General features: G+C 30.1%; 105 protein-coding genes, 4 tRNA genes and 2 pseudogenes (2 of these 111 running past the window's edge). 65 read left to right on the forward strand and 46 right to left on the reverse strand.

Going from position 1 to position 115,343, the window contains the following annotated elements; genetic code table 11:
- The 6 genes from tssO to NAB20_RS05045 form a co-directional block, all read right to left on the reverse strand.
- Positions 1 to 425 carry the 5' portion of a type VI secretion system TssO gene (gene tssO / locus NAB20_RS05020; RefSeq protein ID WP_088391477.1) on the reverse strand. The gene continues 91 nt to the left of window position 1, outside the view, so the window shows 425 of its 516 coding nt (coding positions 1–425); its start codon is at positions 423 to 425; the stop codon falls past the left edge of the window.
- A gap of 3 nt (positions 426 to 428) precedes the next feature.
- Positions 429 to 1,586: a hypothetical protein gene (locus NAB20_RS05025; protein ID WP_088391499.1), complete on the reverse strand. Its 1,158-nt coding sequence runs from the start codon at positions 1,584 to 1,586 to the stop codon at positions 429 to 431.
- A 332-nt stretch (positions 1,587 to 1,918) separates the two neighbouring features.
- The gene (locus NAB20_RS05030; protein WP_127823487.1) at positions 1,919 to 3,283 is read right to left on the reverse strand and encodes a DUF5458 family protein; all 1,365 of its coding nucleotides are present in this window, start codon (positions 3,281 to 3,283) and stop codon (positions 1,919 to 1,921) included.
- Positions 3,284 to 3,294: 11 nt separating this feature from the next.
- Complete coding sequence (locus tag NAB20_RS05035; RefSeq protein WP_088391473.1) at positions 3,295 to 3,744, reverse strand: hypothetical protein; 450 nt, start codon at positions 3,742 to 3,744, stop codon at positions 3,295 to 3,297.
- A gap of 13 nt (positions 3,745 to 3,757) precedes the next feature.
- On the reverse strand, positions 3,758 to 6,226 hold the full coding sequence (locus NAB20_RS05040) for an AAA family ATPase (RefSeq protein ID WP_105196008.1): 2,469 nt from the start codon (positions 6,224 to 6,226) through the stop codon (positions 3,758 to 3,760).
- 32 nt (positions 6,227 to 6,258) lie between these two features.
- Entirely contained in the window at positions 6,259 to 7,329 is a 1,071-nt protein-coding gene (locus NAB20_RS05045; RefSeq protein ID WP_105196009.1) for a PKD domain-containing protein, read from the reverse strand.
- A gap of 88 nt (positions 7,330 to 7,417) precedes the next feature.
- Here NAB20_RS05045 and NAB20_RS05050 point away from each other — a divergent pair, with 88 nt between their 5' ends.
- The 9 genes from NAB20_RS05050 (at position 7,418) to NAB20_RS05090 (ending at position 17,208) form a co-directional block, all read left to right on the forward strand.
- The gene (locus NAB20_RS05050) at positions 7,418 to 8,056 is read left to right on the forward strand and encodes a C40 family peptidase (protein WP_375605626.1); all 639 of its coding nucleotides are present in this window, start codon (positions 7,418 to 7,420) and stop codon (positions 8,054 to 8,056) included.
- Between the two features lie 5 nt (positions 8,057 to 8,061).
- Positions 8,062 to 8,994, forward strand: a complete 933-nt coding sequence (locus NAB20_RS05055; protein ID WP_105196010.1) for a hypothetical protein — start codon at positions 8,062 to 8,064, stop codon at positions 8,992 to 8,994.
- Between the two features lie 3 nt (positions 8,995 to 8,997).
- Complete coding sequence (locus NAB20_RS05060; RefSeq protein WP_164849116.1) at positions 8,998 to 10,002, forward strand: TssN family type VI secretion system protein; 1,005 nt, start codon at positions 8,998 to 9,000, stop codon at positions 10,000 to 10,002.
- A 4-nt stretch (positions 10,003 to 10,006) separates the two neighbouring features.
- Entirely contained in the window at positions 10,007 to 11,035 is a 1,029-nt protein-coding gene (locus NAB20_RS05065; RefSeq protein WP_375605627.1) for a hypothetical protein, read from the forward strand.
- Between the two features lie 10 nt (positions 11,036 to 11,045).
- Positions 11,046 to 11,528, forward strand: a complete 483-nt coding sequence (locus tag NAB20_RS05070; protein ID WP_088391459.1) for a DUF4280 domain-containing protein — start codon at positions 11,046 to 11,048, stop codon at positions 11,526 to 11,528.
- Between the two features lie 11 nt (positions 11,529 to 11,539).
- Positions 11,540 to 13,879 carry a T6SS phospholipase effector Tle1-like catalytic domain-containing protein gene (locus NAB20_RS05075; protein WP_375605628.1) on the forward strand — a complete coding sequence of 780 codons (2,340 nt, stop codon included), beginning with the start codon at positions 11,540 to 11,542 and terminating at the stop codon, positions 13,877 to 13,879.
- Positions 13,869 to 14,945: a DUF2931 family protein gene (locus NAB20_RS05080; RefSeq protein WP_375605629.1), complete on the forward strand. Its 1,077-nt coding sequence runs from the start codon at positions 13,869 to 13,871 to the stop codon at positions 14,943 to 14,945. Before NAB20_RS05075 ends, NAB20_RS05080 begins: the two co-directional genes overlap by 11 nt.
- A gap of 68 nt (positions 14,946 to 15,013) precedes the next feature.
- Complete coding sequence (locus NAB20_RS05085; protein WP_375605630.1) at positions 15,014 to 16,063, forward strand: DUF2931 family protein; 1,050 nt, start codon at positions 15,014 to 15,016, stop codon at positions 16,061 to 16,063.
- 68 nt (positions 16,064 to 16,131) lie between these two features.
- Positions 16,132 to 17,208, forward strand: coding sequence for a DUF2931 family protein (locus NAB20_RS05090; protein WP_375605631.1), 1,077 nt, complete (start codon positions 16,132 to 16,134; stop codon positions 17,206 to 17,208).
- A gap of 1,207 nt (positions 17,209 to 18,415) precedes the next feature.
- On the opposite strand, the gene NAB20_RS05095 is transcribed toward NAB20_RS05090, so the two are convergent.
- From NAB20_RS05095 to NAB20_RS05110, 4 genes and pseudogenes are all read right to left on the reverse strand, one after another.
- The gene (locus NAB20_RS05095) at positions 18,416 to 19,045 is read right to left on the reverse strand and encodes a 4'-phosphopantetheinyl transferase superfamily protein (protein ID WP_235878641.1); all 630 of its coding nucleotides are present in this window, start codon (positions 19,043 to 19,045) and stop codon (positions 18,416 to 18,418) included.
- Between the two features lie 17 nt (positions 19,046 to 19,062).
- A pseudogene (locus NAB20_RS05100) lies at positions 19,063 to 19,856 on the reverse strand (thioesterase II family protein).
- 30 nt (positions 19,857 to 19,886) lie between these two features.
- Positions 19,887 to 20,738: a GNAT family N-acetyltransferase gene (locus NAB20_RS05105; protein WP_375605632.1), complete on the reverse strand. Its 852-nt coding sequence runs from the start codon at positions 20,736 to 20,738 to the stop codon at positions 19,887 to 19,889.
- Between the two features lie 20 nt (positions 20,739 to 20,758).
- The gene (locus NAB20_RS05110) at positions 20,759 to 21,007 is read right to left on the reverse strand and encodes an outer membrane beta-barrel protein (RefSeq protein ID WP_127823501.1); all 249 of its coding nucleotides are present in this window, start codon (positions 21,005 to 21,007) and stop codon (positions 20,759 to 20,761) included.
- Positions 21,008 to 21,219: 212 nt separating this feature from the next.
- Between NAB20_RS05110 and NAB20_RS05115 the strand changes: the two are divergent.
- Together NAB20_RS05115 and NAB20_RS05120 are read left to right on the forward strand one after the other, a co-directional pair.
- Positions 21,220 to 22,003: pseudogene (locus tag NAB20_RS05115) on the forward strand (IS982 family transposase).
- A 93-nt stretch (positions 22,004 to 22,096) separates the two neighbouring features.
- On the forward strand, positions 22,097 to 22,288 hold the full coding sequence (locus NAB20_RS05120) for a transposase (RefSeq protein ID WP_375605775.1): 192 nt from the start codon (positions 22,097 to 22,099) through the stop codon (positions 22,286 to 22,288).
- Between the two features lie 54 nt (positions 22,289 to 22,342).
- On the opposite strand, the gene NAB20_RS05125 is transcribed toward NAB20_RS05120, so the two are convergent.
- Positions 22,343 to 22,422: transfer RNA gene (locus NAB20_RS05125), tRNA-Leu, on the reverse strand.
- A 192-nt stretch (positions 22,423 to 22,614) separates the two neighbouring features.
- Here NAB20_RS05125 and NAB20_RS05130 point away from each other — a divergent pair.
- From NAB20_RS05130 to NAB20_RS05145, 4 genes are all read left to right on the forward strand, one after another.
- The gene (locus NAB20_RS05130; RefSeq protein WP_105195548.1) at positions 22,615 to 23,556 is read left to right on the forward strand and encodes a ribose-phosphate pyrophosphokinase; all 942 of its coding nucleotides are present in this window, start codon (positions 22,615 to 22,617) and stop codon (positions 23,554 to 23,556) included.
- Positions 23,557 to 23,586: 30 nt separating this feature from the next.
- On the forward strand, positions 23,587 to 24,195 hold the full coding sequence (locus tag NAB20_RS05135) for a 50S ribosomal protein L25/general stress protein Ctc (protein ID WP_088390075.1): 609 nt from the start codon (positions 23,587 to 23,589) through the stop codon (positions 24,193 to 24,195).
- A 94-nt stretch (positions 24,196 to 24,289) separates the two neighbouring features.
- Positions 24,290 to 24,856, forward strand: coding sequence for an aminoacyl-tRNA hydrolase (gene pth / locus NAB20_RS05140; RefSeq protein ID WP_088390077.1), 567 nt, complete (start codon positions 24,290 to 24,292; stop codon positions 24,854 to 24,856).
- 798 nt (positions 24,857 to 25,654) lie between these two features.
- The gene (locus NAB20_RS05145; protein WP_375605633.1) at positions 25,655 to 26,995 is read left to right on the forward strand and encodes a hypothetical protein; all 1,341 of its coding nucleotides are present in this window, start codon (positions 25,655 to 25,657) and stop codon (positions 26,993 to 26,995) included.
- Positions 26,996 to 27,484: 489 nt separating this feature from the next.
- Here the strand turns inward: NAB20_RS05145 and NAB20_RS05150 are convergent, their stop codons facing one another.
- Complete coding sequence (locus tag NAB20_RS05150) at positions 27,485 to 29,107, reverse strand: hypothetical protein (RefSeq protein ID WP_375605634.1); 1,623 nt, start codon at positions 29,105 to 29,107, stop codon at positions 27,485 to 27,487.
- Positions 29,108 to 29,305: 198 nt separating this feature from the next.
- Here NAB20_RS05150 and NAB20_RS05155 point away from each other — a divergent pair, with 198 nt between their 5' ends.
- The 7 genes from NAB20_RS05155 to NAB20_RS05185 all read left to right on the forward strand — a co-directional run bounded on the left by NAB20_RS05155 (position 29,306) and on the right by NAB20_RS05185 (position 36,709).
- Positions 29,306 to 29,731: a type IV pilin protein gene (locus NAB20_RS05155; protein WP_164849118.1), complete on the forward strand. Its 426-nt coding sequence runs from the start codon at positions 29,306 to 29,308 to the stop codon at positions 29,729 to 29,731.
- A 490-nt stretch (positions 29,732 to 30,221) separates the two neighbouring features.
- A complete protein-coding gene (locus tag NAB20_RS05160) occupies positions 30,222 to 31,628 on the forward strand; it encodes a GspE/PulE family protein (protein WP_088390157.1) in 1,407 nt (468 codons plus the stop codon).
- A 2-nt stretch (positions 31,629 to 31,630) separates the two neighbouring features.
- Positions 31,631 to 33,553: a type II secretion system protein GspD gene (locus NAB20_RS05165; RefSeq protein WP_105195545.1), complete on the forward strand. Its 1,923-nt coding sequence runs from the start codon at positions 31,631 to 31,633 to the stop codon at positions 33,551 to 33,553.
- A complete protein-coding gene (locus tag NAB20_RS05170) occupies positions 33,553 to 34,728 on the forward strand; it encodes a hypothetical protein (protein WP_375605635.1) in 1,176 nt (391 codons plus the stop codon). Before NAB20_RS05165 ends, NAB20_RS05170 begins: the two co-directional genes overlap by 1 nt.
- Entirely contained in the window at positions 34,721 to 35,242 is a 522-nt protein-coding gene (locus tag NAB20_RS05175; RefSeq protein ID WP_088390089.1) for a hypothetical protein, read from the forward strand. Before NAB20_RS05170 ends, NAB20_RS05175 begins: the two co-directional genes overlap by 8 nt.
- On the forward strand, positions 35,229 to 36,191 hold the full coding sequence (locus NAB20_RS05180; protein WP_375605636.1) for a hypothetical protein: 963 nt from the start codon (positions 35,229 to 35,231) through the stop codon (positions 36,189 to 36,191). The genes NAB20_RS05175 and NAB20_RS05180 overlap by 14 nt, the downstream gene beginning before the upstream one ends.
- Complete coding sequence (locus tag NAB20_RS05185; RefSeq protein WP_375605637.1) at positions 36,191 to 36,709, forward strand: hypothetical protein; 519 nt, start codon at positions 36,191 to 36,193, stop codon at positions 36,707 to 36,709. The genes NAB20_RS05180 and NAB20_RS05185 overlap by 1 nt, the downstream gene beginning before the upstream one ends.
- 244 nt (positions 36,710 to 36,953) lie before the next feature.
- Here NAB20_RS05185 and NAB20_RS05190 read toward each other — a convergent pair whose 3' ends face one another.
- Both NAB20_RS05190 and NAB20_RS05195 read right to left on the reverse strand, forming a co-directional pair.
- On the reverse strand, positions 36,954 to 37,859 hold the full coding sequence (locus NAB20_RS05190) for a DUF3078 domain-containing protein (protein WP_088390095.1): 906 nt from the start codon (positions 37,857 to 37,859) through the stop codon (positions 36,954 to 36,956).
- Between the two features lie 66 nt (positions 37,860 to 37,925).
- Positions 37,926 to 37,999, reverse strand: a tRNA-Ala gene (locus tag NAB20_RS05195).
- A gap of 59 nt (positions 38,000 to 38,058) precedes the next feature.
- Here NAB20_RS05195 and NAB20_RS05200 point away from each other — a divergent pair.
- Positions 38,059 to 38,394, forward strand: coding sequence for a 2Fe-2S iron-sulfur cluster-binding protein (locus NAB20_RS05200; protein ID WP_088390097.1), 336 nt, complete (start codon positions 38,059 to 38,061; stop codon positions 38,392 to 38,394).
- Between the two features lie 80 nt (positions 38,395 to 38,474).
- Here the strand turns inward: NAB20_RS05200 and NAB20_RS05205 are convergent, their stop codons facing one another.
- The 4 genes from NAB20_RS05205 to rbfA form a co-directional block, all read right to left on the reverse strand.
- Positions 38,475 to 39,245: a DUF3050 domain-containing protein gene (locus tag NAB20_RS05205; protein ID WP_088390099.1), complete on the reverse strand. Its 771-nt coding sequence runs from the start codon at positions 39,243 to 39,245 to the stop codon at positions 38,475 to 38,477.
- 80 nt (positions 39,246 to 39,325) lie between these two features.
- Positions 39,326 to 40,504, reverse strand: a complete 1,179-nt coding sequence (locus NAB20_RS05210) for an acyl-CoA dehydrogenase family protein (RefSeq protein WP_105195542.1) — start codon at positions 40,502 to 40,504, stop codon at positions 39,326 to 39,328.
- 533 nt (positions 40,505 to 41,037) lie between these two features.
- Entirely contained in the window at positions 41,038 to 42,246 is a 1,209-nt protein-coding gene (locus tag NAB20_RS05215) for an ABC transporter permease (RefSeq protein ID WP_105195541.1), read from the reverse strand.
- A 4-nt stretch (positions 42,247 to 42,250) separates the two neighbouring features.
- Complete coding sequence (rbfA, locus tag NAB20_RS05220) at positions 42,251 to 42,643, reverse strand: 30S ribosome-binding factor RbfA (RefSeq protein WP_088390105.1); 393 nt, start codon at positions 42,641 to 42,643, stop codon at positions 42,251 to 42,253.
- A gap of 84 nt (positions 42,644 to 42,727) precedes the next feature.
- Here rbfA and mce point away from each other — a divergent pair, with 84 nt between their 5' ends.
- The 8 genes from mce (at position 42,728) to NAB20_RS05260 (ending at position 48,857) form a co-directional block, all read left to right on the forward strand.
- Positions 42,728 to 43,132, forward strand: coding sequence for a methylmalonyl-CoA epimerase (gene mce, locus NAB20_RS05225; RefSeq protein WP_088390107.1), 405 nt, complete (start codon positions 42,728 to 42,730; stop codon positions 43,130 to 43,132).
- 85 nt (positions 43,133 to 43,217) lie between these two features.
- A tRNA-Ile gene (locus tag NAB20_RS05230) sits at positions 43,218 to 43,291 on the forward strand.
- 86 nt (positions 43,292 to 43,377) lie between these two features.
- Entirely contained in the window at positions 43,378 to 44,292 is a 915-nt protein-coding gene (locus NAB20_RS05235) for a hypothetical protein (RefSeq protein ID WP_375605638.1), read from the forward strand.
- A 138-nt stretch (positions 44,293 to 44,430) separates the two neighbouring features.
- Positions 44,431 to 44,727 carry a helix-turn-helix transcriptional regulator gene (locus tag NAB20_RS05240; protein WP_375605639.1) on the forward strand — a complete coding sequence of 99 codons (297 nt, stop codon included), beginning with the start codon at positions 44,431 to 44,433 and terminating at the stop codon, positions 44,725 to 44,727.
- Positions 44,724 to 45,617, forward strand: a complete 894-nt coding sequence (locus tag NAB20_RS05245) for a hypothetical protein (protein ID WP_375605640.1) — start codon at positions 44,724 to 44,726, stop codon at positions 45,615 to 45,617. Before NAB20_RS05240 ends, NAB20_RS05245 begins: the two co-directional genes overlap by 4 nt.
- 59 nt (positions 45,618 to 45,676) lie before the next feature.
- On the forward strand, positions 45,677 to 46,924 hold the full coding sequence (locus tag NAB20_RS05250; protein WP_375605641.1) for a phage integrase SAM-like domain-containing protein: 1,248 nt from the start codon (positions 45,677 to 45,679) through the stop codon (positions 46,922 to 46,924).
- A gap of 33 nt (positions 46,925 to 46,957) precedes the next feature.
- A complete protein-coding gene (locus NAB20_RS05255) occupies positions 46,958 to 47,824 on the forward strand; it encodes an AAA family ATPase (RefSeq protein ID WP_375605642.1) in 867 nt (288 codons plus the stop codon).
- Positions 47,802 to 48,857, forward strand: a complete 1,056-nt coding sequence (locus NAB20_RS05260; RefSeq protein WP_375605643.1) for a DUF3871 family protein — start codon at positions 47,802 to 47,804, stop codon at positions 48,855 to 48,857. Before NAB20_RS05255 ends, NAB20_RS05260 begins: the two co-directional genes overlap by 23 nt.
- A 28-nt stretch (positions 48,858 to 48,885) precedes the next feature.
- Here NAB20_RS05260 and NAB20_RS05265 read toward each other — a convergent pair whose 3' ends face one another.
- From NAB20_RS05265 to NAB20_RS05315, 11 genes are all read right to left on the reverse strand, one after another.
- Positions 48,886 to 50,370, reverse strand: coding sequence for a hypothetical protein (locus tag NAB20_RS05265; protein ID WP_375605644.1), 1,485 nt, complete (start codon positions 50,368 to 50,370; stop codon positions 48,886 to 48,888).
- On the reverse strand, positions 50,367 to 51,380 hold the full coding sequence (locus NAB20_RS05270; RefSeq protein WP_375605645.1) for a hypothetical protein: 1,014 nt from the start codon (positions 51,378 to 51,380) through the stop codon (positions 50,367 to 50,369). The genes NAB20_RS05265 and NAB20_RS05270 overlap by 4 nt, the downstream gene beginning before the upstream one ends.
- 10 nt (positions 51,381 to 51,390) lie before the next feature.
- Entirely contained in the window at positions 51,391 to 52,647 is a 1,257-nt protein-coding gene (locus NAB20_RS05275) for an McrC family protein (RefSeq protein WP_375605646.1), read from the reverse strand.
- Positions 52,640 to 55,366, reverse strand: a complete 2,727-nt coding sequence (locus NAB20_RS05280; RefSeq protein WP_375605647.1) for an McrB family protein — start codon at positions 55,364 to 55,366, stop codon at positions 52,640 to 52,642. The genes NAB20_RS05275 and NAB20_RS05280 overlap by 8 nt, the downstream gene beginning before the upstream one ends.
- Positions 55,367 to 55,370: 4 nt before the next feature.
- On the reverse strand, positions 55,371 to 55,505 hold the full coding sequence (locus tag NAB20_RS05285; protein WP_375605648.1) for a hypothetical protein: 135 nt from the start codon (positions 55,503 to 55,505) through the stop codon (positions 55,371 to 55,373).
- Positions 55,506 to 55,517: 12 nt separating this feature from the next.
- Positions 55,518 to 56,381: a hypothetical protein gene (locus NAB20_RS05290; protein WP_375605649.1), complete on the reverse strand. Its 864-nt coding sequence runs from the start codon at positions 56,379 to 56,381 to the stop codon at positions 55,518 to 55,520.
- Between the two features lie 4 nt (positions 56,382 to 56,385).
- The gene (locus NAB20_RS05295) at positions 56,386 to 56,532 is read right to left on the reverse strand and encodes a hypothetical protein (RefSeq protein WP_375605650.1); all 147 of its coding nucleotides are present in this window, start codon (positions 56,530 to 56,532) and stop codon (positions 56,386 to 56,388) included.
- Between the two features lie 63 nt (positions 56,533 to 56,595).
- A complete protein-coding gene (locus NAB20_RS05300; protein WP_375605651.1) occupies positions 56,596 to 57,582 on the reverse strand; it encodes an AbiH family protein in 987 nt (328 codons plus the stop codon).
- Between the two features lie 9 nt (positions 57,583 to 57,591).
- A complete protein-coding gene (locus NAB20_RS05305) occupies positions 57,592 to 60,594 on the reverse strand; it encodes an Eco57I restriction-modification methylase domain-containing protein (RefSeq protein WP_375605652.1) in 3,003 nt (1,000 codons plus the stop codon).
- A 106-nt stretch (positions 60,595 to 60,700) separates the two neighbouring features.
- Positions 60,701 to 61,417 (reverse strand): GNAT family N-acetyltransferase, encoded by a 717-nt coding sequence (locus NAB20_RS05310; RefSeq protein WP_375605653.1) that lies wholly within the window; start codon positions 61,415 to 61,417, stop codon positions 60,701 to 60,703.
- A complete protein-coding gene (locus tag NAB20_RS05315; RefSeq protein WP_375605654.1) occupies positions 61,414 to 62,403 on the reverse strand; it encodes a hypothetical protein in 990 nt (329 codons plus the stop codon). Before NAB20_RS05315 ends, NAB20_RS05310 begins: the two co-directional genes overlap by 4 nt.
- 496 nt (positions 62,404 to 62,899) lie before the next feature.
- Here NAB20_RS05315 and NAB20_RS05320 point away from each other — a divergent pair, with 496 nt between their 5' ends.
- Positions 62,900 to 63,295, forward strand: a complete 396-nt coding sequence (locus NAB20_RS05320; RefSeq protein ID WP_375605655.1) for a hypothetical protein — start codon at positions 62,900 to 62,902, stop codon at positions 63,293 to 63,295.
- 51 nt (positions 63,296 to 63,346) lie between these two features.
- Positions 63,347 to 63,799 (forward strand): JAB domain-containing protein, encoded by a 453-nt coding sequence (locus NAB20_RS05325; RefSeq protein WP_375605656.1) that lies wholly within the window; start codon positions 63,347 to 63,349, stop codon positions 63,797 to 63,799.
- A 117-nt stretch (positions 63,800 to 63,916) separates the two neighbouring features.
- Here NAB20_RS05325 and NAB20_RS05330 read toward each other — a convergent pair whose 3' ends face one another.
- On the reverse strand, positions 63,917 to 64,153 hold the full coding sequence (locus NAB20_RS05330) for a helix-turn-helix domain-containing protein (RefSeq protein WP_375605657.1): 237 nt from the start codon (positions 64,151 to 64,153) through the stop codon (positions 63,917 to 63,919).
- Positions 64,154 to 64,252: 99 nt separating this feature from the next.
- Between NAB20_RS05330 and NAB20_RS05335 the strand changes: the two genes are divergently transcribed.
- The 10 genes from NAB20_RS05335 (at position 64,253) to bioB (ending at position 78,182) form a co-directional block, all read left to right on the forward strand.
- Positions 64,253 to 64,699 (forward strand): hypothetical protein, encoded by a 447-nt coding sequence (locus tag NAB20_RS05335; RefSeq protein ID WP_375605658.1) that lies wholly within the window; start codon positions 64,253 to 64,255, stop codon positions 64,697 to 64,699.
- A gap of 19 nt (positions 64,700 to 64,718) precedes the next feature.
- Positions 64,719 to 65,624 (forward strand): hypothetical protein, encoded by a 906-nt coding sequence (locus NAB20_RS05340; protein ID WP_375605659.1) that lies wholly within the window; start codon positions 64,719 to 64,721, stop codon positions 65,622 to 65,624.
- 17 nt (positions 65,625 to 65,641) lie between these two features.
- A complete protein-coding gene (locus NAB20_RS05345; protein ID WP_375605660.1) occupies positions 65,642 to 66,172 on the forward strand; it encodes a hypothetical protein in 531 nt (176 codons plus the stop codon).
- Positions 66,173 to 66,241: 69 nt separating this feature from the next.
- Entirely contained in the window at positions 66,242 to 66,652 is a 411-nt protein-coding gene (locus NAB20_RS05350; RefSeq protein ID WP_375605661.1) for a hypothetical protein, read from the forward strand.
- Between the two features lie 608 nt (positions 66,653 to 67,260).
- Complete coding sequence (gene dnaE / locus NAB20_RS05355) at positions 67,261 to 71,796, forward strand: DNA polymerase III subunit alpha (protein WP_088390145.1); 4,536 nt, start codon at positions 67,261 to 67,263, stop codon at positions 71,794 to 71,796.
- Positions 71,797 to 71,843: 47 nt separating this feature from the next.
- The gene (locus tag NAB20_RS05360) at positions 71,844 to 73,796 is read left to right on the forward strand and encodes a M43 family zinc metalloprotease (protein WP_375605662.1); all 1,953 of its coding nucleotides are present in this window, start codon (positions 71,844 to 71,846) and stop codon (positions 73,794 to 73,796) included.
- Between the two features lie 59 nt (positions 73,797 to 73,855).
- On the forward strand, positions 73,856 to 74,776 hold the full coding sequence (locus NAB20_RS05365) for a bifunctional riboflavin kinase/FAD synthetase (protein ID WP_105195538.1): 921 nt from the start codon (positions 73,856 to 73,858) through the stop codon (positions 74,774 to 74,776).
- A 235-nt stretch (positions 74,777 to 75,011) separates the two neighbouring features.
- Positions 75,012 to 75,689, forward strand: coding sequence for an aquaporin Z (gene aqpZ, locus NAB20_RS05370; RefSeq protein ID WP_088390151.1), 678 nt, complete (start codon positions 75,012 to 75,014; stop codon positions 75,687 to 75,689).
- 324 nt (positions 75,690 to 76,013) lie between these two features.
- Positions 76,014 to 76,994 (forward strand): porin, encoded by a 981-nt coding sequence (locus NAB20_RS05375; protein WP_258129803.1) that lies wholly within the window; start codon positions 76,014 to 76,016, stop codon positions 76,992 to 76,994.
- A 105-nt stretch (positions 76,995 to 77,099) separates the two neighbouring features.
- Positions 77,100 to 78,182 carry a biotin synthase BioB gene (gene bioB / locus NAB20_RS05380; RefSeq protein ID WP_088390155.1) on the forward strand — a complete coding sequence of 361 codons (1,083 nt, stop codon included), beginning with the start codon at positions 77,100 to 77,102 and terminating at the stop codon, positions 78,180 to 78,182.
- 288 nt (positions 78,183 to 78,470) lie between these two features.
- Here the strand turns inward: bioB and recA are convergent, their stop codons facing one another.
- Genes recA through greA form a run of 3 tightly spaced genes read right to left on the reverse strand, consistent with a single transcriptional unit; the run spans position 78,471 to position 80,378 of the window.
- The gene (gene recA, locus NAB20_RS05385) at positions 78,471 to 79,475 is read right to left on the reverse strand and encodes a recombinase RecA (protein ID WP_014166107.1); all 1,005 of its coding nucleotides are present in this window, start codon (positions 79,473 to 79,475) and stop codon (positions 78,471 to 78,473) included.
- A gap of 25 nt (positions 79,476 to 79,500) precedes the next feature.
- Positions 79,501 to 79,890 carry an HIT family protein gene (locus NAB20_RS05390; RefSeq protein ID WP_127823508.1) on the reverse strand — a complete coding sequence of 130 codons (390 nt, stop codon included), beginning with the start codon at positions 79,888 to 79,890 and terminating at the stop codon, positions 79,501 to 79,503.
- A gap of 11 nt (positions 79,891 to 79,901) precedes the next feature.
- Complete coding sequence (greA, locus tag NAB20_RS05395; protein ID WP_088391296.1) at positions 79,902 to 80,378, reverse strand: transcription elongation factor GreA; 477 nt, start codon at positions 80,376 to 80,378, stop codon at positions 79,902 to 79,904.
- A 156-nt stretch (positions 80,379 to 80,534) separates the two neighbouring features.
- Between greA and NAB20_RS05400 the strand changes: the two genes are divergently transcribed.
- The 3 genes from NAB20_RS05400 to hppD all read left to right on the forward strand — a co-directional run bounded on the left by NAB20_RS05400 (position 80,535) and on the right by hppD (position 83,579).
- A complete protein-coding gene (locus NAB20_RS05400; RefSeq protein ID WP_105195534.1) occupies positions 80,535 to 80,960 on the forward strand; it encodes a hypothetical protein in 426 nt (141 codons plus the stop codon).
- A 192-nt stretch (positions 80,961 to 81,152) separates the two neighbouring features.
- Positions 81,153 to 82,310 (forward strand): homogentisate 1,2-dioxygenase, encoded by a 1,158-nt coding sequence (locus tag NAB20_RS05405; protein WP_105195533.1) that lies wholly within the window; start codon positions 81,153 to 81,155, stop codon positions 82,308 to 82,310.
- 105 nt (positions 82,311 to 82,415) lie between these two features.
- On the forward strand, positions 82,416 to 83,579 hold the full coding sequence (gene hppD / locus NAB20_RS05410) for a 4-hydroxyphenylpyruvate dioxygenase (RefSeq protein ID WP_105195532.1): 1,164 nt from the start codon (positions 82,416 to 82,418) through the stop codon (positions 83,577 to 83,579).
- A gap of 66 nt (positions 83,580 to 83,645) precedes the next feature.
- Here hppD and NAB20_RS05415 read toward each other — a convergent pair whose 3' ends face one another.
- The 3 genes from NAB20_RS05415 to NAB20_RS05425 form a co-directional block, all read right to left on the reverse strand.
- The gene (locus NAB20_RS05415; protein WP_105195531.1) at positions 83,646 to 84,350 is read right to left on the reverse strand and encodes a tRNA1(Val) (adenine(37)-N6)-methyltransferase; all 705 of its coding nucleotides are present in this window, start codon (positions 84,348 to 84,350) and stop codon (positions 83,646 to 83,648) included.
- A 70-nt stretch (positions 84,351 to 84,420) separates the two neighbouring features.
- Entirely contained in the window at positions 84,421 to 84,954 is a 534-nt protein-coding gene (gene rimM, locus NAB20_RS05420) for a ribosome maturation factor RimM (RefSeq protein WP_088391256.1), read from the reverse strand.
- Between the two features lie 17 nt (positions 84,955 to 84,971).
- The gene (locus tag NAB20_RS05425; RefSeq protein WP_105195530.1) at positions 84,972 to 85,490 is read right to left on the reverse strand and encodes a 30S ribosomal protein S16; all 519 of its coding nucleotides are present in this window, start codon (positions 85,488 to 85,490) and stop codon (positions 84,972 to 84,974) included.
- A gap of 166 nt (positions 85,491 to 85,656) precedes the next feature.
- On the opposite strand from NAB20_RS05425, the gene NAB20_RS05430 reads away from it, so the two are divergent.
- The 12 genes from NAB20_RS05430 to NAB20_RS05485 all read left to right on the forward strand — a co-directional run bounded on the left by NAB20_RS05430 (position 85,657) and on the right by NAB20_RS05485 (position 94,524).
- Positions 85,657 to 86,343: a DUF6252 family protein gene (locus NAB20_RS05430; protein ID WP_375605663.1), complete on the forward strand. Its 687-nt coding sequence runs from the start codon at positions 85,657 to 85,659 to the stop codon at positions 86,341 to 86,343.
- Between the two features lie 242 nt (positions 86,344 to 86,585).
- Entirely contained in the window at positions 86,586 to 87,536 is a 951-nt protein-coding gene (locus NAB20_RS05435) for an outer membrane beta-barrel protein (RefSeq protein ID WP_127823510.1), read from the forward strand.
- 157 nt (positions 87,537 to 87,693) lie between these two features.
- Complete coding sequence (gene trxA, locus NAB20_RS05440) at positions 87,694 to 88,011, forward strand: thioredoxin (RefSeq protein ID WP_014166118.1); 318 nt, start codon at positions 87,694 to 87,696, stop codon at positions 88,009 to 88,011.
- Between the two features lie 75 nt (positions 88,012 to 88,086).
- Complete coding sequence (locus NAB20_RS05445) at positions 88,087 to 89,013, forward strand: DUF58 domain-containing protein (RefSeq protein ID WP_088391264.1); 927 nt, start codon at positions 88,087 to 88,089, stop codon at positions 89,011 to 89,013.
- An 86-nt stretch (positions 89,014 to 89,099) separates the two neighbouring features.
- Positions 89,100 to 89,173, forward strand: a tRNA-Asp gene (locus NAB20_RS05450).
- 334 nt (positions 89,174 to 89,507) lie between these two features.
- Positions 89,508 to 90,032: a transposase gene (locus tag NAB20_RS05455; protein ID WP_375605126.1), complete on the forward strand. Its 525-nt coding sequence runs from the start codon at positions 89,508 to 89,510 to the stop codon at positions 90,030 to 90,032.
- Positions 89,998 to 90,609, forward strand: a complete 612-nt coding sequence (locus tag NAB20_RS05460; RefSeq protein WP_105196716.1) for an IS630 family transposase — start codon at positions 89,998 to 90,000, stop codon at positions 90,607 to 90,609. Before NAB20_RS05455 ends, NAB20_RS05460 begins: the two co-directional genes overlap by 35 nt.
- Positions 90,610 to 90,746: 137 nt before the next feature.
- Positions 90,747 to 92,501, forward strand: a complete 1,755-nt coding sequence (aspS, locus tag NAB20_RS05465; protein ID WP_375605664.1) for an aspartate--tRNA ligase — start codon at positions 90,747 to 90,749, stop codon at positions 92,499 to 92,501.
- A gap of 74 nt (positions 92,502 to 92,575) precedes the next feature.
- The gene (locus tag NAB20_RS05470) at positions 92,576 to 93,118 is read left to right on the forward strand and encodes a hypothetical protein (RefSeq protein ID WP_375605665.1); all 543 of its coding nucleotides are present in this window, start codon (positions 92,576 to 92,578) and stop codon (positions 93,116 to 93,118) included.
- 3 nt (positions 93,119 to 93,121) lie between these two features.
- Positions 93,122 to 93,673, forward strand: coding sequence for a Crp/Fnr family transcriptional regulator (locus NAB20_RS05475; protein WP_105195526.1), 552 nt, complete (start codon positions 93,122 to 93,124; stop codon positions 93,671 to 93,673).
- A gap of 34 nt (positions 93,674 to 93,707) precedes the next feature.
- Complete coding sequence (locus NAB20_RS05480; RefSeq protein ID WP_105195525.1) at positions 93,708 to 94,250, forward strand: DinB family protein; 543 nt, start codon at positions 93,708 to 93,710, stop codon at positions 94,248 to 94,250.
- A gap of 76 nt (positions 94,251 to 94,326) precedes the next feature.
- Positions 94,327 to 94,524, forward strand: coding sequence for a cold-shock protein (locus NAB20_RS05485; RefSeq protein WP_014166123.1), 198 nt, complete (start codon positions 94,327 to 94,329; stop codon positions 94,522 to 94,524).
- A gap of 479 nt (positions 94,525 to 95,003) precedes the next feature.
- Here NAB20_RS05485 and NAB20_RS05490 read toward each other — a convergent pair whose 3' ends face one another.
- Complete coding sequence (locus tag NAB20_RS05490; protein WP_088390546.1) at positions 95,004 to 95,462, reverse strand: nucleoside deaminase; 459 nt, start codon at positions 95,460 to 95,462, stop codon at positions 95,004 to 95,006.
- 455 nt (positions 95,463 to 95,917) lie between these two features.
- Between NAB20_RS05490 and NAB20_RS05495 the strand changes: the two genes are divergently transcribed.
- On the forward strand, positions 95,918 to 97,702 hold the full coding sequence (locus NAB20_RS05495) for a 1-deoxy-D-xylulose-5-phosphate synthase (protein ID WP_127823513.1): 1,785 nt from the start codon (positions 95,918 to 95,920) through the stop codon (positions 97,700 to 97,702).
- Between the two features lie 105 nt (positions 97,703 to 97,807).
- Here NAB20_RS05495 and NAB20_RS05500 read toward each other — a convergent pair whose 3' ends face one another.
- The 6 genes from NAB20_RS05500 to NAB20_RS05525 form a co-directional block, all read right to left on the reverse strand.
- Positions 97,808 to 100,528, reverse strand: a complete 2,721-nt coding sequence (locus NAB20_RS05500; protein ID WP_375605666.1) for a M36 family metallopeptidase — start codon at positions 100,526 to 100,528, stop codon at positions 97,808 to 97,810.
- Positions 100,529 to 100,587: 59 nt separating this feature from the next.
- On the reverse strand, positions 100,588 to 101,928 hold the full coding sequence (locus NAB20_RS05505; protein WP_088390534.1) for a deoxyguanosinetriphosphate triphosphohydrolase: 1,341 nt from the start codon (positions 101,926 to 101,928) through the stop codon (positions 100,588 to 100,590).
- A gap of 434 nt (positions 101,929 to 102,362) precedes the next feature.
- Positions 102,363 to 102,806: a GNAT family N-acetyltransferase gene (locus NAB20_RS05510; RefSeq protein WP_105195522.1), complete on the reverse strand. Its 444-nt coding sequence runs from the start codon at positions 102,804 to 102,806 to the stop codon at positions 102,363 to 102,365.
- A 152-nt stretch (positions 102,807 to 102,958) separates the two neighbouring features.
- Positions 102,959 to 105,370: a ribonucleoside-diphosphate reductase subunit alpha gene (locus tag NAB20_RS05515; RefSeq protein ID WP_105195521.1), complete on the reverse strand. Its 2,412-nt coding sequence runs from the start codon at positions 105,368 to 105,370 to the stop codon at positions 102,959 to 102,961.
- Between the two features lie 136 nt (positions 105,371 to 105,506).
- Positions 105,507 to 106,484 (reverse strand): ribonucleotide-diphosphate reductase subunit beta, encoded by a 978-nt coding sequence (locus NAB20_RS05520; protein WP_088390528.1) that lies wholly within the window; start codon positions 106,482 to 106,484, stop codon positions 105,507 to 105,509.
- A 418-nt stretch (positions 106,485 to 106,902) separates the two neighbouring features.
- A complete protein-coding gene (locus NAB20_RS05525) occupies positions 106,903 to 107,469 on the reverse strand; it encodes a DUF3109 family protein (RefSeq protein WP_105195520.1) in 567 nt (188 codons plus the stop codon).
- A 115-nt stretch (positions 107,470 to 107,584) separates the two neighbouring features.
- On the opposite strand from NAB20_RS05525, the gene NAB20_RS05530 reads away from it, so the two are divergent.
- The 3 genes from NAB20_RS05530 to NAB20_RS05540 are packed head-to-tail and all read left to right on the forward strand — an operon-like array spanning position 107,585 to position 109,013.
- The gene (locus tag NAB20_RS05530; RefSeq protein ID WP_105195519.1) at positions 107,585 to 108,160 is read left to right on the forward strand and encodes a MarC family protein; all 576 of its coding nucleotides are present in this window, start codon (positions 107,585 to 107,587) and stop codon (positions 108,158 to 108,160) included.
- A 38-nt stretch (positions 108,161 to 108,198) separates the two neighbouring features.
- Positions 108,199 to 108,402, forward strand: coding sequence for a hypothetical protein (locus NAB20_RS05535; protein WP_105195518.1), 204 nt, complete (start codon positions 108,199 to 108,201; stop codon positions 108,400 to 108,402).
- Positions 108,402 to 109,013 (forward strand): FAD-dependent oxidoreductase, encoded by a 612-nt coding sequence (locus tag NAB20_RS05540; RefSeq protein ID WP_105195517.1) that lies wholly within the window; start codon positions 108,402 to 108,404, stop codon positions 109,011 to 109,013. Before NAB20_RS05535 ends, NAB20_RS05540 begins: the two co-directional genes overlap by 1 nt.
- A 39-nt stretch (positions 109,014 to 109,052) precedes the next feature.
- Here the strand turns inward: NAB20_RS05540 and NAB20_RS05545 are convergent, their stop codons facing one another.
- The 3 genes from NAB20_RS05545 to NAB20_RS05555 form a co-directional block, all read right to left on the reverse strand.
- Positions 109,053 to 109,490, reverse strand: a complete 438-nt coding sequence (locus tag NAB20_RS05545) for a dCMP deaminase family protein (RefSeq protein WP_088390518.1) — start codon at positions 109,488 to 109,490, stop codon at positions 109,053 to 109,055.
- A gap of 1 nt (position 109,491) precedes the next feature.
- Positions 109,492 to 110,085: a HupE/UreJ family protein gene (locus NAB20_RS05550; RefSeq protein ID WP_127823515.1), complete on the reverse strand. Its 594-nt coding sequence runs from the start codon at positions 110,083 to 110,085 to the stop codon at positions 109,492 to 109,494.
- A gap of 553 nt (positions 110,086 to 110,638) precedes the next feature.
- A complete protein-coding gene (locus NAB20_RS05555; RefSeq protein WP_375605667.1) occupies positions 110,639 to 111,463 on the reverse strand; it encodes a universal stress protein in 825 nt (274 codons plus the stop codon).
- Positions 111,464 to 111,637: 174 nt separating this feature from the next.
- Between NAB20_RS05555 and rimP the strand changes: the two genes are divergently transcribed.
- The 3 genes in view from rimP to infB are tightly spaced (at most 47 nt apart) and all read left to right on the forward strand, a layout consistent with a single transcriptional unit that may run on beyond the window.
- Positions 111,638 to 112,102, forward strand: coding sequence for a ribosome assembly cofactor RimP (gene rimP, locus NAB20_RS05560; protein WP_088390512.1), 465 nt, complete (start codon positions 111,638 to 111,640; stop codon positions 112,100 to 112,102).
- Between the two features lie 19 nt (positions 112,103 to 112,121).
- The gene (gene nusA / locus NAB20_RS05565; RefSeq protein ID WP_088390510.1) at positions 112,122 to 113,366 is read left to right on the forward strand and encodes a transcription termination factor NusA; all 1,245 of its coding nucleotides are present in this window, start codon (positions 112,122 to 112,124) and stop codon (positions 113,364 to 113,366) included.
- A 47-nt stretch (positions 113,367 to 113,413) separates the two neighbouring features.
- Positions 113,414 to 115,343, forward strand: partial view of a translation initiation factor IF-2 gene (gene infB / locus NAB20_RS05570; protein ID WP_375605668.1) — the 5' portion only. The gene runs 980 nt beyond the window's last position; 1,930 of the gene's 2,910 nt are visible here — the first part of the coding sequence; its start codon is at positions 113,414 to 113,416; its stop codon lies beyond the right edge, outside the window.

The raw sequence follows: 115,343 nt of genomic DNA on the forward strand, positions 1-115,343 counted from the left end.
AAACTATCCATTAATTTATGGTTAGTTGCTAATTGTTTGACTTGCTTTTTTGCGTCAATCAGATCTTTAAATGCCATAATTGTGTTATTATACATTATTTTATTTTTTAATGTATCTTTAGGTAGTTGATTATACATTTCTGCTAATAACGAAAGGGCGAGCTTTTCATTAAAGAAATCATTTTGACCTGGTGCATTTATAGAGTCTACTGTTGTTTTAACTTTTTCTAATTGAAAAGAAAATTTGTTTTGAATTTCGATTTCCTTTTTTAGTTTGAAATTTTCTGTTTTTAATAACTCATTTTCTCTGAACGGGAAATAAGTGTTAAACAGTAGTGCTGACATAAAAACAGTTACGCTTATTACAAAAAATAGTACAAAAGATACGAACGCTTTAGAACGTTCTTTTTTATTAAGTATTTCCATGGGTTAATCTGCTAAAAAACTTTTACTTCTTTTTCCATACAATAGACTGTCTCTTTCTTCTGTAACTTCCGATACGAAGATATTACCATCTCGTTTCTTGCCTATATAATCTAATCGGCTTAGAGAAGATAATAGATTTTCAAATACATCTATAAATTTGTAGACTTTGGATACACTAACGTCTATTTGATTATGATTATAATTGTTATTTATTAGTTCTAAGAAAATATTTTCGAAAGATCCTTGATTAATATTACACCAATCTGCAAAATAGTTTAATAATTCTTCTTTTCCAGCTCCAGACTTTGAGTCAAAGAGGTTTTTAAGTATTCTAGCTAAACCAATAACTGATAACAACATTTCAGATGGTGATTTATGTTTTCCTAGCCATCTTGTTTTATTAATTTCTACACCTAAATAGTCTAATATTTTATCTGTTACTAATAACATCATCAGCGCTAATTCATTGGCTTGTTTTTTTGAATTAATTTTTTGAGCAATTTGTATAGAAAAAGCTTCTATCTGTCCGTAAAAACGGCTGATTTCGTTATATAATTCTTCTAATAGTTTATGACTTCCTACATATACAGATGGAGGGATATAAGTGTTGTCTATTTTTGATTCGTATGAATTTATTAAAACTTTTCCTATTATTAAAAAGTTTCCTCCTAAGCCTGTTTCATTCATTAATCCATTTTCAGGAATAAGGCTTAATAAGTATTCGGGTTTTGTAAAAGGATATCTAGGAGGGTTTTCTTCTGGGTCAGAATCTCCAAAAGGTACTCTCTTAAAGTAATTAACGGAAATGCAAACCCATAATTTTAATGTTTCATCTCCTTTAATTTCGTAAGAAGCTTCTAAATAGGCAGCGTTTGTATTTACTGTTTCGCTTCTGTCGTCTATTTCAATTCTAGATCCATTAGGTGTTATGGCATGACATTCTTGAACTTGTACTCTTAATGATTTATGACTATCTACCATCAAATTTAATTTGATTGGATTATCAGAAGGTAATAAGCCATAAGATATTAACGATGTGTGCAACCCCACTGCATCCTTTATCGAATCATTAATAAAGTTTTGAACAGAATTAAAGTGATTTTTATTTATTTTCATTCCGTCAATCCAATTGACAGGGAAATAATTTAGTTTTTCTATCATTCTTTTAGTTTTTTTGATTTTTTTAAATGAAAAACTTTTTTGTGTTAATTCAAAAAATGCCAATCAATGCTAATAAAAATACCGCTTAAATTTTAGTTTATTATACCCAAACTATATTAAAATTTAGGCTGTATTTTATTAACTTATAATAAGCTGTCTCAAAAGTCGATAGCTTGTCATTTTAACTTTTTCTGATTTCATCCTAGTCGACGAAATGAAGACTTAAGAGTGTTAACAGATAAGGTCAATCGCACGGTGTTATAATGAGATTCCTTTGGGTTAGGAAGACAAACTAAATGGTTTTTTGACTTTTGAGACAGGCTTATTAATTCTTATTTTTGTTCATATTCAGTATCCCATTCGTTTCCATCATCTCCTTTATGTCCATCCATTTTTATAAGGAAGTTTTTTGCAGGGAAATAAGGCTTCATGTGAATGTCTAAATGAATTCTATCTTTTTGTATAGGATCTTGTTCAAATCTTTTTACTTCAAAGTTTTCAATTAGTTTTCCTGGACCACTGATTGAATCTAAGAAACGAACAATTTGTCCCATAATTTCTTTGCGAGTTACGGCTGTAAAGTTTTCAAAGGCTCTTCTATTTAAGAAATCCATTAATACTTTTGTTACGTAATCAAAAACTCTAACAACAGAATAGGTTTGTAAACCTAAATTATCGCCATTAAAAAGTGTTTTGGCAGAAAATGCCATTACTTTTCCGTACTCATTTACCATAGGAATTAATCCAAGGCTTTCTAGATTTGCAATTTCACTTTTTTTCAAGTCAAATTTTACGCCATCTACTTCATTAATTCCCCCGTATTTTTTACCTGCTGTTACTTGTGACATTAATGTTTTGTACACTTTTCCTGCTAGGGCTGCTGAAGGGGCAACGTATAAATCTTCTGTTTCTTGAATTTCTTCAAATCGACCTCTACCAACAAGCCAATTACAAGTCATTAAAACATTTGAACGGTAAACTTCTCCTCCTGTTAAATAGGCCTGATCAAACATTTCCATAACATCATCTGGTTCGTCTAAGTGTTCAAAATCTGTAACCAGCATAACTTTATTTTCATGTGCAATTTTAGCCCATTTTTCTACTACTTTATTAGAACCTAAATAACCTGGAATTACTAAGATACCGTAATTGTTTTTTAAATCTAGGCGATCATAGTTATTTACTAATTCTGCATGAATTGTATCAATGAATCGAGTATTATCTAAATCTTTTAATTGTTCTAAATCAGAATTAATAACGGTAACATTTTTTACCTTATCCGTTTCTGTGTTTTTATAAAACAGAGCTATTGTACGGTAGTTGGTTTCTAATTCTTTGGTAACTTCTACTGCTCTTGATAAATTTTTCTTTAACAAATTTTCAGCTTCTTTTCTTTTGTCTTCGCAATTAGAAACGATATCCGTTATACTGGTTGCTTCTGAAAGGACATCAGACCAAAGTTTTAGTGTTTTCTTTAAAGATTCTCTTTCTTTTTCTTTATCCTTTTCAGTAAGAAAAATCTTTCTTCTTGCTTTTCTGTCAGGATTTAAATTTTGTGCTCCTTCAATGGTTGTTTCTAATAGATCAAAACCACCAAATTTTGCTAACTTTTCTAAGCTACTTTCTAAATTAGCTTGTCCCTTCTTTTGTTCTAAAACTGTACTGTCAACGTGTTGACTTTCTTTATTTTGTGCCATTAGTAGTTTGTTTATTTGTTTTCTTCTAGTTCTTTAATCAGTGATTGTAATGAATCTAATAATGATTTTTTTGCCTCAGGGTCTTCTAATGCTCCTTTTAAAATTTTGTTGCTCTTGAGTTGTTTGATAATTTTTTGATACTGGTCTTTTTCTGTTTCTAAACCAGTTAAGAAATTACTTTGTTGTGTAATTCCTTTTACTCCAAAATCGCCAAGATTTTTAAAATTTAAATTTTCCATTTTGGTAGAGCCATCTAAGTTTTCAAAATCAACTTTTATTTCAGGTTTAAAATGATCAAAAACCTTTTCAATAGTTGTTAATCCTTCTACTAGTTCTGGCTTTACAGGACTTTCTGCTGTTAATTTTTGTGCAATAATCGTTCTGTTTTGAGGGATTTCGCTTATTGCTTCGTTTGCGTCTAATGGTACTTCATTACCACCAATTCCATGATTTGATAACATAACACTTAATTTATTAGTTTAACTCTATATTTAATTTGATTTTTTCCCACAACAATGCTCCATTTTTTAAAGAAATTTTTACGGTGTCGCCTTCATTATATTCCATTGCAACTATTTTTTTAGCTAAAGGTCTTCTTAGTTTGCCTCTTATAATTCCTTTTAATGGACGAGCTCCGTATTTTGCATCATATCCTTGTTCTGCCAAAAATTCTTTCACTTCTTGACTTACGATTAAATTAATATGGATATTTTTTGCTAAATCTATTAGTTCCTTTTTTAAATGAATTTCAAATATTTTTAATGCGTTTTCTTTACTAATAGGTCTAAAAGGAATAGATTCTGTTAATCGACCTAAAAATTCGGGTCTAAAGTACCTGCTCATGATTTCAAGTAATTTTGCATGAGTAGGTATTTCATCTTTTTGAAAAGATTCAATAATAAAATCGGATCCAATATTGGACGTAAATAATATAATAGCATTAGAAAAATCGCCTTCTTTCCCTAATCTATCATGTAGTTTTCCTTCGTCCATTAATTGAAGGAAGACATCAAAGACAGAACTATGGGCTTTTTCTATTTCATCAAACAAGACAATAGAATATGGCTTTTGCCTAATTTTGTTGACTAACAATCCGCCTTCTTCATATCCTACATAACCTGGAGGGGCACCATACAATAAAGCAGCAGAATGTTCTTCTTTAAATTCGGACATATCAAACCGAATAATAGCATTTTCGTCTTGAAAAAGGAATTCTGCTAATGATTTAGCTAATTCTGTTTTTCCTGTTCCTGTTGGACCTAAGAAAAAGAACGAACCAATGGGTTGTCCTGCTTTACTTAGTCCTGAACGAGATTCTAATATGGCTTCTGAAACAATACTAATGGCATGATCTTGTCCAACTACTCTTTTGGCAAGAATTTTTTCCATGTCATTTAGTTTTTGTTTTTCTTCATCTTTTAATTTTCCTATTGGAATATTTGTTTTTTGTGAAATAATTAAAGCGAGATCAAGTTCTGTAATATGTGTTCTTTTTTCAGTCGCTATTTTTTCTAGTGTTTCGATATATTTTCGACAAAAATTTAGGATTTCAGAAATTCCTTCGAAGTGTAAATCCTGAATCGAAATGTCATGACTTGAGGTGGTGTAAAGAAAGCTTGTTTTGCTTAATAGATCGTTTAAAAACCATTCTGATTTTAACATTAATTCAGCTTCATCTATTTCACCAATATTATTCTCAATATTTTCAATTTGGTTAAGTAAATGCTCTCTTTCATTTATAAAAGTATCCCCTGTAGTTTTAATTACGGACATGGTATGATCTATCAAGTCAATTGCGGAAGCAGGCAGACTTTTTTCTTTCATATATCGTTTTGAAAAACGAATGGCTTCTTTTATAGTAGCATCATCTATTGTAATTCCGTGGTGTTTTTGATAATCTTGTAATGTTTGTTTTAACATTCTAAAGTGTGTTTCATCCTCTTTTTCCTCTAATTTGATGAGTTCAAACATACCTGATAGGGCTTGTTCTTTTTCAATTTTTTTAGTGTATTCTTCTATTGTTGAGGTTGCTAGGATCGTGAGTCCTTTTGATAATTCACTTTTTAACAAGTTTACTATGTTTGCATCAGAACCATTTCCTCCAAAAAGAGAGTGAAACTCTTCTATTATCAAAATAGATTTTGGAATGTATTTAAGCTCTTGTGCAATATTTTTTATTCTGTCTTCTATTTCACCTTTATATGATGCACCTGCAACTAAGGCTCCCATATCGAGTTCAAAAATTTCTATTTTAGATAGTAAATCAGGCACTTGATTTAATAATACTTTTTGTACAAAACCTTCTATTAAGGTGGTTTTCCCGATACCAGAATCGCCTAGTAGAATTACATTTTGTTTGCTGTATCTACAAAGTATTTCGGTAATATTATTAATTTCTAAATCTCTACCTATTAATAATTCTTTTTTGTTTTTTAATCGAACTTCTTGATTTTTGTCAATACAATATTTTTGCAAAAAGCCATTTTTATTGAAAGTAGAAGGGGCTTTTGACGTGTTTTTAACATCATCTTTAAGTAAATCATTTCTTGTTATAGGAAATGATTTCATTTTTTCAAAACTAAATGCAACACCAGGCGTAGAAATAGCAGCCATTACATGTAGTAATGTTATTTCTTCTTCTTGTAATTCTTCTCGTATAGAGTCTGCTTCTGCAAAAATTTCATCTATAATTTCGTCTGGTTCGCAATAATATTGATGGGTGGATTTTGGAGATTCTTCAATTTTAACTTCGGCCCATTCTTCAATATAATAGACATCCATTCCTAATGATTCTAATTTTTTTAGTAATGATAAATCTCTATTCAGAATAGCTTTTAGTAGATGCGCTCCATTGAAGTAAGAATTTAAATTGTCTCGCCCTATTTTTTGTGCAATATCTATTGCTTTATTGACTTCTGTATTATATGTAATTTCTTGATTCATTCTTAGTTTGTCTATTTAAAAAATAAATTATTTTACTCTTTTACCCAAATCATCCATTTTTTGGTTTTATATTTAATATTGATATTTTGAATACAGTTATTGCTTTCATTTCTGTTTAGTTGTAGGAATGTTATTTTAATTTGTTTCCCTGAAATAGATTTACACAATTCTGAAAAAGACATTACATTATCATCATTTACAACAACTGGAATTTCAAAATTTCCACACAAATACTCTTTAAAATCATCTTTTGTTTTTACTTGTGCAGCTACTTGTTTTAGTAATAGTTGAAATTGTTCATTTGAAATTTCGGTTGTCTTTACTTTTTCTGCTAATTCTTTATGACTATCATGCTTTGGAGAAACAGGAATATAGCCTAACATATCTTCTAGAGGATCTTTTTTAGCCAGCCCTCTCGGAAGAGAAAAAGTAGAATGGGGCTTTTCGTATTCATACGTTTCCATATCTATTTTTTGTTTGGCAACAATAACTTTAGGTGCAACATAAATTATTTTAGTGGCAATATGTTCTAAGTCTCCATTAACGATTAAGGTTATTTTCTTTTCTCCTGTTGTTTTAAATTTGTAGGATACATTTTGTCCCACAGCATCTAAAGATGTAGTTTCCCCAAAACTCCATTCCCAAGATTCTCCCCCGTTTTTTTGGGCACTAAAACGAACAACTTCCCCTAAGAAAGCTACGTTTGGAGCTTTTATTAAGGGTAAATAGCCTGTTTGTTGTCCAACGTTTGTTATTCTGACTAGTCTTTCGTAATAACAACTACCATTTACGATTAGTTTAACGACATAATCACCTTCTTTTTTGTATTTGTGAAATGTTCTTTGTCGGTTATCAACCGCTGTACTATCTCCAAAATTCCATTCCCAGCTTGAAGCTCCTTTCGTATTGTCAAAAAACTCTACTACCTCATCAGGTTTAAACTCATCAGCTGTAATTAAAAAATTACCATTATTACAATCTATATGTCGAGAATATTTAAATAAAAATATTCCAAAACCTAAAAGAATTAAAAATGCAAAACCTAAAAAGATTCTTATATCTATTTTGGTTAAATAATTAAATTTGTTAAAAAATCGTTTCACTCTAATTGGGAATAAATATTTGTTTGAACAACCTGTTACAAATATAGTTTTTTTATTTAAAAATTTTTATTTTTGTGAAAAAGATCTGATGAAAATAATTACAAATATCAAAAAGATACTGATTGCCTGCCTTTTGTGCTCCTGCTCGTCAAAGCAGTATTTAAAATACATCCCTTATCAATATTCATTTCAAGAAGTTATAAAACAAAAAAAAAGTGAATTAAGTAAGCTAACAAATGAAGTAATTGTAGATGATAATGAAGATCATCTAAAAGATGAAGATTTAAAACTAAAAGAAAAATATTCTATAATTTTAGGCGTAATGCCTAAAGAAATAAAAAATTATGAATTGTATTCGCATGTAGATAAATGGGTGGGGACTCCCTACCAAAAAGGAGTTTTAGATTTTAAAAAAGGGGCTGATTGTTCTTTTTTTGCACAAACTCTTTATAGCGAGGTTTATGATGAAGTACTGCCTAAAGATCCGGCAGGTATGTTTAGGTCTAAACTCATACAGCTTTTTACAGGGAGAACCTATTTACAAGAAGGAGATTTAATATTTTTTAGATATGATAAAGATCACCCTATTTCAGATGTAGGTATTTATCTAAAAAATGATAGAATCATAGCTTGTACAGCTGATGGACTTGATATTTATAATTTTAACGATAAATATTTTCAGTTACGATTCGTTTCTGCAGGAAGATTAATTAAATCAAAAAAATAAGCGGTATGAATCATTTAAGTGAAATCTTGGATTTAGTTAAAAGCATTAAATCAGATATACGAGCCGAAGTAATAGTAAATGATCTATTAAATAATAACATCATTTCAGATAATCAATTCATCGTTCAAAAAGAAAGTCAGTTTTCTAGAACTTATAGACGTGATATATTAGAAGTTGATATTAAAGATTTTAATTTAGATAAAACAGAGTATTTAAATTTTACCCTATCACGCGATGGTCTTTATGACTTACTTCCAGAAGGTATATTTCATCAGTCTAAAAACGAATACCCTGATAAAGGGGTTAGTAAAATGATTAGTGAATATCAAACGCAAAAAAAAGAACAAAAAAGGGCTCGAACTTTTTTTCAACCATTTGAAAATGAGTTTTTTGCACACGGTGTTTCACTTGAAAATTTTGAATCACTCTTTCTTTCCGAGTTAAATAATCCTTCCGTTTCCGACTTATTTTATGAATTTTGGGGTATTGATAAAGAAATACCAGAGCATCTAGCTTCTAAGTTAATACATTTTTTACCCTATACTTATCAAATAGTTGGTAATATAAATTTAGCTACCAAATTATTATCTTTCTTCCTTGATGAAAAAGTTTCTATAATTAATAAAGGATCCCAGCAATATTCAGATAAAAAATTAGCTATATCATTGGGAGAGGCGCAATTAGGTATAGATTTTATATCAGGGATAGAATACGATGATTATTCTCTACACCTAGAAGTACAAATAGGCCCTCTTAAAAATTCTTCTTTCCTAGACTACATATTAGAAGGTAAAATAAAGAAATTTTTAGACCTCTATTATGAATATTTCTTTCCTATGGAAACAGATCTTCAAACAAATATATTAATCCCTAAGGACCAACAAAATTTTGAATTTACAAACCAAAACACAATTCTTGGATACAACACAATTATTTAACAAATGAGAAAATATTTTATCAATCTTATCGAACTAAAATTATTGTCAGCAATTATTATTGCAATAGCTGTTTGTACAATACTAACCATGATTTTTATTCAAAAGACACCTGGTTTTAAAGAAAAATATAAAACCAAATTTATAATTTATGAGTTATCGGTTGCTCTAATTTATGTTATCATTCCCTTTTTAGGATTTAACAACCTATTGAGTAATAATGCTATGAATTGCTTTATTTTTTATCAAGTATCTTCATTATTTCTAGGCATACTACAAGTATATTTATATAAAAATTATTTTAATAGATTTGAAAAAAGTGAAGTTTGGTTTGTGTATTTCTTTACCCTTATAACCGTTACATATTCATTTTTTAGCTTTGCTATAACCCATACATTCTTAAATGGTCCTGATTTATTATATCTAATGGCTACCCATTTTATTTTATTTTTTATTCCCCAACTAATTTATGATACTTTTAATCTTGGTATGATTATACCTGCCAAAGTTTATAGAACTTGGCAATTTCCTGTTAACTATATAGAAATAGCAGGGGTAAGTGATTCTGAAATGAAAGACTTAGTTGTTATTACCTTTTTGATTAAAAGAGATAACGGTGATGAAAAATATAAACAATACAGAGCTAAAGGACCTACTAGACTTGATTTTGGTCGTTTGTTTTACAACTTTGTTCTAGATTATAATACAAAACATGAACAAGAACCTATTGCTATTCAAGACAAAAAAGGATTATACAGCTGGGTCTTCTTTTTTCAAACGAAATGGTATGAATCCGCTAGATATATAGATCCTACGCGAACTCTTTATATGAATGCCATTACAGAAAACGCCGTTATAGTATGTATGAGAACAGATGAAATTATACTAGATGCCGATGAAAAAAAGGACGAAACCCATGATGTGGCCTATCAGTACGATAGAGATCAAGATGATAAAAGAATTGGTGGAAAAGACAAAAAAGAAGCCGATCAATTGGAAACTATAAGCTAATAAAATGAATCAAAAATTTCAGATTTATAAGATAAAACCTAACAGTATACAACTAACACAATTAGCTAATAAGCTTAATTTAGTACCTGAAGCACTTAGATGGTTTCACAATCTATATTGTCCATTAGAAGATCTAATAGAATCCGAAATACAACCCCATGTAGTCAATATTTATATCCCTATTTCAGGAGTTCCTATTGATTTTTATGCTCAAAAACAAAAGAGCAAACCTTTTTATAACAAAATCAACACGCTGTATGTACCCCCGATGTTTAACAAAAAATATGGAATCATACAGCGTATCACAACAAATGATGAAGAAATAAGTACAATTCATTATCAAATAAAGCTTCAGAAAACAGCACTCGATACTATCATTATTGACAGACATCCTGTTTATATTAATTACCGAAGACCAGAACTGATGTTAGAACAAATAGTAGATGAAATAGGTCGTATTTTTTACCCTTTAGAACTCGAACTGTATGATAATGCTAAACTTAAAGTAATAGCTAATTTTTCGGATATACAAAAAAGATGGAAAGCTAAAAAAATACTATTAGAAAATTATTACAAAGGAAAAGTGATCGAAAATTTATTTAAAAAAATAAACGATCGATTACAATATCGAGGACAAACACAGCGCGGTATTCTTGATAGTTGGTTTTTTGTTCTGTATTTTTTTTCACTATACGAAACCTTTAATGATCAAAAAACATACACCTTTAATCTATCTCTCCCCATTTGGCCCAAAAAACCAAAAGTTTTGTATGAAATAACACTTCAAATAGAAGAAACCATTTCCGAAACCAATAAATTTAGAATTTATGCAAAAGGACACAGTATAGCTACTGAAATGCAAAAAGATAATACCATTCATAGTACAGAATTTACAGAAGAAAAAGGAAATCTAGAATTTGTTTATACACTAAATGCTCAAGATAATAGCATTTTTTCTATTTGCGGAAAAGTTGATTTAAAACACCATAATACCATCCGTCAAATTAATTTTGAATGTTACGAACAATATTAAACCCATTTTTATGAGCGAAAAACATCTTGTTTGCCAAGGAGCTACATGCCAATGTAATTTTGGAACAGCACCCGATAAATTAAAAGTATTGACCCAAAATAAACATTATATTAACGATCATAAAGGGACTCAAAAACTTATGGCAACCCATAAAGACATTGGTAAAACTTTTGAAAAAAACACCTTTGGCTCTTGCTCAAAGATGAATAATAATCCTTGTCAAGCTGTAGTAACAGAATGGAGTGGTTATTACAAAAAAATAACATTAGATATTAATAAAGGACATGCTTTGTTAGAAGACAATAAAGCGACTTGCCCTATAGGAGGAAAAGACTGTATAACCATTACAAACCACGGACAAACTGCTGAAGTATCTCAACAAAATATAAAAAATGTAAAACCCGAAGTAATAGTAGAACTATGTCCTTTTGTCGATTTTTTAGATGAAGATACTGATCCTGAACAAGAGGACGATACCTATGTAACACTATAGAAAATAAACAAATGAAAATAATAGGCGATATACGACCATATACTAACAAAAACTACACCTATACAGTACTTGATAACGATGGAGGACTAATGTTTGTAATTCTTTGGCAAGTATACCATCAAACTAAATTGATTACCGAAAATGGGACAGGGATTCTTAAATTCGGAATTAATACAGCAGGAAATACCTTTAAGCTAATTGCCAAAGTAAGAAATCCTGAAACCCATAAAATAGAGGATGTAACCACCGAAATACACCCCTTAGCAGGAATGCCTAAAATAGTCGATTTTTATTGGAGAGATGTAAATGGTGAAAAAATAGTAGAACGAGAAATAGCTTACTTAGATAAAGTTTCTTTAGTCATAAAAACTGAAAATATTCCAGAAGGAGACCTTCTGGAAGTAACAATTTTTGAAGATGAATACCTAGACGGTCATGGTGATAGCTCTCGGAATATGGGAAAATACTATACGAAAGGCGTTACAAAGAACGGTTACGCTTACTTAGAGCTTGTCAATATGAGCCTCTATCAAAAAAAACTCAATAATAGTGACTATATAAATGATAAGGTACATTTGTTTTATGCACAAATACGCTATTATAACAAGTTAAACCAAATAAAGGATAAAATACAACTAAAGGTTAAAAATGAACTAAGACAAATGGTACAACCCTATATGGGGAATAATCCAGCCAAAGTAGGACAAGTTGAAAGCAAAGAGAAGCAAAGGAAAAAAGCAGTTCATTTTACTTTTGGTGTTTTTTTAGATGGTACTCTAAACAATATGTATGATACAGAACTAAGACAGTATGCAGAAGGAAAAAAAGTAGTCAATACCAGTGGTTTAGGAGTAAGCCAATCTCAAGCTGTAGATATTTATCAAGACCACGGCGATCCTAATGGAATGCAAAGTAGCTACGAAAACGACCTCTCCAATCCCGCTATATTGTATAAGAATTATATTTCTAAATTAGAAGAAAAAAGATTTAGAGTTTATATAGGCGGTATAGGTACCAATACAGCACCTAAAAACCAAGGGCAAACCTTGCTGCCAGAGGATTATAAAGACAACGACTTTATAGAAGGCCCTGCTTTTGGTATGGGCAGTTCAGGTATTATGGATAATGTAAAAAAAGCCATTCTAGACGTTGTAAAAGAATTAAAAGTAAATATATCCAAAGAAAGGGAATATATTGGTACAATAACCTTTGATGTATTTGGTTTTAGCCGTGGTGCTGCTGCCGCACGGCATTTTGTACATGTAGTAACGCACCCTCCCTACAATCCGACTGTTTACCATAGAAAAAAGCGAGATACATTGGTATTAGACCTACAAAACAATAAATTACCTCTTTCTTATGAATATAAAACCATGCCCCATTTTGGGCTCCTAGGTCAGTTACTTCAAGAAAACGGGATTTTAGATGCACAAACACAAGTTAAGGTTCGTTTTGTAGGAATTTATGACACTGTTCCACATCATGGGCTATTTCAGGATAATGATATAAAAGATTTAGGATTGGACAATGTAAACAAAGCCAATTATGTTGTACACATGGTAGCAGCAGATGAGCATCGTGCCAACTTTAGTTTGACAGATATTTCATCCGTTACTAAAACCCATCCTGAAAGTGGTAAAAAAGGAGGAATAGAGCTCATCTACCCAGGAGTACATTGCGATGTGGGGGGGGCTTATGAAGAAGGTAGACCCGATAATCCTAAAAGAATTGCGGTAGAAAGGGATCTTCCTTCTTTGGAAAAAGTAAGAGAGGAACTCATCAGACAAGGTTGGTTTAAAGAAGATCAACTGTTTGTGAAATTTCAAAATGGAGGGGACTCAAATATGAATGGAGATAGATGCTATTTAGAGGGCAACAGAAAGTGGCTTAGCAATCAGTACAGCTATATCCCTCTGCATATTATGGCAAAAATTTGTGGTATAAAAAAGGTTCCGATTCAACTAGACAAGTTATTAATTTTTAAAAGATTTTATGAAAACACCTATAATAATCCGAAAGAACATACTTTAGGAAATCATATAGTTGGAAATATAGCTTTTTTAGAACGGATCAAAAAAAAGCTAGAAGACTATACGTTTAATGGCGGGATGCCTTTTGGCTTTATAGAATACAAAGAATCCGCTACAATATATGAAACAGATGCTCCTAAGGCAAGTGCGAATAAAGAGCGCGAAAAACAAAAGGAAGAAGAAATAAACAAAGATATTAAATTCCTACGCAACCACTATTTGCACTGGAACGCTACTTATGGTAGTGCAGGCATAGATCTTTTGGTAGAAAAAGATTACCCAAATATAGTAAATGGTAAAAGAAAAAGAAATGTATACTAAACTAAAAAAACTCTTTATCCTTTTGTTTGTCCTAGTATTAGCAGGATGCAAACACACAAATGAAAAACATGATAAAATGACACAAGAGAATTTTTCTTACGCAGTAACAGTATGTTCGCCTGAAGAATATCCTACGGAAGTACACATAGGTTGTCTGTTAGATCAAAACAAAAAACTTATTTGCGGAATGCCTCGATCTGGTATGGAACAAGGAGGATGGCATGGAGATGGATCAAAAGGCGGTATGGGGGGAAACGCTATCCCGTATTATTTAAACCTTACCTATGTGGCTTATGCCGAAAAAAAGTTTTATACGGTAGAAGCAGCCCTACCTGCTGATAAAATTTTGGCAGAATTTAAAAAAGGTTTTTTAATAGAAAGCAATCAAAAAGAAATTATAGATGGTCAAGAACATTATAAAATGGAACCTAGTACGTATGATGTCCTAACGGTAGGAGCAGCTCCAGGCGGTTGTATCGTGGTTTGGTTATCAGGTAATCATCATCGTACTGAAATTTGTCGTTTGCAAGCAAAAGAAACCGTTGTAGATAAAAATGATTTTTTAGGTTTTGTAGATAAAACAGAAAGTCAACAAGAATTTTTTGATACTTTGTATAAAGTAACCGTTCCCGATAGTATCAAAACGGAAATAAAACAAAAAGGCATCCCGTATGGTTTGTGGGATCAGTACAGAGAAAAATACAAGTACCGTTTTGTACTTAAATCTTATGATGAAAAAGATTATCTTACAGGTTATTATATAATTAATTATAATGGAGAGTCTAATTTTATTGCTTATAATCCCCAAGAAGTAGCACAATATGAAAAATCTTCTATTCCATATAATGCAAATCTTTATTTTAAAAAATATTTTACGGAAATCATTTTTAATGATCGAGAGATGTTGCAAGTGTTTGGGAAATTAAAGGCAAAATATCCCGAAAAGCCCCTAGAGGTCGTAATAAAGCCAACCTTTATGTACGACGATATGAAAATTCTGGTAAAATGTGCAACAGAAGAAATACCCCTTACAAAATACAAAGTAGTAGGTGTTTGGGGCGGATAAGAAATAACCAAATGTTGGGAGTTTTGTGATGTAAAAAAGATATGATAACAAGTTAAACGGTAAAAGAAATGTATACTAAACTAAAAAAACTCTTTATCCTTTTGTTTGTCCTAGTATTAGCAGGATGCAAACACACAAATAAGAACCACGATAAAATGACACAAGAGAATTTTTCTTACGGAGTAGGGGTTACTTCACCTACAGAATATCCTACGGAAGTGCACATAGGTTGTCTGTTAGATCAAAACAAAAAACTCATTTGCGGAATGCCTCGATCAGGAACCAATGAAGGAGGTTGGGAAGGAGAAGGAAAACAAGGCGGTATGGGGGGAAGTTCTATCCCGTATTATTTAAACCTTACCTATGTGGCTTATGCCGAAAAAAAGTTTTATACGGTAGAAGCAGCCCTACCTGCTGATAAAATTTTGGCAGAATTTAAAAAAGGCTATGATCGTATGACGCATAAGGGAGCTATTGTTCATCAAACGTATGATGTTCTAACGGTAGGAGCGGCTCCAGGCGGTTGTATCGTGGTTTGGTTATCAGGAAGTAATAATCGTGTCGAAATTTGTCGTTTGCAAGCAAAAGAAGTCTTTGTAGATAAAAATGATTTTTTAGGTTTTGTAGATAAAACAGAAAGTCAACAAGAATTTTTTGATACTTTGTATAAAGTAACCGTTCCCGATAGTATCAAAACGGAAATAAAACAAAAAGGCATCCCGTATGGTTTGTGGGATCAGTACAGAGAAAAATACAAGTACCGTTTTGTACTTAAATCTTATGATGAAAAAGATAAATTTACCCATAATTATTATTTGTATTACAATGCAGAAGCAGATGAGGTATTACAAAAAATATTAGATAAACAAGAGTATATGATAAAAGGGATTCCTTATACATGCAATTTTATATTTACCAAATACAGCACCGAAATCGTTTTTAATGATCGAGAGATGTTGCAAGTGTTTGGGAAATTAAAGGCAAAATATCCCGAAAAGCCCCTAGAGGTCGTAATAAAACCAACCTTTATGTACGACGATATGAAAATTCTGGTAAAATGTGCAACAGAAGAAATACCCCTTACAAAATACAAAGTAGTAGGTGTTTGGGGCGGATAAGAAATAACCAAATGTTTGGAGTTTTGTGATGTAAAAAAGATATGATAACAAGTTAAACGGTAAAAGAAATGTATACTAAACTAAAAAAACTCTTTATCCTTTTGTTTGTCCTAGTATTAGCAGGATGCAAACACACAAATGAAAAACACGATAAAATGACACAAGAGAATTTTTCTTACGGAGTAGGGGTTACTTCACCTACAGAATATCCTACGGAAGTGCATATAGGGTATTTGTTAGACCAAAACAAAAAACTCATTTGCGGAATACCCCGATCAGGAACCAATGGAGGTGGTTGGACTTATAAAGGAAAACAAGGCGGTATGGGGGGAAACGCTATCCCGTATTATTTAAACCTTACCTATGTGGCTTATGCCGAAAAAAAGTTTTATACGGTAGAAGCAGCCCTACCTGCTGATAAAATTTTGGCAGAATTTAAAAAAGGTTTTTTAATAGAAAGCAATCAAAAAGAAATTATAGATGGTCAAGAACATTATAAAATGGAACCTAGTACGTATGATGTTCTAACGGTAGGAGCAGCTCCAGGCGGTTGTATCGTGGTTTGGTTATCAGGTAATCATCATCGTACTGAAATTTGTCGTTTGCAAGCAAAAGAAGTCTTTGTAGATAAAAATGATTTTTTAGGTTTTGTAGATAAAACAGAAAGTCAACAAGAATTTTTTGATACTTTGTATAAAGTAACCGTTCCCGATAGTATCAAAACGGAAATAAAACAAAAAGGCATACCGTATGGTTTGTGGGATCAGTACAGAGAAAAATACAAGTACCGTTTTGTACTTAAATCTTATGATGAAAAAGATTATCTTACAGGTTATTATATAATTAATTATAATGGAGAGTCTAATTTTATTGCTTATAATCCCCAAGAAGCAGCACAATATGAAAAATCTTCTATTCCATATAATGCAAATCTTTATTTTAAAAAATATTTTACGGAAATCGTTTTTAATGATCGAGAGATGTTGCAAGTGTTTGGAAAATTAAAGGCAAAATATCCCGAAAAGCCCCTAGAGGTCGTAATAAAGCCAACCTTTATGTACGACGATATGAAAATTCTGGTAAAATGTGCAACAGAAGAAATACCCCTTACAAAATACAAAGTAGTAGGTGTTTGGGGCGGATAAGAAATAACCAAATGTTGGGAGTTTTGTGATGTAAAAAAGATAGGATAACAAGTTAAACCCCAATTCAATAAAAAAGTACGCTTTTTAGGGGTATTAATGGTGTTTCATGTGCAATGATTTTTGCAATCCTTTTGTTGTGCGATTTTTCATTTTGGTATACGAAAAAGCTTAATAAGTTTATTTTAACGCGTAATGGTAAATTTCTTTCGCTTATCGCATTATTGCCCATTGTACACAACTACTACCTAATAAAAGCACAACTTCTTCTGGAGTTAGCCCTCCTAATGATTTTATATTATTTTTTGGTTCGATTTTTAATTATGGAGCAAAAAAAATAATACCATTTTAGTTTTAAAATTACCTAAACCAAAACTCACTACAGAATATACGAATCAAGAGATATTACACGATATTATTACAGTAAATTTGAACCTTAAATGATATTACTTCGTCTATTCGCTACGCTCGGGTCTAATGCGTAATCTGGGTTTAAAAATAGTACCTCTACAAAAACAACAAAAATGAGTGTTCGTTCTCGATGCGCTTCGCACTCAATGTCATTAAGTTAAGCCTCTCGTTTCATCCCGACGGAAGGAGGGATCACATAAAGTAAACAACACAGCACGCTCAAAAAATGAATTAGATTAAGCGACTCCTCCTTGCGTCGGAGTGACAAACAGAAGGGTGATTTATTCAAGAAAATTTTTATAATCTTGTCATTTCGACATAAGGAGAAATCACATAAAGTAAACAACACAGCAGGCTCAAAAATTGAATTAGATTAAGCGACTCCTCCTTGCGTCGGAGTGACAAACAGAAGGGTGATTTATTCAAGAAAATTTTCATAATCTTGTCATTTCGACATAAGGAGAAATCACATAATCTTTTTAAAATCATCAATATAACAAAGTGATTTTTGAATTAAATTTCCTTAACTTAATGACATTGGCTTCGCGCTCAAACTAATGATCATTTCAATTATAGACTCAACCGTCTGTTCGAGTTCTTTTTAAAATAAAAAAAAACGTATCGAGAACTTCCTTTTTTAATCCAGTATATTTTAAGTCTAAATGGTATAATTTCTTCTTGTTCTGGAAAAAAAGTTGTAGTTTTTTCCAGTTTTACCGCACTATTTTGTGAAAACAGAGGTATAATAAATAGATTTAATAGTAAAAAAAGTTTAATTATTTTTTTCATTTTATATTGTTTACTTTTTAATAATTGAAGTGTTGCTAAACTGTTTTGTAGAAATAAAGCACTTGTATTCCTCGTCTATTTTCAGCTCTTTTAAGTGATATATTTCCTCATTTATTATTGTTTTATTATCTAAAATCTCAAAGGATTGTAAAGGAATCGTTAAACCATAACCGTGTGCTTTTATAACTGCTTCTTTTTGTGCCCAAAATTCAAAAAAAGTTTCTTCTCGTGCATTAGAATTTATAATCTTCGCCCATTCATTTGTAGTAAATTGTTTTTCAAAATCTACTATTTCGATATTGGATATCTTTTCAATATCAATACCTACTTCATTCTCTTTAGCGATAGCACAAATCACTATATCACCTGAATGTGAAATATTGAAGTGAATGGAATCGTTAAGAAAATAAGGCTTATTGAATTTTGTATAACAAACCTCTTTATCTGAATAATCCAAATTATAAACCTCTTGAATCCCTTGAAGCAATAATACTCTACCAGAAAGTGATAATTGAGCATCTTGCCATTTTCTGTATTCCTTAATTTTTTCTTGAAAAACTGTTGGGAATTTTACCAACTCATTTTTTAAGAAATTTTCATGATATTCTTCAGATATGTAAGCATAATAAATATGAGTCAAAACATATTTTTTAAAAATTAAAATCTAATGATGCACTCATTTCCTCTTCTTACTCCATTTAATTCTAAATCCAAAGATGCATGATATGCTTTTTCTATAAAGTCTGTCAATTTTTCTGAATGCTGATTAATAAAAAAATGATTCCCGCAGAATTGCTGATGCTCAAAATTGGAATGGGTATAGTTTTTCCAATTAGAGATATTAGATGCATTTTTTTCTTCTGATCCCATTACACAAAAAATAGGGCAATTAATTTTTCCTTCTGAAATGCTTTCGTATTCCTGTTCAACTATCTCAAAATCTGCCCTCAAAATTGGCTCAAAGAAGTCAAACAATTCTTCCGACTCATAAACTTCGTCAGGAATTCCTCCCAATTCTTTCAGAGCCATAATAAATTTATCTTTGGGCAAATTATAGCGAAATTCTCCTTCAAAAATCCCAGGACCAGTACAACCCGTAACAATCAAACAAGAAACCTCACTATTTTGTTTCTCAATTTTTTTACTAATTCAAATCCCAAAAGAGCACCCATACTATGCCCATAAATTGCAACTGGGGTATTTAGTCTTCGGAATTTATTAAATTGCCTCAATTGGTCCTCTACAGCTTCATCTCGGTTTTTAATTAATTCTTCTTCCATTCTGTCGCCTCTTCCAGGTAATTCAAGACTAATTATGTCAAAAAAATATTCCAATTTTTTCTTTAGAAAATTTAAAAAATAGGAGCTTCCTCCTGCATAGTGCATTAAAAATAATTGTGGCAGTTGTTCCTTATTCATGTTCAATCTTTTTTCGGTAATAAATGAATTCATTATTCGTTTGGTGATATTTTATCATCCCTATCATCCTATACATTTTTTTTCATAATAATTTACGACTCTAGTTTCTTTAAAACCTACTTTTTTGTATAAGTTATATGCCTTCTCATTCAAGCTATCCACTTCTAATTCCAATTCATAATTCTTATTCTTCAGCAGATTAAAAACTGAATTGATAAGATCATGCCCATGCCCTTTCCCCTGATAAACTTCACTGATACCCAATCCATATATAATCACCTTATTATCGGAATAAAACAATGTACAAATCCCGATAATTGTATTATCAATCTCTGCCATATACTGTTTTCTCTCATTTGATTGCAAGCAAGACATTATCATTTTTTCTGATTCTTCATGAGTTTCATGAAAAAGTTCTGAATTGATCCTTATAAAATCATCTACATCATTGAAATTAGCATCACGAAACTGAATTGATGAGTTGTATTTTTCTTTAAATTGTTCATATTTCATCAGGTACTCAATATGATCGCATTTTAAATTCAACTTTTCAGCAATTCCCATACCCGCTTTTGAATCATTATCAACAACAAACAAAACCGATTTTATATTATAGACGCTCAATTCATTATAGGAGGAAACAATTAATTCATTGAATTTCCCTTTATTCCTTTTATTAGGTTTAACACAACCTGATATTTCGGCAATTTCTGATAGCGGATTGAATATAGATATCATACCTATCAGTTCTTCTTCCTCAAAGTAGAGGAACCAGGAATTCATTTCTGAAAAATAGTTCAAACTATGATCAAATTGAACAGGAATAACTGAATTGTCATACTCTTCACACTCCTTTATTAAGCTTTTTACACTACTTTCTTGTTCGCTATCTAAGTTTATATATCTCTTTATCATAATTCGTCTTTTTTACTTTATTACTTGTTGAGTCGTTTTTTTTCTTCTTCGTTGCCAGTTGTTTTTCTTTCAGTAACTTTAATTTTTCCAAAGTTATAGTTAATACTTACAACTAAACGGCGGGTATCATCCTTAGCATTATAGTTCCAATTTTGATTTTCAAAATCAACTTTTGTCCTGCGTCGATTTGAATAAAATAAGTCGTTTACACCGGCACTGCAATCTAACTTTCCGTCAAAAAATGCTTTTTTAACAGCGGAAGAAAGCATTCAGCAAGATTTTATTTGTAGAAAACCATCATTCTTTGGGCTATTGTAAAATGCTATAACTTCTACTTTAACCCGTAGTGCATTATAAAAATAAGTTGCTCAAAATACTAAAAAATATTAAATTGTAATGATTACCAGTCGATTACAATCATGAGTAACTTACAGGCAACTTACGAAAATTAAAGAAAACTGAGAATTTCTATTTCAAACCCATAAAACCAAAATTATCTGATATTGAGGTGATTATTTTAATAGTTTTGGCTGAATTTAAATCTATAGATTCTGAACATCAGCTTTTTAGAGAAATTCAAGGGCTTGAGATTGGTTTAAAAATCGAGCGAAGTCTATACAATAGAAGAAAACGACAGTTGTTTCCTTATATCGAAAAAATCAGAATAAAAATGGTTGAAAAGTTTAATGAATTTGAAAATTATTTTGTGGTTGATAGTATGCCCTTGGAAGTTTGTAAAATAGCCCGTTCTTCAAGAAGTAAAATATGCAAAGAAGAAGATTATGCACGACCAAATAAAGGGTTTTGTGCTTCTCAAAAATTACATTATTACGGCTACAAATTACATGCAGTTTGTTCTATTGAAGGTGTTTTTTAGAGTTTCGATTTAACACCTGCTTCTGTTCATGATATTCATTATCTAAAAGATATAAAATCTCAACTATTAGACTGTGTATTACTTGGCGAAGAGGCTATCTCTCTCAAACCATTCAGCTTGATTTGTTTAACGAGGTTAATATACAATTAGATACACCAAAAAGAATAAACCTCAGTTTTATCAGTTCAAAAAATTCAGAAAACGAATAGAAACTTTATTCTCTCAATTATGCGACCAATTCATGATAAAAAGAAATTACGCTAAGTCTTTCCAAGGATTTAAAACAAGAATTCTTTCGAAAATAACAACACTAACAACTATACAATATTTAAACAGATTCGTATTCAATAGAAATATCAATAATTTAAAAATTAATCTAATTCAATAATGCACTACGGGGTATAATAATATCGTGTAATATCTCTTGATTCGCGTATTTTCTAGTGAGTTTTGGTTTAGGTAATTTCAAAACTAAAATGGTATAAACTATTTTGATAATAGAAGTACTAATGCAACTGCTGAATCTTTTAATGCAAAAATAAAAGCCTTTAGAAGTCAGTCTAGAGGGGTAAGAAATATCGATTTTTCTTATTCAGATTGTCCAATCTTTTTGCTTAATCCCCAACTTTATTTTCTTGATCCTGTTTTACAATACAAAAATCGTACAAGTTAAGAAACAAAAAATCCTTAACTCTCTAAATTTAAGATTGTTAAGGATTTTAATTCGTACCCGGAGTGGGAATCGAACCCACACACCTAAGTACACGAGTTTGAGTCGTGCGCGTCTACCAATTCCGCCATCCGGGCATCTGATGATTGTGAGTGCAAATGTAAACAAAAAAATGAATAATCATAAAAAAAATATCGAAAATTATGTTTTCAAGTTGATTTTAATTTCTAAATTTGCAACGCATTAAAAGCAACACAACACATAACTAACTACAATTAACTAAATTAATTTTAAAAAATTAGTTTAGCTAATATAAAAAAAGTAACCTAATGCCACATTTAGAACCAGAAGCAAAAATTTTTGCTTGTTCACAAAGTGTATACCTAGCTGAAAAAATTGCCGAAAAATACGGCGTAAAACTAGGGAAAGTAACATTTTCCCATTATAGTGATGGTGAATTTCAGCCTTCTTTTGAGGAATCAATAAGAGGATTAAGAGTCTTTATTGTGTGTTCAACATTTCCAAGTTCTGATAATTTAATGGAACTTTTGCTAATGATTGACGCTGCTAAAAGAGCTTCAGCAAGACACATAACGGCAGTAATACCTTATTTTGGTTGGGCTCGACAAGATAGAAAAGACAAACCAAGAGTTCCTATAGGAGCAAAGTTGGTCGCTAAGTTACTCGAAAGTGCAGGAGCTACTCGAATCATGACCATGGATTTGCATGCAGATCAGATTCAGGGCTTTTTTGAGAAACCAGTTGATCACTTGTTTGCTTCAACGATCTTCTTGCCTTATGTTCAATCATTAGGTTTGGAAAATTTAACAATTGCTTCTCCTGATATGGGAGGATCAAAGAGAGCCTATGCTTATTCTAAGTTTCTAAGCTCAGATGTGGTAATTTGTTATAAACAAAGAAAAGCAGCTAATATTATTGAATCAATGGAGTTAATTGGTGAAGTAAAAGGGCGAAATGTTATCCTTGTTGATGACATGATAGATACAGGAGGTACATTAGCTAAAGCAGCTGATTTAATGTTAGAAAAAGGGGCGTTGAGTGTACGTGCTATTTGCACTCATGCTATTTTATCTGGTAATGCAATAGAAAGAATAGAAAATTCTAGTCTAACAGAATTAATCGTAACGGATTCAATACCATTAAAGAAAGAATCAGCAAAAATAAAAGTGGTAAGTTGTACTGAATTATTTGCAGATGTAATGCGAATGGTACACTCCAATAATTCAATAAGTAGCAAATTTATTATGTAAATTATATTATTAATTTTTATATTTTTTTAAATGAAATCAATTACAATTAAAGGATCAGAAAGAGAAAGCGTGGGTAAAGTATCTACTAAAGCCTTACGTAATGCTGGAATGATTCCTTGCGTGTTATACGGAGGAGATCAACCAGTACACTTCGCTGCTGAAGAAAAAGCGTTTAAAAACTTGGTTTACACTCCTAATGCACACACTGTTGTGGTTGAATTAGAAAACGGTAAAACTTTCAATGCTGTATTACAAGACATTCAGTTTCACCCAGTGTCAGATAAAATCTTACATATTGACTTCTATCAGTTGTTTGAAAACAAAGAGGTTACAATGGAAATTCCAGTGAAAGTTGTAGGTAATTCTAAAGGAGTTATGGCAGGTGGTGTATTACGTCTTAACCAACGTAAATTGAAAGTGAAAGCTTTACCAGCTAACTTACCAGATTTTATCGAAACAGATATTTCTGAATTAGAAATGGGTAATAAATTATATATTACTAAATTACACACAGATGCGTACAAGTTTTTACACCCAGATAATACGGTAGTATGTCAAGTAAGAATTTCACGTGCTGCTATGAAAGCTGCTCAAGAAGCTGCAAAAGCAGAAAAAGGGGCAAAAGGAAAGAAAAAATAATTTCTTTAAAATATTTTGCAAAAGTGCTCACAATTGTGAGCACTTTTTTATTCGTTATACTCTCTTTATAGATAAATATTTTGATGTCATTTAGATGAAAAAATTTTTAATAGTAGGTTTAGGAAATATTGGTGCCGAGTATGTTAATACACGTCATAACATAGGTTTTAAAGTGCTTGATTTTTTAGCCAAAAAGCATAAGGTAGAATTTAATACCGTAAAACTGGGTACAATGGCTGAAATAAAACTAAAAGGGAAAACCTTATTTTTATTAAAACCTAATACCTATATGAATTTAAGCGGAAAAGCAGTTCAATACTGGATGGATAAAGAAAATATTGATAAAGAAAATATTCTTATCATTACGGATGATTTAAACCTATCTTTTGGTACTTTACGTATAAAGCCAAAAGGAAGCGATGGAGGACATAACGGATTAAAAAATATACAATTATTACTTAACTCAACTGATTACCCACGATTCCGTTTTGGGATAAGTGATGATTTCAAAAAGGGAAAACAAGTCGATTATGTATTAGGTGAATGGGATGAACAGGAAAAAGAAAAATTAGCTGAGCGTTTAGAACAGTCTGCCGCAGCAGTTGAATCCTTTGCGTTAGCAGGTATCGGAAACACGATGACCGTATTTAATGGCAAATAAAGAATTTCTTTTTGTTCCTCGTATAGAGTACTATTTTTTATATTAGATTGCTGTTTTCTCTGTAATGAGGATGTAAAGTGCTAGGGTTAATTGATTCGCTTAGCTCTTTTGGTGATTCTAATAATTTAACAGATGATGTCATCATTTTTTTTGAATGGAGTAGTTTTTATTTAACAAACCTATTCATTTCCTTCAAACTTTTTTAGTATCATTTCCAACATATCTAAATAAATAATATCTTATAAATAGCACTTTTGTAAATAATGTTATGTTTAAGTCTTTGTAATTTTTTTGATTCTCCCTAGTTCTCCTTTACAGTATTATTATAAACCCCGATTCTGTGTTGGGAATTTATTAGAAATAAAAAGGAAGTTTAAACGGTATTATTAAAAATATTAACTGAATTTCGAAATGAACAGAAATTATTCTGGTCAAAGAGATAAATGATAGGCTATATGTTACGTTTTTTGTTTTTAAGGTTTAATATTTGGAAAAAGTTTTATTTACTTTTTTATATCTGTCATAAAACCTATCGCGTAATCTGGGTTTAAAAAATAAAACAGGCGTATCTTGATGAACCAATAGATTTCGTCATAAAACCAAACTTATATGTACAGTTATTTAAAATTCGTGACAGAAGAAATATTTTTACTTAATACAAAGTGGTTGGAATTATTGGGAGTTTAAAATGAAATTCCTTGCTTTTGTATTCTATAGTTAATGCAATGTGATTATAATTTAAATTCTGTGGTCAATAAATTATTTATAGTATTTTTGCAAAAAATAAAAAATTAAAGAATGAAAAACAAAAAACATGTATGTATACTTATAGCCATAATGTCTTTTTTTTATACACAAGCACAGGTTTATAATAACAACAATAAAACTTTACAAACAAAATCAAATGCCTCAAAAATGGTATCAAAAAATGATGGGGGTAATACTGAAGTTTTTGTTCAAAAACCTTTATCTGAAGTAAAAGATGTCCCAACTTTAGGGATAACGAGTCCAAAAGCAAAATTAGAAGTAGATAGTGAAATAGATGGGGTTTCAGGGCTTAAGTTTACACAGTTAAAAAGTACAAGTTCAATGGAACAACCCAATGGTAAAGCTTTAACAGTAGACAGTCAAGGAAATGTAATATTAACTCCAATAGCTGGTTCAGGAGCTACCTATTCGGATATTTATGGTAGTGATGGTAAAATTCAAGGGGATAGAACAGTAAATATGGATGGTAAAAAACTAAACTTTATAAGTTCTTCAAATGGTTCTTCTATGCTAAATATTGATGCAAAATCTGGAAATATCGGAATAGGAACAGATATTTCATATTCAAAACTAGAGGTTGCAGGAAGTTTTCCAGATGGTCAAACGTTTACTGATATAAATGATAGAAATAATAAATGTAGAATTATAAATGCGGGCTACCCAGTAAGTACTTCAGGAGCTGATAGGACACTTCAATTATTTGATTTTCCTAAATCTAATATAAATCCAAATGAATCTTCCTTTTGGTTTAGTTTAACTGATAGAGCTGATGCTAGTCGTTTCATTGTTGAAGCATGGCAAGGAGGATATGGGTATTTTAAATTTACTGATGCAAAACAAAAAGATTGTTTTGCGGTTTCTAATAATGGTGCTGATTTTGTATTTCTGGAAATGCCTAAAAAAGATACTCACGTAATATTAGGAGGGACACAAGCTTGGCCTATTGCACATACTTTTTGGGTTAAAACAGGTTCTTCTAAATTTGATAGTGATGTTTTTGTGGATACACATATTGGTATAGGAACAGATAAATTTGTAGATCCTGTTGATGGCAATAAAGAATATAAACTTTCCGTTAAAGGACGTATAAGAGCAGAAGAAGTTAAAGTATACAATACTTGGGCTGATTATGTTTTTACTAAAGATTATAAATTACGTAGTTTGAATGAAGTAGAGACGTTTATAAATAAAAATAAACATTTACCTAACGTACCGTCTGCTCAAGAAATTACAGAAAAAGGTTTAGAATTAGGTGAAATAACTAAAATACAACAAGAAAAAATAGAAGAACTTACGTTGTATTTAATTCAACAAAATAAAGAAATTCAAGAACTAAAAAAACAATTGCAAACAATATTAAATAAAAAATAAAAATCTCTATTTTAAAGTTTTTGCTCTAAAATGGGGGGTGAATTCAGAAGTAAAGGGTTTTGAATCTTAAATTTATTTCCGAATCAGTCATACAGATGATATAAATCAGTTAATTTCTTATGCAAAAATACATTCAGAAGTAAAACCACATCAGCTTAAAAATGGATAAAAAAGACCGAAATTGATTTTCAATTTCGGTCTTTTTATTTTTTACGTCTATTTGGTTCGGAAATAGGGTTGAAAGCATCATGGTAAGGCACGTTTTCCTTGTAAAAACTATCGAAATCATCAAGAAGTGGTATTTCGTGTTGAAAGTTGTTTAAACGTGTTGTTTTATATGAGTTTTTAAATGAAAAACCCCAGTTTTGAATGTGCCTACAAAAGTTTAGGTTTAAAAATCCAAGCTTCCATTTTTAACTTGTAAACTTATTAGTGGAATTAGAGTCTGACTTCTCATCTTACACGTTTCATAATAAATAGTATATTATGTTAATTGCTTTTTAACCGAGTTTCGAGTTCTTTTATTTTCTTATTTTGTTCAATCACATAAAGTGTTAGCTCTTCTATTTTTTGCAATAATTTAATTTGAAATTCTCCCACATTAACCCCTTCTTTTTCCATTTCTTTTGCGGAGGCAATTTCAGGTAAATGTTTTTTTTCTTTTAGGTGTTTTTCAACCTCTTCTAGTTTTGGTAAATTATAATTCTCAGCAAATACAAAGTCTGCTGTTGGTGTTGTAGTTATTTTTAATTCTTTAGCTTCTAATTTCCCTTGAAGAGAAGCGTTTCCACTTGATTTTAAAGTAAAAACTTCTCGTCCAGGATTTCCGTTATAACCAACAAAAAAACGATGTTGTCCTTGTGAAAAGTAATCAAAACTAGCATTACTAACCCCTAATCCAAAATAGTTATTAGAGCCTCCATTCCATAAACAAATTTTATTAGGATAAGTCGAAGGTTCAGAATAATTTGTGCCAAGATCTAATTTAGATTTTGGAGTACTTGTGCCAAAACCAATATTGCCGCTTTCTGTTAACTGCATAATGTCGATATACTTATTTGGAACCAAATCATTATGTACCCTAAAGAAATAACCTCCTCCATAGTGTTTCTGAACAGAGTTGTCTGAAATGATATTGTCATTGGCTTTGTGGCCAATTCGAATATGAGTATGGTTTGATGATTGAGAGTCAAAAGTAATATGACCGTTCACATCAAGTGTGGTTATAGGAGTAGTAGTTCCAATACCGATATTACCATTTTCAAGAATTTTCATTTTAGTGGATCCTACAGTGTTAAAATTTATATTTCCATTTCCTCCACTACCATAAGTTGAACCAATGTTTGCTCCATTTTCATCTGCAAATAATTCAATGCGGTTATTTCTCGTACTATTGTTATCAAATAAAGTTATTTTCCCTCCAGATCCTAAGGATGTAGTTATGTTTCCGTTAACTTCTAATTTTGATAATGGATTATCAGTACCTATACCCACATTCCCGTTTTCTGATACAGCTAATTTTGCGTTTTGATAATCTCCTTTAGAAACAATCCATTTATCAGCATGTAAGTTTCCAAAAAACCAATTGGAAATTCCGTTTTTTAACTGTGTTTGAATTCCTTGTATGTATCCTCCTTGATCAGTAGATCTTTTTAATTTTAATAAAGGAGAATAATCGGTTATGGTATGTTCTTTAGAGAATGATTCTCCAATACCACTACTGAATGCCGGTAGTGTACTACATGCAATCCACCATTCTGAGCCTGTATTTTTATATAAATCAAATTCTTCTTGACTTGTAACTACAGAGCTGTAGTTTGTAAAATTACTTCCATCAAATACTTGGTCAAAAAAATTTCCTTTAATGGCACATTGAGCATGCCATGATGAATTAATTTGAATATTGGCATTTTCTTCTAAAGTTTTTTGCTTATCCCAAGGGATTACGAGTACAGAAAAACGGACATTTGGATTTTTTGAAGCTATAATAGCATAACCTGTAGCTCTTGCATTTTGCTTTTGAATTTCACGAAAATCCTGCGAAAAAATATTCAAAGTAAATAAAAAAAAGAATGCTGCTAATATTTCTTTAAGAAAGGAATTGATTGTCATTGAAGATCTTTTTAAAATGAAAATTTAACTGATTTAGTATTGATTAAGCGTGCAAAAGTAGCTAAATTTTATATTTTTTTCTAAGTAGTATACACCTTCTAAATATTTTTATAGAATATTACAATCACTTTAAATAGAAAAAACACTGTTTTCTCAAATACAATTCCTATTTTTGCGCCCGAAATTTCTCTTAAACCTATGAAAAATAAGTTTTTAGATTTCAATAAATACTTGATGGTCAAGGCGTACTCTTTAACAGAAATACTCATTGTACTTTGTATTATTGGAATCTTACTGCTGATGGTATTACCCAATCAGACTTCCGTTATCAGTCAAGCCAAATCTATTGAAGCACAAGCTATGTTAAATCAGATATATGGTTTAGAAAAAAGTTATTTTTATAGATATTCTAAATTTTCAAGCAGTCTGGAGGAATTAGGTTTTGAACAAGAAAAAACGGTGGATGAAGGAGGTCAAGCTATTTACCGTGTTGAAATTGTGGAATCATCAAATGAGAGTTTCCTGGCTAGAGCCACCGCGGTATCGGATATGGATGGTGATGGTGCTTTTAATACTTGGGAAATTAACAATACTAAAGTGCTAACTGAAGTTACGAAAGAATAAAAGTGGATTTGTTTTTACAGGTTGTACTCTTAAGTATACTCGGTTTTATTTTTTATCAAGATTTGAAATATAGAGCCCTACATATTTTGTTACCTATTTTAATTCTTATAGTAGGTAGCTTACTTTTGCATTTCCCGTTGAACTTAATTTTAAAAAACGCACTAGTTAACATTTGCTTTTTCCTTTTTATTTTTGGTGCCATGGTTCTTTATATGAGAATAAGACATAAAAATTTTGCAAATCCACTACAAGCGTATTTTGGCTTAGGAGATGTGTTATTTTTTGTATCCATTACGCCATTGTTTGAATTGAAAAAATATTTAGTATTCCTTATTACTAGTATGTTATTTGCTATAATACTTTATTTTTTATTCTTAAAGAAAAAAGAGATTAAGTCTATTCCATTAGCTGGTTTTTCGTCCATATTATTAGGATTTATATTGATTGTTAAAAATTTTCTAGAACCCTTTTTCCTATTATTATGTTAGGTATGGAAGATACTTTACTGGTAGATACCGAAAGTCTTTTAGCTATTTCAGGCGAATTGGCTAATCATTATCGTGTTATTCCAAAACAAACCAATGAGGATCTATTAGAATTATATATAGATACTAAAAATAACAATTTAAATACCCAAGAAGAGTTAGAACTTTTAACAGGTAAAAATGTCAAGCTTTTTGATTCCACAACTAATGCTATTAGCAAGGCATTGTCTATTTATTATAGAAAAGAACGTATAGATACTAAAAAGAGGAATTTTGATGTAGAAAAAAATGATTTTTTAGAATCTTTATTAGAAGAAGCAAAGGCACTAAAAAGTAGTGATATTCATTTTGAAGTATACGAAGATAACGCACGAATTCGTTTGCGAATTGACGGACAACTTATAGAAAGATACAAGATAGAAAAAGAAAACTATTTAGAACTTGTTAATAAAGTAAAAATAAAAGCAAAGCTTAATATTACAGAAAAGCGATTGCCACAAGATGGGCGTATTACAAATCAAACTTTTGATATTAGAGTGTCTATTTTACCCACCCTTTTTGGTGAAAAAATAGTAATGCGTTTATTGGGACAGGATGCTTCAAATATCGACCTATATGCGTTAGGCTTTAAAGATGATGAACTAGAAAAATATCTTCAAGCGGTAAAAAAGCCTAATGGTATAATTTTAATTAGTGGCCCTACAGGTTCTGGAAAAACGACCACTTTATACGCTACTTTAAAATTATTAAACGATACTAAACGCAATATTGTTACCGTTGAAGATCCAATAGAGTATACACTTAAAGGAATCAATCAAGTACAACTCAAAGAAGATATAGGGCTTACCTTTGCCTCAGCATTAAAGTCCTTTTTGCGCCAAGACCCAGATGTAATCATGCTGGGCGAAATTCGAGATTCTGAAACAGCCCTTATGGCTATTAGAGCTTCACTTACAGGGCATTTGGTTTTATCTACCATACATACTAATTCTGCTTTAGGTACCATGTCACGTTTGTTAGATATGGGAGTACCCGCTTATCTAATTTCGGAGACTTTAAACCTATCTGTTGCGCAACGATTAGTGCGAAAACTTTGCGAAAACTGCAAATCAGAAATTGTCGTTAACTTAGATGATTTTCCACTAAGTTTTCAATTCCCATATCCTATTGAAAAACATTATAAAACTACAGGTTGTAACCAATGTTTTCATACAGGTTATAAAGGTAGAACTGCTATTTATGAAGTAGTAAATGTTGATAATAAATTGGCCACGGCTATAAAACATAATCAAATGGCTGAAATGTTTGATAATAATAACAAATATCAAACTTTAGCGCATAAAGCTTTTGATCTACTAGCCAAAGGTGAAACCTCTTTAGATGAAATTTATCCAATTTTAATTGCACAATAAAAATGTTTAAAAAAATTATTTACTCCCTTTTAGGTTTTGTTTTATCTCTTTCAACTTTTGCTCAACAGGATATTAATCAGTTAAGTTATAAGTTTGATGAACTAGCAAAACAAAAAAAAGGAATAAATGAAGCCTTGAAAATTAATGTTTCTGGTCTTTCTTTGCATGATTTTATAGCTTCGATTGCTGAAGAACATCAACTTAATATTGATGTAGATACTGACTTAAATCAAACGGTAGTAAATAACTTTTATGATGTAACCGTTAAAGATGTATTCTTGCATTTAGTACAAAAGTATGATTTAGAAGTTGGTTTTTTAAACAATATTGTCGTTTTTAAAAAGAGAAAAGAGATTAAAGTAGTTGAAAAAAAGCAACCTAAACTTATTGATGTAAGTTATAACAAGGAAAATGATTTTCTTTCATTGCGATTAGAAAATGACTCCTTACCTGCTGTAGCAAAAACCATTATTGATAAATCAGGTAAAAATGTAGTTTTGGCTCCCGATATTAAGAATTTAAAAGTATCTTCTTATATACTCAATAGACCTTTTGAACAAGTAATACAGATGATGTCTAAATCAAATGATTTAGTTGTTTCAAAAGATGAAAATGGTTTCTTCTTCTTAGAAAAAAACAAAGAACCTAATAATCTAAATTCTTATTCTACTAATAGTTCTAATAAAAATAGACAAGCTAAAGCCAATCGAGGGAATCCTGGATATTATGATATAACATTGGATAAATCGGGTTTTTTAAATGTAAATGCAGATGTTGCCGATGTAAATGATATTTTAACGGAAGCAGCTGAAAAATTACATATTAATTATTTTTTATATAATAAACCTGAAAATGAGAAAGCAAGTTTATCAGCCGAACATATTAGTTTTGATGACTTATTAGAACATGTTTTTAAAGGAAAAAAATATACCTTTAAAAAACAGGATAATTTATATTTAATAGGTGAACACGCTACAGAAGGTCTTAGAGCTACAGAAATTATTCAGTTAGAAAACCGGTCTATCGAAAGCGTACAACAGTCTTTGCCCAGAGTTTTTGCAGAAAAACTAGAAATTAAAGAATTTGTAGAATTAAACAGTTTAATTCTTTCAGGTTCTAAAAAAGCTATTGATGAACTACGTCTTTATTTAAAGCAAATAGATAAAGTGGTACCGATGGTACAAATAGAAGTAATTATAGCACAATATAATAAAGGATATGATATTCAAACTGGTTTTAAAGCAGGGCTTTTAGGAAAAGGACAAACTCCTATTGGTACTTCGGGTACTTTATATCCTACTGCGGACATGTCTTTAAATAGCTCTTCAATAAATAGTTTAATTAATGCTTTTAATGGTTTTGGTTTATTCAAAATAGGAAAGGTAACAGAGAGTTTTTATGCTAATTTAAAATTGTTAGAAAACAACTCTATACTAAAAGTAGAATCAACCCCTAAAATAGCTACTATTAGTGGACATGAAGCTAAGTTAGCCATTGGCGAAACTAGCTATTATTTTGAGCAAAACAATCAAATTTTGAGTAATAATAACATAGGAAACAATATTTTGCAATCAGGCACTTGGAAACCAACGGATGCTAATTTGAGCGTATCTATTAAGCCTTTTGTTTCAACAGATGAAAACGTGACGCTAAATATTGCAGTTGAAAAAAGTTCATTCTTGGGTAGGGCGGGTGAAAATGCTCCTCCAGGTAAAGCAACCCAAAAATTTGAATCTTTAGTACGAGTTAAAAATGGAGAGATGATTTTATTAGGAGGACTTGATGAATTGAAAAAAGAAAATTCAGGTACAGGAGTTCCATTAATTTCTAGAATCCCCATTCTAAAATGGTTCACTAGTAGCCGAAAAAAATCGAAAAGCGATGCTAAGCTTCATATATTCATTAAACCAACTGTTGTATACTAATGTTACAATATTTAAGTAAAATAATTAAATTCAATAAAATAAATGTCGTCGGTCTTGTCAAAAAAGAACAGGCGGACATATTTTATGTATTGACAGTTCTTAAAAAAGGGAATAAACTCAATATAGTAGCTGCTAGAACGTTTGATAGTTTTGAAAAATTTTTAAAAGCAATTGATACCAAAACACCCATTGTATTGTCCATAGATGGTAAAGGAATATTAAACAAAAAAATAGATAATCAGAATGAAGCAGATGTTAATTGGTTAAAAACGGTCGATTTTAATAGTATATATCATACGACCTTTCAAAATGAAGCAGTAGGATTTATAAGTTTTTGCAGAAATGCTTTAGTTGAAGAAACTATTCATTTTTTTCATGCCAATCAATTTCAAATATTAGATGTGTATATCGGAGCTTTTCCAGTTGCTTTTTTGAAAAATCATATCAAAAATACCACGATTAAAGCAGGTGAATTAGAATTAATTTTTGAAGAAAATGAACTAGAAAGTTTTGTCAAAAATGATACAACAACTTCCATTCAAGTGGGAGAAGATAATCTGTTAAGCTCACATTTACCCCTTTATGCAAGTGCTATACACTTTTTCTTGCAACCAGAGGTGATTACTAAAACTGAAAATAAAATTAAACTAGAAGAAATAATTTATGAAAAAGCGTTTAATAAGCTAGGTCTAACTATGCTAGTATCATTTTTTATACTACTTTCCATAAGTTATACGGCTATTCAGTATTTTAACGGAAAGATTGCAGATCTTAATATGGAAGTCATTTACTCAAATCAATCATACAAACAAATTAAAAAATTAGAAAAACGAAGAGAACAACAGTTTATGATTTTAAATGAATCAGGACTAATATCCAATAAATTTATATCACATTATACTTTTGATATACTACAAACAATACCCCATGATATAAAACTCAATGAGTTAAATTATGCTCCAATAGATAAGGAAATTAGGATTGATAAAAAAATACTGATGACTCCTAATACAATTGTTATTAAGGGACAAACTTATAAAGAAGGTGTTTTTAATAACTGGTTAACCGATCTAAAAAAACTCAACTGGATGCGGAAATTTGAAATAGTTAATCTTAAAAAAGATAAAAAAAACAAGTCACAATTTGAGATTAAAATAATATTGAATCATGTTTAATCAGTATACTTTTAAGCAAAAATTTAAAGCACTACTAGTAGTGTTTTGCTTACTAGCTATTACAGCTTATAAGCGTTCATTTAGTCAACTTATAGCTTCTTATGCAGAATACAAGTCGCTAAATGAAAAATCATTAGAAATTGACTCTAAAACTTCAGGTTTAAGCAAGTTGAATGAAGAAGTTACCAAATTGGATCTCCTAATAGGTAAAAGTCAAAAAGAAAAAGAAATAGTACAACAAGAAATTATTGATTTCGTAGCAAAGAATCATCCAGAAGTAGCTATAGATGGGATAAAACCTATACATTATTTTAAAGATGAACATTTTTCAGCTATTACCAATAGCATCATATTATCAGGTAATACCAATCAGCTATTAAAAACAGTGTATGACTTTGAGAATCTATTTGAAAGTTCAAAGCTTGTTAGTCTGCATTTTTTCACTGAAAAGAAAAATGAAAAAGAAGAAAAATTACATTTAAAACTTATATTTCAAAATTATGAAGGTATTTAACAGCATATTGTTTTTATTTTTAGCAATTAGCATGATAGCATGTGAGGATATCTTAGAAAAAGATATTACGACCGATACGCTAAATGTTTTATCACCTAAAGAAGGAACATTTATAGAAAGCAATATTGTGGTTTTTCAATGGGAAGCCCTAAAAGGAGCCAATAAATACCATTTGCAAATTGAGGATAAAAAAGCGTTGATCATAAAAGATACCTTAACATCCAAAACGGCTTTAAAACTCTCACTACAACCAGGAAATTATAAGTTTAAAATTAGAGGCGAAAACGCAGGCTATCAGTCTAACTATACCGTTCCTATTTCTTTTGATGTAAAATTACCGACCAGCTTAGAAAACCAACTCGTAATTTTAAAGAGCCCTTCAAATGGATTCTTTACAAATAGAAATAATTTAACTCTAATTTGGGATCCCATTAAAATTGCCACAAGTTATACTTTAGAATTATACGACATGACAAATGGAAATTTGTTATTACTTTCTAAAGAAGGCATTACATCATCAACTTATGCTTTAGATGCCAGTATTCTTAAATCAGATGCTCTTTATGAATGGAGGATTAAAGCGATAAATACAACTTCAGCTACTGAATTTAGTAAAGCTGCATTTTCATTGGATACGACACCTCCCAATGCACCACAAAACTTATTACCCAATAATTCTGATTCACGTAAAGTAAATACAACCATAGATTTTAGTTGGAAATTAGATTCGGATGCAGGTGTTATTAAATCTCCAATTGATTCCTATATAATAGAGTTTGCAACGGATATTGATTTTACTAAAAATTTTGAAAGTCAAATTACCACTATAACAAGTTATCAAAAAAAAATGACCAGTACAGGAACTTATTTTTGGAGAGTAAAAAGTAAAGATAAAGCAGGAAATGTTGGATTAGGATATAGTAAAGCCAATAGTTTATTGATAAATTAATGATGAAAAAAAAAATAAATATTATCTTATTAATAGGAGTTCTAGGTCTATGGGGTACCGTAATATATAAATACATAAGTCATTTTTTTCAAGCTAAACAAACGGAAATTAACTATCAAAATAATATCTTAACAAAGTTGCCCGCCAAAATTGAAAAGGATACATTTTTGTTAAGTAGCCTTTCTATAGATCCTTTTTTAAAATCAAGAAACGAACCTAAAATAGAAAATACGAAACCATTCGTAAACAATAGTTTACCTAAACCTAAAAAAGAAATACCAAAACCTGTTAAACCTGTTAAAATAATTGAAGAAACGCCTTTTCCAGATGTAAAATTTTATGGCTATATAAAAACACAAGGAAATGAAGAAGAACTCATTTTGGTAAGAATAAATAATCACTTGTTTAAAACCCGACTAAATGCAGATTGTAATGGGGTTTTAATTAAAAAAATATACCGAGATTCATTGGAAGTGAAATTTGAAAAAAGAAAATTAATCGTTATAAGACAACGATAGTTTTGTAATAATTTACAAGAAAAGAATTTGAAAATAAAGAAAATGGTAAAAAATAAGGTACTTTATCTTTTACTACAAGTGTAGTTTTACTATACTATGAGCAAAAATGAGTACCTATTTCAATTTAAAGTTAATAAAAAGGTATAATCTCTTCACCTCTTGCATTATAAAGAATTTGTTATTGTAAGTTGATATGATCTAAGTTTTATTACCCCCATTTACTTAATTCTTGTAAAGATCTTTTCTAAAAAGAATAATTTAATCCAATACCAATTATTTGCTTGAATTGTATTTTGGCTCCAGAAGTAATTAATTGTCCATTTATTTCATTTTTAGTTTTTACATCGTCATCATATAATAAGTTAGCATTAATATTAGCAGAAACATATTTGTTTATAATAAAATCGAATTGTAATTGCCAGTTTATATCTATATTGCCAAAATTATTTAAGTAGTCCGTGTAAAGATTTATTTTGTTCTCTAGGTAAATGTTTTGGTATATTTCATCTCTATGAAAAGCTGTTATAAGTGCTCCAATTTCATTTCGATATTTTTTTCCTTTTTCAACACCAAAAGCGCCTTCATTTGCTAAATCAGTATTAAATACAAAAGTAGATTTTTCAGTTAAAGGTGATAAGTATATTTTAAAATTTTGTTCTTTATTGATATATTCCGTACCAAAACCTATAAATAAATAAGCAGGAGCAAAAAGACTGGAAATTGGTTTGTCAAAATTAGGATGCTTGTATCCATTTGTGAATTGAGTGTTGAAATTTAATTTAGCGGAATAATGCCAGTTGGAAATACTATCTTTTTTAAAACCTAAAGTTGAGTTAATAAGAAAAACATCCTCTGTTTTTCTTATTTCATGACCATCTTGCTTGTTTATACCATAACGGAATGAGAGCTCATTATGCCATTTTATATTTTTATGTTGAAAAATTCTTTTAAAATCACCTTTAAGTAAACCCGCTATAGAATTGTTACCACCAGCATTCCAGTTAATAAAGCTTATTTGATTGACTTCTAAAGCAATTTTGTTTTGTTTTTTCCAATGTGTTATAGTGTCAGGAAGAGTTGTGATAATTTCTTGAGAGTAAGTCTTTAAAAAACAAAATAAAAGTAAAATAAGTAGTTGACTTTTTTTCATTCTATTGTGAGATAAAAAAAACGCCTCTAACGAGACGTCCTTGGTTTTTGGTCTTGGTTAATTTAGTGGAGAATACCGGATTCGAACCGGTCGCCTCTACGCTGCCAGCGTAGCGCTCTAGCCAAATGAGCTAATCCCCCAAAGTTTTGCCAAATTTAATGTTTTTCTGTAAATATCGCTATTTTTGTAATAAAAAAATATGTCTTTAGATATTGTAATAAAAATAAAGGATAGAGAAGGGGTAATTCATGAGGTACAAGCGCCAACGGATATGAATATGAATATTATGGAGTTAGTTCGTGCTTATGAATTAGCACCAGAAGGAACTATAGGGATTTGTGGTGGAATGGCCATGTGTGCTTCCTGTCAGTGTTATATCTTAAATGAGGTAGAAGAATTACCTGAAAAAAATCCAGATGAAGAGGCAATGCTATGGGAAGCCTTAAATGTAAAAGAAAATAGTCGTTTAGGATGTCAGATTTTAATAACTCCTGAAATTAATGGATTAGAAATTGAATTGGCACCAGCTGAATAATGATTATTCTGCCCGAAAAAAATAGCGTTTAATTATTTTTTACCTATATAAGATTTTTTCGGGCAGTTTTATTTCTTTTATTATATAGAGTCAATTGCTTTTTCAATTGCATCCCATAAAGCGATTCGTTTTTCTAGAGCCTCAATTGCAATTTTCTCCATTTCATTCCATTTTTCTTGATTATCATTTGCCAAATACTCGATCATCTTCATTGCCATAGGGCCATGCTCATCTGCATCAAGTTCGATATGACGTTCGAAATAATAAATTAATTTAGAGAAATCTTTTTCAGGAAATGATTCTTTAAAATTTTTTAAAATAGCAGTAAACATGCTAGGAATTAAGTCTTCTCTTCCAAAGGTAAATGCACTTGCTATTTCATGAGCTTGTCCTTTTTCAATAACTTTAAAGGTAAAGGTTAAAAAATCTTTTACGGCCTTTCCTAGTTCACTTTGATTAATACTTATAAAGATATTTTGAGTTTCATCTGTGTTTTTTAAGAAACTTTTGATTTCATTAATAGAAGCGCCGCAGTCTTGCATAGCTTCTAAATACATTTCGTAGTGACTTAAACGTTTGCCATCCAAAGCCAAGTCAGATTCTTCTGCTAAAACAATTTCATTTATTAAATAACGAGTTTCAGGATTAGGAGAAGCCTTCCAAGGAGTCTTAGTACAGGTTAATTGATTTTGTAAAGCTTTTAATAAAGACATGAAATCCCACACAGCATAAATATGGTGTTCAAGGAAAATATTAAGGGATTCTAATGTTTTAATTTTGGGATATAAAGGATGATTTAGTAGTATATCCTTTTGCGATTGGATGTTTTTATGAATAGATGTTATACTCATTGTTTTAATAAATTTTAGCAAAAATAATAAATGCCTCTCTAAAAGGAGAGGCATTTATATCATTTTTATTTATTGGCATATTATTTAAAAGCAGGAAATCCTGTTACATCCATACCTGTAATTAACAAATGGATATCATGAGTTCCTTCGTATGTTACTACCGATTCTAAATTCATCATGTGTCGCATAATCGAATATTCCCCTGTAATACCCATTCCGCCTAACATTTGGCGCGCGTCACGAGCTATAGTTAGTGCCATATCTACATTATTTCTTTTTGCCATAGAAATTTGGGCTGATGTAGCTTTGCCTTCATTGCGTAAAACCCCCAGTCTCCAAGTAAGAAGTTGAGCTTTTGTGATTTCGGTAATCATTTCCGCTAATTTCTTTTGTTGTAATTGTGTTGCGCCTATTGGTTTGTCAAACTGAATGCGTTCTTTAGAATAGCGTAAAGCGGTATCATAACAATCCATAGCGGCACCAATTGCACCCCATGCAATTCCATAACGAGCAGAATCAAGGCAACCAAGAGGAGCTCCTAAACCAGATTTTCCAGGTAATAAGTTTTCTTTAGGAACTTTTACATTGTCAAATATAAGTTCTCCTGTTGAAGAGGCTCGTAATGACCATTTATTGTGTGTTTCTGGCGTGCTAAAACCTTCCATTCCACGTTCAACAATTAATCCATGAATGCGCCCTTCTTCATTTTTTGCCCAAACTACTGCAATTTGAGCAAAAGGAGCATTAGAAATCCACATTTTGGCACCATTTAAAAGATAATGATCTCCCATATCTTTAAAATGAGTAACCATACCTCCTGGATTTGATCCGTGATCAGGTTCTGTTAAACCAAAGCATCCCATCCATTCACCTGTAGCTAATTTTGGTAAATATTTTTGTCGTTGTTCTTCGGATCCGTATTTCCAAATAGGATACATTACTAAAGAAGACTGTACGGATGAAGTAGAACGTACACCCGAATCTCCTCTCTCAATTTCCTGCATTATCAAACCGTATGAAATTTGATCTAATCCTGCACCGCCATATTCAACTGGTATATAAGGGCCAAATCCACCTATTTCACCCAATCCTTTAATGATTTGATTAGGAAACTCCGCACGCTGTGCATATTCTTCAATTATAGGTGATATTTCCTTTTTTACCCATGTACGGGCTGCATCGCGTACTAATTTATGCTCCTCTGTTAGTAGATCGTCTAATTGATAATAATCAGGTGATTGAAATAAATCTGGTTTCATATCGTTTGTTTTTATTGTGAAAAATAAAGATGATAAAAATTTTATTAAAATCGTGTTTTTTAAAAACGAGATTCAACAAAAATATATAAAGATTTTTATCTAGCAACTGATAAATGTTATGAATAGGATAAATATTTTCTTAAATAAATTCAAACCCTGATTACGTGATAGGCTTGGTAATGAAGATGAAAGGATAGAGAATGTAAAAATATACGATTTTTTTGCCGTAGACCTTGTTTTATTAGATCGAGGATAAAAATAGTCTGCTTTCTCAGGATTTAAAGGCGTTTTTGTTTCTAATGTAGAGTTTGAGTTTAAATTCTAATTAGAGTTAAATCTAAAAGAATCTTATTTGTCATGTTTTTATTTTTAAAATTATTGGATTTTAATATTTTTTAAAGAATGATGATTATAAGTTTTAATGAGGTTTTTTTAAAAAGAAAATAAGAATAAGCTTAAAAACGTATTCGGACTATTTTGAAAACGTTTATAAAATAATTCTTGAACGATTTGAAAATGTGAAAAAGATAGTATTAAAGATTGTTGTTCAATAATTTTTTAGTTACTCTACTGCCTGCTATAAGAGATGCCATAAAGCCTAAAATGGTGATTGTGCCAAAAACAATTAGTATATTCTCGCTTTCTATTTTAACAGGATAAGGAAGTGATTCGGTTATCTTTATTAAACTGAATCGATCTTGAATGAAAACTAAAATAAATCCCGTAGTAATGCCTATTATTCCTCCTAAAAAGGTTATTAGAGTTCCTTGTAATAAAAATATTAATTGAATATTTTGGATAGTAGTTCCTAGGTTTAAAAGTGTTTTTAAATTACTCTTTTTCTCAAGAATCATCATGATAATAGCTCCAGCTAGAGTAAAAAGGGTCATAATGATTACCAAGGTAAAGATTAGATAAATAGCTGTATTTTCAGTATTTAACATTTTGTGTAGACTGTCATTGAGTTGCGTTCTGTTTTTTATGACGATTTGATGGTTGAATATTTTAGATAATTTACTAGTAAGAACGCCTTCATTAGCTAAGGTATCCATCTTTATTTCTATAGCAGATACTTGATTTTTTTTATATTCTAGCAGGTCTTGAGTTAATTGAAGATCTGTAAAGACGTACTTCGTGTCTAAATCATCGTTAATAGAATAAATGCCTATGGGGATGAGATTGGATTTGTTAAAAGCGGTTTCAGGATTTGTAATAGATCCTTTGCCTGGTCTAGGGGCGTATATTTGGAGCGTATTGTTTAGGTCAAAGAGACCTAATGATAATTTACTAGCAATGCCATTTCCTATAACAACTTGAGGTGTTTCAGGTATTAGCCATTGTCCTTGATAGATGGCTTTCTGGATTTTATTAACTTGATTAAACTGATTGTCTACGCCTTTAATTTCAGCCACTTGCTCTTTTCCTTTGTACACAAAAAGAACTTTTTCTTCAATTACATTACTATAGAATTTAATTTCGTTTAATTTTTTTAATTCATCGAGTTGTAAAGAACTAATTGTGATCGTCTTTCCTTTTTTTGGAAAGATCTTTAAATCAGGATCAAAATTGTTGCTGAAAGATAAACTAAATTCTTTTAATCCACTAAAAACAGACAATACGACAAATAATGACATAGAGCCAATTACGATTCCTACTGAAGCTATACGGCTAATAATGTTTATTGCATTGTTTTTGCTAGCAGTGCGTAAATATCGTTGTGCTATGTAAAAAGGGAAGTACAAATGCTTAAGATTTCTTTCTTTTATATAATAAATTAGGGTTTTCTATTGGATTGTCTTTTCCTGATAATGCGTCATCTATTTTTTCAATATAATCTAAACTATCATCTATGTAAAAGAGCAGGTTAGGGACACGGCGCAACTGTAGTTTTACACGTTGTGCTAAATCATGTTTGATAAGTGGGGTGTTTGATCTTACAGCATCTAGTATTTCTTTTGCTTTTTCTTGTGGGAAGATACTAAGAAAAACTTTAGCAATTGATAAGTCCGTTGTTACGCTTACTTTTGAAACAGATATAACAAGATTTGAAATACCGTTTTTACGAACCTCCCCCTGTAAAATATCCACCAAATCTTTTTGTAAAACGTTTCCTATTTTTTTTTGTCTATTAGTCTCCATGATGCAAACATACAATTTTTTGTAAATAGTGTTGCTATTTTCAGTTTGTCAAATGATATATTTGTCTAAATAAAAACAATAATAATGAGAAAAATAGAACACATAGGGATAGCGGTAAAGAATTTAGAAGAGTCAAATAAAGTTTTTGAATTGCTTTTTGGAAAGCCTGCTTATAAGGAAGAATTTGTAGAAAGTGAAGGTGTTAAAACGTCTTTCTTTATGAACGGACCTAATAAAATAGAACTTTTAGAAGCTACTAATTCAGAAAGTCCTATTGCTAAATTCATTGAAAAGAAGGGTGAAGGTATTCATCATATAGCTTTTGATGTGGAAAATATAGTGGAAGAAATAGAAAGATTAAAAAAAAATGGATTTATTGTTTTAAATGAAAATCCTAAGAAAGGAGCTGATAATAAGTTAGTTGCTTTCTTGCATCCTAAGAGTACCAATGGTGTTTTGATAGAATTGTGTCAAGAAATTTCAAAATAATTTTGTAGAATTAAAAAAATGTCTTAATATTGCAACCGCAAACAGAGAGCAACTCTGAGCTGCTAAAAGATTTACTAAGTAAATTGGTCCTATAGCTCAGTTGGTTAGAGCACCTGACTCATAATCAGGTGGTCCCTGGTTCGAGCCCAGGTGGGACCACAAGTAAAATCAAAGCCTCACAGATTAGTGAGGTTTTTTTATTTTAACAGGTCAAACATAGGTCAAACATTCTTTACATTTGACAAATGAATACAAAAAGAGTTTCTTCAAAAGTTAATCCTTTAGCTTTTTTTCAATATCTTTTTTCAAATGAAAATTTACTTGAATTTGAAAATGAGTTTTATGAAATTTGTGAAAAAATTTCAAATATTGAATGTAATAGAAAAGAAGGGTACAGAATAATACAACATTATTCAAGTGAGTCTGTTAATGATGAAATTATTATCAAAGATTTTTTTGAAGAAAAACAATATTATAGTGAATATTTAAAAGACATCACAGAAAGAGAATCCAGAAAATCTTATAATTTAATAGTTGAAAGAATAAATGAACTTGTTCATTCTAATTCTGAATATGATAAATATGTCAATTTTCATATTAATGAATTAACAGATTTACAAACCAAGATTAATAAATTAACTTCAAATAAAATTTTCTTTACTTCAACAATAAATGCTTTAGAAATAAAAATAAAAAAGGATATAAGAGATAAGGCACATGTACAAGAAGTGAAATCTGTTACAGCTTTTAGTCTAAAAAAATCTTATTTTGGAGCTGATAATTTAAAGAAAAGTCAAATTAGAGAATTATATCAAATTTCAATAAAGTATGATATTATTGATGAAATTGATTTTGCCGAAGATGATTTTATAAACTTCTTTTCATCTGAAAATCCGTATTTGGATAAACTTACATTTATATTTAATTGCAATAATATTTTTGCTATTAACTATTTAGATAAATTAAAACTATTATTTAAGAACTTCTCTTACTCTACCATTTCAAAAAGCGAATCATTTTTTAGTCAAAATGGTAAAACTTTATTAAAACAAACTAATCTTGATAATATGCCTAAAATTTCTAAAAGGCAATCTGATATTGATAGATTGGAAAAATTAAAATCTGAATTAGATAATTTAATAAAACAAGCTAATAAATAGTTGAATTTTTCAACCTAATACTTTACCTAACACTTTACCTAATAGCACACTCACACTTCCAAATTCCTTGGTTAATAATGCAATTTCTTTGCTTCATTATTAACAAGGAAATGCGCATTTCCATAATTTTTTTAAGTTATGGATTTTTCCAAAAGATTTGATGAAATTGAAGCATTATTAAGAAAACAATATGCTTTAAGCAAAGAGATATTAACTCTTGAAGAGGCAGCAGATTTTTTAAGTTTATCAAAATCTGCTATTTATAAACTAACCAGTAAAAAAGAAATTCCTTTTTATAATCCTGGTGGTAAAAAGATATTTTTCAAGAGAACTGAACTTGAAAATTGGGTATTATCAAGTAAATCATACTCTGTTGAAGAATTTGATGATGAAGTAACCTCATATTTAAGTCGAACTCAAAAATCAAGGTTATGATTGATTTTGTTAGAGTTCACTATAGAGATAAAAGCAGATTAGAAACTTTTATCATGAAACCTGAAAATTTCAAAAAAATGTATTCGGTTTTAGAATATCATTCAGGAGAGGTATTATATCCATTTAGAGTAAATCTTCAAAATATGGAATTGGTTGTAAATGAGAAATGTGGATATGTTAAAAATTCAATTCATAAGTTAAATAATGTTTTGTTACAAGGAGACGAACATAATTATAATGACTTTTCATATTCACAACTTTGTTCAACTATTGACTATTTATACAGCAAAGTAATTGACATAGCTTCAACAAGATTATCACAACTTGAGTTTGGTATGAACATTAAAATCCCTATTCCAGCAGAACAATTAATTTCCAATAGTGTTTTGATGCACAGATTTGAAAGACATTCTGGAATACACGAATATAGTAGTAAAGGTTATTTAATGACTTTTGAACATTCAAATTACATCATAAAAATATATGATAAAGCAAAACAATATAATTTGAAAGACCAAAATATTTTGAGATTTGAAATTAAGTTTTTAAAAGCTAAAGAGTTTAATTCACTTGGAGTTTACAATTTAAGAGACTTAAAGAATAAAGAAGTCTTGAATAATTTATTTCAATATTTATTAATGCGATTTGATGAACTTCTAATAGTTGATAATTATTCAGAGGAGTTAATTCCTAAAGAAGATTTTCAAAAACTAAATATGTATTCAAGTTTTATCTTTTGGGATAAGCTAACAAAAGCTAATAGAAGACAAACAAAGTTAAATCATAAACTAAAATATTTTTCTCTGTTAAACAAATACAATCTTTTAAATACAAGAGATTTTTTAAAAAACCAATTAACAGAAAAATTTCATCAATTAATAAACATATAAAAAATTGACAAATTCCCTACTTCCTATTAGTGGAATTTGTCAATACAAAATAGCAAATTATGGCAAGTATTAAAATTATTTTAAGAGACAAAGCTACAAAAGAAGGTGTATTTCCAGTAGTAATGAGAATTATTAAGAATAGAAAATCAAAATTAATTTCACTTGGTTTAGAATGTCTAAAAAAAGATTGGGATGAAGAAAATAATCAGTTTAAAAAATCACATCCAAACCAACTTCAAAGAAACAGACTGTTACTAAAACACAAAGACAGAGCCTTAAAAATTATAGATGATTTTAATTTAGATGAAATAGATTTTACTCTTGACCAATTTGAAGAAAAATTTAGAGGAGTAGAGCCAAACAAAATGACAGTTTTAGAATTTTGGGAAGATGTTATTTCAGACCAAATAAAATCAAGTAAAGCTGGAAATGCTAAAGCATTAAATGAAACAAAAAAGTCTGTATTTAGTTTTCACAAAAAAAACAATTTAATGTTTAAAGAAATTACACCAACTTTTTTAGAGAAGTATGAAGTGTATTTAAGAGAAAACAATAATGCTGATGGTGGTGTAGCATTTAAAATGAGAGAACTTCGCTCACTTTATAATAAAGCGATTAAGAAAAATATAATTGATGAAAAATATTATCCATTTAAAACCTATAAAGTATCAAAATTAAAAGTTGGCAATATTAAAAAAGCATTAACCAGAGAGGAAGTAAGACTAATTGAAAACTTTGATGATACTAAATATCAAAATCTTGCAGAAGCAAAAAGAATATTTCTATTCTCATACTATTGCAGAGGGATTAACTTTTTTGATATAATGATGTTGAAATGGTCAAATATATCTGGAGATAGAATTACTTACATTAGGTCAAAAACAAAAGGAAAATTTAGTATAAGTATTTTAAATCCTGTAAAAGAAATTTTAGAATATTATAAAAACTCTTTTACTACTACTGATTATGTTTTTCCAATTTTATTAAGTGAAAATTTAACTGCTTCTCAAATTCAAAATAGAAAACATAAGAAACTTAAAAAATTCAATAGTGATTTAAAGAAAATAGCAGAAATAGTTGGAATAGACAAACCTTTAAGTAGTTATGTAGCAAGACATAGTTATGCTACAAATTTAAAACAATTAGGAGTTTCAACAGATATAGTTTCTCAATCCATGGGACATAAAAATGTAGCAATTACAACAGCTTATTTAAAAGATTTTGAAGATGATGTTATTGACACTGAAAATGAAAAATTATTACAAGAAAGTTTCATCAATTATAATGTATTCAAACCTGCTTCATAGCAGGTTTTTTTATTAACTATTAAATTATAAATTATGCAATTAAGACAATCAGAAAGAAGAAAAGCCAAGATAAAAATGGCTTTACAAGGTTCAGCAGGTTCAGGTAAAACATATTCAAGTTTACTACTTGCTCAAGGAATAACAAATGGAGATTTAAGCAAAGTAGCCATTATTGATTCTGAAAATGGTAGTGCTGACTTATATGCACATTTAGGAAATTATAATGTGCTTACCTTAACTCCACCATTTACAACTGATAATTATATTAAAGCTATTGATGTTTGTGAAAAAGCAGGTATTGAAGTAATAATTATTGACAGCATAAGTCATTGTTGGGATTATCTATTAGACTATCATAGTTCATTGGCTGGAAATTCATTTACCAATTGGGCAAAAATTAAACCTTTGGAAAAAGCATTCATGGATAAAATTCTGCAATGTGATGCCCATGTAATTGCTACAATGAGAACAAAACAGGATTATGTATTAAATCAGAAAGATGGCAAATTTATACCTGAAAAAGTTGGATTGAAAGCTGTTCAAAGAGATGGTATTGATTTCGAATTTACTTTGGTATTTGATGTGGATATAAAGCATTTTGCTGTTAGTTCAAAAGACAGAACAGGTTTATTTATGGGTAAACCAGAATTTATGATTAATTCTTCTACAGGTAGAAAAATATTAGAATGGTGTAATAGTGGCACAAATCTACAAGATGCCAGAGAAAAGATTAAAAACACTAAAAATCTTGAGGAATTAAAAGCATTATACAACCAATATAGTAATTGGAGGGAATTATTAGAATATGATTTTAAAATTCAAAAAGACACTATTAATGCTAAAGAATTATTGTTAAACCCTAAAACATTCAGTACAAATGGAAGCACTTCTCACCATTGAATCAAAAATTAATCAAGATTCATACAGGTTAATTCCTGTAAAAGAAATTAATAATAGTATGAATCCTGGTACTTTGCAAACAAGTAATGTTATAACTCCTGGTATTTCAAAGTTTCCAGACAAACCTTTTATTGAAGCCAACACACAAGAAATTAATTTATACAACTTAAAAAATGATTGTGTAATTCCAGTATTCAGTAAGGATAATGAAAGGACAATTTCACACCAGGAATTTATAGAAATTGCACAAGATGCAGTTTTAAAAGTATTTCCACATCACACTTTAGAGAAACCTGAAATTAGAGTATCTCATCAAATTAAAGGTAGAACTCCAGAAGCAATTCATAAAAGTGTAAAAGATTTATTAGACCATGAAAGGACTCAATATTTTGAAAGAATGGCTTTTATTATTAGGGTTCCAAGTATTGTAGATACTATAAATGGCAATGAAGTTGCTCTTACAATTGGTGGAGTTAGAAGCTACAATTTGGAAAATCTGTATAACAAAAAGACATTTGAAAAATTCAAGTTTTTTATTGGATTTCAAAATAAAGTTTGTTGTAATTTATGTGTTTGGAGTGATGGTTTTATTGATGATATGAAAGTAAGTACTTACCAAGAATTACAGAGTAAAATAGTAGAAATAATTCAAAATTATAATGCTGAAAAGCATTTATTAGGAATGAAAGAATTTACAAAACATTCATTAACAGAAACACAATTTGCTCAATTAATTGGAAGAACAAGATTATATCAACATCTGCCAAAAAAGGAAAAAGCATTGATTCCAAATTTAAACTTTACAGATGGTCATATTAATACCATTGTAAAAGATTATTTTGAAGATGACAGCTTTTGTAGAAATGAGCAAGGAGATATAAATCTTTGGTCAGTTTATAACCTATTTACACAAGCCAATAAATCTTCTTATATAGACTCATTTCTTAATAGAAATGTGAATGCCTTTGATTTTACAAATGGTATTCAGAAAGCACTGATTGGTAATGGAGATTACAATTGGTTTTTGAGTTGAAAGTTTCCAGCCCCCAAGGGGGCTGGATTTACTTTTTGCAACATTTATTAATATCTTTTATTTTTTCTGTCTTTTCAATTGGATTATTATTATTTAAGTACTTAAAATTTATATAATCAGATGTTGTAAATAGAACAATTAAAAACACAATTAATGTTGAAATCCATAATTTGATATATAAATTTCTCCTTTTGTCTAAAAACTTGATTTCATCATTATATTCATTATCATCTTTAAGAATAATATCAATATCTTCTTTTAAAAGTAAATCTAAACTTCTATTCTTTATGTTGTTATATTTTTGATTAATTCTACCTTTTTCAAGTGATAATATCCAAACTGAAAACAATAAAAAAAGAAATGATAATATTAATAGCCCTAAAGCCATAATTGTTGCCTCTTTGTTAATCAAAGAAGTTACATCATTTTTAGCATAAACTTTTAAAACAAAAATTGTAAGATAAAATGATATGAATACAAAAATTGATTTTTGAAAATTACTATAAAATGTTTCTAATGAAGAATTAACTTTACTTGAAACTTGCTCAACTTGTTCATGTATTTTATTTCTGGCTTCAATATATTTTGAAATATTACCTTTTATATATGTGTTGTTTGCAGATAATATTGAATTAAAAGTACTTTCGTTTATTACAACATCATCATCTTTTAGATAAATTGAAAGAATATTTCTTGCAATTCCAATCTTATCTTCTATCTTGTTTTTTTCAGAATAAATCCAATTAAAAATCTTTTCATAAATAGGTAATGAATCTGTTTTTAATTTATCAAACTCTAAATTATATTCACTTGTTTTAAATCCACTTATCTTTAGATTTATATTGTTTTTTTTAAACTCCGATTTATCAAAAATATGTACATATATATAAGACAGAAAGATTTTATTGACAAGATTCAAAATGAAATTATTATTATTAATTTCATTCAAATAAAAATCATTAGGAGTAAATTTTAATTCAGAAAAATTATTGAAATGACATTGATTACTAATTTTAAATTCATTTTCAAAAGTTTGTTTTTCTTTTAAAACTAAATTATATCCTATATATGAAGAAGAAAATTGAGTTTTATCTTCAGAATTATAAAATATTATTCCATCTTGAAATTTATTTCCAAATAGCTTAAGTAAATCTTCTAAATTTATAGTTTTGATGTTTTTTATAAATTCATTTTCATCATAAATAACAACATTAATGCCTTTTTTAAAAATTTGTAAGTTTATATTTAGCTCTGTTATTTCTTCTAAATCAACTGTTTCTATTTTTACAAAGTTTGATTGACTAATTGAATAATTAATTTCTTCAATTTCAAAACTCCACTCATAATCATATTTTATAAGTTCTGAATTGAATTTATTATATAATTCTACATTAAACTTATCAATTGAGTTAACATCAACTTTTCCAATATATTTCAATTCATAAATATTCAGATTATCTGCAATACTTGAAATGCTTATAGTTGGAAAAAAATCTGTAATTAACCTTATCATTTTAGCATATCCTTTAAAAAATCATAACCATCAGAAGATAATATTTTAACATATTTTGAACCATTTTCTTCTACTGGTTCTATTAAATTTTTAAGATTTTCAACATAATCATCAATATTAAGATATAAATTATGTGCTAATCTAATTTTGTGTTGTGCACGTTTATTTATTTTCTTTTTTGTAATTACAAACTGTGTATCAAACCCTTTCTTTTCAGGTAATTCTTTAAGTTTCTTTATTATATTGTCTTTTGGAAATTCATTATTTATTGGAGTGTAATCTCTAAAGACTTCATCTAATAACTCTGTGTAATTGAATTTTTCTTTATTTCTATAATGCCCAATCATTGAATTTCTTAAAATTAAATAATCTGCATAATATTTTTTTCTGCTTGGTGTTAATATTTTATCAATTTCATTTAATGAAAGTTCTGTATTCTTGTCATCTGTGTTTTTTTGGATTAGTTCAAGAAAATCATCCCACCAATATTTACTTGAATTTTTATCAAACACATAATTAAAAGTAATGTTTTTATCATCATCAAAAAAGACTAAAATAGCTTTAAAAACTTTCTTCTTGGTGTTTAATCCTTTAATTATATCAAAATTTGTTTCGCTTAAAACCTCATCATGTTCAACCTTACATATTATTATTTGGTTAGTTTTATCTTCAACAAAATGCAAGTGTAATAAACTACCTTTCTGAATCTCAATATCTAACCTACTCATTCTTTCTTGAGATTTTTTTTCTTTCTCAAGTAATCTATTAGCATTGTTTAGAATTAAGTTATCAAGATTTTCAATGTTTTCTAATATTGAAGAAAGTGAATTTTTAATTTCAGTATTACCATCCTTAAAATTATACTCTCTCTTGTTTGGTTGCTCTAAAATTTCTTTAACTAATGAATCAATATATGTGTTTAAGTTGATTGATGACCCATCAAGAGCAATATTACTTACTAAATTATTTTTGACATCTATATGATGCAAAAAAATATTTTTTATTTCCATTATGTCGTGTTTAATAGTTATTAATTTTTAATATTATTTCATCACTCAAGATTTTACTGTTCTTAATATTAATTTTATCCAAAACACTCACAAAACCTAACTTACATTGGTTATTTAATATTTTAGATTCCTGGTTTATTTCAACTTTAGATTTGTAATAAAAATTTCCAAAGTCTGTTTTTTCAGATTGACCTACACTTGGATAAAGCAATAAACTTTTTTCTGCTTTCCAATGCAAATTATATGTAAACATTTGCTTTAAATCATCATCAGATGGGTTGTTTGCATCTACAATTTTCCATTTTGTGTCAATAATAAAAGTTTCAGTTTTATTTGTAATTACAATATCTGGTCTAATGGTTTTGTGTTCCCAAAACTTATTTGAATTTTGAAATGAAACTTGATAGCCTTCTGGTTTATGCTTTTGCAATATTCTATAAATGTATTCTTCCCATAATTTATTCATATCAAACAATAAAGTCAGCATATTATCATTACCAGAATTTAAGTTTGGAGAATAATTTAAAATCAACATTTTTGCTATATCTATTGCTCTTAAATAGGGTGTTGTTTTTCTATCATTAATCAATTTATCAAAGTGGGATTTGTTGATATTTATTTGCTGGTAATCTTGAAATTCAAATAACAATCTATTTAGTTTGTCTTTTAAATGGTTATTTAGTAAATCCTTTAAAATCAATAATCCTCTAAATATTATTTGATGTAGTAAATGGTCTTTGTCATATACTTGATGTTCACAATAAAATCTTTCTTTATGAACTACATTTTTTTGAATGTTTTGAGAAAACACCAATTTACCTTTTAAAGCATTTTGATTACTCTGAACTCTCCTGTACTTTTTGATTAATCCTTTTTTCACAAGGCTTTCTACTTCATTTAAGTACATTTCAAAATATACTTCTAAAATAGAATTGTATTTTTTATTTAAGTTGGTTTCTGAAACATTATCCACTTGAATATGTTTACAAACCTTTAGCATATTTAATAGAACATTTTGCCAAGTACCCTTATCAGGATTATCACTTTTATCAGCTTTTGGAAGTATTTCAATAGTTAATCCACCTATTTGTATCACTCCAACATAACTATTGAATAAAACTCCTTTATGAACTATTGTAAAGTATTTGTTTTGGTTCTTTTCATTGAATAGAACCATAGCATCAAAATGATGTTTTTTGAAATCTGAATTTTCATCATATTTCAATTTTTGATATTCAAATACTTGTATTAAGTTCTTTTTACTCATAGATAGAAATGAAATCTGCTGTTTCTAATTCATCACAATTTTTAATTTGATATACTTTCTTTTCAGTTAAAAAATCAGTGTCATCATAAGCTGAAAATTTTGCTAATACACCTTTGTTATCATTTTTTACACTAATAAAATTTTCTCCTAATACTAATCCAATTTTACCAAAATCTCCAAAAAAGTATTCTTCTAAAAGTGGTAAAATTTTATTTTTGAACACAAATTTCAACTCTTCAAAATTGGTAAGATTAATAAAAAAGGAATGTCCAATTTGATGGTCTTTATCAATTAATAATTCTATTCTTTTATTGATTACTTCAAGCATTTGTGCCATATCAATTTCTGAATCATCTAATTTTTTGTTTTCCAATAATTTAGGATTTGATGGCATTTCCACAAAAGAGAATCTTCTTCTTAAAGCTGTGTCTAAAGATTCTACACTTCTGTCTGCTGTGTTCATTGTACCAATTATGTATAAGTTGTTTGGTACTGAAAATTTATCTTGAGAATAAGGTAAAACTACCTCAATTTCTTCTTTGCTTCCTTTTCTTTTATCTTCTTCCAATAATGTAATTAACTCCCCAAAAATAGTAGACACATTACCTCTGTTTATTTCATCAATGATTAAGACATAATTCTTTTCAGAAGTTGTATCACTAATTTTTAAATTATGGTTTTCTTTTAAATACTGAATTACACTTGTAACATAGCCTTCCCAACCATTAAATTCTTGGAAACCGTTTACTTGTTTAAATAATTTTTCTTTTGTTAATGTACCTTGTTTATTAATATTTTCAGAAGTATATAAATTTAGGTTGTTGTTTGAATTTACATTTACTCTAAAAGTTTTGTTTTTAGGTGTATTTAAAACTAAATAATCATTACCTTTTTCTAAAATTTCTTTAATTAAGTTGTTGTAGGCTTCTTCAAAATTAGATTCACTTTTTGAATTTGCAAAGTCAGCAATTTGTTTAAAAATTCCATCTTTAACTTCATAAGTTACTTTATTATCTATAGTTTCAGGTTTTATTCCTTCAATAAAATCTTCATAACTCATACTTTGATGAAAAGTAGTAAACTGAATTTGATTAGTTTTTACCAACTCATCATATTTGTCAAGTATTGCATCTCTATCAGTATATTCTTTGCCTTCAATAATTTCAACAGCTAACTTTTTAGTGTTATAGGTTTTTCCAGTACCAGGAGCACCATATAATATTTGGTTTAGAGAGTGTTTTTTATTTGGTGTTGACATTTCTTTTGATTGATTTGTAGATGAATTATTTTTTAGTTCTTTTAGGATTCTATCAATTGTTTCTTTTTTTGTTAATTGATAAAAAGTAGTTTGAACACCATCTGTTAAGTTGAAATTTTTAATGTCTTTTTTTAGCCATTCCACTTCTCTATAATGTGAAAATGGCTTAGTATCATCATAATTATAATCTGTAATTATTTTACCAATTGCTAAAACAGAATTTCCATCCATTAATACAACAATGTCATCCATTGAAGCATTTGAGTAAAAATCATAAATTTCCCCAGCTTTTCTTGACAAAACATTAGTAGTTTTAAATTCAAAACCTTCATCAACAAGCAATTCTTGAACACCTTTTCTGTCTATAATTTCTTGTTCTTCTAAATCACCAATTTCATTCCAGCCTACACCAATAAAATTTTGATTTATCATTTCATTAAAATAAGATTTTTCACCATTATAACTACCAATTTTCCAATATCTAACTCCATTATTAAAATGATTTGCAATGGTGTAAATGAAATCTTGTGTTAATAAATGAAGACTTTCATCTTTGAAATTATCAGGTTCTGAAGTAAATTCTTTATATGAATTTATAAAGTCAGAATCTTTTTTTATAAACTCTAAAACATTATTTGATAAATCTATAAAATTTAGAAGATTGTTATTATCTCCTCCTTTAATACTGGGTAATTCAAGTTTTAAACTAAAGTTTTTAAACATTGTAAACTTGAACAAGAAATACTTTTCAGGATATTGTAATGTTAAATAAAGTGCTATTGCTCTTAAATCATTATGACTATGATAATTTATTTTCTTATCTGGAGCAATTTTTTGCAATTCAGGAAGTTTTAAATTATAAAAATTTATAAAACTTTTAATTCTTTCTTTTAGTTCAATTTGTTCATTAAATAAATTGTTGAACTCATTAATGGTTTCATTTTTAAAATGTTGAAACATCCATAAAGTATGCTTAATAGGATAAAAGTTTCCACTCTCCCAAAGGTTTTTTTTTCCTTCAACTAAAAAGGCATTGTTGAACATTTCAGCTACATCTTCTGAACTCCAATTCCATTTATCATACACTTGTTTAAGTACGCCCCATTTGTATTTTTCTTGGTGTTCAGATTTTGGAAGTTCAAAGTATTTCTTATAATCTTCCCAATATTTTTGAAGTTTAGTTATGTTCATTAGTTTTTTTCTTTTTATTTCAAATCCTAAACTTTCAAAAAATTGAAAAGTTTCCTCTCCAACTTTTGGAGTTTTAAAATTTACATCTAAATTTTCTGTATCAATTTGGTTATTAATACTAATTAAAATTAGTTTTGCTGGGTATGGCTTCCCATTATAAACTAAATCTCCAGTTCTACTATTGTTTACAGCATCCCATGGGTTTTTATCAAAATATTCAATTGCTTTAATGGTGCAATTTTTAATTATTTCTATTTCTTTTTGAGTCATTATGTTATGCTATTTTATAAACAACAAATACCAAAACAAGTAGTAATAACACATCATAAATTGAAAATTCTAATTCAAATGTGTAGTCTATTTCTTTGTTGTAATAGTTTTTAAACCAGTTAATTATTGCTTTTATCATAATCTATAATTTTTACCAAAAGGTGTTTTTCTTTTGAATTTTTAAAATTTTATGAATATCACTTTTTAGAATACAATCAATTAACTCTATAAAATCTTGCTCTAAATTTTCAAAATCAATTTTATCTATTGGAATAAATTCTATATAATAAAATGATTTGTGAGAGATTAATAATTCTACTTTAAAATCATGCTTAAATTCAAAACCAATAGTTTGTAGTTTGGTTAATATTTGCTCACAATCTGTTCTTTGTTTGTTAATTTTAATAATGAATCTGGTATCTACCATTACATCAGCAAATGGTAAAACATCATCACAAAAAACATAAGATGATGCTTTTTTAAAAAATGAGTTCGGAGAATAATTAATAAGTGTTTGCCAAAGCTTGTCTAATTGAAATTCTTTTAACTGTACTTTGGTATCATAATTTTGACTTTTAATTTTCTCAAATAATATAGTTTTCTTAGTAGATTCTATATTGATGACATACTTACTTATAAAATCAACAAGTTCCTTTTTTTCAGAATTACTTTCAGTTTGGTGTGCAATATCAATGGAATTTATATCTGAATAATAAACAAGGTTTTGTGAGGTAACTATACCATAAGTTTCATTCAAATATAGTTTAGCATGTAAGTCATTAATCAATATTAAATTAATTCCTAAATGCTCTAAAAAACTCAAATCCTGCTTTGCATTTTTTCTGGCAATAAATGTTATTTTTACTTTTCTATTTACAGCTCTTTCAAGGCATTTTTTCATTTTATCCCATTTTGATATTTCTACATAGGGAGATACTAAAATGAGTTCTTGATTTGCTTCTTCAATCAAAGTCATTATTTTAGAAGAAATTTCTAATGGAGGTATAAACTTCATAAATTTATTCTTTTAAAATCATAGCTTGATAAAAATCAATACTTTTTACTGCAACACCACCAAGAGGCATATAACCCTCTTTTATTTTTTGATTAACAAGTTCAATAAAAACATGTTCTTGATGATGTTTAACTAAAATATACTTTTCCATATTTAATTTTTTCTACTATTTCTGTTTACTAACTCTTTAATTTTTGTAAAAAACCATTTGCATTTAATTCAAAATGTTGAAAAAATTTGAATTTACATTTACATAAATATTTTGCCTAATAATTTCTTTTTCTTCATTAGTTAAATTGGATTTGTTAGACAAAAACTTTTCTTTTAAAATTCTTATTTCTTTTGTAATAAGATTGTCAAATAAAGCCCCTTCAACATTAAAACTTTTATGATATATTATTAATTTACAGTTTTGTTTCAATAATTTATTACAAATTAACTCCCACCAAAACATATCAGTTAATCCTAATGAACTTCCAAACACACAAATTATATTAGCATTATTTATTAAATCAACACATTCATCATCAACTAAATGACCAGAAGCCTTGTTGTATTCCGTTTTGATAAATGCTTCATTAAAATCTATTTCCTTTGTAAAATTTTCATTTGAAACTTGAGAATTATCATTTACACCAATAATTAATCTTTCATCTAACAATCCATGAATATGTTTAACAGGTTTAATTGTAGAATTTGAACTTATAGCCTTTGCAAAACTCATTGTCTTGTCAACAAAGTTTTGAATCAAATTGTCTAATATTGAAGTATAATTAAATGAAATAATATTTATACTTGACATTTCATGTTTTAAAGAAATCAATAATTCTTCAAAAATAGCTTTGTCACCATTTCTTAATTCAATATGTGGTGAACTTAGAAAAATGGAAAGTTCATGGGTATTTACATTTGACAAATCAAATGAAGATTCAATTGATTTTAAATAATTAGATAGATTTAAAATGATATCTTGTCTAATAATTTCAAACTCCTCAACGGTTGTTATTTCACTTGTAAATTTCCCTAATGCAAGTTCTAAATCTGACCAATTTTCTGTATTAGTATCAATTTCTTTTTTTAATAATTTTATATTGTCATTTTTACTTTCTTGCTTTTTATAATACTCATAAAAATGCTTATAACTTGTTTTTAAACCTAAATTTAAATCAAATCCATTTCCAATTATGTGAACAATATTCATTTTTATTATCTAACTATTCTCAACTATACTAATTTCTTCACTTGTAAGCTCATACAACTCATACACCATTTTATCTATTTCTTGGTCTGTGGTGGTTATTTGTTGTTTTAATGCTACTGCTTTTTGTTGTTCTTGTAAAAAGTAATCTTCCCATTCTGCTTCATCAGATAAGGACAATTTTATTTTCTTTTTGCCTAATTCTTTTACAAATTCTGAAAAAGATAACTCATACCAGGATTCTAACTTTTTATTAATTTCTAATCCTTCAAATTTTCTTTGTAGAGTTCTTTGGAATTTAGTAGAGCTTTCACTTAATAAAACATTATTGTTTATAATAGAGCTTACTTTATTTTCAATATTCTTTTTTAGAATATTGTCATATTTTAAAGGTAATTTTTCTATGTATTTTGGTTTTATATTATAATCAATATGAATGTTTTTAAAATAAAAATTCATTAAATTAGAATTTAATATTCCTTGAAGAAATTCAACAGAATTTTCTTCACTAATTTCTTCAACAAAAGAAAAGTTGTTAAGTGGATAAAACTTGCCCTCTTTATCCAAAGCAGAAACTATTCTTCTTTCCATACTTAATTTTCTAATATATTGAATTAGAATTTTTTTTCTTTCAAAAGAATTATTTGAAAATCCAGCTAAATGACTACCAAAATTCAGAAAGTCACCTTCCCAGTTTAATGAATATCTTTTTACACCACTTGCAGAAGAAACACACAATTTCCAGTTTTCACTTCCTTCATTTGTTTTACTCAAATACTTATTATTATTACCAGTTTTAATTCCATATCTAACATTATATGTGTTTTTTAATGGTTTTGAATCTTTTATAATTTTTTCCAATAATTTAACTTTTGATATTGTTAATTTCAAATTAAAAGTTAAATCATCAAATTTTTTATAATCATTAGAATCTATAATGTTTGATTCCATTATACTATTATCAATTAAAAATTTTGGAACAATTCCTTTTTTCAAAGAATGTGTTATGATTTTATTTTTAATAGTGTTGTTTTGAATAGTAAAAATTGCTGGAACAATATCTGGGGCATCCTCAAAAATATTTTTTTCTAATTCAATTAATTCAACAATGTTTTTATCAAGTAAAAACCTCCTTAAATCAATATATTTATCTAAATAATACCAAGTGTTTGGAGTAATTAAACTCATTAGTCCATTTTCTGATTTAATAAGCCTGTTAATTATTAAATCAATAAAATGTACATAAGTTTCTAATTCCCCTTTTTTACAAATAAACTTTTTAGTTATAAAATCTTTTTGATTTTTAGGAACTTTTGCACCCCATGGCGGATTCCCAATAATCACATCAAAACCACCTTTTTCAAATACTTTAGGAAAAGCATTTTGCCAATTAAAGGCTTTTTCTCCTGCAATTTCAGGGTCATCAATTAAAGAGTTGCCACATTTAATATTGCCACTTAAATCATTTAATTTTCTGTTAGGTTGTGCTGTTCTTAACCAAAGGGAAAGTTTTGCAATTTCAACACTTTCTTCATTTAAGTCCACCCCAAAAAGGTTGTTTTCTAAAATGCTGTTTTCCATATCTGTTAAAACCAAAGCATCTCCAAATAATTTGGCTTGTAGTTCATCTATATATTGGTGTTCTTCCATTAAAAAGTCTAAAGCTTGGTTTAAAAAAGCACCACTACCACAAGCTGGGTCACAAATGGTAAGTTGCAACAACCATTTTCTATACCTATCTAATTTATCAACTAAATCTTTAATGGTTTTCTTTTGCCTTTTCTTGTCTGTAATGTAATCTTCTTCATTTATGGCTAAAGCTGTTTTTTGTGCTTCACACAATTTGCCAATAGTGTTTTCAACTATGTATTTGGTAATGTATTTAGGTGTGTAAAAAACACCATCTTTTTTTCTCTTGGTCTTGGTTTTGTCTATTTCTTGTCCTTCTAATTGGGCTTTAATTTCATCTAACTCATTTAGTGAGTTTTCAAAAATATGTCCCAAAATATTCACATCTACTTCACTCACAAAATCATATTCAGATAATTTTATGGTGTGATTATAAAGCAAATTATCATCAATAGTAATATTGTCTAAAACTTCATCAGGTTTAAATAATCCACCATTATAGGCATAAACATCATAGTTTTTGCCTTTGTAGCCTGTGTTTAAATAACCAAAGTATTTTTTAAATCTGTCATATAATGGTGTGTATTCATCTAAATCTTGGAGTTGTTTCCATTGCTGTAAAATCAACCTTACAGAGTTGGGTGGTAACAACATTCTGTCTTCTGCAAAAAATATAAATAGAAATCTGTCTAATAGTTTTTGAGATTTTTTAAATAATTCTAATTGGTCAAAATTTGGGTTTAATTGTACCAAGTTTTGAAATAATTCTCTTTTGAAAAGTGAGTAATCTTTGTATAATTTTTTGGTAATTACATCTTCTTGGCTTACAGATTCTTCTTTTACTTTTTTAGGAATGTCTTTTGAAATATTTTCAACAGCCAAACACAAATACAAGGTTTTAAATTCGGCTTCTGTAAGTGTAAACAAATTAAATTCTATATGTTCAATGGCATTGTCTATATAAAATCTGATTTTCTCAAAGTTGGAAGTAATCACATAAGTACAATCTGGCTGATTGTTTTTATAACCAAAAGCTTGAGCTTCTATTTTACCTAAATCTGTAGTATTAGTTCCTTTAAGTTCTATAACTGCTCTTACTTTTTCTGAAACAATTATAGCACCATCAGCTTTTTTGCTGTCTTTTACATTTTTGTATTCTGTGGTAAGATTAAAGTTGGGTTCAGGGTTTAAAGTGTAACCCAATATTTTTACAAATAATTCTCTTAAAAATCCTTCTTGAAACTGTTCTTCTTTAGAGTTTCTAATATTTTCCTGTCTTTCAGGATTGTGAAAAAAAGCAACAAAATCATTCCATTTTTGGCTTAATACATCTTGGTTTGTGGCTTGTAAATATTTGCTGATTACAGCATTTTGAAATAATGACATAGTCTAAAATTATTATTACTTTTAAGTGAAGTTTTTTGAAGTAAAATGGGTTCACCAAAGTAGGAATAATTTTAGTTTTGTGCAAGAGGGGAGATTAAACCAAGATTTAAGGCAATTTATCAATTATGATAAAATTTCCATTTAAGAAACTCCCTTTACTAAATCTTTTAATTTTATCTTCTGAAATAAGTTTTCCAGCTTTATACAACATTAAATTCCAATCATAATCAACTGGATAAATTATTGGTTTTTGAGAAATGGTTTTAGGGTTTAATTTCCAAACATAATTTGGCTTTGCATCATTTTTTATATAATCATGACAATATAATTCAATATGATTTGGCTTACTTTTTAATGATTTTGTTGGTTTTTCAATTTCAACTAATATTTTATATAAGTATGGTGAAGAATTAGGGTAGTTTAAAAATCTATGGTTTTCCACTTCTTTAAGCTCTTTAAACCCTAATTTTTTCCAAATCTTCTTTGAACTTGAAGGAGAACATTCAAGGTCAATGGCTTTAATATTTTTTTTAATTAGTTTGTTCTCAAAATATTTTAATAATTTTTGACCTAAACCATTTCTTTGGTTTTCAAACTTAATATTGGCAATTGATATATGTGCTGTTTTATCATTAATTGAGAAAACAAGATAACCTATTGCTATTCCTTTTTCAATTATACAGATTAGTTTTTTTTCAGTAAAGGCAGTTTTAATAACATCAAAATTCCAATAAAAACCATTAATTTTTCTATCACTTTCATCTTTTAACCAATTATGTATTTGGTTTAAATGTTCAGTATTTGGGTATGAAGTTATCCTCATAAATTGACAATTTGCTTATTAGCACACAAACTACAACATTCAAGATTGAAATCTTCTAAAAAAACAATATCAAAATTCTTTTCTTTTAATTTATAATTCCATTTAAAATATTCTGAAAGCTCAAAATATGCTTTAAATTTTAGCTCTCTATGTTTTTTCCAAAAATCTTTCAATTTGTTAATACCATAATTAAAAATGAAACTTTTATCAACTTCTTTTAAAAAACCATTTTCAATCCTTGAACTTATTATTTCATTAATATCTTTTTCATTTGAATCATATAAATAATCATACCTTGATAAATTTTGCATTGTTTTACTGTTACATAAATAATCTCTTTTTAATAATAAATCATCAACATTTTTAATAAATTCATTATAGTCAAAATATGTTTTATTTAGTTTAATATTTTCAGTTTTCTTGGAAATATACCATTGAAAATTATTTGCTTCATTATTACCTTGACTAATTGAAATTGGGGATATATTAAATTTTTCAGGGAAATAAGCATTATATAATTTGGTGATATAGGGTGAATCTATTTCACCATTTTCATATTTTTCAATAGTCAGATTATTAACTTTAAACCACTCTCTAATTTCATTAACAATAATTTGATGTTTTTCCTTATCAGAATCTTTAAGTTTTACAATTTCTTGTGGAATAAAAAAATTCTTAAAACCTCTATTTAATGCCTCACACTCTAAAATATGATGATATTTGACCTTACCTTTTAATTTAAGTACATAATCAAAATTATCACTTCTTTCTGGAACTTCTTTGTATGATAAACTAAAGCTTTCATCTCCTGATAAAATAACTTTCTCTCTGAATAGTTTCTTTAAATCAAATTGGTTAAAAAAATAAAATAATTGAAAGTTGTTGTAAATATGTGTAGTAAAAAAATTTAAATCAATTCTTTCTAATTCTTTAATTTCAGTTTTATTAACTAATTGATTAAAAGAGTATTCTGTTAGATATGCCATTTGAATTATATTAGTTAGACGAAATTTTTTAAAATTATTGATTTCATTTGTGTTAAAAAAATTTTTTCTAAAAATTTTGAACACTTCACCTACCAGAACAAAATAGCCACCACCTATCTTGAGAAGGAAACACCCCTACCCAAAAGTTTTAGAAGGCATTTTTTTGACCAGGAATTAAAATAAAGATATTTTTTGAGAGGTAAATTTTATTGCAAAAATTCAATCAAATTAATTTCTGTTTCAAGTTGAAATGTACCAGGAATCTAATAAAATATTATTCTTTCAAATCCAGGTAGTAGTTCAATTCCAAACAATTTTAAAACAGACTTTTTTATTATTCTACATAAGCCAACCAACTTAAAAACCCTCACTTATTGTGAGCAATGAAAATCATTGTTCTAATCTGATTAGATGTTTAATTATTAATTCAAGTTGATAGCTGAAAAGATAATTAACAAATAGGAAGATTAAAAAATTCAACTCAAACTCAAACCAAATGGTAACAATTATTAATTACAAAGAAAGAATTACAGAAGATGCAAAGTCATTTTTTGTATTAGAAGTTCAAGGTGGCATTGAAATGGTGCAATCTAAAACCACAGGTAAATTTTATGCAACAGCAAGAAAAGCCTATTTGCCAAGTACATTTGATGAAATGACTTGTAAAGCACTTATTGGCACTCAAATGGCTGGTACAATTATTAAAGAATCTTGTGATGCTTATGAATATATTGACCAAGCCTCTGGAGAAGTTGTTGTATTAACTCATAGATATGAGTATGCACAAGAATCCCCAATGGTAAATAATCAAAAGATTGAATTTGAAAACTTTACTCCTTCAGCAGAAGTATTTTCAAAGAATGGTAAACACAATTATGAGCCAGTAAACTAAAATTAACAAGCCTATTATGTGTAACAACATAGTAGGCTATTATTTTTTATTATGGAAATAGCAGAAATAAAAGTTTCTTATTCTACCAATAAACCTGATAAAATCAAACTTACAACTTGTCAAGAAGTCTTTAAATTTATACTCTCAAAATGGGATATAGATTTAATAGAATTTCAAGAAGAATGTAAAGTAATTCTATTGAACAGAGCCAATTGTATATTAGGAATTTATGATTTATCTAAAGGGGGAATTTCTGGAACTGTGGTAGATAATAGAATAATATTGAGTGTTGCTCTAAAATGTAATGCTTCATCTATTGTCTTGGTACATAACCATCCAAGTGGAAATATGAAACCAAGTGAAGCAGATAAAAAGATTACTGAAAAACTAAAAAATGCTTGTGAACTATTAGATATTCAACTTCTTGACCATTTAATAATTTGCAAATATGAGTATTATAGTTTTGCAAAAAATGAAAATATTATAAATCACACTTTTTCCTAAATTGTATATATAAGTTTGTGAAATTCTGTGATTTTATGTGAAAGCGAACTAATACAAAAACAGCTAATTTCAAGTAAAATTAAGACCAGGAGTTTGAAAGCAGATTAGTATTAATAGCTATTTCTTATCAACTCTTGGTTTAAATTGTAATAGTTCAGTTAATTCAACTTCTAATTTTTGAGATATTTTATAAAGTAAATAACTTGATGGATTAGTATTTCCAGCTTCAATCCTGTTCATATTTGACCTTTCAATTTCACATCTATAGCCAAGTTCAGTTTGAGTGATTTTTTTCATTTCTCTCAATTCCTTGATTCTTTTGCCTAATGCAATTTGAAATTCTTTTTTGTTCAACTTTTGGACTATTTGCATCAAAAGTTGTCATATTTGATAAAAATATTGTTATCATTTTTGATACACTATGTATATTTGTTAAATTTTAATTATTATAATATGAAAACTAAATTTAAAATTAGACTCATTGTGTTTGCTTCAATGCTGTTTTTTAGCACAATGTTATTCTCTCAAAATAATGCATCTGTAGATGTTAATTATAGATTGAAACCTGATAGAAATGTTGCTAAAGAAAACTTGAATTTTAGCTTCAATATTTCTAATGGCAATTTGATTGTCAGTGACTATGACTTTAATACCAAAAAAGACTATTTAATAAAGTTTGATAAAACATTTTATGACAATGCTGGTTTATTCAATGTTGTTTACTCAACAGACATTGTAAATCACACTTTAGAAAAAAGACCAAAAACTGAAATTGGTTTATTCATAATTATTTATGATGAGAAAAATGGAAATCTTTTTGGAGTTAAAACAGTTTTTGAAAATAGTGATATAGAAACCTATCTTACTCCTTTTGGAGCAAAGATGTTAGGTAAAATATAACCTGTATTGCAAATATTTTATGACAAGTCAAATTCAAAATGCAATAAATGAATATCAGAATATTCAAGGATTAGATGATTTAGAACTTTTTTACAATTACAATATAAAGCATAAAGTTTTATACGAAAAATCAATTAAGGAATTTGCTAAAATTTGTACAATATGTAATAAGGAAAATAATCTTGATTCATATTGTTATTGTAAATTCTTCTTTAGTAATGGAAATAGTGTAGAATTTGTTAACAGGTCTGACATTAAAGGATTTATAATAGCTTACAATGAAATAGAAAAAAAATTGCATCAGTATGATGACAATTTAACAAATGAAGAAAAATATGTTTTAAGTCAAGGTTCAATTTTTGACCCAATTGATATTAAAAATGAAGATGATTCTGAATCAATTGTAATTGGTAATGAAACTGATGATGATGTTGTTTTAAGTGATGAAGATTTAAAGTTATTTGAAAGTAATTTTAAAGATAATCAAAATACAGAAAATCCAAAGCAAGTAATTGAAAGTAAAGAGCTAAAATTCTTTAAAGATATATTTTTTCCAATTTTTACTTATTTATGTTTAATACAGTTTCCTTTAGTGATATTTATTTCAACATTTTTAATTTATAATGGAGATTTTAATAAAGTAGTTGAAGAAGGAGTATTGGGAAATTCAGGTGGTTTGTTTTCTACAGGTTTGATATTAATAATTGCTGGTGTAACTAAAGAATTAAAATACCCTTTATTACAAGTATTATTTTCAAAAAAATCAATAAAAAACCACATATTAGTTTCTATTATATTACTCGCTTTTTCAATGTATCAAATTATTTTAGGATTTATAGCAATGGTTTTATTATTTGCTTTTATTGCATATTTATGGAAGTATGGTAATGTATTAATTGATAAAATAAAAAAACTACTTTCTTAAATCAAAAACAAAGCAAAATGAAGAATATAAAACCAATTGCTTTTAGCAACATAGAAGAAATTAATGATTGGTTAGCTAAAAATTTTGATGATTACTTTGAAACTAAAGAATTTCTTGAAAAGAATTTATATCAAATAATAGAAGTTAAAGAAAAAGCAATAGCAAGTATAAAATATGATGCTGAAAGATTATTTTGCTTTTACTATGAATCCTTAAAAAGTTTATTGATTTTAAGAAATAAGGATAAAGATTTAAGGCAATATATTGATGAATACCACTTTTGTAAAAATGATAAAAATCTGCTTGAGAATTGGCATTCTAATATTGACTATAACATACATAAAATAGACAGTAATTATAATAGTATGTGTTTTATAGAATATGATAATGGTAATCCAATAGGAATAAAACCGTTTGAATCTAAAATCTATAAAGAGAATCCCTATGTATTGTCAATTAATGGTTTTGAAAACTTAATTGAACTTGCAAAGTTCATTAACTTAAATCAAGGAAACTACTTATATGGTCAATTTCCTAAAGATTTATAAAACAAAATTGTATTCAATTATTTAATTTTCAAGCCACCTTTTAGGTGGTTTTTTTATACCAAGAGTCAAATGAAACAACTTAATTTACCTTTTAAAATAGATAAACAATATGAAAATTGGGAGTTTGAATTAGATGCTTTAGATGATAGATTAAGTGGCTACCATAGTTATAAATATATAGGTAAACGGTTTAATTGTTTTCTGAACTTTTTTACACATAAAACTGAATTAATATTTAATGGAGATTATTTGACAGCAGTAATAGTAACAATCAAAAAAGTTAATGAAGAGGATTTGCATATTATTAATCAATTCCTGGTACTTGATGCTTCCAAACAGATTAATGTAGATAGATTTAGCTCAAAGTTTAAAGTTTGGAGAATTATCTATTACACTAAATATAATCCAAAAAAGAAACAGATTTTAGTAATTTATGGAAAGCCAAGATTTATCCAAAGACATCTATCAAAATTAATTTAAAGAATAAAATATAATTGTTCAGTAAAATCCTAAAATTAAAGTTATCCCAATGTTAAAAAATTTAATACTCATTAATTTAAGGCTAATTTTTATAAAATATGTTTGGTAAAATAGATATTTAGAATATATTTGCACACGAATATTGAAAAGGTCAATAAATGACTGATTTGAATTTGGGTCAAACATAGGTCAAACATTTTACTTATAAAATGTAAAAAACTGAAAACAAAAGAAAAGATTAAAATTATATTTCCCTTTGTTTTCAAGCATTTGCAAAAAAGAGCAAACAAATGTAAGATTAAAAGTACAGACTCATAATCAGGTGGTCCCTGGTTCGAGCCCAGGTGGGACCACAAGTAAAATCAAGCCTTACAGAAATGTAAGGCTTTTTTATTATTACTCAATAAACAAGGTCAAATTTAAAAGGATCAAGAATAAAAGCTTTTTTCTTTTTTATTAAGTTCAATGTCATATTAATAATCCTCCTTTTGTCAAATAACTTGATTTCTTCCTTCTTAAAATGTATTTTTGGAAATTCTCTTCTCAGATTAAAATTTTGCAAAATGCTTAGAGAATATAGTCATTAAAATTTTAGAATATTTACATTTATGTATTTGATTTTTGACACCGAAACTACAGGTTTGCCACGTAGTTGGTCTGCCCCTATTACGGATACAGACAATTGGCCACGTTGTATACAAATAGCTTGGCAATTACATGATGAAATGGGGCAACTCATAGAACATCAAGATTATTTAGTAAAACCAGAAGGATTTAATATTCCGTATGATGCAGAAAGGATTCATGGGATTTCTACAGAATTAGCCATGGAACAAGGGGTTAGTTTGCAGGAAGTATTAGCAAAATTTAATATAGCTCTTTCAAAAGCAAAATATATCGTAGGTCAAAATGTAGGATTTGATGTTAATATAATGGGATGTGAGTTTTATAGAGGAGGCGTTACTTCCTCATTATCACAAATGCCTGTTTTAGATACTTGTACTGAAGCCACAGCTGAATTGCTTAAATTGCCAGGAGGACGTGGAGGTAGGTATAAATTACCCACACTTACCGAACTACACCAATTTTTGTTTGGCGAGCCTTTTGCAGAAGCTCATAACGCTACTGCGGATGTGGAAGCTACTACACGTTGTTTTCTTGAACTTGTTAAAAGAGAAATTTTTACAGAAGAGGAGTTAGATGTACCTGAAGATTATTATATGCGTTTTCGTCAAAATAATCCTCAAGAAATTAAATTGATTGGTTTAAAGCATATTAATTTAAAATCTGCCTCAGATGAAATTCGAAAGAGATTAAGTGATATACAGCAAGAAGGAAATGTAACGGTTTCAGCAGAAGCAATTAAAAATTTAGAAAATGCTGTATACACACATTTGCATAACCATACCCAATTTTCAATACTACAATCCACAATTTCGATACCCGCGATTGTTAATGCAGCAGCTAAAAACAAAATGCCAGCAGTAGCTATGACAGATGTTGGAAATATGATGGGGGCATTTCAGTTTGTAAGTGCTGTTCTAAATCATAATAAATCAGCCAAAGCAAAAAATGAAATCAGTATAGAAAAAGGAGAAATGCCCTCTGAAGTTGAAATAAAGCCAATTGTAGGAGGAGAATTCTTTGTTTGTAATAATCACAAAGACAAATCGGTAAAAGATAACGGATATCAAGTAGTTTTTTTAGCAAAAAATAAGAAAGGCTATCATAATTTAGCTAAAATGGCTTCCATAGCCTATACAGATGGTTTTTATTATGTGCCGCGTATAGATCGAAATATCGTGGAGCAATACAAAGAAGATGTTATCGTTTTATCAGGTAATTTATATGGGGAAATTTCCAGTAAAATACTAAATATAGGTGAAAATCAGGCAGAAGAAGCACTTTTATGGTGGAAATCGCAGTTTGGAGATGATTTTTATCTGGAAATAATGCGTCATAATCAAGAAGATGAAAATAGAGTAAATCAAACATTAATACAATTTGCACATAAGCATCAAGTAAAATTGATAGCAACTAATAATACTTATTACGTAGCCAAAGAAGACGCTAATGCTCATGACATCTTATTATGTGTAAAGGATGGTGAAAAACAAGCTACACCTATAGGGAGAGGTCGCGGTTATCGATACGGACTTCCTAATCAAGAATATTATTTTAAAACGCAAGAAGAAATGAAATATCTTTTTGCCGATTTACCTGAAGCTATTGTAAATATTCAAGAAATTATTGATAAAGTAGAAATTTATTCCTTATATCGGGATGTATTACTGCCCAAATTTGATATCCCAGAAGAATTTTTAGTTGCAGAAGACAATCAAGATGGAGGTAAACGAGGAGAAAATAAATATTTGCGTTATCTTACATACGAAGGAGCCAGAAAAAGATACCCTGAAATTGCAGATGAATCAATTGACCCAACAAAAACAGCGGAAATAAAAGAACGTTTGGACTTTGAGTTATTGACAATTGAAAAAACAGGATATCCCGGTTATTTCTTAATTGTTCAAGATTTTATTGCAGCTGCTAGAAATATGGGAGTTTCCGTTGGTCCTGGTCGTGGTTCTGCAGCAGGTTCTGCCGTTGCATACTGTTTAGGAATAACGAATATAGATCCTATTAAGTACGATTTGCTTTTTGAAAGATTCTTAAATCCTGATCGTGTATCCATGCCCGATATTGATATTGATTTTGATGACGAAGGAAGGGGAGATGTAATGCAATACGTTATTGATAAATATGGAGCCAATCAAGTAGCACAAATTATTACATACGGTAAAATGGCAACAAAATCTGCCATAAGAGATACGGCAAGAGTATTAGATTTACCCTTATTTGAAGCCGATAAAATTGCCAAGCTAATACCTGCTATGATGCCTTCTAAATGGAACTTGGCTCGATTTTTAAAAGAAGAAGAAGGAGATGTAAAAAAAGCACTCAAATCCTCCGAAGAATTTGATCGAATCAAAGAATTAATTAGTATAGCAAATGAAGGTGATTTAGCAGGAGAAACTATTCAGCAAGCCAAAGTGCTCGAAGGATCTATGCGAAATACAGGTATACATGCCTGTGGTGTTATAATTACACCAGATGATATAACAAATTTCGTTCCTGTAACCACTGCTAAAGATTCTGATTTATATGTAACCCAGTTTGATAACTCAGTAGCCGAAAGTGCGGGGTTGTTAAAAATGGACTTCTTGGGTCTGAAGACCCTGACCTTAATAAAAGATACCGTTAAATTAGTAAAGTATCGTTTAGATATAGAGTTAGATCCCGATAATTTTCCTATAGACGATGTTAAAACATATGAACTTTTTCAAAGGGGAGAAACTGTAGGTGTATTTCAATACGAATCGCCTGGAATGCAAAAATATATGAAGGACCTAAAGCCAACTGTTTTTGCAGACTTAATCGCTATGAATGCCTTGTATCGTCCAGGTCCCTTAGAGTATATCCCTTCTTTTGTGAGAAGAAAAAATGGAGATGAGGAAATAACCTACGATTTAGATGCTTGTGAAGAGTATTTAGCAGAAACTTATGGGATTACCGTATACCAAGAGCAAGTAATGCTTCTTTCTCAAAAGCTAGCAAATTTTTCTAAAGGTGATGCCGACGTTCTTCGTAAAGCAATGGGTAAAAAGCAAAAAGACGTCCTAGATAAAATGAAATCTAAGTTTATAGATCAAGCAATGGCTAATGGTCATGATGCTAAGAAATTAGATAAAATATGGACTGACTGGGAAGCCTTTGCAAGTTACGCATTTAATAAATCACACTCTACTTGTTATGCTTGGGTAGCTTATCAGACAGCTTATCTTAAAGCCCATTATCCAGCTGAGTATATGGCAGCCGTTCTTTCTAATAACATGAATGATATTAAACAAGTTTCTTTTTTTATGGAAGAATGCAGAAGGATGGGGCTGGAAGTTTTGGGACCTGATGTAAATGAATCTTTTTATAAATTCACAGTAAACGAAAATTATGCCATTCGTTTTGGTATGGGAGCTATAAAAGGAGTTGGAGAAGGAGCTGTAAATACGATTATAGAAAATAGAAAAGAAGGAAAATATAAATCAATATTTGATTTAGCCAAACGAATAGATTTAAGAGCAGCAAATAAAAAAGCATTTGAAAATCTTGCCCTTTCGGGAGGATTCGATTGCTTTGAAAATACGCACAGAGCCCAATATTTTCATCATGAAGGAGATGCTATTTGGTTTTTAGAAAAAGCCATGAAGTATGGAGCCAAGATGCAAGAAAACGAAAACTCTTCTCAAGTAAGTTTATTTGGTGATACTACCGAAGTTCAAATACCAGAACCAACCGTTCCTCCTTGTGAAGAATGGCATACCATGGAAAAATTAGCAAGAGAAAAAGAGGTAGTAGGGATTTATATTTCAGGTCATCCTCTTGATGACTATAAATATGAAATGAAATATTTCTGTAATACTCGTTTAGAACACTTATCTTATTTAGAACAATTAGTAGGTAAAAATATTTCTTTAGGAGGGATGGTTAGTAATGTTCAACACAGGACAGCTAAAAATGGTAAAGGTTGGGCAACATTTAATTTAGAGGGATACGATGAAACCTATGAATTTAGGATTTTTGACGAAGAATATTTAAGATTCCGTCATTATTTAGTTCAAAATCAATTTGTTTATTTTAAGCTAAATGTTAAAGAAGGATGGACAAACCGTGAAACAGGTAAAAAATCAGATCCTAGAATCCAATTTATGGATGGAAAAATGCTGGCAGATGTTTTGCCTACTTACGCTAAAAAAATGACCATTTTGTTTTCTATATATGAAATAAAAGAAGATCTGATAAATAAATTATATAATTTATTTATTGAAAATAAAGGAGATCATCAGGTAACCTTTGAAGTAATGGAGTTGGAAAAGATTAAACGACAGCTACAAATTGAAAGTGCTCCCGCTGAAGATAATCAAGTAGAAGATCTAGAAGAAGGAGAGGTTGAGATGGAAATTCCAGAAGATAAAGAAGAAATTATTATAAAAAATATGTTATCCATGCCAAGTCGTAAAATAAAAGTAAAGATTTCTTCAGAATTATTGCGAGAAATGGAAAATATGCAAATGAATTTTAAAATTGCTTAGATAAAATATAATAAGTTCGTACTTTTATAAACAGTAGTCAGTTAATTATGAAAATAAATTATATTATAGCTTCTCTTTTTGTATTTCTTATATCTTTTGTTTCCAAAGGACAGAACAATCAAGAAGGAAAAGTAGTTCGATGTTCTACTGTAGAATATGAGAAATATTTACAAAAAAATAATCCTAAAAGAGCAAATCTAGTTCAGTTTGAAAAATGGTTAAATCCATTAATAGAGAAACAAAAGAATAATAGATCTACATTTAATGGTATTATTACTATACCAGTAGTAGTACATATTGTACATTCTGGACAAAATGTAGGTCAAGCACCTAATATTGATGATAAGCAAGTTATCTCGCAAATAGAGGTGTTGAATAATGATTTTAGAAAAAAATTAAATACACCAGGGTATAATACACACCCCAACGGAGCGGATTTACAAATTCAATTTGCTTTAGCACAAGTTGATCCTTCAGGAAATCCGACCAATGGTATTGATCGTGTTTATTATAATCATGCTAAATGGACTGAAAATACGGAGAAAAAATTAGGAGACATAGATTTAATCTTAAAACCAGAAACAGTATGGGATTCTTCTTTATATTTAAATATTTGGGTAGTTGATTTTGTAAACGCTCAATTATTAGGGCAAGCACAATTTCCGAGTAAAGCAAATGTTCCGGGTTCGGATGAAATGGGTACTGAAGCCACCGATGGAATAGCTGTAAATTATTTGAATTTTGGCTCTGTAGAAATTTATCCAAATGGCATATACGGTAGTTCTAGGTACGATAAAGGAAGGACAACTACACATGAAATAGGACATTGGCTAGGATTACGACATATATGGGGAGATTTAGAGTGTGGGGATGATTTTTGTGCAGATACCCCACAAGCGCATACTTCAAATACAGGTTGCCCTTTAATTTTGAGTTGTACTGGGACAGAAAATGAAATGGTGCAAAACTATATGGATTACACAGATGATAACTGTATGAATATCTTTACCCAAAATCAAAAAGACCGAATACAAACAGTATTAGCTAATTCACCAAGAAGAAAAACTATTGTAAACTCTGATAAAGAAAATCCTGTATTACTGTTAGTAAATGATGCTGAAATAAAAATTGAAAAACAATACACAGGTTTTACCAATTTATGTGTCAATGAACCTAGGAAATTTTCCATTATCAATCAAGGAATTAATGATATCAATAGTGTTTTAGTAAAATACCATTTTAATAATCAAGCTACAAAAGATATTAATTGGAAAGGAATATTAAAACCCAATCAATACGCTTTAATGTCCATTCCAGAAATAGGAAATGAAAATGATATACTAAATGTAGAAATCGTAGCAGTTAATGGAGTGAATGATACAAGAAGTACAAATAATTTTGCCAAAGTAAAAATAATAAACACAGCTCAACCAGAAGTGTTCTTTTATGATGAAGTAAAATTTGATTTACAATTAGATAATAAAGGAGAAGACATTACTTGGGAATTGTTAAATAACTCAGGAAAAATAATACGTTCAGGAGGACCTTATAACAATAATGACCCCATTTCTATTCAAGAAACATGGAATTTAAATGATAAAGAATGTTATACTTTTAATATAAAAGATGAAAAAGGAGACGGACTATGCTGTGATAATGGAGAAGGCTATTATCAGATTGGTTATAAAGATAATATTATTATTAGAGAAGGAAAGTTTTCTAAATCGAGCACGAAAGGATTTAGTGTTAAATATTTAGAAAACCAAATCATCCTAGAACCAAATCCCGTTGGAGATGAATTAAACTATTTATTTGGCAGTAAAATAGGACGAGAAGGAGTAGGTAAAATTTTTGATTTAACAGGTAAATTAATAAAAGAATTTAAAGTAGAAAAAAATATTGTAAAACCTGAAGCAGTTAGTCATTTGTCATCAGGGTTGTATTTGTTTCAAATTGTAACAGAAACTAATTCAGATGCCGTAATTTTTATAAAAAAATAGAGAGAGAATAACCCCTCTCTCTATTATTTCATTAAATTTGCTCACCAAAATCACAAAAGGTGAAAGTAATTAGCGATTTATCAAATGTTCAATTCCATAAAAAGACTATCGTAACCATAGGAACTTTTGATGGAGTACATTTGGGGCATCAAAAAATCATTCGAAAACTTCAATCTAATGCTAATCAATCCAACGAAACCGTTGTTATTACCTTTTCTAACCATCCAAGAACTTTTTTAAAAACAGATTCTCCTGTTCAGCTCCTTAGTACGAATAAGGAAAAAATAGAACTATTAGAAAAATTACAGGTAGATAATTTGCTCTTTTTAGAGTTTAATCAGGCCTTGTCAGCCTTGTCTGGCGAAGAATTTGTTAAGACCATTTTAGTTGATAAATTAAATATTCAAAAAATTATTATAGGATATGATCATAAATTTGGAAAAAATCGTTCCTCCGATATCCATGATTTAATTCGATTTGGCGAAAAATATAATTTTGAGGTAGAACAAATATCCGCCGAAGAACTAAATGAAATTACGATTAGTTCTACTAAAATAAGGCAATGTATTAAAGAAGGTTCTATCGCATTAGCTAATCAATATTTGGGTAATCCATATACTTTTAGAGGGCAGGTAATTAAAGGCAATCAAATAGGAAGAACGATAGGTTTTCCAACAGCTAATATTCAAGTAGATTCTCCTTTAAAATTAATACCAAAAGAAGGAGTTTATGTTGTAGAGGTGTTTTTAAAAAAACAAATCTATAAAGGAATGATGAATATAGGAAGTCGACCTACTATTAACGGACAGTATGTTACTATAGAAGTACATTTGTTAGATTGTCATTTTGAGTTTTACGGAGAGAATGTAACCGTTATTTTACATCATTATCTTAGAAAAGAACAAAAATTTGATTCTCTTGAATCACTAAAAAAACAATTAGAAGAAGATAAAAGGCAAACTTTTCTTATAAAAAATTAAACAACAATGTCTTTTTGTTAAAATATCCCCTCATATTCTCTTAAAAATACAATTCTTCACTCAGTGTTATCTTTTGTTTGATTGATATACTAAATTATAACTATTTTTGTGCCGTTTTATTAAAACTGCAGTTATTGATATTACAACAAATTAGTTTAATTTAATTGGAGATCAGACACCAAAAAAAACGAGGCGTAACCGAAAAGCCAAATGAGTAGGGGGTTTATATAGTATTATGAAAAAAAATATAGCAGAATTTATTGGTACATTTTGGTTGGTTTTAGGAGGATGTGGAACCGCAATGTTAGCTGCAAATTTCGGAACTGTTGGAGTAGGGTTAACAGGAGTTTCTTTTGCTTTTGGGTTAACAGTCTTGACTATTGCATATTCATTTGGGCATATTTCTGGGGCTCATTTAAATCCAGCTGTAACAATTGGTCTTTGGGCTGGAGGTAGAATTAATGCAAAAGAGATTTTGCCTTATGTTGTTTCTCAAATAGCAGGTGCAATATTTGCTGCGGGAGTTTTGTATGTAATTGTAACAGGAAATGGTGGCGTTATTGGTGATTTTGCTGCCAATGGTTATGGAGAACATTCACCAGGAAAGTACAACATGGTTGCAGCTATAGTGACAGAGTTTGTTATGACTTTTATGTTTTTGTTGATAATTTTAGGAGCTACAGATTCAAGAGCTAATTCAGGTTTTGCAGGAATAGCAATAGGTTTAGCTCTAACTTTGATTCATTTAATAAGTATACCTGTTACAAATACCTCTGTAAATCCTGCAAGAAGTATTAGTCAAGCAATATTTGTTGGTGATTGGGCTATTTCTCAACTTTGGCTTTTTGTTATAGTTCCTATAGTAGCTTCTTTATTAGCAGGTTTTGTTTACAAATATTTTAAAGCAGATTAAAATTTACGCTCTAGAAATTGTGTAAAGAAAACAATTTATCAATAGATCCTTTATTCCAAGTATCTCGAAATATCTTTACCTGTTTCTTTAGTAAATTAAAATGTAATGACTAAGTGTTTAATGCCAATTTTTTATTAGTATAATTGATTTCTAAAATTTGAAATATAGAACTAATAAAAAATTATTTTAAGAAATTAATAATATATTTTGATTTTATATATGATACAAAAAATTACTAAATCAAAACTAATAAAAATATATAGTTTTCTTTTCCTTTTTTCCCCAATATCAAAGGTTTTTTCTCAAAACGATACTTTAAAAAAAATGACAGTTAGTGCTTATGGAGAATTGTATTATAGTTACGATTTTTTAAAGCCCGACAATCATGAAAAACCTAATTTCGTATACAGTCATAAAAGACATAACGAAGTTAACTTCAATTTGCTATTATTAAAACTAAATTATAAAGATCAAAACATTAGAGCTAATTTAGGATTAATGGGAGGAAATTATGCGACTTACAATTTAAGTGCTGAACCTACTTGGGCACAGTTTGTTTATGAAGCAAATGTAGGAGCAAGACTATCTAAAAAGCGTAATTTGTGGTTAGATGTTGGTGTCTTGCCTTCTCATATAGGGTTTGGAAGTGCTGTTGGAGGTGATTGTTGGACATTAACAAGAAGCTTAATTACAGAGGGATCTCCTTATTATGAAGCAGGGGTTAGAGTGTCTTATCAATCACCAAATGAAAAATTTTATTTAGCAGCTTTATATCTGAATGGTTGGCAAAGAATAAAAAGGCCAGATTTTGTTCAAAGACCGTCTTTTGGAGGGCAAATAACTTTTAAGCCTAATAAAAAAATATTTTTTAATTACAGTAATTTTATTGGTACAGATAAGCCCGATAGTATAAAAGCGATTAGAACTTTTCATAATGTGTATATGCAATACGAACCATCCGAAAAATTTGGGTTAATAGCTGGTTTTGATATTGGATCAGATAAATATAATAATACAAATTATGGCACTTGGTATGGTCCTATATTAATGGCAAAAAGTCAAATTAATAAAAAAACCATAGCAGCTTTTAGAGCAGAATATTATAGTGATAAATATCAAATTATAGTGCCAACAGGAACACCAAATGGTTTTCAAGTATTGGGTTTTTCATCTAATTTAGATTATGATCTAACCGAAAAATTAAAATTCCGTTTTGAAGCCAAAACATATAATTCAAAAGATCGTATATTTAATAATGATAATAAGAATTTTTCTATAACGACAAGTTTAATATTCAGAACCTAATTGCAAATAGAGTCAAATTAATTTATTTGCATAACATAAAAGTTAATTTATTACACCCTTTATATTAAACGAATTGTGTATTTTTGACCCCTAAATAATCTATTTATGAGTATTACAAGACATAATTGGAGTAAAGAAGAAATTATCGAAATATACAATCAGCCATTGATGGACTTGCTTTATCAAGCAGCTACTATTCATAGAGAAAAGCATGATCCTAATACGGTGCAAGTTTCAACACTTCTGTCTATAAAAACAGGGGGATGTCCAGAAGATTGCGGTTATTGTCCTCAAGCAGCACGTTATCATACAGATGTTGAAGGAAATGACCTGATGACTGTTAATCAAGTAAAAGCACAAGCCTTAAGAGCAAAAGAATCAGGCTCTTCTAGGGTTTGCATGGGAGCTGCATGGAGAAACGTAAAAGACGGTCCTGAATTTGATCAAGTTTTAGAAATGGTTCGTACTATTAACAAGCTAGATATGGAGGTATGTTGTACATTAGGTATGCTTACTGAAAATCAAGCGCAACGACTAGCAGAAGCAGGTTTGTATGCTTACAACCATAACTTAGATACTTCCGAAGAATATTATAAAGAAGTAATTTCAACACGAGGTTTTGAAGATCGTATCAAAACAATTGAAAATGTACGTAAAACAAATGTAACCGTTTGTAGCGGAGGTATAATAGGTATGGGAGAAAGTATAGAAGATAGAGCAGGTATGTTAGTTGCTTTGTCTACTCTAAATCCACAACCCGAATCCGTTCCAATTAATGCTTTAGTAGCAGTAGAAGGAACTCCTATGGAAAACGAAAAACCAGTTGAAATTTGGGAAATGATTAGAATGGTAGCTACAACCAGAATTGTTATGCCTGAAACACAAGTTAGGCTTTCGGCAGGTAGAACTCAAATGTCCAGAGAGGGACAAGCAATGTGTTTCTTTGCAGGTGCAAACTCAATTTTTGCGGGAGATAAATTGTTGACTACACCCAACCCAGATGTGAATGAAGATATGAAAATGTTCGAGTTACTAGGGTTGAACCCTCAAAAACCTTTTATTAAGTTAATGCAGCCCAAAACAGTAGAAGCGTGCGACTCTGAGTTTCAATCTTTAGGAGAAAAACCTAAATGGTCTAGACCAGGACATGAGATAGAACGTAATTTAGCTGTTTCAAATAAGAAATAAAAAAAGCTCCTAATTTTTAGGAGCTTTTTTTGTACTCTTTCTGAAAAAATAAAATGATAATAATATTGCTGAAAGAATTAAAATTGGTAAATGGTCATCTATAGGAAAGGAACCAGGGGGAACCGCTCTTTTCACTGGTGGAGGAGGCGCTGGTGTAACAGCAAAAATAGACTTTGCTGTCAGTAATATGATTAATAGATGACGGTTTTGTTTGTTTCTTCTTTTCATATATAGTAAATATATATAAAAAAAAAAATAGTTGCAAAATTTAATTGCAACTATTTTGGATTAATTTTCTAAATTTTTAATTAATTCTTTAATTTTGATTTCTAGTTCTTCTGCTAATTCTGGATTATCTTTTATTAATGATTTAACAGAGTCACGACCTTGACCTAATTTTGTTTCTCCGTAACTAAACCAAGATCCTGATTTTTTAATCACTTCAAACTCAACAGCTAAGTCTAATATCTCTCCTGTTTTTGAAACTCCTTCGCCATACATAATATCAAATTCTGCTGTTTTAAAAGGAGGTGCTACCTTGTTTTTAACTATTTTGACTTTAGTGCGATTTCCTAATACATTTTCGCCATCCTTAATTTGAGAAGAACGACGGATGTCTAAACGTACCGATGCGTAAAATTTAAGGGCATTACCACCAGTTGTAGTTTCGGGATTACCAAACATTACCCCTATTTTATCACGAAGCTGATTGATGAAAAAAACAGTACAATTAGTTTTGCTAATAGTGGCTGTTAATTTACGTAATGCTTGTGACATTAAACGGGCATGTAATCCCATCTTAGAATCGCCCATATCGCCTTCAATTTCGCTTTTTGGAGTAAGCGCAGCAACAGAATCTATTACCACAATATCGACAGCTCCAGATCGAATTAAGCTTTCAGCAATTTCTAAGGCTTGTTCGCCATTATCAGGTTGTGAAATAATCAGATTGTCAATGTCAATACCTAATTTTTCTGCATAAAATCGATCAAATGCGTGTTCTGCATCTATAAAAGCCGCAATTCCACCTGCTTTTTGAGCTTCTGCAATTGCATGTAGTGTAAGGGTAGTTTTTCCTGATGATTCAGGGCCAAATATTTCTATAATACGACCTTTAGGATAACCACCAACACCTAGTGCTAAATCTACTCCTAGGGATCCCGAAGAAATAACTTCTACCTCTTCTATAGCTTTATCCCCCATTTTCATTACGGTACCTTTTCCGTATGCTTTATCTAATTTATCTAAAGTAAGCTGTAAAGCCTTTAGTTTTGCCTCTTTTTCTGAACTCATTTTTTTGAATTTACAGGTGTTAAAATTATAATTGCTTTGTAATAGCTTGAGCAATTATTTGAAATTCTTCATCCGATAGTTTTACTTTGTGAGTAAAACGAGCATCATCCATCGTGTTTAATGGTATTAAATGTACATGGGTATGAGGAACCTCTAAACCAATTACAGTCATTCCTACTCGTTTACAAGGAATTGCTTTCGCAATTGCAGTAGCCACTTTTTTTGAAAAATCCATTAAGCCTAAATAGAGCTCATTATCCATTTCAAAAATCTTATCTATTTCTTTTTTAGGGATACAAAGAGTGTGTCCTTTAGCATTTGGGTTTACATCTAAAAATGCTAAATAATCTTTATCTTCTGCTATTTTATAGCAAGGAATTTCACCGTTTATAATTTTTGTAAAAATAGAAGCCATTGAATATATAATTAGTCTCTAGTAATTTCTAAAACTTCAAATTTTAAAACACCATTTGGTACTTTAATTTCGGCAATCTCGCCTACAGATTTTCCTAACAAACCTTTTCCTATAGGAGAGGTAACGGAAATTTTATTTTTCTTTAAATTCGCTTCGCTTTCAGCAACTAATTGATACGTTAATTCCATTCCATTTGCTTGGTTTTTTATTTTAACGTTAGATAAAACTAGAACTTTTGATAAGTCTAGTTGAGATTCGTCAATTAATCGGGCATTAGCATATAGCTCTTCCATTTTAGAAATTTTCATTTCTAAAAGACCTTGTGCTTCTTTAGCAGCGTCGTATTCCGCATTTTCTGACAAATCTCCTTTGTCGCGAGCTTCAGCAATGGCTTCAGATGCTTTAGGGCGTTCTACAGATTTTAAATATTCTAGTTCTTCTTTTAATTTTTTTAATCCTTCAGCTGTATAATAAGATACTTTACTCATAACATCATTGTATTGTATAAATAGAAAAAATCCCATTGTAGCGGGATTTCTCGCAAAGATACTATTTTTTATTCAGTTAGTAATTTAATTGATTGATTCAACGTTATACAAATGTAAATAATTTAAATTTGTTGCAAAAAAAATCAAATAAAAAGCATGAAAAAATATTTTTTAATAATGATCTTAGTTTTGACTCTAGCTTGCGATAAAAATAATACTATTAATAATGCGAATCCTTATTTGATAAATAATAGTTTTTCAATTGATATAAATTTAGCGCTTCCTTCTTATAATAAACTTAATTATCCTGGAGATCCTTTGTTGATTATGATTCCGGGTGTAGGTATTCAGGGGGTTATTGTGATGAAAACAGGAGGAACAAATGATTATGTTGCATGGGAAGCAAGCTGCCCTATTCAATATCCGACCAGTTGTTCAAAATTAAATATCAAAGGGATTAATGCACAATGTGGCTGTGATAATAGTGAGTTTAGTTTATATACAGGAGACGGAAGAAAACAATATCCTTTAAAAAGATACAATGTTGAGAATTTAAACGGAATACTTAGGGTTTATAATTAATTTTTTTTTACCACTTTTTTTCCGAAATTTGTATAATATGAAGTCTATATTTGAAGATTTATTAATTCATTTGAAATTTCTTATCAAAAGAAGTCCTGAATGATTTTAATGTGAAGTTAGTTTTAATTATTTAAGAGATTTGATATAATTAAAAAAGTTTTTAAAAATGGTCTAATTAACACATTTTATGCAATGCCTATATATCACAAATTAGGAAAAATTCCCCACAAACGTCATATTCAATTCCGCAAAGAAAATGGCGATTTATATTATGAGCAACTTTTTGGAACTATTGGTTTTGATGGTATGTCAACCAATATGTATCATGAGTACAGGCCTACAATGGTAAAAGAAATAAAAAATCAGTATTCAGTAGCTCCTAAAATTGCTAAAACAAACAATATACAATCATATCGTTTACGCGGTTTTCAAATAATGCCGAAAGATGATTTTTTAGAAAGTAGAAAAATAATCTTAACAAATTCAGATTGTCATATTGTTTTGGCCGCTCCTAGGAAATCTACTACTGGTTATTTTTATAAAAATACCGATTCTGATGAAGTGATCTTTATTCACAAAGGGACAGGTACGTTAAGAACAATGTTGGGTAATCTCGATTTTAAGTACGGAGACTACTTAGTCATTCCGAGAGGTGTGATTTACAAAATTGATTTTGCAACAGAGGATAATAGATTGTTTATTGTAGAATCTAAAAGACCAGTATATACACCAAAAAGATATAGAAATTGGTTCGGACAATTATTAGAGCATTCTCCTTTTTGTGAACGGGATATTCGTAGACCAGAAGAGTTAGAAAGTTATAATGAAAAAGGAGATTTTTTAATTAAAATCAAGAAAAAAGATGAGATTTTTGATGTAGTTTATGCTTCACATCCATTTGATGTTGTTGGATACGATGGATATAATTATCCTTATGCCTTTTCTATTCATGATTTTGAACCTATAACAGGACGTATACACTTACCTCCTCCAATACATCAAACATTTGAAACAGATGCTTTTGTAATTTGTTCATTTGTACCAAGATTATATGATTATCATCCAGAATCAATTCCAGCACCTTACAATCATAGTAATATAGATTCGGATGAAGTCTTGTATTATGTCGATGGTGACTTTATGAGTCGCAATGATATAGAGGTAGGGCATGTATCCTTACATCCAGCAGGTATACCACATGGGCCACATCCTGGAGCAGCCGAAAGAAGTATAGGTAAAAAAGAAACATTAGAATTGGCTGTAATGGTTGATACTTTTAAACCTTTGATGATTACAGAAGAAGCCATGCAAATTGCAGATGATAAGTATTATCAATCTTGGTTGGATTGAAAGTCTAAAAAATAAAAATAAAATAAACAAAAGAAGTATTATCATCGTTTCATAACTTATTTAATGAAAATAGCATTTTAATATTTCAATCTTAATAGAAAAATTATGTCACAAGAATTACAATCTGTAGAATACGGTTTAGAAAAAATATTTGAAGGAGCGCAAGACTTCCTTCCTCTTTTAGGGACAGATTACGTAGAGTTATATGTAGGAAATGCAAAACAGGCAGCCCATTTTTACAAGACAGCCTTCGGTTTCCAGTCGTTGGCTTATGCTGGGTTAGAAACAGGAGTAAAAGACCGTGCATCTTATGTTCTAAAACAGGATAAAATTCGTTTAGTATTAACAACAGCTTTAAATAGTGATTCGCCTATCGGGGAACATGTTAAGAAGCATGGAGATGGTGTTAAAGTAATTGCTCTTTGGGTAGAAGATGCTCGTTCTGCATTTGAAGAAACTACAAAAAGAGGAGCAAAGCCTTATTTTGATCCAATTGTTGAAAAAGATGAAAACGGAGAAGTTGTAAGAGCAGGAATTTATGGAGCTTACGGTGAAACAGTTTTTGTTTTTGTAGAAAGGAAAAATTACAACGGAGTATTTATGCCAGGATACAATGAATGGAAATCCGATTATAATCCAGAATCTGTGGGGTTAAAATATATTGATCACATGGTTGGGAATACAGGTTGGAATCGTATGAATGAAGCAGTAAAATGGTTTGAAGATGTAATGGGGTTTGTAAATTTTCTATCTTTTGATGATAAACAAATAACTACGGAATATTCGGCCTTAATGTCTAAAGTTATGTCAAATGGAAATGGTAGAATTAAATTTCCTATTAATGAGCCTGCCAATGGTAAAAAGCGCTCCCAAATTGAAGAGTATTTAGATTTTTATGAAGGAGAAGGAGTGCAGCATATTGCGGTAGCTACTGATGATATTATTAAAACAGTTGCTGATATGCGTGCAAGAGGGGTAGAGTTTTTAACTACTCCACCACAAGCCTACTATGATGCAATTCCTGAACGTTTAAAAGATCACATGTCTAAATTTAAAGAAGATATTAATGAGTTGCAAAAATTAGGAATCATGATTGATGCAGATGAAGAAGGGTATTTGTTGCAAATATTTACTAGACCAGTTGAAGATCGTCCCACATTGTTTTTTGAAATTATTCAAAGAATGGGAGCAAAAGGATTTGGAGCAGGTAATTTCAAAGCTTTGTTTGAGTCTATCGAAAGAGAACAAATGTTGAGAGGTACTTTGTAAAAAAAAATGAAAAAAGAGATTATCAAAATAAGAGATAATCTCTTTTTTATATAATGAGATTGTAAGTTACATCTTTAAGTAGAAATCTTGAGTGAGTTTAATATAGTCTTCCGTATAATTGTGTCTAGAGTACTCTATTGTTAATTCATCTATTATAGGAGTTTGCGCAATTCTTGTAAAACTCATTAAGCTCCTCTTTATTTCAGATTCAGGGTTTCCTTTGACTCTTGTAATTCGTAAAGGAAATAAAGAGCGTTCATTGCATAAATCTTTGATTTTATCTTCTTCAGTAAAAGGAATAATAAGAGTAAAAATACCTTGCTCTGAAAGAAAAAAGTCAACGGCTTCAATCAACTCTTCAAAAGGGAGTGAATCTTCAAAACGAGCTCTGTCGCGTGATTCTTTATTACTTTTATAATTAGTGGTGTAAAATGGAGGGTTTGATACGATTAAATCGTATACTTCATCTATTTCATCTACAAACTCATCTAATCCTGCATGATAACAATAAAGACGATCATTCCAAGGAGATTGTTCAAAGTTGTCAACACATTGTTCGTAAGCGTCATCATCTATTTCTATTGCATCTATTTGTTCAGCTTGGGATCTTTGTGCTAACATGAGAGCTATTAAGCCGCTGCCGCTGCCTATATCTAAAATGGAATAGGGGTTATTTATAAGAGGAGTCCAAGCGCCTAGTAGGACACCATCCGTGCCAACTTTCATAGCACAACGGTCTTGTTGAATAGCAAATTGTTTGAACTGAAACATGATTGGATATGGTATAAAAAAAGACTGTAGCTTTGCTACAATCTTCGAATATAAAAATATTGTCGAATAGTTATTCTTGTTTTAAATAAAGGTCAACTAGTCCTTTTGGAGTGTTTAGAACAATGGTTTTATCCTCTCGATTTACTTCTACAATAAATTCGTCTATCATAGGAACTAAAATTTCAATCTCTTCTTTCTTTATTTCAAAAAGAGCTTGAGCAGCACTATCGTTAATGGCTACTATATTGCCAATATATCCTAAGCGTTGATCTAAAACTTTGTATCCTATTATTTCGTGATAGTAAAATTTATTGCCTTCTAAACGGGGTAACATAGATAGAGGAAGATAAACTTCTTTGCCTATTATTTCGTCAGCTGCTGCTTCTGAATCTATATCTTCAAATTTTACTTTTAGAAAAGAGGCTTTGTGGAGCTGTGATTTTTTAATAAAAAAAGGAACCAAGTCTTTGTTGTGAGCAACAAAGACCGATTCCAATTCTTCATACATTTCGGGTTCATCTGTATCTAAATAGATTAAGACCTCGCCCTTGAAACTAAATTTTTTAGCGATTTTACCCAAATAGAAACAATCGTCTTTACGCATAGATCGCTAAATTATAATTAAGCTTCTGTTTCTTCGTTGTTACTCTCTTCTACAACTGGTGCTTCCTCAACAGCTGCTGTTTTAGCTGCTTCAGCTTGAGCTGCCATGCGTTTTTCGTTAGCTTCTTTTTCAGCTTTAAAAGCTTCAGCTTTAGCTTCAGCTTTAGATTTAGCTAAGCCATCTTTTTTAGCATTTACTTTAGTTGCTTTTTCTTCTACCCAAGCTGTGAATTTAGCTTCTGCTTGTTCAGGAGTTAAAGCGCCTTTACGAACACCACCTTCTAAATGGTGTTTTAATAAAGCTCCTTTGTAAGAAAGAATTGCTCTTGCAGTATCAGTCGGTTGAGCACCGTTGAATAACCATGTTACCGCTTTGTCAACATTTAAGTCGATAGTTGCAGGGTTAGTGTTTGGATTGTAAGTTCCTATTTTTTCTAAGAATTTACCATCTCTCTTTGAGCGTGAATCCGCCGCTACAATCCAGTAAAAAGGTTTTCCTTTTTTACCATGTCTTTGTAATCTAATTCTAACTGGCATAATTGTTTGGATTAAATTGAGGTTCCCGACCTCGGTTATTTAAGGCTGCAAATATACGGATTATTTTGTTTTTTAAAACGCTAAATGATATTTTGTTTTCTTTTTAGAATTTGAGCGGCGTATATTGAGCTAATATCTGTTATTTTTGCTTTTTATAAAATTGAAGATGAAAAATATTACGTGTCTTTTTTTGGTTTCATTGTTTGGGATTTCTTGTCAAGACGATGTTGCTTTTAATAATCCCGCATTTCAGGTTGCTATAGGAAATAGTTTGTGGAAAGCAAATAGTAAGAGTGCTAAGATAGATGCTTCGGGAGGGTTGGTTTTGGAAGGAAGTTCCTCTACCCATAATTTAAAAATTCAGACTAACAGTACTAAAGAAGGTGTTTATCCTTTAGGAACAACTAATCAAGATGGAATTGTTGTGTATAAAGGAGTAAGTCAAGGGACGGAGAGCTTTTCTACAGCACTAGTTAAAGGACCTGTTAGTCAAATGGAAATTGTAAAAAGAGGTACGGGTTATTTAGGTGCTAGAATTGTAAGTGTTTCAGGAGGATCGGGAACAGGATTAAAGGTGAATATCGAAGTTGATTCGCAAGGTATGATCTCTGAAGTTACCTTAGCAAATCCAGGTAAAGATTATAAAGGAGGGGATTTAGTAACTGTAAATGGGGGAAACAATGATGCGCAACTCAAAATTAGTCGTACAGCTAACACTGGTGGACAGATTGTTATTACTGAAAATACCGGAACAACTATTTCGGGAACCTTTATGTTTATGGCAACTTCTAGTTCAGGAACTAGTATAAGTGGAAAAGAAGGGGTTTTTTATAAAATGCCTATTTCAAGATAGATGTCTGTATTGTTTTTGTTTTATGTATCGGAGATTTAATTTTGTAATCTAAATGATTGTTAGTTATTTAAAACAATTTTGTTTTTTTGTTTAGTGTTTTTTAAATAAATTGTTTTTATAAACCGTTTTTTAGAATATATTTGCTAATAAATAACATTTGTTTGTGGTTTTTTTTGTAATATCACAACGCATTTTTTTGGAAATTCCAAAATATATAATTAACTCAATTAATTGTTAAAGAAATGATTAGAAAATTTATGTTGCTAGGAGCAGTAGTTCTATCGTTGGCTACTAATGCTCAAGATTCAAAAAGAGGATTTTATTTGAAAGCAGGAGGCTCTTACTTTATTCAAACTGTTGGAACTGAATTTCCTGTGGTAAGTGGTTTAGCTGCAACAAATGAATCAACATTAGTAACTGTTAGTCCAGGTGGTGTTTCATCAAGTTTAGTTTCTAAAGAATCTATTACAGGGTCTTTTGGTGAAGGTTCAAGAACCAATCTTGTTGCGGGATTTCGTTTTTCAGAGCGTTTGGGAGTTGAAATGGGAGTGCATTACTATATGGGAGCTTCTAGAACTATGGCTGAAAGACATGTTTCTATTAAAACCCCTGTTTCATCTATTGGTAATTTTGATGCTGTCGTAAGTGGGAAAATTAGAGCATTGGATTTATCTCCTTCAGTTGTGTTGTATTTAGGAGAAGTGGGTAATTTTGAACCTTATACTAAAGTGGGGGTTATTCTGCCTGTATTTGGTGATTTAACGATAAAATCGTCTACAAAGTCTACTATATCATCGGTTTATGCTTCAAATCCTGCTTTTTCAAAATATAAAAATTCAGAAAGAACAGACGTAGTAAAGCCTAATCCTACACTTGGTTTTATGGCTTCTGTTGGTACGTCTTATAAAATAGCTCCAAAATTATCAGCTTATGCTGAAGTTGAATACAGAAACTTTACTGTACACGGAAAAACAAAAGAAACTACAGAATATGTAGTAGAAGGAGTAAATCAATTATCTAATTTGTCTTATTCAGAATCTCATACAAATTATATCAGCCAGTTAAATGCGAGCTCTAATAATGTAGAAACAAATCCAACAGGCTTTGATTCATCAAGACCTAAAGATGAGTTAAGTTCGTATGTGGGTATCAGTGGTATTGGTTTGTCATTAGGTATGCGTTATAATTTTTAATCGTTATGTGTTAAAAAGAATCAAAGAGTCGCTTTTAAGCGACTCTTTGATTTTAGTTATTTGTTTTGCTTATAAAGCTATTTTGATTATTAATATAGAAGTGTGTTTGTAATTGAAATAAAATAGTAAATTTGTGTAACAATTTAAAAAAAAGAACATGGCATTAGCAATTACAGATGCTACATTTGATGAGGTAGTATTACAATCAGACAAACCAGTTTTAGTGGATTTTTGGGCGGCTTGGTGCGGACCTTGTCGTATGGTGGGACCCGTTATTGATGAAATTGCAACGGAATATGAAGGGAAAGCAGTAATAGGGAAGGTGGATGTAGATGCCAATCAAGAATTTGCTGCAAAGTACGGTGTTCGTAATATTCCTACTGTTTTGATTTTTCAAAATGGTGAAGTAGTGGGACGTCAGGTAGGTGTAGCTCCTAAAGATACTTATGCTAAAGCAATAGATGCTTTATTGTAATAAAAATATAAGTGAGTTGTAAAAGGTCTAACGTATGTTAGGCCTTTTTTGTGTCATATTCTGTATATTTGAGTTATGAATTTAGAATCTCAAATTAAAACTATTTCTAGTTTTCAACATCTAGAACTTTTAGCTAATCAGATAGTAGAAGGCTTTATTTCAGGTATGCACAAGTCGCCTTTTCATGGTTTTTCAGCTGAATTCGCTGAACATAAAATATATAACTCGGGGGAAAGTACAAAGCATATTGATTGGAAATTGTATGCCAAAACAGATCGTCTGTATACTAAACGATATGAAGAAGAAACAAATTTACGTTGTCATTTAATTCTTGATAACTCTTCTTCTATGCACTATCCTTTGCTAACTAAAAATCAAATGTTTTATGAAAATAAAGTTGGTTTCTCAGTTTTAGCCTCTGCTGTTCTAATGAATTTATTAAAAAGACAACGAGATGCTGTAGGATTAAGTGTTTATTCAGATCATTATGAATATTATGCTCCAGAAAAAGGGAGTGAACGACATCATAGAATGCTATTGGATAAATTAGAACGACTTTTGCAAGAGGAACGCGCTTATAAGAAAACAGATACGATTACTTATTTACATCAGATAGCAGAAAAATTAAATAAACGTTCTATGGTAATCCTTTTTACAGATATGTTTCAATCAGAAGATGAGGAACGTTTGTTTAAAGCATTACAACATCTTAAGTATAATAAGCATAAAGTAGTAGTATTTCATGTGGTAGATTATAAAACAGAGTTTAACCTCAGTTTTGATAATCAACCTCGGAAGTTTATAGATTTAGAAACCAATGAAGAAGTGAATTTATTTGGAGAAGGAATAAGTGAGCAATATCAAAAAAGAATGAAGTCTTATTTTGAAAAAATAACCAATACCTGTTCAATGTATAAAATTAAGTACGTTCCCGTTTCTGTTGGGGAAAAATTTGATAAAATAATGATGTCCTATTTGGTTGAAAAACAAGGGTTTGTTTGAAAGTTTTTAAAAAGAACAAAAAAAAGTACTTTTTTTTCTTGCAAAACAAAAAAACAGTCGTATATTTGCACCGCAATAACGCACAAGGTTTGGTAGTTCAGTTGGTTAGAATACATGCCTGTCACGCATGGGGTCGCGGGTTCGAGTCCCGTCCAGACCGCGAAATTGGGAAATTTTTTAGAAGCGCTCTTCGGAGCGCTTTTTTGCCCAAAATAAGATTTTAAAATTAGTTGTGTTGTTTAGTTCCGAGTAAAATCGGAATGGTTTAGTAGTTAGACCAATGAAAAGCTTTCCGTTTAGGGGAGCTTTTTTTATTTTAGTATACTTTTCTATGAGGGCAAGTTTAAAAAGGATCCGTTTCCTTAACTTCTTTTGGAACTTTTAAAGAAACGGTGAGTTTGATCAATAAGTCCTTCGTTTACCATACCGAAAGAAACGAGAGATTTCAAGACGTGGATTTTTTGTTTTTCTGATTATGTTATACTATTTAAATTTTGAATTTACTGGGATATTACTTACCTTTAGGCATGCCAAAGAAAATCCAAATAGCAATAAAAGAAGATGTTGATTTTTTAGATAAATTACTAGTAAAGACATCTGGATCTTTGAAAAAAGACAGAATAAAGACTTTGATTCTAATTAAGAAAGGAAAATATGTTTTTTATAGTTCCATTGCTAAAAAATTAGGGAGAACCGAGAAGACTGTACGAGGTTGGGCACAGGAGTATCTGAAAAGCGGTATTTCTGAAATGTTAAGTGTTAGAAGTGGAGGAAATAATACAAAGAAAATATCTGAGAAAATGGCCAATGCTATTGAGCAGAAATTGAATGATCCAAAAACAACAATAACATCGTATGTTGAATTGTTGAAGATTCTCGAAAAAGAGCTTAACGAATCGGTTAATTATGGTGCTTTATATGCTCATTGCAAACGCAAGCATCAATCAAAATTGAAAGTTGCAAGAAAATCCCACTATAAAAAGGATGAAAACGCAGAGGCGTTTTTTAAAAAACCTTGAAAACAAATTTGAAGAGTGTAGAATTATTCTTAATAAAAATAACTTTGAATCTGTAAACCTCTATTTTCAGGATGAAAGTCGTTTCGGTTTGATTACAAAACAGAAAAGAGTTATTACCGCAAAAGGAATAAAAGCCATCGGTACTTATAAACATAGCTATCTTTATAATTGGCTCTGGGGAAGTTTTTCCCCCATAACAGGTGAGAGTTTTTGTATGACAACACAAAGTGTTTGCAAAGAATTATTTGTAAAATATCTGGAAGATTTCAGCAATCACAAGCCAACAGAGTTAAAGATTATGATAATTGATAATGCCGCATTTCATTCCACAAAGGATGTGATAATTCCTGACAATATATTTCTTTTGCCAATTCCACCATATTGCCCAGAACTTAACCCTGCTGAGAAAATGTGGCAATGGATGAAAGATAAAATTGCAATGAAAATTTATGATACTTTAGACGACTTAAACCAAAAAATGGAAGAATTGATTAAAATATCTGATGATAAAACAATTAAATCAATAACAGGCTATCCGTTTTACATGAATGCTTTTTACAGTGTTTTCAAAGTTTAAACGGTATTACTCCAATGATGGGAAGAGAGATAAACAGATCTAAGATAATATTTTGCATTTTATTATCCTTTATATCTTTGTCCTCTTCATTGCAAATGAGGTTTAAAATAGTATTTTTGTATTCAAATTTTATAAAAATGTTTAGAAGTCATAATTGTGGCGAATTAAATACGTCATATATAAATACAGAAGTTACCCTTGCTGGATGGGTTCAAAAATCACGTGATAAAGGTTTTATGATATGGGTTGATTTGCGTGATCGTTACGGCATTACACAACTCATTTTTGATGAAAGTCGTACAGATAAAAAGGTGATGGAATTAGCCAGAACTTTAGGTCGTGAATTTGTCGTTCAGGTAAAAGGAACTGTAATAGAACGTGAATCTAAAAACGCTAATATAGCTACGGGTGATATCGAAATTTTAGTAAAAGAATTAATTGTTTTAAATCAAGCACAGTTACCCCCTTTTACGATTGAAGATGAAACAGATGGAGGAGAAGAATTACGTATGAAATATCGTTATCTAGATATTCGTCGTAATCCCGTAAAAAACAGTTTGCTATTTCGTCATCGCGTAGCTATGGAAGTAAGAAACTATCTTTCAAACCAAGGTTTTTGTGAGGTAGAAACACCTTATTTAATTAAATCAACTCCTGAAGGGGCGCGTGACTTTGTCGTGCCTTCGCGTATGAATCCAGGACAATTTTATGCTTTACCGCAGTCTCCTCAAACTTTTAAGCAATTATTGATGGTAGGGGGAATGGATAAGTATTTTCAAATCGTAAAATGTTTTCGAGATGAAGATTTACGTGCTGATCGTCAACCTGAGTTTACTCAAATTGATTGCGAAATGGCTTTTGTTGAACAAGAAGATATTTTAAATATGTTTGAAGGTTTAACTCGTCATTTGTTAAAAGAAGTAAAAGGAATAGAAGTAGATAAGTTTCCAAGAATTACATACGATTATGCCATGAAAACCTACGGAAATGACAAGCCAGATATCCGTTTTGGAATGGAATTTGGTGAGTTAAATGCTGTAGCACAAAATAAGGAGTTTAGTGTTTTTAATACAGCAGAGTTGGTCGTGGGTATTGCTGTGCCAGCAGGAGCTTCCTTAACACGTAAAGAAATCGACGCTTGGATAGAGTGGGTTAAACGTCCGCAAGTAGGAGCTTCTGGTATGGTATATTGTAAGTATGAAACGAATGGTTCTTTTAAATCATCAGTAGATAAATTTTATGATCAAGAAGATTTAAAAAAATGGGCTGAAGCCACAAAAGCGAATCCTGGAGATATTATTTTTGTGTTATCAGGACCAGCTAATAAAACACGTGCGCAATTAAGTGCTTTACGTATGGAATTAGGAAATCAAATGGGATTACGTAAGCCCAACGAGTTTGCACCATTGTGGGTAGTCGATTTCCCTTTGTTGGAATGGGATGAAGAAAGTGGGCGTTACCATGCAATGCACCATCCATTTACGTCACCAAAACCAGAAGATATTCATTTGATAGGAACAGAACCAGGAAGAATTAGAGCCAATGCTTATGATATGGTGCTAAACGGGAATGAGATAGGAGGAGGTTCAATACGTATTCATGATAAAGATTTGCAAGCAAAGATGTTTGAATTACTTGGATTCTCAAAAGAAGAAGCTGAAAATCAATTCGGATTCTTAATGAATGCCTTTCAGTATGGTGCGCCACCACACGGCGGTTTAGCCTTTGGTTTAGATCGCTTGGTAGCTATTCTAGGAGGTCAAGAAACTATTCGTGATTTTATAGCGTTTCCTAAAAATAATTCAGGACGAGATGTTATGATTGATGCTCCATCAGTATTGGATAAAAAACAATTGAATGAATTATTTATTGCAACCACAACCGAATTATAAGAAATTTATTCGTAGATTTATAGGAAGGAAGAAACTAAGTTCTTCCTTTTTTAATTTGTAATATTTTTTAAAAGGTGAAAAAGAGAATAGCCTCCTTAACGATAGTTTTATTATGTACTGCAAATTCTTTTGCTCAAGATAAAAAAATAGTGACTAAAATCACTGAATTTTTACAAAAACGTGAAATTGAATTGGTGAAAAAATATGGATCAAGTCCCGAATACGAAAAAGAACAAAGAGGAAAAAGAAAGTTTGTCTTGCGTGAAATTGATTTGAATAATGATAAGAAAAAGGATTATTTTATTTTTTTTAATAATTCCTGTGGAAATGGAGGTTGCGATGCCTTGATCTTAGATTCAAATTTAAGAGTAAAAGGGAATTTTGGATTAGTTGGAACACCTGTAATAGCAAAAGCTAAAATTGTAAATGGATGGAAGGTGCTTAATATAGATTCAAAAGGAATGCGTGAAGTAATTTTTCATAAACAAAAACAAACCTATCCTGAAGCAGGTATAGCCAATCTTGAATTTATTCGATATAAAAAAGAAAAAGGAGATGAAGTAATTATTGAACAATCCAAAAGTAATTCAGGAGAAATGAAATCGCATCTGTATTAAGATATGAAAAATCTGTTAATTGCACTTTTAAAAAAACACCAGTTATTTGAAGAAACCTTACTATTGAAAAGAAATCAATACTTGGTGGTAAATGGAAGTGTAGATTCTCATCTTTATTTTATAAAAGAAGGAAGCATAAAAATTTCCGTCTTTGATATTGAAGAGCAAATTATTCGTTTTGGCTATCAAGGCGATTTCATTACCTGTTTAGATAGTTTTTTGTCTGAAAAACCAACTGTTTTTTCGATTCAAGCAATTAAAAAAACAACGGTTTTAAAGATAAATAAAAATAAGTTCAAAACGTTAATGTATACCAATACGGAAAATTTAAAGATTTGGAACGCGTTATTAGAAAATTTAGTTTTACAACAGTTAGAACGGGAAATAGATTTACTTACAGTTTCTGCTAAAAAACGATTAGAACGTGTTCAGGAACGTAATCCACTAGTATTTCAGGTAATTCCTCATAAACTTATTGCCAATTATCTTCGTATGTCTCCAGAAACTTTATCAAGATTAAAAAGTCTTGATGTGTGTCAAGAAAAAATAAAATAATAAGAGGGAAATTTGTGGTAATTATACTATTGCTATGAAAATAACAACACAATTATTGTTAAAGGAATTAAAAGAGCAAGTACAAAGCCATGTGGATTATGTAATTACACTAAAAGAAAAAGATTTAGGGTTTTTACAGTGTCGAAATTCACGCTCTTCTTGGAATGTTTTAGAATGTTTAGAACATTTGAATTTATATGGAGAATATTATTTGCCAGAAATTGAAAAAGTTATCTCTAATAGTCAATCTATTGCCAAATCTACTTATAAATCCGGTTGGTTAGGTAATTATATGGCAAATAGTATGCTGCCAAATATTAAGGTAAATAAAATGAAAACCTTCAATGATAAAAATCCTTTAGACTCTCTCTTGGATAAATCAACAATTGATAAATTTTTAGACCAACAAAAACGACTGTTGAATTTACTAGAAAAAGCCGAAAAAATAGATATTGAAAGAGAAAGAATAAGAATAAGTATTGCTCGTTGGTTGACTATGCAGTTAGGGGATGTTTTTCGTTTTCTAATAAATCATGATGAACGACATATAATACAATCTCAAAAAATAAATCCATAAACTTTTGAATATAAGACTTTGATATCTCGACAAAAAGTCTATCTTTGATAATTATTAATTTTTTATTTTTTTTAGAATGCTAACAGGCAAAGTGAAATTTTTTGTAGAGTCTAAAGGTTTTGGATTCATTACAAACGACGAAACTGGATCAGACATCTTCGTTCACATTACTGCAACAGGTGGTAAAGAGCTTAAAGAAGGACAAAAAGTTTCGTACAACGAAGAAGACGGACGTAAAGGTAAAGTAGCTACTAATGTAGTTGTTATCGAATAATATATATTATTTTAGATTACCGGAATGTTACACCGCTCCTTTTAGGGGCGGTTTTTTATTATTTTGAAAATAAAAAATAGACCAATAGACTGTGTTTTTTGAATTTTTTTAAAAAGAATAAGAAGTGAAATCTGATTCTAACCCGAAATCTATTCCACTTTATTTTTCTTCAAATTCAATCACGTACTCAAATTTTAATCATCAAAATAGTTCACTATTTCTTCTTCTAAAATTTTCCGTGAGCACTTGAATTTATTGAAAAATTTTGTTTCACAACGAAGTCTAATGCGGAATCTGGGTTTAAAACTAAATTTGAAGAAAAATAAAGTGGAATAGGTTTACTCCAACTATTCGTTTTATTCGAGTTTCATTTGGACGAAATGAAAAGATTACAACCTTTTAGGATATGCCAATTGAGGATAAAAAGTGATGTGTTTTTTTAGATTTAAAGCCCTTTTATTTCTAATAAAACTTTAAGCTTAATCCTTTGTAGATTTTGATCTTCTTTGTTTAAAAAAGTCTTTCATCAAATGCGTACACTCGTTTTGCATAATTCCAGATATTACTTTGGTTTTAGGGTGTAATTGAGCTCCCATCGCTCTATATCCTCTTTGTTCATCGGTTGCTCCGTATACAATTTTTGAAATTTGGCTCCAATATAACGCACCTGCACACATTTGACAGGGTTCTAAGGTGACGTACAAAGTACAGTCTTTTAAATACTTTCCGCCTAAAAAGTTAGCAGAAGCAGTTATTGCTTGCATTTCAGCATGTGCTGTTACATCATTCAGCATTTCTGTTAAATTGTGGCTTCGAGCAATTATCCTATTATCTATTACAATTACAGCACCTACAGGAATTTCACCTTGTTGAAATGCCGTTTCCGCTTCCTGTAAGGCTTTTTTCATGAAGTACTCATCTGTAAAAATATTTTCCATAAAACAAATGTACAATTTTTGAATGATTTTGTCTTGATATACTTCAATACTGACTGGGGGGCTTATAAGTTTAAAAATGAACATTTATTGTTTTTAAATAAAAACAGGAGAGAATAAGATGATATGATTAAGAACTTTTAAGTTTTAATGGATTTAAAAGGGTAATCAATTTGTTTTATCTTGTAACTCAAGTAAAAAAATGAACGTTTCAGATTAGAGTAAGTAATTCAAAAGTTTACATTTTTTATACCATAATTCTTGGTGTCTTTTAATAAAAGTTCTTCTGTAATGGTTTGTATTTATAAGAAATTTTTATTTGTTCTAAATGTTCTTTAATTTATTAAAAAAAGGATGTAAAAAGAGAACGTAAGGAGGTTATTAGAATGAAGATATATTCAGGAATGATACAGCATAAAATCGTAATAAATAAATAGTTTTGATTAATTTTGTCTTTTATGGAAAGTAAGATATTAGATTCAATAAATTCTCCCCGTGATTTAAAAAAAATAAAAATTTCGGAATTGCCTATATTAGCAAAAGAATTGCGTGATTTTATTATAACGATTATTTCTCAGAAAGAAGGGCATTTAGGAGCAAGCTTGGGAGTTATTGAACTGACAATTGCTTTGCATTATGTTTTTAAAACACCTTACGATTTGTTAGTTTGGGATGTAGGACATCAGGCCTACGGACATAAGATTTTAACGGGAAGGAGAGACGTGTTTGGTACTAATCGAGATTTAAAAGGTATTTCAGGATTTCCTAAACGTTCAGAAAGTCAATACGATGCCTTTGGTGTAGGTCATTCTTCTACTTCTATTTCTGCAATTTTGGGAATGGCAATGGCATCTAAATTAAATAATGATTTGGATAAACAACATATTGCGGTTATTGGTGATGCTTCTATAGTATCAGGAATGGCTTTTGAAGCATTGAATCATGCGGGTGATACAGATGCTAATATCTTAGTCATACTTAATGATAATGCGATAGGTATTGATCCAAGCGTGGGAGCTTTAAAGGAATATCTAACATCTTTTAAAGAAGGAAAATTACATACTGAAAATAATATTTTTAAAGCGTTAAATTTTAATTATTCAGGGCCTATTGATGGACATGATATAGAATTATTGATAACGGAATTAAATCGACTAAAAAAAATAAAAGGACCTAAATTTTTACATGTAATTACAACAAAAGGAAAAGGATTACAATTAGCAGAGGAAAACCAAGTGAAATATCATGCTCCAGGTAAATTTGATCCTGAAACAGGGAAAATATACCCAAAAGAGGAAGAAGGATTACCTTTTAAATTTCAGGACGTTTTTGGTAAAACTTTGGTTGAGTTAGCTCAAAAAAATAACAAAATTATAGGGGTAACTCCAGCAATGCCATCAGGGAGTTCCATGAAGTTTATGATGGAAGCATTTCCAGATCGTGCTTTTGATGTTGGAATTGCAGAGCAACATGCTGTAACTTTCTCTGCGGGTATGGCTACGCAAGGAATGATTGTTTTTTGTAATGTATATTCTACTTTCTTACAAAGAGCTTATGATCAGATGATTCATGATGTAGCTTTACAAAAATTGCCTGTTATTTTTTGTCTTGATAGAGCTGGTTTTGTGGGGGAGGATGGTGCTACTCATCATGGTTTATATGATATTGCTTATTTAAGTTGTATTCCTGATTTTATAGTTACAGCACCGCTTAATGAAGTAGAACTCCGCAATATGATGTATACTTTTCAATTAAGTCTTGATAGACCCGTAAGTATTCGTTATCCAAGAGGTAGAGGTTTTATTCAAAAATGGCAATTACCATTTGAAAAAATAAAAATTGGAAAAGCAAAACGATTACGTAAAGGAAAGAAAGTGGCTATTTTTTCTACAGGAACTATTGGTAATAATGTAATAAAAGCTTTAGAAAGTGTAGAATCGGATCATTTTTCTCATTATCATTTTCCTTTTATTAAGCCTTTAGATGAGGTGCTTTTACATGAAATAGGGCAAAATTACAAAGAAATAATTACTGTTGAAGAAGGATGTCTTAAGGGAGGTTTCGGAACGCTTATAAATTCATTTTTTATAGATAATGGATATTTACTTTCTATAAAAAGATGCGGAGTTGAGGACGAATTTATAGAACAAGGGACTATTAATGAATTGCATAAGATATGTGGAATTGATGTAGAAGGATTAAGTAATTTATTTACAGTTTATTTAGATAAAAAAACTGTCTAGAAAGTTTTGGGGTTATTTTTTTAAAATAAGTAGGATTTTGGAAAATAACCCCAAAAAAATATTAGTTTTAAACTTTTTAGACAGTTTTTTTGTGATGAATTTACGTTACTCTAAAAGGATTTTTTGAGTAAAGTTTATAGTAGAACTTTTTAAACTAAGAATATAAAAACCTTTTTGTAAAGAATCTAAATTTATTGTTTGTACATCACGAGTATTGTTTGTTATTTCTTCAGTATATACGATTCGTCCATTAATATCATTGATTTTTAATGTAAAATGATTAGGAGTTCGATCAAAAGAAATATTAATCAAACCGTTTGAAGGATTTGGATAAACGTTGACTAAATTGTTGGAAATAAAATCCTCATTGCTTAATGCAATATTAGGAGGTAAGTCTGTTTGTAAAGAAGTAGGATTGTCCTTTATTCCTGCAACTCCAATATTGCTTGCGCCTGATGAAGCACTATAGCCTACTCCTCTTCTAGCGAAGACTCTCCAAATTAATTCATAATCTTGACCGCCTGTTGCTGCTTGATCTGCTGCTAAAATAGCATCCCGACCTGTTATAAAACTAGGGGAACAACCATCAATTTTGATACCATCAAGTACTATTTTCATTACTTTATTATTTCCTCCTTTTCCATTATAAATATTAGGGTCATAACCATATTTGTTGATATAAGCCCAAGTCAAGTCCCATAAAATAGTTGCCCAAACAGTTCCTATAGCATGAACGTTAATTTTTTCCGTTGCATCTGCTGGATCTAGATACCACATTTTGTTTAAATGAGCGTATGTGTAAGGATTACTATTCATATCGGTAGTATAAGGGTATTTTCTGATACCTTTGCCGTTAGTTGGTTGGTTATTAGTAAAAGTTCCTGTACTTTTTTTGTCATTTCCTTTATCTCCTTCTTTTATTTGCATCATTAACCAAAACCAATCAGACCAACCTTCTCCCATTTGTTCTGAGCTGTCCAAGCAATTACCTGAAAGTCTTGTGGAAATTCCGTGTCCGTATTCGTGCGCAATAATTCCATTGTCAAAATCGCCATCAGCATAAACGTAATTCTTATTTTCAAGAATTGTGTTAATATTGTTTTCTGTTTTTAAAGCTTGAATTAATTCATCTCCATCTGTTTTGGATAAACCAATAACGGGGATTTTAATAGCAATATCTCCTCCGCCAAGTTCTAAGGGAATGATGGAGTTATTGACCACTATTAAGGCTTTTGCTCCTGCATTTTGAGCGGCTATAGCCTTTGAAGAAAAATTACAATTACCACGTCTAACTACTGCTATCTTGTTCGTTAAGGTGTTTGTTGCGGCAGAGCATCCGTCATTCACATCAGGACTGGTAGCGTCATTAAGTAGGATAAGTTCGCCAGACATATTAGTAGGTGTTATAGGTAATTCAATATGTCCTGTATCGAAATTATTATCCATAGCATTATATGTTTTGTTTAATAATGTTCCACTTGTGATTTGTACTTTTATGGGAGCAATGTGTTGCCATAAATACATTTGCATCTTAGGATTACTTCCGTCTATAGGTGTTGAAAAGTTGGCATTATTGTAACTAGGTAGTCTACTTTGAGAATTATCTTGTGATTGAGCTAGAACAAAGTCTCCTTGTTTTCCTCCACGACCATAATTTTTGTCTTGAAAGTTTTTATTTATTTCATCAAAGCCGTATTGATACCATAGATCGTGCATGATGTTATTCATGTAAAAAAGATTGGTAGTAGCAGCATTAATTTCGTTTAGAGGTGCGTTAGATAAGCCTGAGTAAGGATAATCAAAAGTTAAATTAGGATATGTACCGAAAGATGAATTGGTATAAGTATTAATAGAGGAGATTGATGGTTCAGAATTGTTAATGTCGGAATAAGCAAATACATTATTTCCTCTTGTGTACTGAAAATTAGTAGTATTTGTTGTACTGCCAATAGTTGAATTGTTATTGTGCCATCCATTAGGGGAAGCAGCAGCAGTAAGTGGAGCTAATGCTGTAGTTGATTCAGGGTTTGTAACCATTGTTCTACCTTCTATATTGGTAGGAAATGCTTCTCTATAATGGTTGGGGCTTTCATAGTTCCATGGTATAACATTGTAGTTTGTTGTGCCAGGTGTTAATAAAGCTAATTTCGAAAAATTGTCCGGTTTAAATAAGAATAAAGGGTTGTTTGTAGTATGATTGTTTTCTTTATGAAATGAACATTTTAAGGTTTTGTTTGATTTTTTAATAATATTTCCTGTTTCAGAATCTACGAAAATATGCCATAAATTTTTTTCATCATTTCCTGAATAGTATTCAAAAAAGTAGGCAAGCTTGAGTTCATTTTTATTAGTTAAAAAATAGACTAATTGACCATTTACATCGTCTTCTTTGTTAAGAGAATTTTCTAATCTAAATTTATTGTTTTCTAGTTTGTTAAAGCGGTATTCTTGTATAATGTCATTTGTTGATGCAAAAGCATGCGCTAAAGCAGTTTTAAAATCTATTTTTTGAAATCTATTTTTTGTTTTATTTTCAAGAAGAGGGACGGATTTTAAATTACCTGAAACTCTTCCTGCTTTATCTATTAAAAAATTGGAATCAACATTATAGATAGGTATGCCATTTTGTGTTTGTTTTACGTGACAAACCGTATTATTGCTTGTTGTGATAAATTCATCGGAAATAATTAAATGATCTATTTCCGTTTGACTCATTTTTGATTTAGGAGAATTTTCCTTTAAATGTTTTTTAATTAAGTCAAGATTGTTTTGACTGAAGGAAGTTTTAGGAAATAAAAATAATAAAAAGAGGATTTTTTTTACCATATATGAATGTTTTGATTAAGTAAATAGTGAGATTTTTAGATTTGATTATAATTGATAATTTAGTTTTTTGTTGAAATCATTTTGTTATAAAGTAAGGCATTACTGTCTGTAAGCATAGAAACGAAATGACAAATATGTAATAAGCGTTCATACAGACTTTCTTTTTCTATATGGTGTTTTTCGGGTAATATTTTTAATAAAAGCTTGTCAAAATTAGTTTCATTTCCCTCAAACTTATTGTTGTATGCAGTAATAAACTTGTCTAACAGGTTGTTAATAATTTGATAACCGTTTATTTCTTTTTCGATTACCTCTCTACTCTGATAAATATTTTTAATACTTAAATTAATAATATCATTCATTTGAGCTTTGTACTTTGATTTGTCAGTTAAAGAATAAGGAAATGTGCCTTGGAGTATTAATTCTTCGTTTTCAATAAATACATGAACAGCGTCGTTAATTAAGCTACCTATTGCTAACGCTCGTAAATAACTAATTCGGTCTTCTTTTGTGGTTAATGCGTTGTATTTTGAAGTATCTATTGAATCTTTTACTAGTTTAATTAAATATTCTAAAGCATAATCTTCAGAAACTAAACCTAAATTAATTCCGTCTTCAAAATCAATAATAGTATAACAAATATCATCTGCTGCTTCAACAAGATAAGCTAATGGATGGCGTTCGTATCTAATATCATGACCTGATTTGTTTGAAATTAATCCTAATTCTTCAGCGACTTCTTTAAAAAAAGATTTGTCTTGCTGGAAAAAACCATATTTTTTATCAGATATATTTGAGGTAGGTTTTTTAGGTAAACTTTCTTTAGGGTATTTCATGAAAGCACCCAAAGTAGCATAAGTCAGCCTTAAACCACCTTCTACGCCTGGTCGGGAGCTGGTTAGTACTGAAAAACCATTGGCATTTCCTTCAAAGTCTATTAAATCTTGCCATTCCTTATCTGTCAACTCATCTTTAAATTTCTGTCCATTACCAATAGAAAAATATTCTCCAATAGCTTTTTCCCCTGAATGACCAAAAGGAGGATTTCCTATATCATGTGCCAAAGCTGCGGCAGCAACAATAGCGCCAAAATCATTAGGTTGGTAGCCGTGTACTTCTTGTAAAGAAGGGTACTTTTCAAGTATTTTTTTACCAACTAATCGCCCTAGTGAGCGTCCTACAACTGATACTTCCAGACTATGTGTTAATCGTGTGTGTACGAAATCAGTTTTTGATAATGGAATAACCTGTGTTTTATCTTGTAAACTTCTAAAAGCGGCTGAAAATATTACGCGATCATAATCAACTTCAAAACCAAGTCTTGTTTCGTCTTGTTCTTTGCGTAATCGTTTGTTTGTGTCACCTTGTTTTTTTAAAGATAAAAGTTGTTCCCAGTTCATCATAGGGCTATTTTTTAGGTATTCTGTTAGGTTTAAATTTTTTAAAATTGTGAGGTATGGAAAGTTTTTGATTCCATTTTTTCAAAATATAACGATTTCCATAAGAAATATTGAAAGAAGAAGAATTTGTATTTCTTTATCTTTTTTGAAAATCTTCTGGATTTCTAAGGTCTTATTAATTTTTAACTTTTAGATAAAGTATTAAATTGTATGCAAATCCTGTATCTCTTAATACCAAAACACAATATTTTTAATGTCAAATAAAATTCTTTAAAAAATAGGATATATTTATTGAATTATAATTGATATGTTTTTATTTCTTTTCTATTGATTTTTGAAAGTGAAATTTTAATTCTGTTTTAAATTTACTAATAATAGTGATGCTTTTTTAAATATATTTTTAATAGATTGTTGATTTTCATAATGTATTGATTTTACTTTTCTTTCTTCATGCAAATACTGTTTTCTATACCTATATATTGGCCGAAGTTAGGGATTAAGTTATAACCTGATTTTTTATAAAGAGCAATTGCGTTTTCAAGTTTAGGAGAAGTTTCTAAAATGAAGTTGTGATAACCATATTCGTTTGCCCATTTTTCTATTTCGTTAAGAATAAAAGTAGCTATTCCTTTTCCGCGTTTTTCAGGATGTACAAACATTCTTTTTATTTCGGCAGTTACAGTATCATATTCTTTGAAAGCACCACAACCTACAGCTTCTTCATTCTCATAAACTACTAAGACATGTTTTAAGTATTTATTGTTATGATGTGAAAAAAAATCTTTTTGATCCCCGTCAATATCTACTAAATATTCATCGAATAAACGTGTTAAGTGTTTAAAGTCAGGATTATCAGATGTCGTGTAGATTCGTTTCATGAATGCTTTTGTATATTATAATAGTATTCAAATTTTAGATTAAAAAGTATGTAAAGATACTAAAAGTAAAATTTAGTTGTATAAGGGAAGTGGGGAAATAAAAAAACAGCTATTTTTTAAAATAGCTGTTCTTTAAATGTTTTTTTGAATCATTAAGATCCACACATTTCACAATCTTCTGGTTCGGCATTACGAGAGCGTTCAATCATTGCTCTAAATTCTTCCGTAGTCATTTCTGCTTCAGAATTAGTTAGTTCTGTTTTTTCTGCAGATATGGTTAAAGATTCTGTTTTCTTTTCATTATTTAATGTAAATTTAATAGCATCTACGGCTGCTTTGGTTCGTAAATAGTACATACCCGTTTTTAAACCTGATTTCCAAGCATAGAAGTGCATAGAGGTTAGTTTAGCAAAGGTAGCGCCTTCCATAAATAGATTTAATGATTGAGATTGGTCAACGAAATAACCACGTTGTCGAGACATGTCAATAATGTCTTTCATGGATAATTCCCAAACGGTTTTGTATAAATCTTTTAACTCTTGAGGTATACGGTCAATGTTTTGTACGGAGCCATTATGGCGCATAATTTCTTGTTTTAGCTCTTCATTCCATAATCCGCATTTAACTAAATCTTCTAATAAGTGCTTATTTACCACAATAAATTCGCCAGAGAGTACACGGCGCGTATAGATATTTGAGGTATAGGGCTCAAAGGCTTCGTTATTTCCGAGAATTTGTGATGTAGAGGCTGTTGGCATTGGTGCCATTAATAAAGAGTTACGAACACCATGTTCCACTACTTCCTTTCTTAAAGAAGGCCAATCCCAACGACCCGATAATTCTTCATCTTTTATACCCCAAAGGTTGTATTGAAATTCTCCTTGTGAAATAGGAGAACCTACAAATGTTGAATACGGACCTTCTTCTTTTGCCATTTCCATAGAGGCTTCAACCGCTGCAAAATACATTGTTTCGAAGATTTCTTGATTCAATTTTTTAGCTTTATCACTTGTAAAAGGCATGCGTAATAGGATGAAAGTATCTGCTAGTCCTTGTACACCTAACCCTACTGGACGATGACGCATGTTTGAGTTTTCAGCTTCTTTTACAGGATAATAATTACGATCAATTACTTTATTTAAATTGCGAGTTACTCGTTTCGTTACTTGGTATAGTAAGGTATGGTTAAATTCTCCATTTTCTACAAACATAGGTAATGATAAAGAAGCTAAGTTACACACTGCTATTTCATCAGCAGAGGTGTATTCCATAATTTCTGTACATAAATTAGAAGAACGGATAGTTCCTAAATTTTTTTGATTAGATTTACGATTGGCTGCATCTTTATATAACATGTATGGAGTTCCCGTTTCAATCTGTGATTCTAGAATTTTATCCCATAATTCACGAGCTTTAATTGTTTTACGACCACGATCTTCATTTTCGTATTGCGTGTATAAAGTTTCAAATTCGTCTCCATATACATCATATAAGCCAGGACATTCGTTAGGACACATTAAAGTCCATTTTTCATCAGCTTCTACTCGTTTCATAAACAAATCAGAAGTCCACATAGCATAGAATAGATCACGTGCACGCATTTCTTCTTTACCATGGTTTTTCTTAAGATCTAAGAAATCCATAATATCAGCATGCCATGTTTCAATATAAACAGCAAAGCTTCCTTTGCGTTTTCCGCCGCCTTGATCTACATAACGAGCGGTATCGTTAAAAACACGTAGCATGGGTACAATTCCGTTAGAAGTGCCATTTGTACCACGTATATAGGAACCAGTTGCACGAACATTGTGGATAGATAAACCTATACCTCCAGCAGATTGTGAAATCTTGGCGGTTTGTTTGAGTGTATCATAAATGCCATCAATGCTATCATCTTGCATGGCTAAAAGAAAACAAGAAGACATTTGAGGTTTCGGTGTTCCAGAGTTAAAAAGTGTTGGAGTAGCATGTGTAAAAAACTTTTTAGACATCAATTCGTATGTTTCGATTACGGATTCTAAATCGTTTAAGTGAATTCCAACGGAAACACGCATTAACATGTGTTGTGGGCGTTCTACTATCTTGCCATTTATTTTAAGAAGATAGGAGCGTTCTAAGGTTTTGAAACCAAAATAATCATAGTTAAAATCACGATTATAGATTACATGAGAATCTAAAAAAGCGGCATTTTCCATAATTACTTTATGTACTTCGTCTGAAATAAGAGGGGCTTCTTTTCCTGTACGTGGACTTACATACTGAAACATATCGTTCATTGTTTCAGAAAACGATTTTTTTGTGTTTTTATGTAAGTTAGAAATGGCAATTCTAGCCGCTAGTTGTGCGTAATCAGGATGTGTAACGGTCATAGCAGCTGCTGTTTCAGCTGCTAAATTGTCTAATTCAGAAGTTGTTACACCATCATATAGCCCTTCAATAACTCGCATGGCAACCTTTACGGCATCTACCATATCATTTAAACCATAGCATAACTTTTTAATTCTGTCTGTAATTTTGTCAAACATTACGGGTTCTTTATGCCCATCTCTTTTTACTACGTACATAGTTTTGTTTTTTTGAAAACAAAAAATCCCTTCTTTGTTTTCTTGTTAATAATAATTTTTTTAAAACACCAGTCTCCCGACTTTTACAATGGGTGTTTTTAAGTTCGATAAAAGTTAGTTTTTTGTTAGATATATTTTAAAAATCAGCATCTAAAGAAAATTTATTAGCCTCTTCTTCATTATTCATTACACCTGCTTTTTGATATTCTGCCACACGTTTTTCGAAAAAATTGGTTTTTCCTTGTAAGGAAATCATATCCATAAAATCAAAAGGATTTGTAGCGTTAAAAACCTTTGCACAGCCTAGTTCTATTAATAATCTATCTGCTACAAATTCTAAGTACTGAATCATTAAGATAGCATTCATTCCTATTAGTGAAACAGGGAGTGACTCGGTTATAAATTCACGTTCTATATTTAAAGCATCTACTATAATTTCTGTGATTCTTTCTTTGGATACTTTGTTTACTAAATGATGGTTGTGTAAATGTACTGCAAAATCACAGTGTACACCTTCGTCACGGGAGATTAATTCATTTGAAAAAGTTAATCCAGGCATTAATCCACGTTTTTTTAACCAATAGATAGAACAAAATGCACCAGAAAAAAAGATGCCTTCTACTGCTGCAAAGGCTATTAATCTCTCAGCAAAAGAATCGGATTCAATCCAGCGTAGTGCCCATTGTGCTTTTTTTCTGATAGCAGGAAAAACTTCAATAGCATGAAACAATTGATCTTTCTCCGTATCATCTTTTACATAGGTGTCAATTAATAAGGAGTATGTTTCACTATGAATATTCTCCATCATAATTTGAAAACCATAAAAGAATTTAGCCTCTGGATATTGTACTTCATTTACAAAATTTTCTGCAAGGTTTTCATTTACGATTCCATCAGATGCTGCAAAAAAAGCCAAAATATGTTTAATGAAATATTTTTCATCTTCATTTAGTTTGGTATTCCAATCTGTTAAATCTTGATGTAAGTCTATTTCTTCTGCCGTCCAGAAACTTGCTTCCATTTTTTTATACCATTCCCAAATATCATGATGTTTGATAGGGAAGATTACGAAACGGTCTTTATTTTCTTGTAAAATGGGTTCAATAGTAGCCATATCTATATCTGGAATTATAGTTTAAAATTGATTCAAATAATTATGCGTAATTGGGGACTGCAAAGATTCAAATTTAGACTCAAAAAAGAAAGAATAGTTATTCACATTTCATTGGAGTTTTTAACAAATGAGATGATTGTAAGTTATTCTTTATTAAAAAGTTAAATTATTGTAAATCAAATAATTGTATTTTTTTGAAATCTTTAAATCCTTTATTTTATAAGGGTTTTAAGAGATAGTATTAGCTTGTTTTTTTAGGGTGCTAATTCATGTATTTGTTATAAACGCATTGTTAATAACTATATTATAAAGCAAGAAAAATAAATTTCTTTTTTGTATTTCTATAGGATGATTTTAAAACCTTTTTACTAATGATTTTTAGTTTAAAAAAAATCATTAGTAATGCTTTTAGGAGGTGTTATTTGTAGTACTCTTTTGCTACAGTTTCAAGTTCTTCATACCATTCCGTTCCGAATCTTCTTACTAAGGCTTCTTTGACAAATTTATAAATGGGTACTTTAAGCTCTTTTCCTAGAGAACAAGCATCTGAGCAAATGTCCCAACGATCATAATTAACTGCTTGGAAACTTGTAAAATCTTTTATTCTGATAGGGTAAAGATGACAAGAAACAGGTTTTTTCCAATCAACTAGTCCTTGATTATACGCTTCTTCTATTCCGCACAAAGCGTTACCTTCTTTAAAAATAACATAAGCACAATCTTTATTGTCTATTAAAGGGGTTCCTAGTTCATTATCTTTGTCTTTTACCCAAGTCCCTTGTTTCTCAATAGCTTCAAGACCTTCTGGTCTTAAAAGGTGTTTGATTTTAGGATAAATGTTTTCCAAAATGGGTAATTCGTCTTCCAGTAAAGGAGCTCCAGAATCTCCATCAATACAACATGCGCCTTTACAAGCGGTTAGGTTACATACGAATTCTTTTTCTAAAATGTCTTCTGAGACGATTGTTTTACCAATTTGAAACATGTGATTTTGTTTTGAGTGGTGCAAAATTACAAATAAGAAACAATAATTAGGTTTACCGTTTTGTTAATTGTTTGAAATTAGTATATTCGAAAATATTTGTTAAACGAAATAAGTTATGAATTTTGATTGGAAAGAAGTATTAACTGTAGGTATGGTTTTATTTGCAGTTATTGATATTATGGGGTCTATCCCGATAATTGTAGATTTACGAAACAAAATAGGACATATCCATGCTGAACGCGCTAGTTTTGTGTCGGGGTTGATTATGATTATGTTTCTTTTCGTGGGAGAAGGTATGCTGAAATTTATCGGTGTGGATGTAAAATCTTTTGCGGTTGCAGGATCTATCGTATTGTTTTTTCTAGCATTAGAAATGATATTAGGGATTAGTATTTATAAGGATGAGGAGCCCAAGACAGCTAGTATTGTTCCTTTGGCTTTTCCGTTGATTGCGGGAGCGGGTACTATGACTACGTTGTTATCTTTGCGTTCAGAATATCAATCCATAAATATCGTGGTAGCCATTCTATTTAATATAATCATTGTATATATTGTTTTGAAATTATCGGGTAAAATAGAACAATTATTGGGACCAACTGGTTTAGGAGTCGTTAGAAAGGTTTTTGGAGTTGTGTTATTAGCAATAGCTGTTAAATTATTTGCTGCTAATGTTAAAGGCTTGTTTGTTTAGGTTGAAAAATAGTAATTTTGTTTCTTAAAAAAAGATTAATGAAAGTTTTTACATATATAATTTTAGTTTTAGGGCTTGTATTAATTGGTGTTAATGTCGCAATGCTTAATCCCGAAGATTTGTTTAATGGAGATAGTTTGGTGGCTCTGATAGGAATATTAGCGGTATTGTGTGCTGTTGTTATTTTACTAATTTTTAATCTTTCAAAGTCAATTGAAAATAAGTTGAAAAGACATTCGTAATGTTTGATGTATTAATTATTGGGGGTGGTGCATCAGGTGTATCTTGTGCTATGGTTTTGGGTTCTGCTCAAAATAAAGACTTTGTTAAAGGAAAAAGAATAGGGATTCTGACTCATCAAAAAGCATCATCATTACAAGATGCTGTTTTTTATAATGCGTATGGTATTCCAGCAGGTACATTAGGTGCTGATTTATTGCTTGAATCATTAGAACAATTACGAGATACATACAAACATATTGTACAAATTGAAGATGAAAAAGTTTTGAAGGTTTTGTCTATTGAAAATGGTTTAGAAGTTGTTACAAATAAAAATATTTTCAGAGCTCAAATGGTTGTAGTAGGAGTAGGGGCATCTAATTTATTTGATATTCAAGGGTTAAACGAATATGTTGTGCCACATCAGAAATCATTACCGGAAAAGAAACGAATTCAATTAAAAAATATTGATTATAAAGTAAAAGAAGGGGTCTATGTGTGTGGAACACTTTCAGGACACAGAAGTCAATTAGCAATAGCTGCTGGAAGTGGGGCAGCAGTGGCAACAGAAATACTGGTTCTTTGGAATCAAGGTATAGAAACCCATAGTCATGATGGGATTAAGAAAAAATGAAAGAGCTTCCTGTTTTGTTGAGTTTGTAAAGGTGTTTTTTTATTCCGATTCCGAGTCTAAATTTTGAATTTGTTGCACTACAACACCTGCTTTCTCTAGAAAAACTAAACCAGAGTCATCTTTGTATTTCTCATGGTAAACAACTCTTTTTATACCTGCTTGATGAATTAATTTAGAACATTCTTTGCAAGGAGAAAGCGTGATATAAAGGGTTGCTTGATTACAAGATTGAGTCGAGTTGGCAACCTTTAGTATTGCGTTTGCCTCTGCATGAAGAACATACCAGTGTGTTAGGTTGTATTCGTCCTCGCAACAATTGTCGAAGCCAGAAGGAGTTCCATTATATCCGTCCGATATAATCATTCGATCTCTTACTATTATGGCTCCTACCTGTTTTCTTTTACAATAAGAAAGTTTGCTCCATTCTCTTGCTAAACGTAAGTAAGCAGTGTCATATTTATTCAATTTATTTTCCATTTTATCTGTGCCAAATAGGGCTTTGTATGATTAGTGGGGTTACAACTCCTATTATGAAGGATGACATAACTAAAGTCCAATCTCTTTTTGAAAAACGAAAAACGGATTGGATTATAAATGAAATTATTAAAACAACAAAAACAACTATTATTTGTGCACTCTCAATTCCTAAAGCAAATTCCGCAAGGGGTAATATTTTGTCAGATTTACTGCCTGGTAACAATGTTTTAAAATAGTTAGAAAAGCCTAAGCCATGTATTATACCGAACAGTAGTGTTACAATAGCAACTAATGTTATGCTTTCTTTTTTTGAGCTTTTACCAGCTGTAAATAAATTAAAAAGAGCTACAATTAATATTGTGATAGGGATTAAAAATTCAACTAAATTTTCTTTTATATAAATAATGCCAAATACAGAAAGTATAAGAGAAATAGAATGGCCTAGGGTGAATAAACTAACTAAGGTTAACCATTTTTTCCAATCATTAAATGAGTAAGGAATGGTCATTCCAATTAGGAATAATATATGGTCATAAGCCTTGATGTTTAATACATGTTTTAGACCGATTTCAAAGTATAACCAAAATTCTTGCATATAATAGTAGGATTAAAGAGTTTCAAACTTACAAATTTTTTATTAATGATTTTATTTTATTATTCAGTTTTATGATGATGTTGCTTTAGTGTAAAGAAGATATTTTGTTGATTTTTAGTGTGTTAAAAAAAATAAAAGTTCTGGGTTTTATATGATTAAAAAGATAAATTGGAGTTAAATATACGAAATTGTTTTGCGATGTAGAAAAAAGGAGGTAATAGAATAGATGAATTTAGGGGGGTAAGTTTATTTTGTAGTTTTTTCAAGAGTTATATAGGATTGATTTGAACTCAGATTATCTCTTATAGATTTTGTGAGAATAAATTAACTCTTTTATTTCAATTGTTTGTGTGAAATTTTAGAATTAAGAAAAAGGAGGCTATTTTGATGATTAAACCCAGATTAATATTATGCGTTAGGAATTTATTGCAAATAAAAAGGAGGATGAAGAGGGGGAATGGAAGGAATTTTTTGTTTTTACAATGAGGCTGTTCAAAAAGTTTAGGACAGCCTCATTATAAAAGATTGTGTTTTGTGTAAATTATCTTTTTTATTATATTTTAAAAGTTATTACGGGTTTTTTTGCGTGATTTACTAGGCTTTCACTTATACTGCCATTAAAAAAATGAGCTAATCCTTTTCTTCCATGTGTACACATACCTATTAAATCAGCATTTAGATCATTAGCTATGTTTAAGATGCCTGCTTCCACATTAACATCGTTGTATATATGTGTTTCATATTTGTCGATCTTAAATCCGCTAACAAAGTCGTTCATTAATTTTCTGGCATCTTGTGTAGAACGAAAATTATTAGGCGTGTTTATGTTTACAAGATGTAAAGTGGCATCGAATTCATTGGTAAGGCGAACGATACACTCAAAAGGTTTCTTGATTTCATCTAGAAAGTCTGAAGCAAATATAAAATGGTTTACTTTGAAGTCAGGATCATCTTCCTTGATGACTAGAACAGGAATGGAAGAGTTTCTAACAATTTTTTCTGTATTTGATCCTACGAACATTTCTTTAATACCATTTGCTCCATGTGATCCCATGATGATAAGGTCAAACGTATTGTTTTGTATTGTTTTCATGATGCCTTCAAAAGGCTGGTCTATTTGGATTATTTTAGAAGTTTCTATTCCGTCTAAATATTCTTCATCCATTAAATCATCCATTCTGTTTGTTATCGCATTTTTGAAAAAGACGATTTCAGGAATATCATGACCATGAGTAACTGTATCATTTCCTTGTCCAGGTAGTTCTAATAAGTGAATTAGATATATTTCGGCATTATGCTTTCTTGCAAATTGTGCGGCAACTTTAAGAGCATACTCTGCATGTTGAGAAAAATCGGTAGGAACTAAAATTCGTTTCATAATGGGGTTATTGTTTAATGGTTTGTTTTTCTTAATCTCACAGATAAAGGTAAGAAAGTTTTTAATAAAAATCAATCAGTTAGTAAAATAAAAAAAAAAATGTATATTTGTGCCGTTATTTAGAAGTTAAACATTAAATAATGAGGCACGCATCGCGTGCCTCTTTTTATACCAATGACATTTAAAGAAAAAGTAGGGCAGTTATTAAATCAAACTTTGGAAGATTTTCCAGATCTTTTTTTAATTGATTTAACTATAACTGATAGTAATAAAATTATCGTAACTTTAGATGGCGATAATGGAGTGCAATTACAAGATTGCGTGAACATAAGCAGAGCTATTGAAAACAACCTTGATAGAGAGGAACAAGATTTTGCCTTAGAGGTGGCTTCCGCTGGTGTATCGGCTCCCTTAACAAGAATTCGTCAATTCAAGAAGAATGTAGGGCGTACCGTAAAGCTCAGAACGGCAGAGAAAGTGTATGAAGCGCTTTTAGTAGAAGCCGATGATGAGGTGGTTACTTTAGAGTGGACTGCACGTGAACCAAAAAAAGTAGGAAAAGGAAAAGAAACTGTTGTTCACAATGAAAAAATACAATATGGCAATATTGTGGAGGCAGTAGTTACAATTATATTTTAAAAAAAAATCAAAGAGTTGTATGGAGAATTTAGCATTAATCGAATCGTTTTCAGAATTTAAAGATAATAAATCTATCGATCGTGTTACATTAATGGCTATTTTGGAAGATGTGTTTAGAAGTGCATTGAAGAAAAAATACGGATCCGATGAAAATTTTGATATTATTATCAATCCTGACAAAGGCGATATGGAGATTTGGAGACGTCGTGTTATTGTAGCAGATGAGGATTTAGATTTCGAAAATGAGGAAATTACGCTGACAGAAGCTCGTAGAATAGAACCAGATTTTGAAATTGGAGAAGAAGTATCGGAAGAAGTAAAATTAATAGATCTAGGAAGAAGAGCCATTTTAGCTTTACGTCAGAATTTAATTTCTAAAATTCACGAACATGATAGTACTAATTTGTATAAACAATTCAAAGATTTAATCGGTGATATTTATACCGCAGAGGTACATCACGTACGCCCCAAAGCTGTAATATTAGTTGATGATGAAGGAAATGAAATTGTATTGCCAAAAGAAAAACAAATACAATCTGATTTTTTTAGAAAAGGTGATAATGTTCGCGGAGTTATAGAAAATGTTGAACTAAAGGGGAACAAACCACAAATCATCATGTCTAGAACTTCTGAAAAATTCTTAGAAAAACTATTTGAACAAGAAATTCCAGAAGTGTTTGATGGTTTAATTACAATTAAAAAAGTAGTTCGTATACCTGGAGAAAAAGCAAAAGTAGCGGTAGATTCTTATGATGATAGAATCGATCCAGTAGGTGCTTGTGTAGGTATGAAAGGTTCTCGTATTCACGGAATAGTTCGTGAATTAGGAAATGAAAATATTGATGTAATTAATTATACCAACAATACACAGTTATTTATTACTAGAGCATTAAGTCCTGCAAAAGTTTCTTCAATTAAAATTGATGAAGAAAAGAAAACAGCTGAGGTATATCTAAAATTAGAAGAAGTATCAAAAGCAATTGGTCGGGGTGGTCAAAACATCAAACTAGCAGGGATGTTAACGGGTTATGAATTAGATGTAATTCGAGAAGGAAGTGCACAAGAAGATGAAGATGATGTTGAATTAACAGAGTTTGCAGACGAAATTGATGGTTGGATCATAGACGAGTTTGCAAAAGTAGGGCTAGACACAGCACGTAGTATTTTAAGTCAAGATGTAGAAGATTTAGTACGTCGTACGGATTTAGAAGAAGAAACTATTCTTGATGTAATCAAGATTTTAAAAGAAGAATTTGAAGATTAATCGCTTTTTAATCCACAAAAAAATAAAAAAAACCATAAATAAAATTTATGTCTGAAGGAACAATAAGAATAAACAAAGTATTAAGAGAATTTAATATATCTCTTGAGCGAGCTGTTGATTTTTTAAAGGATAAAGGTTTTATAATAGAATCTAATCCAAATACCAAAATCACAGAGGAGATATATGGTATTCTATCTAATCAATTTGCTGGAGATAAAGGTAACAAAGACGCATCTAAAGAAGTAGGCGAAGAAAAACGTAAAGAAAAAGAAGCGTTACGTTTAGAGCGTGAACACGAATTAGAGCAAAAACGCCTTGAAGAAGAACGTGCGCGTCAGGATGTTATCAAAGCCAAAGCAGCGGCTTTGTCAGGGCCTAAAAAAGTAGGAAAGATAGACTTAAATCCTAAGCCTGTTGCAAAACCTGAAATCGAAACACCAAAAGTAGAAGTAGAGCCCGTTGAAAAAGAAATTTCAAAACCTACAGTAGTAGAAGAAGAAAAGGTTGTGGTAAAAATTGAACCAAAACAGGAAAAACCAGTAGAAATTAAGGTTAAACCTGTGGTGGTGTCTCCTGTTGAAAAAAAGGTAGAAAAAGTGGTAGAAAAACAAATAGAAAAACCACAAGTGAAAGTAATAAAACCCGTAGTTGAGCCAAAAGTAGAAACTAAAGCTGAAAAGCCTGCAACAAGTCCTTCAGTTGAAGCAGGTCAAGTAGTAGAAGAACGCTATGAAACTCAATATCAAAAACTATCAGGTGCTACTTTTACAGGTCAAAAAATTGACCTTTCTCAATTTGAAAAACCTAAAAAGAAAAAAGAAGATTCAAGACCTAACCAAGGTGGGAATAATAACCATCAAGGAGGGAATGATGCCAATAAGAAAAAACGTAATCGAATTCCTTCTAAGCCTAACCAGTCTAATAAACAAGACGGTAATAACAATAATAATAACAACGGGCAGGGGAATAGAGGTAATCACGGAGGAAACCACAATGGAAACAAAGGTGGAAACAAATTCAATAAAAAAGCACCTGTTGTAAAAGTTGAACCAACAGAAGAAGAAGTAAAAAATCAGATTAAAGAAACTCTTGAAAGATTACAAGGAAAAGGAAATAAATCAAAAGCAGCTAAGTATCGCCGTGATAAACGAGATTCTCATAGAGAACGTAATGAGGCTGAGTTAGCAGCAAAAGAAGAGGGAAGCAAAGTTCTTAAGGTTACAGAATTCGTAACAGTGGGTGAAATTGCAACTATGATGGATGTCCCAATTACGAAGGTTATTGGAACATGTATGTCCTTGGGAATCATGGTAACCATGAATCAGCGTTTAGATGCTGAAACGTTAACGATTGTGGCAGATGAATTTGGATATGAAGTACAGTTTACTACTGCTGATATTGAAGAAGCAATTGAAATTGTAGAAGATAAGCCAGAAGATTTAAAACAACGTGCTCCAATTGTAACCGTAATGGGTCACGTAGATCATGGTAAAACATCACTACTAGATTATATCCGTAAAACAAATGTAATTGCAGGTGAGTCAGGAGGTATTACACAGCATATTGGTGCTTACGGAGTAGAATTAGAAAGCGGTCAAGAAATTACATTCCTTGATACGCCAGGTCACGAAGCTTTTACTGCAATGCGAGCTCGTGGTGCTCAAGTAACAGATATTGCGATTATTGTAGTGGCAGCTGATGATGATATCATGCCACAAACTAAGGAAGCAATTAGCCATGCACAAGCAGCGGGTGTGCCAATAATTTTCGCAATTAACAAAATTGATAAGCCAACAGCTAATCCTGATAAAATTAAAGAAAAATTAGCAGCCATGAACTTCCTTGTTGAAGAATGGGGAGGTAAATACCAGTCTCATGATATTTCTGCTAAGATGGGTATTGGTGTAAAAGAATTACTTGAAAAAGTATTATTAGAAGCCGAGATACTAGAATTAAAAGCAAACCCTGATAAACCAG

This window comes from Flavobacterium davisii (assembly GCF_042182265.1).
Classification (GTDB): Bacteria; Bacteroidota; Bacteroidia; order Flavobacteriales; family Flavobacteriaceae; genus Flavobacterium; species Flavobacterium davisii.

What these genes read in the sequence shown, in the direction of transcription:
- NAB20_RS05025 (WP_088391499.1), bottom strand. Translation starts at nt 1,586, where the DNA reads ATGATAGAAAAACTAAATTATTTCCCTGTCAATTGGATTGACGGAATG.
- NAB20_RS05030 (WP_127823487.1), bottom strand. Translation starts at nt 3,283, where the DNA reads ATGGCACAAAATAAAGAAAGTCAACACGTTGACAGTACAGTTTTAGAA.
- NAB20_RS05035 (WP_088391473.1), bottom strand. Translation starts at nt 3,744, where the DNA reads ATGTTATCAAATCATGGAATTGGTGGTAATGAAGTACCATTAGACGCA.
- NAB20_RS05040 (WP_105196008.1), bottom strand. Translation starts at nt 6,226, where the DNA reads ATGAATCAAGAAATTACATATAATACAGAAGTCAATAAAGCAATAGAT.
- NAB20_RS05050 (WP_375605626.1), top strand. Translation starts at nt 7,418, where the DNA reads ATGAAAATAATTACAAATATCAAAAAGATACTGATTGCCTGCCTTTTG.
- NAB20_RS05055 (WP_105196010.1), top strand. Translation starts at nt 8,062, where the DNA reads ATGAATCATTTAAGTGAAATCTTGGATTTAGTTAAAAGCATTAAATCA.
- NAB20_RS05060 (WP_164849116.1), top strand. Translation starts at nt 8,998, where the DNA reads ATGAGAAAATATTTTATCAATCTTATCGAACTAAAATTATTGTCAGCA.
- NAB20_RS05065 (WP_375605627.1), top strand. Translation starts at nt 10,007, where the DNA reads ATGAATCAAAAATTTCAGATTTATAAGATAAAACCTAACAGTATACAA.
- NAB20_RS05070 (WP_088391459.1), top strand. Translation starts at nt 11,046, where the DNA reads ATGAGCGAAAAACATCTTGTTTGCCAAGGAGCTACATGCCAATGTAAT.
- NAB20_RS05075 (WP_375605628.1), top strand. Translation starts at nt 11,540, where the DNA reads ATGAAAATAATAGGCGATATACGACCATATACTAACAAAAACTACACC.
- NAB20_RS05080 (WP_375605629.1), top strand. Translation starts at nt 13,869, where the DNA reads ATGTATACTAAACTAAAAAAACTCTTTATCCTTTTGTTTGTCCTAGTA.
- NAB20_RS05085 (WP_375605630.1), top strand. Translation starts at nt 15,014, where the DNA reads ATGTATACTAAACTAAAAAAACTCTTTATCCTTTTGTTTGTCCTAGTA.
- NAB20_RS05090 (WP_375605631.1), top strand. Translation starts at nt 16,132, where the DNA reads ATGTATACTAAACTAAAAAAACTCTTTATCCTTTTGTTTGTCCTAGTA.
- NAB20_RS05105 (WP_375605632.1), bottom strand. Translation starts at nt 20,738, where the DNA reads ATGATAAAGAGATATATAAACTTAGATAGCGAACAAGAAAGTAGTGTA.
- NAB20_RS05110 (WP_127823501.1), bottom strand. Translation starts at nt 21,007, where the DNA reads ATGCTTTCTTCCGCTGTTAAAAAAGCATTTTTTGACGGAAAGTTAGAT.
- NAB20_RS05130 (WP_105195548.1), top strand. Translation starts at nt 22,615, where the DNA reads ATGCCACATTTAGAACCAGAAGCAAAAATTTTTGCTTGTTCACAAAGT.
- NAB20_RS05135 (WP_088390075.1), top strand. Translation starts at nt 23,587, where the DNA reads ATGAAATCAATTACAATTAAAGGATCAGAAAGAGAAAGCGTGGGTAAA.
- pth (WP_088390077.1), top strand. Translation starts at nt 24,290, where the DNA reads ATGAAAAAATTTTTAATAGTAGGTTTAGGAAATATTGGTGCCGAGTAT.
- NAB20_RS05145 (WP_375605633.1), top strand. Translation starts at nt 25,655, where the DNA reads ATGAAAAACAAAAAACATGTATGTATACTTATAGCCATAATGTCTTTT.
- NAB20_RS05150 (WP_375605634.1), bottom strand. Translation starts at nt 29,107, where the DNA reads ATGACAATCAATTCCTTTCTTAAAGAAATATTAGCAGCATTCTTTTTT.
- NAB20_RS05155 (WP_164849118.1), top strand. Translation starts at nt 29,306, where the DNA reads ATGAAAAATAAGTTTTTAGATTTCAATAAATACTTGATGGTCAAGGCG.
- NAB20_RS05160 (WP_088390157.1), top strand. Translation starts at nt 30,222, where the DNA reads ATGGAAGATACTTTACTGGTAGATACCGAAAGTCTTTTAGCTATTTCA.
- NAB20_RS05165 (WP_105195545.1), top strand. Translation starts at nt 31,631, where the DNA reads ATGTTTAAAAAAATTATTTACTCCCTTTTAGGTTTTGTTTTATCTCTT.
- NAB20_RS05170 (WP_375605635.1), top strand. Translation starts at nt 33,553, where the DNA reads ATGTTACAATATTTAAGTAAAATAATTAAATTCAATAAAATAAATGTC.
- NAB20_RS05175 (WP_088390089.1), top strand. Translation starts at nt 34,721, where the DNA reads ATGTTTAATCAGTATACTTTTAAGCAAAAATTTAAAGCACTACTAGTA.
- NAB20_RS05180 (WP_375605636.1), top strand. Translation starts at nt 35,229, where the DNA reads ATGAAGGTATTTAACAGCATATTGTTTTTATTTTTAGCAATTAGCATG.
- NAB20_RS05185 (WP_375605637.1), top strand. Translation starts at nt 36,191, where the DNA reads ATGATGAAAAAAAAAATAAATATTATCTTATTAATAGGAGTTCTAGGT.
- NAB20_RS05190 (WP_088390095.1), bottom strand. Translation starts at nt 37,859, where the DNA reads ATGAAAAAAAGTCAACTACTTATTTTACTTTTATTTTGTTTTTTAAAG.
- NAB20_RS05200 (WP_088390097.1), top strand. Translation starts at nt 38,059, where the DNA reads ATGTCTTTAGATATTGTAATAAAAATAAAGGATAGAGAAGGGGTAATT.
- NAB20_RS05205 (WP_088390099.1), bottom strand. Translation starts at nt 39,245, where the DNA reads ATGAGTATAACATCTATTCATAAAAACATCCAATCGCAAAAGGATATA.
- NAB20_RS05210 (WP_105195542.1), bottom strand. Translation starts at nt 40,504, where the DNA reads ATGAAACCAGATTTATTTCAATCACCTGATTATTATCAATTAGACGAT.
- rbfA (WP_088390105.1), bottom strand. Translation starts at nt 42,643, where the DNA reads ATGGAGACTAATAGACAAAAAAAAATAGGAAACGTTTTACAAAAAGAT.
- mce (WP_088390107.1), top strand. Translation starts at nt 42,728, where the DNA reads ATGAGAAAAATAGAACACATAGGGATAGCGGTAAAGAATTTAGAAGAG.
- NAB20_RS05235 (WP_375605638.1), top strand. Translation starts at nt 43,378, where the DNA reads ATGAATACAAAAAGAGTTTCTTCAAAAGTTAATCCTTTAGCTTTTTTT.
- NAB20_RS05240 (WP_375605639.1), top strand. Translation starts at nt 44,431, where the DNA reads ATGGATTTTTCCAAAAGATTTGATGAAATTGAAGCATTATTAAGAAAA.
- NAB20_RS05245 (WP_375605640.1), top strand. Translation starts at nt 44,724, where the DNA reads ATGATTGATTTTGTTAGAGTTCACTATAGAGATAAAAGCAGATTAGAA.
- NAB20_RS05250 (WP_375605641.1), top strand. Translation starts at nt 45,677, where the DNA reads ATGGCAAGTATTAAAATTATTTTAAGAGACAAAGCTACAAAAGAAGGT.
- NAB20_RS05255 (WP_375605642.1), top strand. Translation starts at nt 46,958, where the DNA reads ATGCAATTAAGACAATCAGAAAGAAGAAAAGCCAAGATAAAAATGGCT.
- NAB20_RS05260 (WP_375605643.1), top strand. Translation starts at nt 47,802, where the DNA reads ATGGAAGCACTTCTCACCATTGAATCAAAAATTAATCAAGATTCATAC.
- NAB20_RS05265 (WP_375605644.1), bottom strand. Translation starts at nt 50,370, where the DNA reads ATGATAAGGTTAATTACAGATTTTTTTCCAACTATAAGCATTTCAAGT.
- NAB20_RS05270 (WP_375605645.1), bottom strand. Translation starts at nt 51,380, where the DNA reads ATGGAAATAAAAAATATTTTTTTGCATCATATAGATGTCAAAAATAAT.
- NAB20_RS05275 (WP_375605646.1), bottom strand. Translation starts at nt 52,647, where the DNA reads ATGAGTAAAAAGAACTTAATACAAGTATTTGAATATCAAAAATTGAAA.
- NAB20_RS05280 (WP_375605647.1), bottom strand. Translation starts at nt 55,366, where the DNA reads ATGACTCAAAAAGAAATAGAAATAATTAAAAATTGCACCATTAAAGCA.
- NAB20_RS05285 (WP_375605648.1), bottom strand. Translation starts at nt 55,505, where the DNA reads ATGATAAAAGCAATAATTAACTGGTTTAAAAACTATTACAACAAAGAA.
- NAB20_RS05290 (WP_375605649.1), bottom strand. Translation starts at nt 56,381, where the DNA reads ATGAAGTTTATACCTCCATTAGAAATTTCTTCTAAAATAATGACTTTG.
- NAB20_RS05295 (WP_375605650.1), bottom strand. Translation starts at nt 56,532, where the DNA reads ATGGAAAAGTATATTTTAGTTAAACATCATCAAGAACATGTTTTTATT.
- NAB20_RS05300 (WP_375605651.1), bottom strand. Translation starts at nt 57,582, where the DNA reads ATGAATATTGTTCACATAATTGGAAATGGATTTGATTTAAATTTAGGT.
- NAB20_RS05305 (WP_375605652.1), bottom strand. Translation starts at nt 60,594, where the DNA reads ATGTCATTATTTCAAAATGCTGTAATCAGCAAATATTTACAAGCCACA.
- NAB20_RS05310 (WP_375605653.1), bottom strand. Translation starts at nt 61,417, where the DNA reads ATGAGGATAACTTCATACCCAAATACTGAACATTTAAACCAAATACAT.
- NAB20_RS05315 (WP_375605654.1), bottom strand. Translation starts at nt 62,403, where the DNA reads ATGGCATATCTAACAGAATACTCTTTTAATCAATTAGTTAATAAAACT.
- NAB20_RS05320 (WP_375605655.1), top strand. Translation starts at nt 62,900, where the DNA reads ATGGTAACAATTATTAATTACAAAGAAAGAATTACAGAAGATGCAAAG.
- NAB20_RS05325 (WP_375605656.1), top strand. Translation starts at nt 63,347, where the DNA reads ATGGAAATAGCAGAAATAAAAGTTTCTTATTCTACCAATAAACCTGAT.
- NAB20_RS05335 (WP_375605658.1), top strand. Translation starts at nt 64,253, where the DNA reads ATGAAAACTAAATTTAAAATTAGACTCATTGTGTTTGCTTCAATGCTG.
- NAB20_RS05340 (WP_375605659.1), top strand. Translation starts at nt 64,719, where the DNA reads ATGACAAGTCAAATTCAAAATGCAATAAATGAATATCAGAATATTCAA.
- NAB20_RS05345 (WP_375605660.1), top strand. Translation starts at nt 65,642, where the DNA reads ATGAAGAATATAAAACCAATTGCTTTTAGCAACATAGAAGAAATTAAT.
- NAB20_RS05350 (WP_375605661.1), top strand. Translation starts at nt 66,242, where the DNA reads ATGAAACAACTTAATTTACCTTTTAAAATAGATAAACAATATGAAAAT.
- dnaE (WP_088390145.1), top strand. Translation starts at nt 67,261, where the DNA reads ATGTATTTGATTTTTGACACCGAAACTACAGGTTTGCCACGTAGTTGG.
- NAB20_RS05360 (WP_375605662.1), top strand. Translation starts at nt 71,844, where the DNA reads ATGAAAATAAATTATATTATAGCTTCTCTTTTTGTATTTCTTATATCT.
- aqpZ (WP_088390151.1), top strand. Translation starts at nt 75,012, where the DNA reads ATGAAAAAAAATATAGCAGAATTTATTGGTACATTTTGGTTGGTTTTA.
- NAB20_RS05375 (WP_258129803.1), top strand. Translation starts at nt 76,014, where the DNA reads ATGACAGTTAGTGCTTATGGAGAATTGTATTATAGTTACGATTTTTTA.
- bioB (WP_088390155.1), top strand. Translation starts at nt 77,100, where the DNA reads ATGAGTATTACAAGACATAATTGGAGTAAAGAAGAAATTATCGAAATA.
- recA (WP_014166107.1), bottom strand. Translation starts at nt 79,475, where the DNA reads ATGAGTTCAGAAAAAGAGGCAAAACTAAAGGCTTTACAGCTTACTTTA.
- NAB20_RS05390 (WP_127823508.1), bottom strand. Translation starts at nt 79,890, where the DNA reads ATGGCTTCTATTTTTACAAAAATTATAAACGGTGAAATTCCTTGCTAT.
- greA (WP_088391296.1), bottom strand. Translation starts at nt 80,378, where the DNA reads ATGAGTAAAGTATCTTATTATACAGCTGAAGGATTAAAAAAATTAAAA.
- NAB20_RS05400 (WP_105195534.1), top strand. Translation starts at nt 80,535, where the DNA reads ATGAAAAAATATTTTTTAATAATGATCTTAGTTTTGACTCTAGCTTGC.
- NAB20_RS05405 (WP_105195533.1), top strand. Translation starts at nt 81,153, where the DNA reads ATGCCTATATATCACAAATTAGGAAAAATTCCCCACAAACGTCATATT.
- hppD (WP_105195532.1), top strand. Translation starts at nt 82,416, where the DNA reads ATGTCACAAGAATTACAATCTGTAGAATACGGTTTAGAAAAAATATTT.
- NAB20_RS05415 (WP_105195531.1), bottom strand. Translation starts at nt 84,350, where the DNA reads ATGTTTCAGTTCAAACAATTTGCTATTCAACAAGACCGTTGTGCTATG.
- rimM (WP_088391256.1), bottom strand. Translation starts at nt 84,954, where the DNA reads ATGCGTAAAGACGATTGTTTCTATTTGGGTAAAATCGCTAAAAAATTT.
- NAB20_RS05425 (WP_105195530.1), bottom strand. Translation starts at nt 85,490, where the DNA reads ATGCCAGTTAGAATTAGATTACAAAGACATGGTAAAAAAGGAAAACCT.
- NAB20_RS05430 (WP_375605663.1), top strand. Translation starts at nt 85,657, where the DNA reads ATGAAAAATATTACGTGTCTTTTTTTGGTTTCATTGTTTGGGATTTCT.
- NAB20_RS05435 (WP_127823510.1), top strand. Translation starts at nt 86,586, where the DNA reads ATGATTAGAAAATTTATGTTGCTAGGAGCAGTAGTTCTATCGTTGGCT.
- trxA (WP_014166118.1), top strand. Translation starts at nt 87,694, where the DNA reads ATGGCATTAGCAATTACAGATGCTACATTTGATGAGGTAGTATTACAA.
- NAB20_RS05445 (WP_088391264.1), top strand. Translation starts at nt 88,087, where the DNA reads ATGAATTTAGAATCTCAAATTAAAACTATTTCTAGTTTTCAACATCTA.
- NAB20_RS05460 (WP_105196716.1), top strand. Translation starts at nt 89,998, where the DNA reads ATGAAAACGCAGAGGCGTTTTTTAAAAAACCTTGAAAACAAATTTGAA.
- aspS (WP_375605664.1), top strand. Translation starts at nt 90,747, where the DNA reads ATGTTTAGAAGTCATAATTGTGGCGAATTAAATACGTCATATATAAAT.
- NAB20_RS05475 (WP_105195526.1), top strand. Translation starts at nt 93,122, where the DNA reads ATGAAAAATCTGTTAATTGCACTTTTAAAAAAACACCAGTTATTTGAA.
- NAB20_RS05480 (WP_105195525.1), top strand. Translation starts at nt 93,708, where the DNA reads ATGAAAATAACAACACAATTATTGTTAAAGGAATTAAAAGAGCAAGTA.
- NAB20_RS05485 (WP_014166123.1), top strand. Translation starts at nt 94,327, where the DNA reads ATGCTAACAGGCAAAGTGAAATTTTTTGTAGAGTCTAAAGGTTTTGGA.
- NAB20_RS05490 (WP_088390546.1), bottom strand. Translation starts at nt 95,462, where the DNA reads ATGGAAAATATTTTTACAGATGAGTACTTCATGAAAAAAGCCTTACAG.
- NAB20_RS05495 (WP_127823513.1), top strand. Translation starts at nt 95,918, where the DNA reads ATGGAAAGTAAGATATTAGATTCAATAAATTCTCCCCGTGATTTAAAA.
- NAB20_RS05500 (WP_375605666.1), bottom strand. Translation starts at nt 100,528, where the DNA reads ATGGTAAAAAAAATCCTCTTTTTATTATTTTTATTTCCTAAAACTTCC.
- NAB20_RS05505 (WP_088390534.1), bottom strand. Translation starts at nt 101,928, where the DNA reads ATGAACTGGGAACAACTTTTATCTTTAAAAAAACAAGGTGACACAAAC.
- NAB20_RS05510 (WP_105195522.1), bottom strand. Translation starts at nt 102,806, where the DNA reads ATGAAACGAATCTACACGACATCTGATAATCCTGACTTTAAACACTTA.
- NAB20_RS05515 (WP_105195521.1), bottom strand. Translation starts at nt 105,370, where the DNA reads ATGTACGTAGTAAAAAGAGATGGGCATAAAGAACCCGTAATGTTTGAC.
- NAB20_RS05520 (WP_088390528.1), bottom strand. Translation starts at nt 106,484, where the DNA reads ATGGCTACTATTGAACCCATTTTACAAGAAAATAAAGACCGTTTCGTA.
- NAB20_RS05525 (WP_105195520.1), bottom strand. Translation starts at nt 107,469, where the DNA reads ATGTTTCAAATTGGTAAAACAATCGTCTCAGAAGACATTTTAGAAAAA.
- NAB20_RS05530 (WP_105195519.1), top strand. Translation starts at nt 107,585, where the DNA reads ATGAATTTTGATTGGAAAGAAGTATTAACTGTAGGTATGGTTTTATTT.
- NAB20_RS05535 (WP_105195518.1), top strand. Translation starts at nt 108,199, where the DNA reads ATGAAAGTTTTTACATATATAATTTTAGTTTTAGGGCTTGTATTAATT.
- NAB20_RS05540 (WP_105195517.1), top strand. Translation starts at nt 108,402, where the DNA reads ATGTTTGATGTATTAATTATTGGGGGTGGTGCATCAGGTGTATCTTGT.
- NAB20_RS05545 (WP_088390518.1), bottom strand. Translation starts at nt 109,490, where the DNA reads ATGGAAAATAAATTGAATAAATATGACACTGCTTACTTACGTTTAGCA.
- NAB20_RS05550 (WP_127823515.1), bottom strand. Translation starts at nt 110,085, where the DNA reads ATGCAAGAATTTTGGTTATACTTTGAAATCGGTCTAAAACATGTATTA.
- NAB20_RS05555 (WP_375605667.1), bottom strand. Translation starts at nt 111,463, where the DNA reads ATGAAACGAATTTTAGTTCCTACCGATTTTTCTCAACATGCAGAGTAT.
- rimP (WP_088390512.1), top strand. Translation starts at nt 111,638, where the DNA reads ATGACATTTAAAGAAAAAGTAGGGCAGTTATTAAATCAAACTTTGGAA.
- nusA (WP_088390510.1), top strand. Translation starts at nt 112,122, where the DNA reads ATGGAGAATTTAGCATTAATCGAATCGTTTTCAGAATTTAAAGATAAT.